Raw genomic sequence first — 115,343 nt, 5'->3', positions numbered from 1 at the left:
GCGAGCCCTGACCTGGCCAGGATCCGGCGCTCGATTCACACGCTGCGCCAGCATCTCGCGCTGAAGCTCGAGTCGATCCTGCGTGGCCTCGGAATCGCCGAGAGCTTCGTCACGCTGCGGGATGGCCGGTACGCGATCGCGGTGCCTGCTTCCCAGAGGCGCCAGGTCCCGGGCGTGGCGCTCGGCTATTCGGGAAGCGGCACCTCCGTGTTCCTCGAGCCGCGTGAGGCCGCGGAGGCGAATAGCCAGCTCGCCGACCTCTTCATGGACGAGCTGGGCGAGGTGAACCGCGTGCTGCGCGAGCTGAGCGCCCTCGCGCGGCGCGACCGTGAGGGGCTCGCGCGGGACCTGGCATGCCTCGCGCGGCTGGACGCGGCGCAGGCGGTTTCGGCGTGGGCGGAGGCTCAAGGGGGCGTCTTGCCCGCGCTCACCGACGATCGGTCCTTGAGGCTCCGGGGGGCGCGGCATCCAATCCTGGTCGAGCGTCACGCGCGCGGCGAGATGGAGTCGGCGCCGGTGCCGCTCGATTTGGAGCTGGACCGCGGGTCCCCGCTCCTCCTCGTGACCGGGCCGAATATGGGAGGAAAGACGGTCGCGCTCAAGACGGTCGGGCTCTCGGCGCTGCTCGCGATGGCGGGGCTGCCGATTCCCGCCGCCACGGGAACGACCGTCCCCTGGTTCGACCACGTGGTCTGCGACATCGGGGACGAGCAGTCCCTTCTGGAGGACGTGAGCACCTTCCTCTCGCACCTCCGCCGGGTGGCCGAGGCGATCTCGCTCGCGACCCCCCAGAGCCTCGTGCTCCTGGATGAGCTGGGATCGGGAACCGATCCGACCGAGGGCGCCGCGCTGGGGCAGGCGATCCTCGAGCGGCTCCTCGAGCGGAAGACCTTGTGTCTGGCCACGACGCACCATGGCGCCCTGAAGTCCTTCGCGCAGGAGACCGCCGGCGTGAGGAACGCCTCCATGGCCTTCGACGAGGAGACCCTCAAGCCGAGGTTCACGCTCATCCTCGGCGTTCCGGGGAGGAGCCGCGCGATCCAGGTGGCGGAGCGATTCGGCATGGACCGCGCTGTGCTCGAGCGCGCGCGGGACCTTCTGCCGCGCGGCGAGCGCGATCTGGGCGTCTTGATCGAGGAGCTGGGACGCCTCAAAGCGGAAGTTGCCCGCGAGCGGGAGGAGCTTTCGCAAACGCGCCTCCGCCTCGCGGAGCGTGAAGGGGAGCTCAAGACAGCGCTCTCGAAGCTCGAATCGGAGCGGCGTGAGCGCAAGCAGGCCGAGCTCCAAGCGAGGCGAGACCTGCTCCGGAAGCTCGAGAGCCAGATCGACGACTACCGAAGGAAGCTCCGCGCGGATCGGCGCGCGAGCTCGGAGACGCTGGAGGAAGCGCGCGGGCTCGCGCGCCGGGTTTCCGAATCGATCGACGCCGAGACGGAATGGGCGCCCGCGTCCGACCGCGGCGTCCCGGTCCAGCGGGTTCGCGAGGGGGACAGGGTCTATGTGCCCGCGCTCCAGGCGGAAGGGGTTGTGCTTTCCAGCCCGGATCAGGATGGACGCGTCCGGGTGAAGGTGGGCGGCGCGACGGCGGTGCTCCCGATCGGAACCCTTCGCCGGGACGCGGGTGAGGCCGAGGAACGGCCGGGAGGTGCGCCGGCCGCGGCCGGCGGCGCGAATCGCCTCGGCGGCGCGGGGGCGGCAAAGCCTCCGCTCCGGCAGGAGATCGAAATCCCGGATGTCCCGCGGGAGATCGACGTGCGCGGCTTCGAGCCGGACGATGCGATCCGCGCGGTCGAGGTGTTTCTTGAGAACGCGATCATGGGCGGCGTCGACAGCGCCCGGATCATCCACGGCAAGGGAAAAGGAATCCTGAGAGAGAGAATGAAGCGCTGGCTCAAGGATCAGCCGACCGTGAAGGAGTTTCGCCTCGGCGAGCTTCGTGAGGGAGGGACCGGGGTCACGATCGTGGTCCTCGGGTAAGGGCCCATGACCATGCGGATCGGCGAGGAGGTGCGCGAGCGGATTCGGGACGCGACCGACATCGTCCAGCTCATCGGCGAGCGGGTCGAGCTGCGCCGCTCCGGGCGCTCGTTCAAGGGTCTCTGTCCGTTCCACACCGAGAAGACCCCGTCCTTCACCGTGACGCCGGACCGCCAGATCTGGCACTGCTTCGGCTGTAGCCGCGGAGGCGACGTATTCGCGTTCGTGATGGAAACCGACAAGGTCACGTTTCCCGAGGCGCTCCGTCTGCTCGCGGACCGCGCCGGGATCGAGCTGCCGAAGCAGGAGCGGGTCCCGGGCGAGGAGATCTTCGACCGTCTCTATCAGGCGAACGCCCTGGCGCGCGACTTCTTCCGCGCGAGCCTCCAGGCGGGGGGCGCGGCGAGGGCGCGGGCGTATCTTGCGGGCCGCGGGTTCGAGGACCCCTGGCTCACGCGGTTCGAGATCGGCTGGGCGCCGGAGGGCTGGGACGGGCTGCTGACGGCGCTCTCGAAGCTCCTCCCCACGGGCGTGATGGAGCAGGCCGGGCTCATCGTGCGCCGAGGGGACGGCAGCGGGCACTACGACCGGTTCCGGAACCGGATCCTTTTTCCGGTCGCAACCGGCGCCGGGAAGATCGCGGGCTTCGGCGCGAGGGCCATCGTCGAGGAGGACACGCCGAAGTATCTCAATTCGCCCGAGACACCGGTCTTTCGCAAAGGAAGGCTTCTCTACGGGCTTCCGGTCGCGCGGCAGAGCATCCGCGAGCGCAGGGAGGCGATCGTTTCGGAGGGATATCTCGACGTGATCCGGCTCCACGCGAGCGGCTTCACGAACGCGGTCTCGACATGCGGGACCGCGCTCACGCCCGACCAGGCGCGGCTCCTGGCGCGGCTTCAGGTCGACGTGCTCCTCCTCTACGACGGCGACGACGCGGGGGTGCGCGCGGCGGACCGGGGCCTGGATCCGCTGCTCCAGGCGGGGGTGAACGTGCGCGTGCTCCTCTTGCCGGGGGGCGAGGACCCCGATTCCTTCCTCCGGAAGGAGGGGGCGGGCGCGCTCAAGGAGCGCCTGGAGTCGGCGCTCGATGTTCCGAGCTTCCTCGCGGGATCGAAGCTGGCGGGGGAGGATGAAGGGAATCCCAGTCTGGAATTGAGGGTACGAAGATTCGTGGGGCTCCTGGACCGCATCGACGATCCAATCCGACGCAGGCTCCTGCTCCGGCGCGGGGCGGAGGTCTTCGGCCTCGAAGAGGCGGTGCTCATGGAAGCGGTCCAGAGGCGGTCCGGGGGCCGGGGGAAGGGCCCGAAGCCCCGTCGCGAGGCTCCCTTACCCGGATACGCGGGGTCCCCAGCGTCAGCCGGCGTCGCCTCCCCGGCCGATGGGGCGGCGTCCGCTCCAACAGACCCGATCGAGCGGGAGCTGGCGGGGCGCGTCCTGACCGAGGAGGGCGCCTTCGCGGAGGTCTTCGACCAGGGTGGAGCGATCTGTTTTCGGAGTGAATCGCTGCGGGACCTCTTGAATCCGTGGTTCGGGGAGACACGCCTCCCGCGTCAGGACGAGCTTAGGGAGCTACTGTCCGGGAGCCCGCTTACGCGCTCCCTCCTGGCCGAGCTGCCGCACGAGCCGGGCAGGACCGTCGAGGAGTCGCGCCGGGAGGCCCGGGACCTGATCCAGCGTCTGGAGGAGCGCCGATTGAAGGCGAGCATCCAGGTGCTCGACCAGGCGATCCGCGAGGCCGAGCGGAGCCGGGACGAGGGGTCGCTGGGAAGGCTTATCGCCGAACGGCGCGATCTTGCATCGAAACTTCATATGCGGAGCGGCCATTCCGCGATCCACTAAGGGACCGGGGCAGACCGGAAGGAGAGTCGAACGAATGAAGCGTGCGAAGACGGACCGTCTCCTGGAGCTGAAGGGGCTGGCTGGCAAGCAGCAGTACCTGCTCCACGACCAGATCGAGGCGTTCTTGGATGAGAGCGCCTCGGTGGAGGACATGGACGAGGTCTACATCGCGCTCAACGATCTCAAGGTCGACGTGTTCGACAGCCACGAGGAGGCGCAGCAGAAGCTCAAGCTGAAGCGCCGCGAGGAGAAGCGGCCGCAGGAGAAGCAGCTGGTCCAACACCCGATGCGGTACGACGACCCGGTGCGCATGTACCTGCGCGAGATGGGGCGCGTCCCCCTCCTCGACCGCGAGGGAGAGGTCGAGATCGCGAAGCGGATCAAGGCGGGCGAGCGCCAGATTTGCACCGCGCTCTTCCGCTCGACCCCGATCATCCGGGAGCTTCTCGCGAAGGGCACCCAGCTCAAGCAGGGGAAGATGCGGGTCGAGGATTTCCTCCAGATCGACTTCGGCAACTGGAACCCCGAGTACTCGCCCAAGCGCGAGCGGGCCCGCGCCCTCAAGGCGATGGAACGGGTCCGGCAGCTCAACGGGAAGCTCGTGAAGCTGAAGGAGAAGTCGACCGCCCGCGCCTCCGAGGAGAAGCGCCGGACGCATTTCGACAAGGTGCGCTTGGCCGAAGAGGAGCTCTTGCGCGATCTCTACGCGCTCAACTTCAATGCGAGGTTGATCGAGCGGCTCGCCACGCGCATGAAGCAGCTCGCGCTGGACGTGCGCGAAGCGGAATCCGAGGTGACGCAGCTCGAGCGCCGCCACGACAGGAGCGCCGAGGGGCTCCACGCGCTCTTGAAGCGCGCCCGGAAGAGCCGAAAGGATCTGAAGCAGGTCGAGAAGGAGACCCGGCTCACCATGCCGGACCTGCTCGAGTTCGAGCGCGCCGTGAAGAGCGTGCGCCGCAAGGTCCGCAAGGTCGAGATCGACGGTAAGATGACCCGCGAGCAAGTCCGCGAGGTCAACACCGAGATCCGCTCGGGGGAGATCGCGCGCGACAAGGCGAAGCGCGAGATGATCGAAGCGAACGTGCGGCTCGTGATCTCGATCGCAAAGCGCTACACGAACCGCGGGCTCGAGTTCCTGGACTTGATCCAGGAGGGGAATTCGGGCCTGATGCGCGCGGTCGACAAGTTCGACTACCGGAAAGGATACAAGTTCTCGACCTACGCCACATGGTGGATCCGTCAGGCCATCACCCGCGCGATCGCAGACCAGGCGCGCACCATCCGCGTGCCGGTGCACATGATCGAGGCGATCAACAAGGTCGTGCGCACGTCGCGGCGGCTGGTCCAGGAGCTGGGCCGGGAGCCCACACCGGAGGAGGTGGCCGACAAGCTTCAGCTCCCGGTGGACAAGATCAAGAGCGTGCTCAAGGCGGCGCAGGAGCCGATCTCGCTGGATCGCCCGATCGGCGAGGACGACGATTCGAACCTCGGCGATTTCATCGAGGACACGAGCGTCGTCTCCCCCGCGCAGGCCGCCGCCTTCTCGATGCTGAAGGACGAAGTGAACGAGGTGCTCGAGACCTTGAGCAAGCGCGAAGCCAAGGTGATCCGTTTGCGGTTCGGGCTCACGGACGACGGGTGCCCGCGGACCTTGGAGGAGGTCGGGGCCACCTTCAACGTCACGCGCGAGCGGATCCGCCAGATCGAAGCCAAGGCACTCCGGAAGCTCCGCCATCCGACGCGGAGCCGGAGGCTCAAAGGCTACGTGGAGATGATGTGACCGACGCGGGCGGCGCGCGCGCCTTGGGCGGCTTGACCGGGCCGGAATCCGGATGCTAGCCTGCTCGGCTCGGGTCCGTTGCGACGAGGCCGATCTTCTTCGGGCCCATAGCTCAGTTGGTGAGAGCGCCCGGCTCATAACCGGGTGGTCCTTGGTTCAAGTCCAAGTGGGCCCATTTGCCCCGTTTCCCCAGCATCACGCGGAGAAGGGACCCTCGTACTTGGTTTCGATCGCACGGGCGGTTAGCTCAGCTGGGAGAGCGCTGGTATCACAAGCCAGAGGTCACAGGTTCAATCCCTGTACCGCCCACCATCGCGGCGCGAGGGGGCCGGGCGCAATGCGGAACGCGGCGGGTCGGGACGCGAAGCCCCGGCCCGGGCGAAACCACATCGGCCGAGCCCCGGATGGTCCAACGGGGAGTGCGCTCCGGCGTGCTCCCCGTTTTTTATTGGGGGGAGGGCCCGCGGGCGGGCATCCTTTCGTCGGGAGGGCTCGGCGTGCTCCCTGAGCTCACGGCGCTTCTCGAAGTGCAGCGCTACGACGCGCGCCTGATGGAGGCGCAGCGCAAACGCGACGAGATCCCGAGGCGTCGCGAGGCGCTGCGGGCGGCGCTCGAGCGGGCGAAAGCCTCGCACGAGCGCGCCAGGAAGGAGCTGGAGCGCGTACGCCTCGAGCGCAGGGGGCAGGAGAAGGAGATCGAGGTCGTGCAGAACGAGGGCGCAAAGCTCGAGCGCCAGCTCCTCGATGTGAAAACCAACAAGGAATACCAGGCCATGCTGCACGAGATCGAGCTTCTGAAGTCCAAGCGGTCCGACCGTGAGACCCTGGTTCTGGAATATTTCGAGCGAGAGGAAACTCTGGCGGCGCAGGTCAAGCACGAGGAGCAGCGGATCGCGGAGGAAGAGCACAAGCTCAAGGCGGGGGAAGCGGAGCTGGAACGAGAGGCTGCGACGCTCGACCAGACCATCCACTCGCTTCGGGCGGACCGGGACCAGGTTCGGCCCAGCATCCCCACGCCGCTCCTCGCCCGCTACGACCGTCTTGCCGGCTCGCGGAACGGCATCGCGGTCGCCGAGGTGCGCAAGGGCGCGTGCGGCGCGTGCTTCACCGCGCTGACCCCTCAGGCCATGCAGGAGGTCCGCCGCAACGACGCCGTGCTCCAGTGCGAGTCGTGCGGGCGGATCCTGATCTGGACCGAGGGAAGCGTCACGTAGCGGGGGTGATGATCCGATCGGAGCCTTAAGACACCTTTTCCCCTACCTTAAGCGCCACCGCGTATCCCTCTTGCTGGGTGGCATCGCCGTCCTCGCCACCAACCTGTTCCAGGTGTGGTCTCCGTGGATCGTCCGCCAGGCGGTGGACCACCTCCAGCACGGCACGGCCCGCGCCACGTTGATGCGCGACGCGGGGCTGATCCTTCTCGCGGTCGCGCTGCAGGGGCTCTTCCTGTTCCTGATGCGGATGACCCTGATCCGCTCCTCCCGCCAGATGGAGTATGAGCTTCGGAACGACCTCTACGACCACATGCAGCGGCTCCACGCAGGCTTCTACCGCCGGACGCGCGTGGGGGATCTCTTGTCGCGCACGACGAACGATTTGGACGCGGTGAGGAATTTCTTGGGCCCCGGCATCATGTATTTCGCCAACACCGTGGTGACCTTTTGCTTCGCGGTCACGCTCATGTGCCGGATCGACGTGAGGCTCACGCTGATCTCGCTGATTCCCCTTCCCCTTCTCTCGCTCACCGTCGCGCGGCTGGGCGCCACGATCCATCGCTACTATGAGGCGATTCAGGATCGATTCGGGAGACTCACCGCCAAGGCGCAGGAGACGCTGGCCGGGATTCGCGTCGTGAAGGCATACGTCGAAGAGGAAGGGGAGTACGACGCGTTCCGCGCGATCCACGAGGATTACACGGAGCAGAACCGCAAGATGATCCAGCTCTGGTCGATGATGGGGCCCATGATGGGGCTCCTCGGCGGGATCGCCAACGCGGTCGTGCTCTGGATCGGCGGGAGCGCCGTCGTCTCGGGACGGATTTCGCTCGGGGACCTCGTGGCGTTTCAGATCTATTTGATGATGCTGCTGTGGCCGATGATCTCCCTCGGGTGGGTGTCGAACCTGTTCCAGCGCGGGGAGGCTTCGATGGCGCGGATCCGGGCGATCCTCGAGGAGCCGATCGAGCTGGACCTGGATTGGGGGGGTGCCGAGCGCGCGACTGCTCGGTCTCGGGCTCCGAACTACATCGCGATCGAGCTGCGCGATGTCGGGTTCAAATACCCGGGATCCGACCGGTACGTCCTCCGTGGTCTCGATCTCGCCGTCCGGCCGGGGGAGCGCCTGGCGATCGTGGGGCGCACGGGAGCGGGGAAGAGCACCCTGCTCGCTCTGCTCGCGCGGCTCTACGACCCCGATGAGGGCACAATCCTGGTATGCGGGCGGGACGCGCGGGAATGGTCCCACGCGGAGTTGCGCCGAGTGTTCGGCATCGTGCCACAAGAAAGCTTCCTCTTCTCCGACACCATCCGGGCGAACGTCGCGTTCGGATTCGACGACTCCGGCGCGGCCCCGAGCCCCGACGGTCCGGTGGCTCGCGCCGGGCTCGCGCGGGACCTCGAGCAGTTCTCGCGCGGGCTCGATACGATCATCGGCGAGCGCGGGATCACCCTCTCCGGTGGGCAAAAGCAGCGTGTCGCGCTGGCCCGGGCCCTGGCGCTCGAGCGCCCGGTGCTCCTCCTCGACGACGCCTTCGCGAGCGTCGATCCCGGAACGGAAGAGGAAATCCTGGATGCGCTCTTCGAGCACCCCTCCCGGCCGACCCTACTCCTCGCGACCCACCGGCGTTCCGCGCTCCTCCGCGTCGATCGCATCGTGGTGCTCGATGAGGGGAACATCGTGGACAGCGGAACCCACGCGGAGCTGATCCATCGCGGCGGGCTCTACGCCGATCTCTACCATAGGGAAGAGGTCGTCGAGGAGCTGGAGACCCTATGAGCGGTCCCTGGGAATCTTCCGTTCACGACGAAGAAACCGTAGGCGCTGTCTATGACCATGGGCTCGCGAAGCGCCTGGTCCGCTATCTTCGTCCCTACCGCAAGGAGATCTTCATCTCGGTCGCGCTCCTCTTGGCGATCTCCCTGCTGGAGGTGGCGGGGCCCTACATCACCAAGGTCGCCATCGATACCTACGTACGCCCGCTCCACGGCGCAGGCCCCGTGCCGGAGGTTGCGATCCGCGGGCTCATCGTGCTCTCGCTCCTCTACGTCGGCGTTCTGGTCGTGGCCTTTGCGCTGCGGTACTGGCAGACCTACACCATGTCGATGGTCGGCCAGCGGGCCATGCAGGATTTGAGGCTCGAGATCTTCCGCCACGTGGAGACCCTGACCCCGAGCTACTTCGACACCCGTCCGGTCGGGCGCATCCTCACCCGGGTGACGCAGGACGTCTCGGTGTTGAGCGAACTTTTCGCCCAGGGCGTGGTCGCGGTGATCGGGGACGTCTTCCTCCTCGCGGGGATCATCGGCGCGATGCTCCTCATGAACTGGAGGCTCGCGCTCATCACCTTCGCGACGATCCCGCTGCTCGTCATCGCCACGGCGGTGTTCCGGGCCAAGGTGCGCGTGAGCTATCGGCGCGTGCGCACGCGGCTCGCGCGCATCAACGCGTATCTCCAAGAACACCTGCAAGGGGTGGAGGTGGTGAAGCTCTTCAACGTGGAGGCGAAGGAGTTCCGGGGATTCGACCGGGCCAACAAGGATCACCTGACGGCGCATCTGCAGAACCTCTTCTACTACGCGGTCTTCTTCCCGACCGTGGAGTTCATCGGCGCGATCGCGCTCGCGCTGATCGTCTGGTTCGGCGGGCTGGGGATCCTCGAGGGTGCGGTAACGTTTGGAGTGGTCGTGGCTTTCTTACAGTACTCGGAGCGTTTCTACCAGCCGGTCCGCGACCTGAGCGAGAAGTACAACGTCTTCCAGTCGGCGATGGTCGCGTCCGAGCGGATCTTCGATCTGCTGGACACGAAGCCGGCCGTCCCCGAGCCCGCCCGCCCGGTCCCGGTCGAGCGCTTGCGCGGCGGAGTGGAGTTCGATCGCGTCTGGTTCGCGTACAGGGACGACGACTTCGTGCTGCGGGACATCTCCTTCCGGATCGCCCCCGGGGAGAAGGTGGCGCTGGTCGGCGCGACCGGAGCCGGGAAAAGCTCGATCGCGAATTTGTTGACGCGGTTCTACGAATTCCAGCGGGGATCGATACGCCTGGACGGACGCGATATCCGCGAAATCGGGGGACGCGCGTTGCGGCGGCAGATCGGGCTCGTCCTGCAGGACGTGTTCCTGTTCGCGGGCTCGGTGCGGGAGAACTTGCGGTTCGGGGCGCGGGAACGCGATCGCGGCGAGGCGGAGCGCGCCCTGCAGGAGATCGGCGGCGGCCGGATGCTGGGGCGGCTGCCGCGCGGGCTCGAGGAAGAGGTCGGCGAGCGGGGCGTCTATTTCTCGATGGGGGAGCGCCAGCTCTTGGCCTTCGCCCGGGCGCTCCACTATGACCCCAGCCTCCTGATCCTGGACGAGGCGACCTCCAGCGTGGACGTGGAAACCGAGCGGGTGATTCAGTCGGCCTTGCGCCGCTTGTTGGAAGGGCGAACATCGTTGGTGATCGCGCACCGGCTGAGCACGATCTTGGACGCGGACCGCATTCTGGTGATGCATAGAGGCGAGCTGCGCGAGCAGGGAACGCACGCGGAGCTTCTCGCGCGCGGTGGAATCTACGCGCGATTGTACGAGCTTCAGTACAGCAGGCAACCCGAAGGAGCCCCGGAGGCTCCGCGAAAAGCGGCGCGGCTCGACGGCGGGACTCCCGCCCTCGACGAGGCGCCCATCGCCGGAGGGGGCAGGACCTCGGACGGCGCGGGGGAAGGCGCGTCGGCATGAGCGGGCGGGGATTGTGGAGGCGGCCCGCATGAACGGGGAGGGCGTTCCCGGAATTCCCTCCGAGTCTGGGGATCCGCCGCCACCCTGGTCCATGCGGACCTACGTCGTCTCGTTTCTCTACCGGGGCGCCTACCATCCTGCCGACCCCGCCAAAGCCGAAGAGCTGCAGCGCGCGCACCTGGCACACATTTCCCGGCTGCTCCGGGAGCGCAAAGCGATCGCGGTCGGCCCCTTTCTCGACGACACCGATCTACGCGGGTTCTGCATTTTCGACTCGGAATCCGTGGAGGAAGTCCGCGCCATCTGCCTCACCGATCCTGGCGTCCGCGCCGGGGCGTTCCGCGTCGAGGTCCATCCCTGGTATGGCCCCAAAGGGATCACGTTTGTTCCGCCGCGTCCGCCGGCCGAGAGCGGCATCTCGGAATGACGTCGAGATTCGAGCGCGAGCTGTCCGTCGCGGAGCGGGTCGCGCGCGAAGCGGGCGCGCTCCTGAAGGAACACTTCGGCAAGCTCCAGGAAATCGAATACAAGGGCCGGATCGATCTCGTCACCGAGATGGACCGCCGTTCCGAGGATCTGATCGTGAGCCGGCTGCGCTCGGCCTTTCCCGGGGACGACATCTGGGCAGAGGAGGGAGGCGGTGGGCGCAGCGGCGCCGAGCGCGTGTGGATCGTGGATCCGATCGACGGCACGACGAACTACGCCCACGAGTATCCGGTCTTCGCGGTATCCATCGCGTTGCAGATTGTCGGCCGGTTGGTGGTCGGAGTGGTCCACAACCCGCTACTGGACGACATGTACGCCGCTCGCCACGGCGGTGGGGCGACCCTGAACGGGCGTCAGCGCCGGGTCACCGAGGTCGATACGCTGGAGCGCGCGCTGTTGGCGACAGGCTTTGCGTACGACGTTTCAACCGAGGACGATCCCGAGAAAAACAACCTCGGCCCGTTCTCGAGGTTCATCCGCCGAGCACAGGCGGTGCGCCGCGCCGGGTCCGCGTCGCTTGCGATCGCGAAGGTGGGCGTGGGCCGTACGGATGGATTCTGGGAGGGCGGCCTTCACGCGTGGGACATGGCGGCCGCGATGGTCGTCGTAGAGGAAGGGGGTGGGCGGGTCAGCGACTACTCGGGCGCCTCGCCGGCTCTTGAGGGACGCCAGCTTGTAGCGACCAACGGCAGGCTCCACGCCGTGATGCTTGAGGTGCTTGAGCCTCAGCCCCGGACGAAGCCGAGCAGGTAGCCGGCGTCCGAGGAATTCAAGGCGCGCTCCAGGTACTCGGATCGAATCCGCTCCATCATGGCCTCTGCGGCGTCCGGGGAGAGGTGATTCTTCGTGCGCACCCAGGCGGTCAGGACTTTGATCTCCTGCTTCGTTCGGCCGGAGATCAGAGCGGGATCCGACCTGGACTTTGCTTCCCACGCGGCGGCGCATGCGAGGTGCAGCAGGTTGTCGGAGGACTCCGGATTCCGCTCGCGGACGAACTGGGCGAGCATTCGCAGCGCGCCCGCGAGCGCTGTGTAGTTCTCCGGCGCGTTGGGATCCTGCTTGATCGCTCCCTGGGCGCGGCGTGCCGCGTCGATATGATCGGTCGCGGGTCCGCCTTGCCGAGTGGAGGTCTTGCCCGGGGCTTTCGTCTTCACGATTTTCGTCTTCATGTCTGGAATCTCCGGATACGTTCAAGGTTCCGCTCGAACTCCTCGACGAACCGCCGCACGACTTCCGCGGCGGGGGGGATGTCGCGGATCAATCCACTCGACTGCCCCGCCTCCATCTCGCCCTCTCCCACGTCCCCTTCGAGGATTCCCCGCCGGGAGTGCGAACGGCCGTATACCTGCTCCAGTTCCTCCCGCGTGGCGCCGGCAGCCTCCGCCTCGCGGACCCGCTCCACCCACGGATTCTTGATCGCGCGAACTGGCGCGATGCGTTTTGCAAATAGCACGGTTGCCGCGTCGTTGGCGGCGGCAACTGCTTCCTTGTACATCGGGTGTGAAGACGACTCTAGTGTGCACGCAAAGCGTGTGCCCACGGAAATGCCTTCGGCGCCGAGGGCCATCGCGGCCAAAAAGCCTCGTCCATCCGCGATCCCGCCCGCCGCCGCCACGGGAACCGACAGCGCGTCGACGAGCTGGGGGATCAACGCGAGCGTCGTGATCTCGTCCACGCCGTTGTGGCCGCCGGCTTCGAAGCCTTCGCCCACGACGATGTGGGCGCCTGCATCCTGAGCCTTCTTCCCGTGCTTCACGCTGGGGACCACGTGAATCCATGTGACGTCCGCGGCTTGGATGCGCGCCGCCAGCAGCGCGGGGTTCCCGGCGCTCGAGATGATCACGTCGATCCCCTCGCCGAGCGCGATTTCCAGTAACTCGCCCGCATCGCTCCGCAGCAACGGGATATTCACCGCGATCTGCTTCTTCGTGAGCGCCCGGGCTTTCTGAATCTGCGACCGCAGCAGATCCTGCTTCATCCCGGCGGAGCCGATCGTGCCCAGGATGTCGGCCTCGGCGCACGCGACGGCGAGCTTGTAGCCGGCCGCCCAAATCATGCCTGCTTGGAGGATCGGGTAGCGGATGTGGAGGATGTCGGTGACGCGGGTACGGACGGTATCGATCACGCGGGCTTCCGGATCGGGTGGCCGCGCCCGCCCTTCACCTGCCTGCCTTCGGCCGCCACGATTCGATCGCGCGCTGGCGCAGCAGCGCGTCCGCGAGGGTGAGGCAGGTCATCGCCTCGGCGACGGGCACGACGCGGGGGCACAGACAAGGATCGTGGCGGCCCTGGATCGCGAACTCGCGCTCCTCGCCGTGCACGTCCACGGTCTTCTGCCTGATCGCGATGGAGGAGGGAGGCTTGACCGCGATCCGCGCCACGATCGGCTCGCCCGTCGAGATGCCTCCCAGAATTCCGCCCGCGTAATTCGTCGCGAACCCATCGCGGGTCATACGGTCGTTCATTTCCGAGCCGCGCTTCCTGGCGGCGGCGAAGCCCTCGCCGATCTCGAAGCCCTTTATCGCGCCGATCGACATCAACCCCCACGCGAGGGAAGCGTCCAGCTTGTCCATCACCGGGTCGCCCAGGCCCGCGGGAACCCCGGAGGCCAGGATTTCCACGACGCCGCCCAGTGAATCGCCGGCCTCCCGCGCCGTCGCGATGGCGCGCTCCATCTCCGGGGCTTTCGTTCGGTCGGGGCAGCGCACCGGGTTCTGCTCCGCGAACTCCAGCTCGCGCGCGCCCGCCACCACCTCGCCGACCTGCACGGTGTAGGCCTGCACCCGGGCCCCGGCCCCTTCCAGCACGGCCCGCGCCACGGCGCCGGCGGCGACACGGCCGACCGTCTCCCGGCCCGAGGACCGCCCGCTCCCGCGGTAGTCGCGCACGCCGTACTTCTGCCAATAGGTGTAGTCGGCGTGCCCAGGGCGGAAGACATCCTTCAAGCTCGCATAATCCTGCGGCCGCGCGTCCACGCTCCGGACCACGAGCGCGATCGTGGCGCCCGTCGTCACCCCCTCGAAAACGCCCGACAGGATCTCCACGCGGTCCGGCTCTTGGCGTTGCGTCGTGATCGCGCTTTGGCCGGGGCGTCTACGATCCAGGTCCCGCTGCACCAGCTCCGCGCTGACAGAGATCCCGGGCGGGCAGCCGTCCAGGATCACGCCCACCGCGGGGCCGTGGCTCTCACCAAACGTCGTGATCGTGAGAAGTTTTCCGAACGTACTGCTCACTTCTTCTTCGCCCGCGGCTTGGAGTCCGCCTGGATCATTCTGTCCGCGACCCGATACGTCCGCTCCCGCCACGCTTGGTGCCGCCGCGCCATGCGCTCGAGGTTCCAGAGCCATGTCGGGCGGATGTGCTTGCGGGCGTCCTTCACGATCGGCTCCATCTTCTTCCAGATCACGATGTCTTCACCGTGCGTGTCGAAGAAGAGCTCCTCGTTCAGGAGGCCCCGGTTCACGAACGCGGCGACCATCTCCCAGTACGAGGTGGCCATGCGAAGATGACGGTCCACCTCGTCGCCGGTCAGGTAGTGCCGGCGGACTTCCTCCCAGCTCTTGGCCGCGAACTCGGAAAGCATGTACGCGCGCGCGCGGCGCAGCTCGGGGTCGCGCCTCAGCTCGTAGAGATGGAGGATCAGGGCAACGTCTTCGGAACTCGGACGCGGCATCGATTGGCCCTTTCCGGAGAATGACAGTGGCTGGTCCGCCATTCTCGCCCGGGCGAGCGGCGTTGTCAAACCGGGGTGGAACCTATAGGCTGCGTGCATGCGATACATCGTGCACACGGACGGAGCGGCCAGGGGAAACCCCGGTCCGGCGGCGATCGGGGTCGTCATCGAGGATGATCGGGGGCGCACGGTCTACGAAGCGAGCCGTGCGCTCGGCATGAAGACCAACAACGAGGCGGAATACCTGGCCCTGATCGCGGCCCTCGAATACCTGAAAGACGCGCGCGCCAGCGAAGCGGAATTCCTCCTCGACAGCGAGTTGGTCGTTCGGCAGCTGAGCGGGGAATACAAGGTGAAGGAGCCGAGGCTCCAGTCTCTTCACGGGCAGGTCGTCATGCTCCTGAATGCGGTGCCGAAGCATACCATCCGCCACGTCCGGCGCGAGCAGAACGCCCGCGCGGACGAGCTCGCGAACGAGGCCTTGGACGCGGTAGGATAAGGGCGTTACCCTATCTTCAGCGTAACAGGCAGGAGGTGATGTCCGGAGTGCCACAGGCGACCGCGGGCCGCGTTCGCGCGGCCTGAGGAAAGTCCGAGCTCCACAGGGCAAGGTGCTGGGTAACCCCCAGCGGGAGCGATCCCAGGGAAAGTGCCACAGAAAATAAACCGCCTCGGGCGAAAGCCCGCGGTAAGGGTGAAACGGTGCGGTAAGAGCGCACCAGCGGAGGCGGTGACGCCTCCGGCTCGGTAAACCCCACCTGGAGAAAGACCAAATAGGGGAGAAGAGGCGGCCCGCCTCACTCGACTCCCGGGTAGGTTGCTTGAGGCGTCCGGTAACGGGCGTCCCAGAGAAATGGTCGCCACGGAGAAATCCGACAGAACTCGGCTTATGAGGCACTCCGGCATCGTTTCCATTCCACGCGTAGAGATCGGACCGTACAAGGTCCGCTTCGTTTCGGGCGGCCGATTCCGCCTGGACGGCGGCGCCATGTTCGGCGTCGTCCCTAAGGTGCTCTGGAACAAGGTCGCTCCCGCCGACGAGAGAAATCGAATCCGCCTCGCGATGAACTGTCTCCTTATCGAAGGGGACGGCAAGCACGTGCTGGTGGATACCGGCGTCGGCACGAAGAACGATCCGAAGTTTCGCGACATCTTCGCCGTGGAGCGCCCCGAGTCGCTGCTCGAGGATCTCGCGGCGCTGGGTATCAAGCCCGAGGACGTCACCACTGTCGCGACCACCCACCTCCACTTCGACCACTGCGGCGGGGGAACTACGCGAGGCGAGGACGGCGCGGTGCGCCCGACCTTCCCGCGCGCCCATTACCTCGTGCGGCGCCAGGAGTGGGAGTCCGCACATCCGCCGAACGAGCGAAATCGTGCGTCGTATCTCTCGGAGAACTACGATCCGATCGAGAAGGCGGGGCAGCTGGTGCTCCACGACAAGGACATCGAGATCCTGCCCGGCGTAACCCTCAGGGGATTGCCGGGGCACACGGTCGGGCACCAGGGCGTGTTCTTCGACGTCGCCGGCACGCGCGCGCTCTACACGGTCGATCTCGTTCCGACGATCGCGCACCTGCCGCTGCCGTACATCATGGGATTCGACACGCACCCCCTCACGACGCTCGAGACGAAACGCGCGATCCTACGGGACGCGACACGCGAAGGCTGGCTCTTCCTCCTGGAGCACGATCCGGATCACCTCGTGGTCCGCGTCGCGGGCCCCGCGGAACGCCCCACGTTCGAGAAAGTGGCTTGACAGCGGAGCCCCCAAGTTTTTATCCTGCCGTACTTAGCACCTTTTTTCACGAAGTCGGGGAGGTTGGGAGGCGGTAGGTCCGGGCCTCGATTTCGCGCTCCGGGGAATCACGATGAATCAAGTCGATCCCAACTCGACCACGGCCTTCATACCCATCCTCATGATGCTGATCGTGGGGATCGGCTTCGCCGTCTTCACGCTCGTCGCGTCCCATTTCCTGGGCACCCGGGTGAACGATCCGGCCAAGCTGAGCCCCTACGAGTGCGGCATCACGCCGACCGGGACGGCGCGGGAGCGCTTCCACACCCGTTTCTATCTGGTCGCCATGCTCTTCATCGTGTTCGACATCGAAACGGTCTTCCTCTACCCGTGGGCGATCGTCTTCAGGCAGCTCCGGATCTTCGGCCTGATCGAGATGGGGGTGTTCGTGGGGATTCTGCTCCTGGGCCTGGTCTACGTCTGGGGGAAAGGCGCGCTCGAGTGGGATTGACGCCCCATCCCGAAGACCTGTCCCCGCTGGGCCCGGTCGAGTCCTCGATCGTCGCAATTCTCAAAGCGCGGTTCGCGGGCGCCTACCGTTCGGAGCAGCTGTTCCGGGGTCAGCTCTCGGTCCGGCTGGATACGAGCGCCTTCCCGGATGTGCTCCGGCTCCTTCGCACCGACCCCCATCTTCTCTACGAATACCTTACCGACATCACGGCGGTGGATCGACACACCCACCGCGAACCCGGCGAGCCGCGTTTCGAGGTCGTCTACATCCTCTATTCGCCGACCTTGAGCCGCCGCATCCTGGTCAAGACCTGGGTGGAAGAAGGCGGAAGCGTCCCGACGGCCACGACGGTGTGGCGCGGCGCGAACTTCATGGAGCGCGAGGTCTACGACATGTTCGGGGTGATCTTCTCGGGCCATCCGAATCTGGAGAGGATCCTGACGCCGGAAGGCTGGCTCGGCCATCCCCTCCGCAAGGATTTCCCGACGCAGTCCGCGCAGTTCCCGGTCGTGGAGGGTTGACCCCGTGCTGTCGCCGGAGGCGCGCCAGAGGATCGAGTCGCTCAAAGCGGTCTATGAGACCCACCAATCCGCGCTCATCCCCGCGCTTCACGTTGCCCAGGAAGACCAGGGCTGGCTGAGCGAAGAGACGCAGCGCGAGGTGGCCTCGATCCTGGGGCTCACGGCTCAGGCGGTCCGCCAGGTCGTCACCTTCTACACCATGTTCCAGCAGAAGCCGGTCGGCCGCCATCTCATCCAGGTGTGCCGGAATCTTTCCTGCTCGCTTCTCGGCGGACAGAGACTCCAGAAGCAGATCCAGGACAAGCTCGGCTTGGAGGACGGCGAGACCACTCAGGACGGACGCTTCACGTACGTCTCCGTCGAATGCCTCGGCTCGTGCGGCACCGCGCCGGTACTCATGGTGAACGACCGGTACTACGAAAACGTCACGCCTCAACAAGTCGATCGGCTTCTGGAAGAGCTGAAGTAGCCACGTGGACGCCGCGTTCCTGATCGCATCGGCGGTCAAGGTCTTGATTGTCCTGGGATTCGTGTTGATCGCGGTTCCCTTCATCGTGTGGATGGAGCGGAAGGTGATCGGCCACATGCAGGACCGAATCGGGCCCCAGCGCGTGGGGCCGTTCGGGCTTTTGCAGACGATCGCCGACGGCATCAAGCTCTTCTTCAAGGAGGACATCATCCCCGGCCAGGCGGACCGGGTCGTTTTCTTCCTCGCGCCGGCGCTCTCCGTGATCACCGCCTTTGTGGCGCTGAGCGTCGTGCCCTTTGGCGACAAGGTCACGGTGTTCGGTCGTGAGGTGCCTCTCCACATCGCCGACGTGAACGTCGCGATCCTCTGGGTCCTGGGAACGACCTCGATGGGCGTGTACGGAATCGTGCTCGGCGGCTGGGCCTCGAACAGCAAGTACCCCCTCCTGGGGGGGCTTCGTTCCTCGGCGCAAATGATCTCCTACGAGCTGGCTCAGGGCATCTCGCTCGTGGGCGTGATCCTCATGACCGGGACGCTCAGCCTTGCGGGGATCGTGCGGCAGCAGGAGCACATGTGGTTCATCGTGCCGCAGTTCTTCGCGTTCGTGATCTTCCTCCTCTGCGGCATCGCCGAGACGAACCGCGCACCGTTCGACCTGCCGGAGGCGGAAACCGAGCTGGTGGCCGGCTTTCACACCGAGTTCTCGTCGATGAAGTTCGCGCTCTACTTCCTCGCGGAGTACGCGAACATGATGGTGGTCTCGGCGGTCGCGATCTCCGTTTTCTTCGGTGGATGGCACGGACCGATCCTTCCACCCGTGGTCTGGTTTCTGATCAAGCTCTCGCTGTTCCTTTTCTTCTTCGTGTGGCTGCGAGCGACGTTCCCCCGCCTTCGCTATGACCAGCTCATGGCCTTCGGGTGGAAGGTCCTTCTGCCGTTATCGCTCCTCAATCTCGCGGTCACGGCGGTCGTCGTGGCGCTCACGGGATAAGGCGGCCATGGTCGAGGCGATCCTCTTCACGCTTTTCTCCCTGTCGGCGGTGGCGTTCTCGCTCGGGATGGTTTTTCGGAGAAATGCGGTTCATTGCGCGCTCCACCTGGTCGGCGTGCTTCTCTCCCTCTCCGGGATGTTCGTTCTGCTCCACGCCCAGTTCATCGCCGCGATCCAAATCCTCGTGTACGCGGGCGCGATCATGGTCCTCTTCCTCTTCGTGGTCATGCTCCTGAACGTGAGAGGGGAGAGCCCCCTGCTCACCCCGGGCGCGGCCAAAGGGTTCGGGTTTTTCTTCGCGTTCATCGCGTTCGTGGAGCTGCTCTGGATCGTCCTGTCGCGAGGCGGCTCGGAGGGACTTCCCGAGGCGGTGGCCGCCTTGTCTCCGGGCTTCGGATCGCCGGCGGAGATCGGACGAATCCTCTACACCACGTGGCTGTTCCCGTTCGAGGTGACTTCGATCCTGCTCATGATTGCGGTCGTCGGGGCCGTGGTCCTCGCGAAGCGGAAGTTCGCCTGATGGATCCGAACGGCGTTCCTACCGAGTATTACCAGCTCGTCGCGGCCCTTCTGTTCACGATCGGGATCGTCGGAGTGTTGGTTCGCCGGAACGCGCTCATCATCTTCATGTCGATCGAGCTGATGTTGAACGCGGTGAACCTGAGCTTCGTCGCCTTCTCGAGGCAGTACGGCCAGATGGACGGGCAGATCTTCGTCTTCTTCGTGATGGCGGTCGCCGCGGCGGAAGTGGTGGTCGGCCTCGCGATCCTGGTCGCCATTTTCCGAAATCGTGAGACCGCGAGCGTGGACGATGTCCACCTCCTGAAAGGATAGCGCGTGGGACTGACCCTCCTCTGGCTCGTGCCGCTCTTCCCGCTCCTGGGCGCCATCCTGAACGGGGTGTCCGCCGGGAAGCTGCCGCGGAAGGCGGTGAGCGCGATCGGAGTCGGCTCGGTGGGGCTTTCGTTCGCGATCGCGATCGCGTGCTTCAGCGAGCTGCTCGCGCTTCCGCCCGAAGCGCGCCGCGTGACGCAGGGGCTCTTCACCTGGGTCCAATCGGGAGACTTCCACGCCGAGGTTCGGTACGCGCTGGATCCCCTCGGCGCCGTGATGATGCTCGTCGTGACCGGCGTCGGCTTCCTGATCCACGTCTACTCGACCGGTTACATGGGCCACGAGCAGGCGTACGGCCGGTATTTCTCGTACCTGAATCTCTTCACGTTCTCGATGCTCACGCTGGTCCTCGCGGACAACTTCCTCCTCATGTTCCTGGGGTGGGAGGCTGTGGGGCTCTGCTCCTATCTCTTGATCGGGTTCTGGTACCAGCGGCCCGCGGCCGCCGAAGCGGGGAAGAAGGCCTTCATCGTGAACCGCATCGGCGACTGGGGATTCCTGCTCGGGATCTTCCTGATTTTCGTCACCTTCGGCACCGTCGATTTCGCGACCGTGTTCGCGCAGGCGCCGCAGCGGCTCGCGATGGGGAGCGCGCTCGCGACCACGATCGCGCTGCTTCTGTTCCTCGGCGCGACCGGGAAGAGCGCGCAGCTTCCGCTCTACGTCTGGCTGCCCGACGCGATGGAGGGGCCGACTCCGGTAAGCGCGCTCATCCACGCCGCTACCATGGTGACCGCGGGCGTCTACATGGTGGCCCGCTGCCACATCCTCTACCTGCTTTCCCCGGTGGCGCTCCAGACGGTCGCGATCGTGGGGGCCCTGACCGCGCTCTTTGCGGCCACGATCGGCCTCGTGCAAAACGACATCAAGCGGGTGCTCGCCTACTCGACGATCAGCCAGCTCGGCTACATGTTCCTGGGCTGCGGGGTGGGCGCGTTCGCTTCGGGGATCTTCCATCTGATGACCCACGCCTTCTTCAAGGCGCTCCTGTTCCTCGGCGCCGGAAGCGTGATCCACGCGCTTTCGGGGGAGCAGAATCTCTGGAGGATGGGCGGGCTCCGGCGCCACCTTCGGCGGACCCACATCACGTTCCTGATCGGCACGCTGGCGATAGCGGGCGTGTTCCCGTTGGCGGGCTTCTTCAGCAAGGACGAGATCCTGTATCAGACCTGGCTCCGCGGGGGACCCTTGCTCTGGTGCGCGGGCGTGGTCGGCGCCTTTCTGACCGCGTTCTACATGTTCAGGCTCTATTTCCTCACCTTCCACGGTCCCTCGCGCGTGCCCGAGGGGGCGAAGCAGCACCTTCACGAATCCCCGAACAGCATGACGATCCCGCTCATGCTTCTCGCGGTCTTGAGCGCGATCGGTGGGTTCGTGCAGGTTCCGCTCCTGGCCGGCGGGCAGCGGCTCGACAGGTTCTTGGAGCCGGTCTTCGCCGACGCGGCGGATCTCACACCGGCGGCGCACGCGGCCAACGCGGCGGGAGCCGAGGCCGGTCTCATGGCCATCTCGCTCGCGGTCGCCTTGGTGGGGATCTTCGTTGCGTACAAGTTCTACGTTGCCGACCCGGACCTCCCGCGGCGGCTCGCGGAGCAGATGAGGGGAGCCTACCGGCTCGTCTTCAACAAGTACTGGGTGGACGAGATGGTTGACTCCTGGGTGGTACAGCCCCTCTACCGTGGCTCGGTGCGGCTCTGGGAGCGGTTCGACGCCGCGGTGATCGACGGGGCGGTGAACGGAGTGGGCCGGCAGATCGAGCGCGGCGCGGGCCTCTTGAGGCTCGCCCAGGTCGGCTACGTGCAGGTCTACGCGCTCATCCTCACGCTCGGGGCGGTGGTCGTGATCGGCTACCTGGCGCTCCGATGACCCTCACGATTCTGGGCGTGCCGATTCTCACGTTCCTGACGTTTTTCCCGACCGTGGGGGCGCTCCTCATCTTGCTGCTGCCATCCTCCAAGCCCCGAACGGTGCGCGTGACGGCGTTCCTCGTGTCGCTCTTCACGTTCGCCGCGTCGATACCGCTCTTCACCTTGTTCGATTCCACCCAACGCGGCATGCAGTTCACGGAGCAGTCGGCGTGGGTGCCTGATTTGGGGATCACCTACCACATGGGCCTGGACGGGATCAGTATGCTCCTGATCCTGCTCACGACCCTGCTCACGGCGGTATCCATCCTCGCCTCCTTCTCGGCGATCACGACGCGCGTGAAGGCCTACATGGTGACCTTCCTGCTCCTCGAGACCGGGATGATCGGCGTCTTCGTGTCGCTCGATCTCTTTCTCTTCTACATTTTCTGGGAAGTGATGCTCATCCCGATGTACCTCCTCATCGGGGTCTGGGGCGGTCCCCGGCGCGTCTACGCCGCGGTGAAGTTCATCCTGTACACCGTCGCGGGGAGCCTCGTCATGCTGGTCGGCATCCTCAAACTCTACGTCGCCCACCATGCCACGACGGGCGTCTACACGTTCGATCTGCTCCAGCTCTACGACACGGCTCTCGATCCTGGCACGCAGCTCTGGCTCTTCGGCGCCTTCGCCCTCGCCTTCGCGATCAAGGTTCCGATGTTTCCGTTCCATACGTGGCTCCCCGACGCCCATGTCGAGGCGCCCACTGCGGGAAGCGTGATCCTGGCGGGCGTGCTGCTCAAAATGGGGGTGTACGGATTCCTGCGATTCGCGGTGCCGCTCTTCCCGGAGGCGGCGATGACCTACACGCCCTGGATCATTGGGCTGGCGCTGATCGGGATCATCTACGGAGCTTTGGTCGCGATGGTCCAGCGCGACGTGAAAAAGCTGGTGGCCTATTCCTCCGTGAGCCACCTGGGGTTCGTCATGCTGGGGCTCTTCGTATGGAACGTGCAGGGCCTCTCCGGCGGAATCCTCCAGTCGATCAACCACGGGCTCTCGACGGGCGCCCTCTTCTTGGCGGTGGGGATCCTCTACGAGCGCCGCCACACGCGCGAGATCGCCGATTTCGGCGGGCTGTCCGAGACGTTGCCATGGTTCGCGGCGCTGTTCATGATCGTTTGTTTGTCCAGCATCGGCCTGCCGGGCCTGAACGGATTCATCGGGGAATTCCTGGTGCTCCTGGGCGCCTTCCGCGCGTGGCCGCTCGTGAGCGCGATCGCCGCCGTCGGGGTCATCCTCGCGGCGGTCTACCTGCTCTGGATGTACCAACGCGTGATGTTCGGGCCGATCACCCACGAGAAAAATCGCGGGCTGCCCGACCTCACGAAGCGCGAGTTCTGGACCCTCGCCCCGGTGATTCTCCTCATCATCTGGATCGGCGTGTATCCCAACCCGTTCCTTCGCAGGCTCGACGTCTCGGTCTCGGAGCTTCTGGGACGCGTCCGCACGCATACCTTGTCGCTGAAGGCGCCGCCCGCGTCGCCCTCGATGGCCGTCCCGGCGAGCGCCGAGGGGGCCAAGTGAACCTGCTCCCGATCTCGACCCCGCTGGGCATGATCGAGCCGCTCCTCATCGTGTGCGGCGTCGGATTCGCGATCCTGCTTCTCGATCTCGTGCTGCCGCACTCGAAGAAACACTGGACCGGGACCATCGCCCTGGCGGGCGTGGCGTGGGCGTTCGTACGCGCGGTGGGGCAGTGGGGCCTGGAGCAGAGGGGCTACGCCGACATGGTGGTGCTGGACGACCTCGCGACCCTGTTCAACCTTCTTTTCCTCGCGAGCACCTTCGTGACCATCCTCCTCTCGGAACCCTTCCTCCGGTCGGAAACGGTGGAGCAGCCCGAGTACTACGCGCTCCTTCTCTTCTGCACGGCGGGGATGATGCTCCTCGCATCCGCGCTCGATCTGATCACGCTCTTCCTGGGGATCGAGGTGCTCTCGATCTCCCTCTACGTCCTGGCGGGCTACCGCCGGGGCTCGGATGCCTCGAACGAAGCCGCGATGAAGTATTTCCTCCTGGGCGCCTTCGCCTCCGCGATTCTGCTCTATGGTATCGCGCTCACCTACGGCGCGACCGCGACCACGAACCTGAGCAAGATCGCCGAGGCGCTCACGACGGCCGAGGCTGCGTTCCCGGCGGGGCTGCTCCTCGCCGGGATGGCGATGATCCTCATTGGATTCGCGTTCAAGGTGGCCCTCGTGCCGTTTCACATGTGGACGCCCGACGTGTACGAGGGCGCGCCCACTCCGATCACGGCGTTCATGTCGGCCGGCCCCAAGGCGGCAGCCTTCGCGGCGTTCCTCCGCACGTTCTTCGTCGCGTTCGGGCCGATCCACGGCGACTGGAACATGCTCCTCTCGGTGATCGCCGCGCTCACGATGACCGTGGGGAACGTGGCGGCGATCGCGCAGACGAACGTGAAGCGGATGCTTGCCTACTCGAGCATCGCTCACTCGGGCTATGTCCTGATCGGGCTGGTGGCGGGGGGAAACGCCGGGGGAACCGGCGCGATCTTCTATCTGCTCGCGTACACGGCCATGAATCTGGGCGCCTTCGCGGTCGTGATCCTCCTCGAGCACAGAGGCGTCGGCGGAGACGAGCTTCGCGACTACGCGGGACTCGGGTTCCGTTATCCCCTCATCGGCGCGACGCTCTCGCTCTTCATGATTTCTTTGTCTGGAATACCGCCCACGGTGGGGTTCGTGGGGAAGCTCTATCTCTTCGGCGCGGCCGTCCAGACGGGCCACATTCCGCTCGCCGTGATCGGCGTGCTGAACAGCGCGGTGTCGGTGTTCTATTACCTGCGCCTGCTCGTGCTGATGTACATGCGGGAGCCCGGGGAAGTGCTGCCCCCGATCCGGGTGCCAGCGGCCATCGGCGCCGCCCTCCTCGCGACGTCGGTCGCGACGCTCGGTGTGGGGATTTTCCCCGGGGGGTGGATGGAAGCCGCCCGCCAGGGCGTGCGGGCGCTGTTCAGTTAGGCCCGGATCCCGGTCTGCGCGGCTCCTCCGCCATTCCGCGCCCTACCGCGCCACCTTCACCGGGTAGGCCTCGAGCGCGCCCTTCAGGATGTCCATCGACTTGCGGAGCGCGTCGCATTCGAGCACGTAGGCGAAGCGGATCTCGTTCTTCCCGCGACCCGGCGTGGCGTAAAAACCGTCCCCCGGCGCGACCATGACCGTCGCGTTGTCCTGCTTGTATTCCTTGAGCATCCAGATCACGAACTCTTCCGCGTCCGTGACCGGCAGCTCGGCCATGAGGTAGAACGCCCCCTCCGGTTTTCGCGCGAACGCGCCCGCGATCCCGGCCAGGCCGTCGAGAACGAGATCGCGCCGTTTCCGATACTCGGCGACGACGCCCTGCGTGTACGAGGCGGGCACCTTGTCGATCACCGCGGCCGCCCATTGGCCCAAGGTGGGCGGGCTCAGCCGCGCCTGGGCGAACTTGAGCGCGGCCTCGCGCACCGCCGGGTTCTTCGAGACCAAGGTTCCCACCCGGGCGCCGCACATGTTGAGCCGCTTCGAGATCGAATCCACGAGGACCACCCGCTCCGCCACGGCGGGCCGCGTCATCGGGCTCTCGTGCTTCATGCCGTCGTAGATGAACTCGCGATAGGCCTCGTCGGTGATGATCCAGAGATCGCGGCGCTTCGCGAGATCGCAGATCGCGTCCACTTCGGCCGCGGTGTAGGCCGTCCCGGTCGGGTTCGAGGGCGCGCAAAGAAGAATCCCCTTCGTGCGGGGGCCGGCCGCCCGCTCGATCGCCTCGATCGGCGGGAGGTGGTACCCGGTCCTCCCGTCGCAGGGGATCGGCTTCACGTCGACCCCTGCCAGGAGGGCCATCGTGGCGTAGTTCGTGTAGAAGGGCTCGAAGAGGATTACCTCGTCGCCCGGGTTGAAGAGCGCCCAGAACGCGAACTGGAGCGCCTCGCTTCCGCCGACCGTGGTGATCATCTCCTTCGGTGCGACCTCGAGGCCGTGCTGCGCGTAGTAGCGCGACATCGCCTCCACGAATTCGGGAATTCCGCCCGAGGGGCTGTACGGCACGTATTTCCCCGGGTAGGTCCTGAGCCGCTCCATCACGATCTCGGGGGTCGGGATGTCGGGCTGGCCGATGTTCAGGTAATAGACCTTCCTGCCGCTCCTCACCGCCTGATCGGCGTAGGGGGCCAAGCGTCGGATCGGGGATGCCTGGGCCTTGGTGCCTCGGGTCGAGACGTTCATCGGGAACCTTTCTCTCCGGTGTAGGGGGTCGTCACGATCCCTCGCAGGAGCTTGACGGTCTCTTCGAGATCCGACGCGTGGATCAGGACGCGCGGGCCGCCGGGCCTTCGCGCCGGGATCGCGACGAGCGCGGTCGGCACTCCCGACCTCGAGGCGCGCACCGCGCGCGCGTCGCTCCCGCCCGATTCGCGGATGAGCCACTGGTGCGGTACCCGCGCAGTCTTCGCAGCGCGCTTCACCAGGGCGAGCGCCGCCGGGTGGGGGAGATACCCTTCCTCTTTGAGCCCGAGGCACGGCCCCTTCCCGAGCGCGATGTCACCCGGTCCCCTCGATTCTCCCACGAAGGCCACGTCCAGGACCACCGCCACGTCGGGGTCGATCCCGAAGGCGCTCGTCGCCGCGCCGCGCGCGCCGAGATCCGACTGGGCGCTGAAGACAACGTGGAGGTCGCTCCGAATCCCACGCGTGCCCCGGACCGCCGCGAGAATCGCGGCGCACCCCGCGCGGTTATCCAGATTGCCGCCGTGCCAGAGCTCGCCCAGCCGCTCCGCCCGGTCGAGCAGCGCGCCCACCGCGCCGACCTCGATGCGTTTCGGCGCTTGCCGCTGGCGCAGGCCCGTTTCCAAGTAAAGCGCCTCGGGCTCGATCTCGCGCGTCTCCTTCGGGTCCTTGGGGCGGTCCCAGCCGACCACGCCGCGGGCGGTGCCGTCCAGCGTCACCGTGGCGCCGACCCAATCCACCGCGGAGGTCTGGCCCAAGATGGACACCCGCGCGAGCCCAGAGGGGTCCACGCGCGTGACGATCAGCCCGGGCGCGTCCATGTGGGCCGTCAGGAGGAGCCGCGGCCCTTTGCCCGCGATATGAAGGTGCACATTTCCAAGCGCGTCCTCGCGCACCAACCCCGCGCCCTTGAGAGCGCGCTTCAATGCGGCGCGGATTCCCGTCTCGCGCCCCGGCGGGCCGTACGCCTCGCTCAATGCCGGGAGCAGCGAATCGAGATGGGAGGATCGGCTCACGGCCATTCCTTTCTCAGGGTCTCGAGGGTGTGCCAGATCAAGGTGACGGCCCGTTGCGCGTCGCGCACGTCGAGATAGGCCGCGGGCGCGTGGATGTAGCGGCAGACAACCGAGACGACCGCGGACGGGACCCCGGCGCCCGAGATGGCGATGCGGCCCGCGTCGGTGCCGCCCACGCCGGGGCGTTTCCACTGCGTCGGGACGCGGTGCCGCTTCGCGGTTGTCTGGATCGAATCGAGGAGCCGCGCGTGCGCCATGAGCGAGCGATCCTGGATGGTCAGGGCCGGCCCGCGGCCCATGAAGGGATACTGCTCCTCGGGGGGCGAGCCCGGCGCCTCGCCTGAGGCGGTCCCCTCGAGCACGATCGCGAGGTCGGGGCCGACGCGCCGCGCGGCCGCGGCCGCCCCGCGAAGGCCGACCTCCTCCTGGACGCTCCAGACCGCGGTCACAGGCACCGGCGGGCGCCTCTGGATCAGGCTCGCGAGCACGGCGCATCCGGCGCGGTCGTCGAACGCCTTTCCCTTCCGCGTGGTGCCCCACCCCTCGTACGTCGTATCGAAGGCGGCGTATTCACCCACCGAGACCTGTTCCTCCGCTTCCTCGCGCGAGCCGGCGCCGATGTCGAGGTAGAGGTCCTCGGCGAGCGTGACCTTGTCGCGGTCCGCGCGCGGAACGAGATGGGGCGGCAGCGCGCCGATCACCCCGGGCACGGCGCGCGGTCCGATCCGGAACGCTTGGCCGGGCAGAATCCGCGGGTCGATCCCGCCGACGCGCCGGAACCGGAGCCGGCCCTCCTTCTCCACCGCGGTCACCATGAGGCCGACCTCGTCCATGTGCGCGCAAAGCATCACGTGCGGACCCCGGCCCGCGCGCCGCGCGCCGCGGGGCTTTCCCGCGCCCCGGGGGCGACTCGCCGGCTCGATTCGCGCGACGAGGCTTCCCATCGGGTCGACCTCCAGGGAATCGACGCGCTCGCGCGCGACCTCGGTGAGGATCGCGCGGACAGCCTCCTCGCCTCCGCTCACGCCGGGGGCGTTCGAGATCGCCTCGAGAATTCCTTCCTGGAAGCGGGGCGCTCCGTTGCCGTTCACTTCAGCACCTCGAGCGCCCGCCATCCGGGGGAGAGATCGGAGAGGTACCGGGCGAGAAGATGCGCGCAGCGATCCACGTCGCGCGGCTCCACGGTCTCGACGCCGGTATGCATGTAGCGGCACGGGATCCCGACGACCGCGGTCGGGACGCCCTCGCTCGCGATCTGGATGTCCATCGCGTCGGTTCCCGACCCGGTGGGGCACGGCTCGATCCGGTGCGGCATCGCGAGCGCTTTCGCGGAGCGCTTGAGCCCGTCGAGAATCATCGGGTGGATGTTCCCGCCGATCGCGAGGGCGGGTCCGCTGCCCAGGGGAACCGTGTCCCCCTCGCGCGCGCCGGGCATGTCGCCATGGCTCACGTCGATCGCGATGCCCAGATCGGGCGCGAGACGCTCCGCGGCGGTGCGCGCGCCGAGGCACACGACGCCGAACTCCTCCTCCACCGTGGCCACCGCGACCACGTCCCACGCGGGACGCTTGGCGCGCAGAAGCTCGAGCGTGCGGAGCATCACGACCACGCCGGCCCGGTCATCCATCCCGGGCGCGGCCATGCGATCCCTCAGAAGCTCGATCGGGGGCTGGCGCAGCGTCACCATGGTTCCGATCGGGACCTTGCGCCGCACGTCGCGCTCGGGGCGCCCGCAGTCCAGGTAGAGATCCTCGAGCTGGATCGGCCGATCGGCCTCGCCGGGCTTCTGCAGATGCGGCGGGCGCGTTCCGAAGACCGCGATCATCGGCGGGTTCGAATGAACGACCACTTCCTTGCCCGGCAGGGTGCGCGAGTCGAACCCGCCGACCTCGCTCACCCTGAGGAACCCGCCCGGCTCGATCGCGCGGACGAGGAAGCCGATCTTGTCCATGTGCGCCGCGAGGAGCGCCCTGGGGCGGGGCGGCACGCCCACGCCCTCGATCCAGGCATACACGCTCCCCATGCGGTCACGCTCCACGCGATCCGCGACCGTGCGGAATGCTTTCATCAACTCGCGCGCGGCCGCCGCCTCTTGGCCCGGAACGCCCGGAAGCGAGGAGACGAAGCTCAGCCACTCGGCGCACGTGCGTTTGCCGTTCGGAGCCATAGCATTCCAATTTAGTGCACCCGGTCGGCGGAGGGCAAATGTAAACTCCGCGCTCCGATGAACCCGCTCCACATGGCGTTGGCGCTCCCGCACCTGGGTGTCTACGGGGGCATCCGCCGTTTCCTCGAGCTGGGGGAGATCTGGATCCGACGCGGTCACGACGTCGCGATCCTGATCCCGGAGGGCGTATCCGGGCAACCGTGGGTTCCGTTTTCGGGGGCGATCCTTCCTTTGTCCGAGCTCCCGTTCGGCGCGTGGGACGTCCTGCTGTCGCCCGATCCGGAGCTGTTCGTCGCCTCCCGCGCCCCGGGCGCGCTTCGCGTCTTTTACTCGGTGCTGGAGCGCGCGCCGTTCGAGGAGCGCGCCCTCCGATCCGCAGACCTTGTGCTCGCGAACTCGGCGGGCATGCGGCGCTATCTCGCGCGAAGGGGAGTCCGTGCGGAAGACGCGTCCGGCGGAGTGAACGTGGGCTTCTTTCGCCCGCCCGAGGGGGGTCGCCGCGCCGCCCGAACCGGCGAACCGGCGCACGTCCTCGTATACGGGCGCGTCTCACGAAGGCGAAAGGGAACGTGGGCCGCCGCGCGCGCCGTCGAGCGGGCTTCGGCCGCCGCCGGCGTGCCGGTCACGCTGACGCTCTTCGACGCCCCGCCGGACGGGGCGGAGAGGCCCTCGCTTCCGCGACCGCTCCGCATCGCGCATCGGTGGGTGCTGAACCCCAGCCAACGGGAGCTGGCGGATCTCTATGGCGGGGCGGATCTATTCGTGAGCGCGGAGCGGCGCGCGGGGTGGTGCAACACGGCAGCCGAGGCGATGGCGTGCGGGGCCGCGCTCGTCTGCACCCGGAGCGGAACGGAGGACTTCGCCGTCGACGGCGTTACCGCGAGCGTGGTTCGCTGGAGATGGAGCTGGGCCCTGGCCCGCGCCGTCGGCGCGCTCCTGCGCGACCCCGACCGGCGCTTGGCGCTCGCCGCGCGCGGGCGATCGAAAATTCAGGAATTTTCATGGGAGCGCACGGCGGATCGGATCGAGCGCGCCCTCGAAGAGAGTCTGGGAGGCCGATCGCATGCCCAAGGCGCGGCGCGCGCGAGCCGCTAGACCCGGGACGGCTCCCTCCCGGCGCGTCCCGCGCGCCGTGTTGATCCTCGTGGCCTACCCCCGCCGCGCCGCGGCGGAGCGCGCCGCCCGACTCCTGGTCCGAGGCCGCGTGCTCGCCTGCGCCACGGTGAGCGCCCCGGCGCGCGCGTTCTATTTCTGGGAGGGCCGCGAAGTCGCCGAAGCGGGCGCGCTTCTCTATGGGAAGACCACAGCCTCCCGCGCGAGGGATGCGGTCCGGTTGATCCGCGAGTCCCACCCGGATCGGGTCCCGGAAATTCTCGTTCTCAAGATCGCGGCGGGGGAGCCGAGCTATCTGGCCTGGGTGGCGGATCAGGTGGCTCGTCGGTGAAAAGGCCGGCGCGCAGGGCCGAAGCGGGGTGGCTTTTCCACGGCGGGCGCATCCTCGACGCGCGCCGGGCCGGAGCGCGGGTCCGCGATCGATACCGCGAGGCGGTGCTCGTTCGCGGGGACCGGATCGAAGCCGTGGGGCCGCTCGAGTCGCTGCGGCGCGGGGCGGGCCGCGATGTGCGTGCCGTGAACCTGCGCGGTGGAACCCTCACGCCGGGATTCGTCGATTCCCATATCCACCTCCTGACCTGGATCCGAGCCTTGAGCGACGCATGGCTGGCCGAGCAGTCGCCCGAGGGTCTGGCCCGCGCGGTCCGCATCGCGCAGGAGCGGGCAGCGGAGGGGGAGTGGGTCACGATCAGAGGCTGGGTCCCGCGCGAGTGGCCACGCGAGCTGAAGCGCCTGGCGATTCTGGACCGCTCGCTCCCCTCGCGCCCGCTCATCCTGTACGCGGCCGACGGGCACTCCGTGTGGGCGAACGGCGCGGCGCTCCGGGCCGCCGGCATCGGCCCAGGCACCACGACTCCTTCCGGAGGGGCCGTCGATCGAGACCCGACAGGGGATCTCACCGGAATCCTGATCGAGCAGGCGGTGTCCCTGATCAGCCCCTTCGTAAAGCGCCAACGCGATCCGGCCGAGGAGCTCGGGCGCGCGATCCGCAAGGCGCATTCGCTCGGAATCACGGGCGCGCACGACTTCGACCGCACGGACATCTGGAGCGCGGCGCAGCGGCTCAGCGAACGGGACCAGCTCCCGTTCCGGCTCCTCGTCTCGGTCCCCGCCGCGAAGCTCGAATGCGCCGAACAACTCGAGCTGCGCAGCGGGTGGGGAAACGACCGCCTGCGGATCGGTCCGGTGAAGTTTTTCGCCGACGGGACGCTCGGATCGGGAACCGCTTTGCTCGAGGAAGAGTACGACGATAATACGGGCACGGGGACCGAAGTCATCTCACCCGCCGAGCTCGCGGATCGGTGCACACGCGCCCGGAAGGCCGGCCTCACCGTCGCGATCCACGCGATCGGAGACCGGGCGGTGCGGAACGCGCTCGACGCGATCGAAGCCTCGATTCAAGGCGGCGGCTTTCCGCTCCCGCCCCGGATCGAACATGTTCAACTCGCACGGGAAGAGGATATTCCCCGGTTCAAGGGACTTGGCGTTCTCGCATCGGTTCAGCCCATCCATCAGGTCACCGACCGCAAGGTCGCCGCGCGCAAATGGGGCGCCCGCACGAGCCGCTCCTACGCGTGGAGGACGCTGTCCCGCGCGGGCGCGCGGCTTCTCTTCGGGTCCGACGCTCCCTACGATCGCGCCGGACCGCTCCTCGCCCTACAGGCGGCGCTGCTCCGCCGGAGGGGCGGTGAGCCGGAATCCGAAGCGTTTCACCCCGAGCAGAGGATCGGGCTCGGGCGCGCCCTCAAGGCGCATCTCGAGGAGCCCAATCGGATGGCGGGCTGGCGGACGCCGCTCGGGCGGATCGAGCCCGGTTGGGGGGCGGATTTGGTCGTATTCGACCAGGATCTGCTGCGGATGGATCCGCAGAGCCTGCACCGGGCGAAGGTCAGGCGGGTGTGGGTGGCGGGAGAGCCCGTCTACGGTATATCCGTATAATTGCGCGCTCCGGCGGCCGAACCTTCTTGGTCCGGACGCGCGGCGCTGGTATACTACTTGATGCATTCTCCCTCGAGTCGTCTCGCCGGGCGGGTCTTACTCCGAGGCCGCACCCGAATGAAGAAGATTAGGCTCCTCGTCGGTCTCCTCGCGATCGCGTCCACCTCTGCTTTCGCGCCGGCTCTCTCGCACGCCCAGTCCTTCGCGTTCGGGAAGAACAAGGTGCATTACAACTCATTTCAATGGCTGACGCTTCGCGGCGATCACGTGGAGATCTTCTACTATCCGGAGGAAGAGCCGCTTGCCCGCGTGGCGCTCACGCTCGCGGAAGAGAGCTATCAAGATCTGAAAGGCAAGTTCCAGCACGAGGTCTCGCGCTCGATCCCGCTCATCGTCTACTCCTCGCACCAGCATTTCGAGCAGACGAACGTGAGCCCGTACTCCCTTCCCGAGGGCGTGCAGGGGTTCACCGAGTTTTCGAAGGGTCGCGTCGTGCTCCCCTACACGGGATCCTTCGCCGAATTTCGCCATGTGATCCATCACGAGCTGGTGCACGTCTTCCAGCTCTCCATCTTGGAGGAGGTGTACAAGAAGCACCGCAAGGCCTCCTATGTCGTGCCACCGCTTTGGTTCTCCGAGGGGCTCGCGGAGTACTGGTCCACCTCGTGGGACTCGCAGGGAACCATGGTGGTGGGCGACATGGTCCTCGAGGATCGCCTTCCGGGCATCCAGGACCTGTGGCGGTACAACGGGACGTTCGCGGTCTACAAGCTCGGGCAGAGCCTCTGCCAGTACATCGGCGAGACCTACGGGGATGACGCGCTGAGGCGTCTCTACACGGAAATCTACAAGGACGACCGTTTCGAGAAGCTGCTCCAACGCGTGACGGGGGTCCCGACGCGCCGGCTCTCCGACGATTGGATCTACCGTCTGAAGCGGCAGTATTTTCCCGAGGTGAAGGACCGGATGACGCTCGCGCTGGCGGGGGAGGAACGCGCCGGCTCGCAGGGAGTGAATCTGAAACCGGTCGCGGTCCCTGATTCGACGCTCTTCGGCGGATGCCGTTACTTCTTCATCTCCGCGCGCAGCGGCTACACGAACATCTACAGCGCATCGTGGCGCGGGCGCGAGCAGGACGTTCGCTCGGTGGTGCGCGGGCAGCGCGCGGCGCAATTCGAATCGTTCCATCCCTTCCAAAGCCGCATCGATGTTTCCCGCAAGGGGGAGCTGGCGTTCGTCTCGAAGTGGAACGAGCGGGACGCGCTCTTCGTCTACGACGTGACGGCCAAGAAGGTTCTTGTCCGCGAGTATCTCGATGACCTGATCGCCCTCTCGTCGCCGGCTTGGAATCGGGAGGGAACGAAGATCGCCGTTGCCGGGCTCAAGCCTTCGGGGCAGATGGACCTCTACGTGTTCGACCGCACGACGAAGGTGCTGAGCCGGCTCACCAACGACTTCTACACCGACCTCGATCCGACGTGGTCGCCCGACGGAAAGCAGATCGCGTTCAGCTCGGACCGGACGCGGTTCGGCGCCGACGGCCACCAGAATCTTTTCCTCATCGATACGGAGACCCTTGCGATCCGCTACCTCACGTGCGGCGCGTGGACGGATCAAACGCCGGCCTGGTCCCCGGACGGCAGCCGGATCGCATTTGCTTCGGACCGAAGCGGATCGTCGGACCTCTACGCCGTGAACCCCAACGGGGACGGCGGGCGGTTCAAACGGCTGCTTGGTGCGGCCATGGACCCTTCGTGGCTCCCGGACGGCAAGGGAATTCTCTTCACGGGCTACCGTCGCGGCGGCTTCGCCGTGTACCAGATGCCCGTCCCCGATCAGGTGGTGGACTCCTTCTCGCTCGAGACCGTCGACGTGCCGTCGCCATGGCGGTGGGAAGACACGCTCGCGCGTTCGACGCAGCACCCGATGCCTTACGAGCCCCGCTACGGGCTCGACCTCGTCCAGGGCGGGATCGCCGTGGAGCCGACCGAGAACATCGGCGAGGGGCTCCAAGGCGCGGTCAGCGATTTGCTGGGAAACCATCTGTTCTACTTCCAGTTGGGAAACACGGCCCAGTCCACCTCGGAGATCCTCTCCCGGATGAGCGGAGGGGCCTGGTACATCAACCTTCAGCACCGCTGGAACTACGGCCTCGGCGTGTTCCACACGGCGGGGGACTACGAAGACGCGATCGGGGCGCAGTACTTCGAGCGGAAAGCGGGAGCTTCCATCCTCGCGAGCTACCCCTTTTCACGATTCAGCCGCATCGAGGGTACGGCGCAAGCCTATTACGACGAGAAGGTGCGCGACTTCGGAACGTCGCGTCGCGGATTCCTCACGACGCACTCCCTGTCTTTGGTCCGGGACAACGCGCTCTGGTTCTCGACGGGGCCGCGCGACGGCGCCCGGTATAACCTGACCGGCGCGCTCACGACCAACTGGAACAACGGACGGACCGAAAACGTGATGGTGAGCGCGGATCTCAGGCGCTACCTGCGCATGAGCCAGTGGACGACCGTAGCCTTGAGGCTCCAGTCGCGCGTGAGCTCGGGGGCGGATCCGCAGCGATTCGCGATGGGCGGCTCCTACTCCTTGCGCGGGTATGGACGGCGGAGCCTCTACGGGACGCGGATGTACCTGGTCAACGCGGAGTACCGGTTCCCTCTGTTCGACAGGCTGGTCCTCGGGGTTCCGCTCCAATCGCTCGAGCTTCCGGGGATCGAGGGAGCGGTGTTCGCCGACGCGGGGAACGCCTGGGAGAAGTTCGAAAAATTCCCGCGCCCCAAGGGGAGCTTCGGCCTCGGGCTGAGGATGAGCCTGGGCGGCTACTTCGTCTTGCGCTACGATCTGGCCCGACAGACGGATTTTCAGAGGGTCAAGCCGGGTTGGGAGCGCGAATTTTACGTGGGTTTCGACTACTAGGCCCCGATTTGGAGGCGAGGAACGCAAGGCCTGCTACGCGGCGGCTCTGGCCGCCGCGGTCCTTGTCGCATCCCCGTCCCAAGCTCTCGCCGGCTCCTACCTCCAGCGCGAGCTAGCGCCCCCGGATTCTTCGGCCGGGGCCCTTTTCGTCGAGACCGCGCCCCCCGGTCTGCTCATCCTCATCGACGATGTTGAGGCCGGGCGCTCCCCCTTGGGACCGATCTGGCTCCCGGCGAAGACCGTCCGCGTCCGCGCGCTTCCCGACGATCCGCGTCACTTCGACAATGCCTCCGACGCGGCGCAGGCGACGATTCGCCCCGGCGTCACAGCGCGCGTGTTCCTGGATTTGAGACCCCGCGTCATGCTGCGGAGCGCGCCCGAGCCCGCACAGGTATTCCGTTTCGCGGCCGGGGGAGACTCGCTCCTCGGCGAGACGCCGCTCGGAATCGGACCGGCGCTGCTGGAGGGGAATCGATTCCGTTTTCGCGCGCCGGATCACGCGGATACGACGGTCTCGGGAGATTCCCTCCTGGATCTCGGGCGGGCGTCCGGGTCGGCGAGCGTTTCCTTACGACGGGTGGCCCAGACCCTCGCCGCTCCGGCTCGACGGCCGCCGGTTTACCGGCGCCCTTGGCTCCAGTGGAGCCTCGTGGGTGTGGGCGCAGGGCTGACGGGCGCAGCCGCGCTCCTGCGCCGCGAAGGGGACCAGTGGTACGAGCGATACTTGCAGTCCTCGGATCGCCGCCTGCTGGATAGCTACTTCGACCGCGCGGTGCGCTACGACCACCTCTCGCTCGTCGCGCTCGGGGTGGGGCAGGTGTTTTTCACCGGGGGCCTCTTCCTCCTCGTGAGCGGCTCGACGCGGTGAGACCGGGCATGAGACTCTTCCTGACGGTCACCCTTCTCGTCTCCGGCTGCACGACCCGCGAGCGGCTCAACCCGCTCGATCCCAAGAACACGGCGACGCAGGGCGCGCTCACGGGGTTCAACGCCATCGCCGCCGACGGTGTCGTGGAGCTTCGATGGACGGCGCTGGCGGTCCAGGGAGTCTCCGGCTATCGCGTGCAACGCTGGAAGCCCGGGGAAGCGCCCCGGCCGCTGGGCTTCGCCGATTACAACCCCGCCGCGAGCGCGGGGGAAGACAGCTCCGTGGTGAACGACTCGACGTATGTGTATCGCCTGATCGCCCACCTGGCGACCGGAGACAGCGTGGTCAGCCCCCCGGACACGGCCACGCCCGGCGTGAGGCGCGTGTTCGTGCTCGAGGCCGGCGGCCCGGCATTCTCGCGGCTTGCGCCCGATGGGCGGGACCTGCTCTTCGAGCGCCCCGGCGACGAGAGTTACGTCGATCTGGAGCTCGACCGGACACGGGAAGTGATCTGGCTCGCGGCCGAGGCCGCCGGGCTCGTGCTACGGAAGTCGGAGGACGGCGCCACCATCGGCGCGGTCCTTTCGATTGGGGCCCCCGGGGACCTGTCCGTTTCGGAAAGTCGGGGCATCGGTTGGGTCGTGTCTCTCTCGGAGCAACGCGTGGTCTCCTTCGGTCCCAACATCAACGACGCCACGCCCCTGCGCTCGATCGACGCCGTCGGGAACCCGCGGGTTGTCGAGGCGGGCACCCTCGATCCCTCCGTCTGGGTAGGGAACGAGGAGGGTGTTGTCTACCGGTTTCGCGCCCAGGATATCGTCCTCACGCACGCGTGGGGGTTGGGCGCCGGTTCGATCCGCGCGATCGCGCTCGACGAATCGACGGGGGGCGCGTGGGTCGCGACGCGTCAGAGCGACGTGGGAAGTCTCTTCTATCTCAACCCGGCCGACAGCTCCTCGACCCTCGTGCGCACGAATCTCTCGAACGTCGCCGATCTCGCGGTCGATGCATCGAGCGGGGATCTCTGGTTGAGCGAGCGGGGCCCTCCCGGCTTCGGATCAGGCCGGGTGAGCCGCCTCGCGCGCGCGGGCGCGACGCTCGCTGCCGTGAGCGGGGTCGAGCCCTACGGTCTCGAGATCGATCCCGTCGACGGATCGTGCTGGGTCGCCGATCTCCGCTCGGACCGCGTTCTTTGCATCGACCGGTCGGGCGCCATCCTACGGTCGTCTATCCCCCTCCAAACTCCGTACGCCGTGCGGGTCGCCGTTCCCTAGAGGGCGCTCCCGCCCCGTGGCATGGGAGTTGCGGAATCCCCATGCCGGGCCGCGGGTCTAAGGCTCGGATCGCCCGGACCCTGTGGCGGGATCCGCGACCGTGGGAAGCAGATACGGCCGCTCGCGGAACGGTTCGGGCGGGTGGCGGGAAAGTTGCCGCCGGCAGCGTACGCGATCGAGATTGGGTTGTCGGAGATTGCAGTCTGCAATCGTGAGGAGGAGAGACCGGATGCCACGCACGCGCCAGGCGAAGGTCGCAACGTTGGATGGGGTCGAGAACGTCGCACGTCACGTTCCGGGGTATCGCGGATATCTGGAGCCCTCCCAGCGTCGCGAAGATGACAGGCGGTTCCGGGCAAGCGTGGCGGAGCACCTGAACGCGGAGGCGCACAGGCTGGAACGGATCGAGAGCCGGCAGTTTCGTGAGGACTTCTCCGACTTTCTCGAGGAATTGGATGGAAGCGCCCGCAAGCTGGAGTTTCTCGCCGGCGCGATCGTGATCGAGCCCGGGCAGCGCGCGTATACCGACGGCGTCGTGGACCCGGTCGCCGGCATCGACCGTGACATCGTGGAGCATATCGACCGGCTGCATCGGCTCGTTCACGAGCTCGAAAAGGCCTACAAGCACGATGAGCAGTTCGAGATGAACCTCGCCGAGCTTCGCGGCCTCACCGAATCGATCGCCGACCTGATCGAGCAGCGGAACGTCGCGCTGACGCGCTAACTCCCTCGCATCAAAGACCGCACTCCGCGCGCTCCCGGTTGCGACCGGGGAGCCGGCCAGGGTATGATCCCCGTGATCCCGCCCGGCTCGGCACAATCCCGAGGTTCCGTATTTGACCCGGCTTCTCTACGACGAAGACTCCACCATTCGCGATTTCGAAGGCACCGTGCTCCATTCGGTCGAGCGGGACGGCGCGACCTGGATCGAGCTGGATCAAACCGCGTTCTATGCCGCGGGAGGGGGGCAGCCCGCGGACCGCGGCCTGATCGACGCGATCCCGGTCGTCGACGTATCCGAGGAAGACGGGCGCGTGTGGCACCGCGTGGAGGGATCGGTGGCGACCGGCACCCGCGTACAAGGCTCGCTCGACTGGGCGCGGCGATTCGACCACATGCAACAGCACACCGGCCAGCACATCCTTTCCCAAGCGTTCCTCGCCGTCGCCGGGGCCGAGACGCGCTCATTCCATCTCGGAGCGGAAGAGGTTTCGATCGACGTCGCCCATCCGGGGCCCGACGCGGACATCCTTCGCAACGTGGAGGACCGGGCGAACGAGGTGGTGTGGGAAGATCGTGAGATCCTGGTCCACCGGGTCCCGCGCGAGGATGTCGGTCGGTTTCCGCTCCGCAAGCTCCCCGCGGTGGAAGGACTCGTGCGTGTCGTGGAGGTGCGTGGGTTCGACTGGTCCGCGTGCGGCGGCACCCACGTGGGCCGGGCCGGCCAGGTCGGCATGGTGGTCGTTCTCTCGGCGGAAAAATACAAAGGGGGGACCCGCGTGGCGTTCGTCTGCGGCGGGCGGGCGCTCCGGCGCCAGAGGGAGCGGGCGCGGCTCCTGCGCGAGCTGTCGCTCGCCTTCACGGCGGGGGAGGGCGACCTCCCGAGCGCCGTGGCGCGGCTCAAAGCGGAGCGCGAGCGCCTCGACCGGAGGCTCAAGCCGCTGCTCCTGTCCGAGCTCACGCGCGAAGCCGCGGCGCTGATCGAGGCGGCACCGAAGGGCCCTCGCGGTCCGGTTGTGGCGCGGCATTTTCCCGACCGGGACTCCGGCGAGATCGGGACCCTGGCCTCGCTCATCGCGGGTCGGGGGGCCATCGCGTTGCTCCTGGCGGGAGGCGAGACGCCGAGGGCGCACTTTTCGGCGCCAGCGGGTACAATGTCGGTGGGCGATCTTCTGGGGCGGCTTTGCCGCGAGTACGGCGGAAAGGGGGGCGGCCGGCCAGAGTCGGCCCAGGGAGCGATCCCGGCGCACGTCTCGGGGGCGGCGCTGGATGCCGCGAGGGCGGCCGCGCTCGCCGGAACTCAGGAAGGGACGGCAACATGAATAGGAGCAGTCGGCCGGAGGACTCGAGCGTGTCACGACGCCGCGCGCGGCTCGCGGTCACGCTGCTCCTCGGGCTGGGGGGGGTTGCCGCGCCCGCTCCCTCCGCCGCGCAGTACTTCGGCCAAAACAAGGTCCACTACAAGGACTTCCACTGGTCGGTGCTCAAGACCGAGCACTTCGACGTCTATTACTATCGGGGTGAAGAGGAAGCGGTCCAGGACGCGGCGGTCATGGCCGAGCGGGCCTACAAGAGGCTCAGCCGCGTGCTCGATCACCAAATCAAGGCCAAGGTTCCGCTCGTCCTCTACGCCTCGCACACGGACTTCGAGCAGACCAACATCACCCCCGAGCTGATCGGGGTCGGCACGGGTGGGGTCACCGAGTTCCTCAAGCGCCGGGTGTTTCTTCCGTTCACCGGCTCCTACGGGGAGCTGGACCACGTTCTGACCCACGAGCTGGTTCACGCGTTCCAGGTTGATATTCTGTTCGGGGACCGCCAGGGCCTCGTCGGGAATCCCTTCGCATCCTCGCCGCCCCTGTGGTTCATGGAAGGGATGGCAGAGTACCTGTCGATCGCGGAGATCGACACCAACACCAAGATGTGGCTCCGCGATGCCTCGCTCGAGGGCTACCTGACCCAGATCCGCACGCTGGAATACGTGGGGGACATCCGGGTCTACCGTTTTGGGCAGTCGATCTTCGAGTTCATCGCCGATACCTACGGCATCCAGAAGATCGGTGAAATTCTCAAGAGGACCCGGCGCCTGGGGAGCCTGGACAAAGCGCTCGAGTCCTCGACCGGGCTCTCCGTCGACGTGCTGTCCAAGAAGTGGACCGAGTCGGTCCGCAAGGAATACCTGCCCCAGATTGCCGATTACGACAAGGCCGACCGGATCGCCACGAAGCTGACGGATGCCGAGCGGGACCTGTCCAACTTCAACGTCGCGCCCTCGGTCTCTCCCACCGGTACGCAGATGGTTTTCATCTCCGACCGCAGCATGTACAACGACCTCTATCTCGCATCCGCGCTCGACGGCAGGGTGTTCAAGAAGCTCGTCGAGGGAGAGCGGACCGGGAGCTTCGAGACGCTTCGCTTCTTCAACACTTCGATCGCCTGGGCCCCCGATGAGAGCCAGATCGCGGTGCCGGCCAAGATCGGCGGGCAGGACGCGATCTATTTGATCGAGATTCCGTCGGGAAAGGTAAAGGAGAAGCTGAAGTTCGGGCTCGACGCGATCTACTCACCGACCTGGTCTCCGGACGGGCGGCGGCTCGCCTTCGTCGGCCTGAAGGAGGGCCACTCCAAGCTCTATATCAGCGACGTCGACGGCAAGAATCTGCGCGAGGTGCTCGGGGGAAAGTACGCCATTCGTGATCCGTCCTGGTCTCCGGACGGGACCCGGATCGTGTTCGCGACCGACCAGGGCCCCGACACCGACGTGAAGAGGCTCATCTTCGGGAAGCTCCGGATCGCGATTTTCGAGGTCGGGAGCGGCAAGGTGACCGTGCTCCCCAACCAGCACGGGTCGAACATCTCGCCGCAATGGGGGCCGGGCGGCTCGTCGATCGTGTTCGTCTCCGATCGTTTCGGGGTTCCGAACATCTTCCGCATGGACCTGGCGACCGGTGAGGCCGTCCGCCTCTCCAACCTGTTGTCCGGGGTCTCCGGCATCGTTCCGGAGAGCCCGTGCGTCTCGCTCTCGCGCGACGGGAAGCGCCTCCTCTTCTCGGCGTTCGCGCGCGGCGGCTGGGACATCTACTCGATCCGCGACGTGCCGAAATTCCTCGTATCGCCCCCTGTCGTGGCCGCGCACTTTTCCGAGGCGCCTCTTCTGGCCCAGGCTGGAACGTCCGAGGGGGTGTCCGATCCCATCCGGGGCGCGCAGGATCCGCTTCCCGCGCCGGACCGGCCCTCCCCGGAGGTGACTGCCCCGGAAGCGGCGGGCGCTGCCGCGGACACGACGCGCGCGTCTGTCCAGGACACGACCCTCGCCCTCTATGTGCGCCAGGCTTATCGGGAGCCGCTCGTGGACAGCACCACGTTCCGGCACGCTCCCTATCGGCCGAAGTTCTCCCGCGACTACGTTTCCGGGGGAGCCTTCTTCGCGTCGAACATCGGCTTCGCAGGATCGACAGTCATGTCCTTCAGCGACGTGCTCGGAAACCACAACATTCTCGCGGCGCTCAATCTCTTCGGCGATCTCGCGAATTCCGACATCTACCTGGCGTACTCGAACCTCGCCCATCGAACGAACTATACGGTCGCCGCGTTCCAGTACCGGACCGATCTCCTGCTTTTTTCCTCCCCAAGCAGCGATCAGGTCGAAAGCCAGGTCTACCGCGGCGGGGCCTTCCTCCTCTCGTGGCCGTTCACCCGGTTCCGGCGCGTCGAATACGGGGTCGAGGCCGCGGCGCTCGACAAAGGCGTCCTTCTCTATAACTACGATCTGGGCACCGTCTCGCAGCAGGCGAAGGACAAGACCTATCTCTACGTCGCGCCGAACGCGGCCTTGGTCGCCGACAACGCCCTCTACGGATCCACGGGGCCGATCAACGGCGGCCGCTCGAGCTACACCGTGGAGCACGCGTTCGGGGACGTTTCCTATACGACGGCCATGATGGACTGGCGGCGCTACACGAACCTCCACCACAGCTACGCGTTCGCGCAGCGGCTCATCGCGGGATCGAGCTTCGGGCGCGACCCGAGGCTCTTCCGATTCGGCGGAGCGTTCACCTTCCGCGGCGTCGATTACGGCGACCTCAGGGGATCGAACGCGCTCCTGGGGAACCTCGAGTTCCGCTTCCCGCTCATCGAGCAGCTCCGCTTCGGCTGGCCCGGGCGGATCACGCTGGGCGGAATCAACGGCGTGATCTTCCTGGACGCGGCCAGCGCGTGGCAGAAGGGGCAGACCCCGCGCTTCTTCACGCACGAGGGAGGGTTCCATTCCGACGATCTGCTCTTCGCCTTCGGCGCAGGCGCCCGCGTGAACCTGGGCTATTTCATCCTCCGATACGACTTCGGCCGCGCGACGAATTTCCAGCGTCCGGCCCGCGAGTCGCACCACTTCGTGACCCTCGGCGCGGACTTCTAGTCGCTGCAGGAATGCTGGCCGACTGGGACGCCGCGCTCTTCCGGGCGATCCACCACGGGATGCATCATCGATGGCTGGATCCCGTCATGATGGCGCTCACCGACCCCGGGCGCTGGAAGGTTCCCCTCCTCGCGCTCTTCGCGTTGGTGTTCCTGCTCCGGGGACGCCGCGGCGCGATCGCCGTGGTCGTGCTCTCGCTCACGATCGCCGCCTCCGACCAGCTGAGCAGCCACGTGCTGAAGCCGGTCTTCCGCAGGGCGCGCCCGTCGGTGTCGCTCCACGACGCCAAGCCTTTGTTCGGGGTGCGGACCTCCTGGTCGTTCCCCTCGAGCCACGCGAGCAACTTCTTCGCGGCGGCGCCCGTCGCGGCCGCGGCGATTCCGCAGGCGGCGATCCCTGCGTACGCCCTCGCCTCGGTGGTGTCCCTGTCGCGGATCTACGTCGGGGACCACTACCCGAGCGACGTCCTGGGGGGAGCGATTCTCGGCCTGTTCTTGGGGTTTCTGGGAAGGAAGGCGTTCTTCCGCTCGGAGCGCAGCATCCTGGGGCGCGCCCGCGCGCCGGCCGGGGTGGACGAGGGAACGTCTATTCGGCAGTCGCGAGGTGAAAGAGCGCCCAGTGGCGGCCCGTGACGCCGCGGTCCCGCCGATGGGAGTAGAAGCTTCCGGCCTCGCACGAGGTGCACTCTTGCGCCACGAGGATCGCGTCCTCGCGAACCCCCTCCGCCCGAAGCGCGAGGGAGATCGCGAGCGGAAGGTCGAGCGCGGTGCCCGCCGCGTGCGGTTTCAGGACCTGACCCGGAAAATCGCGCGCGATCTCCGGCCCGATGGGATAGCAGCAGGCATGGATGCACGGGCCGATCGAAGCGAGGATCTCCCCGACGGGAACGCCTCGCGCCGCGAGGAGACGGACCGCGCGGGCCGCGATCCGGCCGCGGGTACCACGCCACCCCGAGTGAAGAAGGGCGCCCCGGGCGCCGCTCCGCGCGACCAGCGCCACCGGGGCGCAGTCCGCGGCCGACACCGCGACCCAGGGGTCCCCGGCGCGGACGATGAATCCGTCCGCTTCGCACGGCGCGTCGTCCGGCTCGACGATCCGGGTCCCGTGGACCTGGTGCAGCCGCAGGGGCCCCGGGCCGGGAATCCCGAGCGCCCCGAATGCGATCGCCCGGTTCCGGAGCACCGCCTCGCGCTCGTCTCCCACTTCGAGCCCGAAATTGAGCGAAGCGTATGGGCCGATGCTCACGCCGCCGCGGCGCGTCGGGATCCCGAACCACGCCGTCTCCGGAAGATGCCCCTTGCCGGGGCGCCACACCACCAGTTCCTCGAGCGCTTCCTGCGACACGGCGCGCAGCGTGCCCGCTTTGCCCGCGGAGCGCAAGCCGCATCGCGGTCCGCGTCTCTCGTGGCGCTCGCCGCCGCGTTGCTCCTCGCGGGCTGCGCGCGGCTCGCCAAGCCGAGCTCGGGGGCTTCGGCGCGCGACCGGCTCCTCGCGGCCTATGCGGCGGCTCATGGTCCGACCCGCGGCGTGGGCGCGATTTCGGTCCGCCGGGCCGAACGGGGACGCGGCAGGGCGCGCGTCCGCTGGGCCGAGAACGCGGAGAGCCTGGCGGTGGTCGGATACGTGGGGCCTTCGCGCGCGCTCGACGCTTCGCTCCAGGGGGACTCGCTCTACATCATCGTCCGGCGCTACGGAACCGGCGTCGCGGGCTCGCTCCGCGGAGAGGAAGGGATCGAGGCTCGCCTGCTACGCTTCATCGCCACCCCGTGGGACATGAGCCCCGATTGGGTGCGGGAGGCGCTCGAGCACGCGGAGCTCCAGGAGTCGGGGAAGGGCTGGACGCTTCGCGGGAGCCTCGGGCTCGATCGCTCCGGGGGGCGCGGCCGCCTCGGGGAGGAGTGCCGGTTCACGCTCGAGATCGGGCCCGGCGCGGATCCCTCGAGGCTCACGCTGCGGCGCGCGCGCGACCGGGACGATCTGATTTCGGTCCGCTACGGACCCGCCCGGCGCTTTCAGGCGGGGCGCATTCCAAGGTGGATCGAGTGGTCGTTCTCTGGCAGCGTGGTTCGTCTGGAGGTCGAGGATCACGCGCCGGCCGACGCCTCGAGAATCCGCTACGCGCCCCGGACCGAGGCGGGGTGGATGATCCTCGCGCTGGATCGACCCGGCGGGCGTTCGCTCGTCCGCTGGCTACTGGGCCTCTCGGAGGAGACCGTCGAACCGTGACCCGCAAGCCCTGGAGCCCACCCTTCCCGACCCGCGCCTTCCGGTGCGGCCTTGCCCGGCTGCCCGCGGTCGCGGTTGCCATGGCGCTGGCCGCCGGCGCGGCGGCCAAGGCGCCCGCCGCGCCCCGTGCGTCGGCCCAACCCGCCGCGTCCTCGCCGCACGAGGCGGTGGACCGGATGCTCGCCCGCATGCTCCGAGCGCCGGAGATCCAATCGCGCGTTCTCATCCGGAGGACCGACCCCTTCGGCGGCCCGGACGAGCGCACGAGCGGACGCATCTGGTTCCTTCCGGGCCGCGGCCTGCGCTTTCGATCGGAGGAGCGCGGTGGCGAGGACATCGTCGTGGACCGCGAGAGGGGATCGTTTCTCGTGTACCGGCCTTCGGAGAAGGTCCTCTATCGTGCCGGGTGGGACCGCGCCCCGGCGCGCATGCGACAGCTCATCACGGAACCCGAGCGGGTGCTGGACAGCGGTTTTCGAGCCGTGTCCGAGCGCAGGCTCGCGGGGGGCGCGCTCAGGGACGGATACCGGGTCCGCCGCTCCGCCATGGAGGATTCGGCATCGAGCGTTTCCGTATGGATCGCGGCCGATCCCGCGACCGGCTTTCCTCGTTGGGTCAGCGCCGCGGGAGATGAGGATTCGGTCGAGGTCGAGTTCCGCGCCCTCACGATCTTGTCCAGGGCCAACCCGCGCGATCTCTCCCTGAGCCTCCCCCGCGGAGTGCGCACGGAGCCGCTCGACCCCCGCGAGCTGCTTCCCCGCGGGGAATCCCGTTGACGCTCGTTTGAGCGGGGGTTAGGGTGCGGGGCGTGACCGACGCGCCGCTCCACTCGGTCCCGAGGGACGCCTCCTGAGTCGCGGGCTCATCCTCTACGTCGGCGCCGTAATCGCCGCCGGCGCGGTGGTCCTCGCCTCCGCGTTCCCGGAATTCTGGTCGCTGGGCCTGATCCACATCGCCGCGTGGATCCTCGTCAGCCTGCTCGCCGAAAGTCTCTGGATTTCCACGATCACCGGGAAGGCCATGGAGAGCATGGCTTCCACGGTCGATCTGAGCCTGCTCGTGCTCCTCGGATTCCGGCCCGCGGTCTGGATCGCCGCGATCGCCTTCCTGCTCGCGAACGTCTTTTTCTCCCGCCGCATCTGGTACAAGGCGCTTTTCAACGCCGGGCAGAACGTGCTCGCGCTCTCCGCGGCGGGCGTCGTCTATACCCGCCTGGGCGGGGTTCCCCTCGCGGGTCAGGGAAACCTGCCGGTGGAGTCCCTCAGCGTCTCGCTCATCGTTCCCTGGGTCGCGGCGTCCATCGCCTATTTCGTCGTGAACACGATCCTGGTCGCGGGGGCCGTCGCCTTGAGCACGCGCAGGAAGCTCTTCCACACCTGGCGCGAGGAGTACATCTACTACAACTCGCTCATCTCCTCGGCGGCGCTCTTCTTTCTCTCGCCGCTCGTCGTCGTCTCCTACATGGCGATCGGCTTTTTCGGGCTCATCTTCTTCTTCGTCCCCCTGCTCCTGATCAAGGAGGCGAGCGCGAAGTACATCGAGCTGGAGAAGGCCAAGGACGAGCTGGTCAGCTCCGAGCGTCTCGCGGCGAAGGGGGAAATGGCGGCCGAAGTCGCGCACGAGCTGAACAACTCACTCGCTGCGATTTCCGCGCGGGCTCAATTCTTCCTCATGGGGATCGGATCGATGAGCCCGGAGCGGACCCAGGAGAGCGCGCGGATCATATTCGAGCAGGCGAGCGCCATGACCGTGCTGACGAAGGGGCTCCTCGATTTTTCGCACAAGGAGGTGCGCAAGCAGCCCACGCGGCTGAACGACGTGATCCGCCGCACGGTGGAGTTCATCACGCCGCAGAACAAATACGAGCGGATCGAATTCAGCTTGGAGCTGTTCGAGGGTTTGCCGGTGATGAATCTGGACCCAGGCCAGATTCAGCAGGTCTTCATGAATCTTTTCAGCAACGCCGCCGACGCCATGCTGAGCGCGAAGACGGGTCTGCCCCGCATCGTGATCCGGACCCGGTTGAAATCGGCCGCGGGGGAAGTGGAGCTGGCGGTCGAGGACAACGGACCCGGCATCCCGGCCGAAGCGATGGCAAGGCTCTTCGAGCCTTCCTTCACGACGAAGCCGGAGGGGCATGGATTCGGCCTGTCCACGTGCTATCGCATCGTCCAGAACCACGGCGGAAAGATCGCGGCGCGCAACATTCCCGGCTCCGGCGCGCGGTTCACGATCACGCTCCCCGGCAAAGACGGTCTGTAGCGCGCCTGGAGGCTGCATCGCCGGAGCCGGCACACTCTATGGATGCGCGCGCCGTGAGCCATCGCGCTGGGTATCTTTTCTTTGCCGCAGGGGCCCTCCTCTATGTGTGTGCGATCTTTGTGGCGAGCGGATCCCCTGGTCCGGGCGCGTGGGGGATTCACCTCGCGGGTTTTCTTGCTCTGCCCGGGAAGCTCCTGGTCTTCACACTCCTCGGCGTTGGGGTCGCCGCTTCAGCAGTGGTCGCCTTCAAGCCGCCGGCTCGGCAAGTTCCTCCGGGGGATCACCCGCTCCATGAAATCCTGAGAATTACCGCTGGACCTAGGTTCGCGCTCCTTGCCGGGTACGCCGCGATACTCTGGTTGCTGCGCACACGCACCCATTTTCTAGGCGACGGAATGATCTGGCTCTACGGGCTCAGGGAGGGGGATCTTTCCGCGCCAACGGAGCCGCTCGCCCAGGCCATCTGGCAGACGGCATCCGGAGCTCTGCGACAACTCGGCGCCCCTGTCCTTTCCTCCACGCTGGCGATGGTGTCGATCGCGTGCGGAGCTGTGACCGCTGTCATTTTCTGGGGGATCGCGCGCGAAATCGCCCTCGGAGGCGGGGGATTCGTCACCGCGTTCCTGCTCCTCATGACCATGGGGGCCACGGGGCTGTTTTACGGCTATATCGAGAGCTACCCTCCTGTCGCTGTCGCGATCCTGGCGTACCTCCTCGCCGGGCTTCGGTGCGCTCGACGCGGAAGAGGGCTGTTCCTCCTTGTCCTTGCGTTCGCCGTGGCCGTGGCGTCCCACCTCGTCACGCTGTACCTCGCGCCGTCGCTCCTATTTCTCATTCTCCGTGGACCGGTGTCTCAGGTTCGTCGAGCGGCCCTGATCGGGCTGGCCGTAGCGCTCCCTGCCACGCTCTTAGTCTTACTCGGAAGCGGACCGGCGCAGTGGCTTCATACCTTCGAGCTCGCCACGGGCGCCGCGCGGGTCGGCCCGGTAGCAACTAGCACAATGAGGCCCTACGAAATCGTGTCGCTTGGTCACGCGATCGATCTCGCGAACGTTATGCTCCTCGTTGTACCTGTACCGCTACTCCTACTCTTGGCGGGCATCGTGCAGCGCCGAGGGCGGGTCCCGGAAGCCAGTTCACCCGGCGCCTTCCTGGGCATCGCCAGCGGCGCCGGTCTCTTGGGCGCCCTGGCCCTCGTTCTTCCTGTCGCAGCCGCTCAGGATTGGGACCTGACCTCCCTGCTGATCCTACCCTTGGGGGTTTTCGGGATTTGGGCCGGTCGGTCGCTCTGCGCTTCGGGTGGGAAGCTGATCCGGGTGAGCGTCCTGGGCATCAGCCTCGGATCGCTCCTAGCCTTTGTGCTCGTGAACGCAAGTGATAGGGCAGGGACGAGAAGGTACGAAACCCTGGTCGGTCCCCATGCCAGAATTACAGACTTCGCCCGGTGGTACGCCTACGAGTTGCTCGCCCACTATTACCGTCATCGTGGGGATTATGGTAGCGCCATGGCCTACGTCGATCTCTTGCTCCGGACGGAGCCGGCGAATCCGCGATATTGGGCCATGGGAGGGGCGACACTTGTTGGCATGGGTCGCTATGCCGAGGCGGTCCCCCTTCTCACCGAGGCCCTGCGGCGGAGTCCGAACCGAGCGGGGACCAGGACGAACCTGGGTATCTCCTACTCGGCCCTCGGACGCTACCGGGAGGCCCTCCCCACGAGTTCAGAGAGGCGGTGAAGATCGATGGAAGTAGGCCGGATTACCTCCACAACCTAGGTCTGGCGTTCAAAAACACAGGGGAGCCGGATTCCGCCCGGGCGGTATGGAGTGAAGTGCTTCGGCGTTGGCCCCGATATGGCCCGACTGCGCGGGCCATGACGAGGTACTTCGGCCCGCGAACGCAAACATCGATTCCCTGACTCCCGATTCCTTGCTCTCTCCCTCAACGATCGATCGCGCTCAGCACGGCGACCCCCGCGGCCGCCCCCGCCAGGTCCGCGACGAGATCCTTCCAGCTCGCGCCGCGCCGGAGCCGGCGCGGCTTGACCGTCGCGTCGTAGGCCTCCTTGAGGAGCCCGACGCCGAACGTGGCGGCGAGCGCCGTTCCGCGTGCCCGCCCTTCGACGCGCAGGGAGGCGGCGATCGCGAGGGAGCCGGCGAAGTGGAGCCCCTTGTCCGCCGCAAGCCAGGAGCCCTGGTCGGCCGCGGAGAGGAAAAGGGGATCGGCCTCCGCGGCACCCCGGAGCCCGGTCGCGGCCGCGAGGAGGAGGAACGGAATCACGAGCGCCAACCCGACGCCCGCGCGCGGGATCCCCTTCGTGGTTCGCTCGTCCATGCCCCGCATGCTACGGGCGCGGCCGCTTCTGATCAACGCCCGGAATGATCGTCCGGGGTCTGGCACCGCTCTGATACCATCGCCTTCGATGACCCCTGTCCGTTTGGATCCCTCCCAGGTGCCGGCGCCCATCCTCGAGATCCTGCGCCGGCTCGGCGATGCGGGGCATCGTGCCTATCTCGTCGGCGGCGCGGTGCGGGAGCTCTTGCGCGGCGTGCCGCTCCAAGACTGGGACGTCGGCACGAGCGCGACCCCGGATCAGGTGCTTGGGCTTTACCCGGACGCGATCGCGACCGGCGCCCGCTTCGGAACGCTCACGATCCCGACGAGGGCGGGGCACTGCGAGGTCACGACCTTTCGGATCGAGTCGGAGTACACGGACGCCCGCCACCCAGAGAAGGTGACGTTCGTCCGCGAGCTGGAAGAAGACCTGAAGCGCCGCGACTTCACCGTCAACGCGATCGCCTGGGATCCGCTGGCCGGCCGGATCGTCGATCCCACGGGCGGTCTTGCCGACTTGGATCAGGGAATCCTGCGGGCCGTCGGTGAACCGCTGGAGCGTTTTCGCGAGGACGGCTTGCGCCCGATCCGCGCCGCCCGCTTCGCCGCGACGCTGGAATTTCAGCTCGAGGAGCGCACGACACGCGCGCTCCGGGAAACGCGCACCGAGGTGGGCAGGGTCGCCGCCGAGCGCGTGCAGGATGAGCTCATGAAAATGCTGCGCGCCCGCGAGCCTTCGCGCGGGTTCGAGGTGCTGCGGCAGGCGGGGCTTCTCGGCGTGTGGCTGCAGGAGCTCGAAGCGTGCGTGGCGGTGCCGCAAAACCGGTACCACGCGTACGACGTCTACTTCCACACGATCTATACCTGTGACGCCGCCCCGGCCGCGAAACCCGCCGTGCGGCTCGCGGCGGTGTTCCACGACGTGGGGAAGCCTCGAACCCGCGAAGAGCGCGACGGCGGCGAGGCGACCTTCTACAACCACCAGTTCGTGGGCGCGGCGATGGCGGAAGAGGCGATGGCCAGGCTCCGTTTCGGTCGTGAGATGACGGAGACGGTGGTTCACCTCGTACGGCACCACATGTTCGACTACCGTCGCGAATGGACGGACGCCGCGGTCCGGCGATTCATCCGGGGCGTCGGCGTGGAGCACATCGCGGACCTCTTCGATCTCAGAATCGCGGACAACATCGGAAACGGCCTCAAGACCGGATTTCCTCATTATCTCGAGGAGCTTCGGGCACGCGTCGACGCGATTCTCGAGGCTGAAGAGGCCCTTTCGGTTCAGGACTTGGCCGTGGACGGGAACGACGTCATGACGATCCTCCATCTACCGCCGTCTCCCAGGGTAGGCGGGATCTTGAATCAACTTCTCGAGGAGGTCTTGGAAAACCCCCAGCTCAACACGCGGGAACGCCTTTTGGAGCGGATCCGAGCCGGGTTTTCGATTGACACCCGGGAATCCCGGACCTAGGCTGACGGCCCGTCCACATAGAAACCATGCGCTAGGGAGTCCATTGACCGCTCGCAGACAAGCGCCAGAAGTGCTTCCGGCGGAAGCACCGACGCTGGAGGCTATCCGGAGCCCAATCGCGGAGCCGTTCGAGCGGTTTCAGACCGAGCTCGACCAGGCCTTTCTCTGCGATGTCGGGCTGGTCGGCGCGGTCGGCGCCCACCTCCATCGCGCCTACGGAAAACGCTTCCGCCCCACGCTTGTTCTCCTTGCCGCCAAGGGTTTCGGTCGGGTCACCGACGAAGCGGTCTTCGGAGCCGTGGTCGTCGAGCTGATCCACACGGCCACCCTGATTCACGACGACAGCGTGGACAAGAGCCTGCTCCGCCGCGGCCTTCCCACCGTCAACACGGCGTTCAACAACGACACGGCCATCCTGATGGGGGACTATCTCTATTCCAAGGCGTTCTCGATCCTCGTGAATCGGAAAATGTACGACGCGATGGATCTCCTGGCCGAGGCGACTCATCGGATGAGCCAGGGAGAGCTGCGGCAGATCGAACAGAAAAACCGGCTCGATTTGACCGAGACCGAATACATGAGGGTCATCGACGAAAAGACCGCCTGCCTCATGTCGGCCGGCTGCGAGCTGGGGGCGGGCGCGGGAGGCGCCGACAAGAAGCGCCGCGCCGCGTTCAACCGTTTCGGCCGAGCGGTGGGCCTCGCGTTCCAGATCACGGACGATGTCTTTGACTACCTGGGTGCCGAGAACGTGATCGGAAAGGCGATGGGGAACGACTTGGACGGCGGAAAGATCACGCTCCCCTTGATCAATGCGCTGCGAGAAGCGCCCGAGCGGGAGAGGCGTGACATGGAGGATCTGATTCGTTCGCGCGATTTCCGGAACGGCCACTGGTCGGACGTGGTGCGGTTCGTCACGGCTCACGGTGGCGTCGCGTACAGCCAGAAGCGGAGCGCGGAGCTGGCGGACCGCGCCGAGCGGGAGCTCGACTTGGTTCCCGACCTCGAGATCCGCGAAGCCCTACAATCCGCCGTCCGGTACGCGGTGACGCGCGAGCGTTGAACCAAGTTCCCGTCCTGAACATTCAAGCGAAGGACCTCGCCCGGGAAGCGGCGCGGTTGACGCTGACCAAGCGCGCCGAGGACGTCCTGATCCTGGATCTGCGGGAGCTCGACGGCGTGTGCGACTACTTCGTGCTGGCGACCGGCCAGTCCGAAGTTCAGACGCGCGCGATCGCGGACGCAGTCGATGAAGGGATGCGCGCCCGCGGGGTCCGTCCGTGGCACGTCGAGGGCTACGAGGCACGGCGCTGGATCCTTCTCGATTACGTCGATTTCGTCGTGCACGTCTTTCACGCGCGGGCGCGCGAATACTACCTGTTAGACAAGCTATGGGGCGATGCCCACCGAGAAACCGTGGCCGATTGAGGCCTACCTCGCCGAACGCTTAGAGGGGGCGATCGCGCGCGCGGGCTTCTCGATGCCCGACGGCGCGCGGGTCGAGGTCGAGGTGCCGCGTGAGCCGGAGCACGGCGACTGGGCCACCCCGGTGGCGCTCACCCTCGCGAAGACGGCACGCCGGCCGCCGCGGGAGGTGGCCGGCGCATTGCTCCGATCCTTGGAGATCGAGCCGGACGTGGTGAGCGGCGTGGAAGCCGCCGGGGCGGGGTTCATCAACTTTCGGCTGGCGCCCGCCTGGCTCGCCGCGAACGTCCGGCGTATTCTCTCGGACCCTGCCGCCTACGGCAATTCTCCGGTGGGCCGGGGAGAGAAGGTCCTGATCGAGTATGTGAGCGCCAATCCGACCGGACCGCTGAACGTCGTCAATGCCCGAGCCGCGAGTATCGGAGACGCCTTGATCCGGATTCTGAACACCGCGGGCTACGAGGCGAGCGGCGAATTCTACGCGAACGACTGGGGGCTCCAGGCGGAGCTCTTCGGCGCTTCGATCCGGACGCGCTTCGCGGAGCGGATCGGCGTCCAGGCTCCGGCGATCCCCGAAGAGGGCTACGCGGGGAGCTATGTGACCGAGGTCGCCGACGCGATCCCGGAATCCCAGGGACGCGAGTGGCTGGCGCATCCGGAGCGCGAGCAACGCTTGCGGTTCGCCGCTTGGGGCATCGACCGGATGCTGGAACGTCAGAAGCGGGAGCTCACCCGCTTCGGCGCGCGCATCGATCGGTGGTTTCGGGAAAGCGAGCTCCATCGCGGCGGCGCGGTCGAAAAGGCCCGCGCCCGGCTTGCGGAGCGGGGGCTGAGCGAGGAGAGGGACGGCGCCCTCTGGTTTCGCTCGACCGCCTTCGGCGATCAGGAGGACCGCGTGATCGTGAGGGCGAACGGGGAGCCGACCTATTTCCTCGCCGATGCCGCGTATCACCACGACAAGTTCTCGCGCCGGTTCGATCGGCTCATCGATCTCTTGGGCCCGGACCACCACGGCCACATCCAGAGGATGCAGGGCGTGATCGAGGCGATGGGGTGGCCGCGCGATCGCTTCGAAGTGATCCTGATCCAGTGGGTGCGCCTCTTGCGTGGCGGGGAGCCGGTCAAGATGTCCAAGCGCGCCGGCGAGTTCATCACCCTGGAAGACCTGGTGGACGAGGTGGGGGTGGACGCGGCCCGGTTCTTCTTCCTGATGCGGCGCGCCGAGAGCCCTCTCGACTTCGATCTCGAGCTGGCGGTGAAGCGCAGCGAGGACAACCCCGTCTACTACGTCCAGTACGCGCACGCCCGGATCGCGCATATTCTCGACTACGCGCGACAGCAGGGGGTGGCGGATCCGGGGCCCGATTCCGCGCGATCTGAGCTCTTGCACGAAGCGGAGACCTTGGTTCTCTTGCGCGGAATCGCCGGGTTTCCTTCGCTGGTCGCGGCGGCGGCAAGGCATCGGGAGCCGCATCGCATTCCCATTTATCTCAAGGAGTTGGCGGCCAAGTTTCATTCCTTTTATCACCAGCACCGTGTCGTCGGCCCGGACGTCGCGGTCACGGCGGCGAGGCTCCTCCTCACCCGCGCGACGGGGGTGGTGTTGCGGCGCGGGCTCGAGCTCTTGGGCGTGAGCGCGCCGGAGTCGATGTAGCCTTGGCGATCGCCGTCGTCGGTTCCCTCGGGCTGGACACGATCGAGACTCCCGCGGGGCGCGTGGAGGATGTCCTCGGCGGGTCGGCCGCGTATTTCTCTCTCGCCGCGCGGCGCTTTGTTCCCGTCTCGCTCGTTGCGGTCGTCGGCACCGATTTCCCGGAGGAGGCTCGGCGCGCCTTGGAGCAGCCGGATCTGGACCTCTCAGGGCTGGAGGTTCAGGAGGGGCGAACCTTCCGCTGGGAGGGCGTCTACAGCCGCGACATGAATACGCGCGAAACGAGGCGCACCGAGCTCAACGTGTTCGAGCGTTTCCGCCCGAAGCTCCACGACGGAATCCGGTCGTTTCGAAATATCTTCCTCGCCAACATCGACCCGGTTCTCCAGCGTGAGGTGCTCGATCAGCTCAAGGATCCGAGGCTCGTGCTCTGCGACACGATGAACTACTGGATCCACAACAAGCGGGAGGCCCTGCTCGCGATTCTCAAGCGGGTTCGCATCCTCCTCATCAACGAAGAGGAGGCGCGCGAGCTGACCGGCGAGTCGCTCACGCACCGCGCCGCGCGGGCGATCCTGAGCCTCGGCCCGGAGACCGTGGCGATCAAGCAGGGAGAGCACGGCGCGTTCTTGCTGGGACGCGACCTCTACTTCACCTGTCCGGCGGTTCCGATCGAGAGCGTGATCGATCCGACCGGGGCCGGCGATACGTTCGCGGGCGGATTCTTCGGCGCGCTCGCGCGGATGGGCCGCCTCACCGACCGCACGCTCCGTGCCGCGGCCGTCTACGGATGCGTGATGGCGTCCTTCACCGTGGAGGATTTCGGCGTGCAGGGGCTGCTCCGCGCGAAGCGCGCGGAGGTTCTCCGCAGGGCGGACGAGATCATGGAGATGACCCGGTTCAGCCTGGACGACACGGCGCGGCTCCTTCGTTGACGCCGTCGATCGCCCGACGCGCGGCCCCGGGGAAGGCCGCCCGGCGTCCCACGGCTTGTTCCGTCCCGCATGGAAGTTGCCCTCTGGCGCTCGGGGGTGCTCCCTGGCACACTCCGTGCGGAAGCGGATCCTATTCGCGAGGGGAGGGGCCTTGGGTCGCAGACTGGAAGCGGAGCTCGTGACGCCGGTCGAGCCGAAGCAGGCTACGGCGAAGCCCGCCGCGTGGAGCCCGGGGTTTCTCTGGATGCTGCTGCCGTCGTTCCTGGCGGCCCTTCCCGTCCTTCTCGCGATCTTCGGCGGGCCGGAGGTGAAGCAGACGCGGTGGGACGTCGTGGGCGTCGGCGTCTGGTTCGTGCTCCTCATCCTGGCGGAGGCGCTGCCCGTTCCGATGATCCGCGGCGGAACGATGACGATCGCGTCGATCCTGGACGTGGGCGCGATCCTGCTCTTCGGCCCGTGGGTCGCGGGTGCGCTCGACCTGATCACCACGCTTGCCGCCCAGATGCTGATCCTGCGCCAGCGCCCCGGCGACGCGACGCTCAACGCGGGCCTCTATGCGTCGACCACGATTCTCGCGGGCTGCGCGTATCTCGCCGCGGGGGGATCGCTCGGGTCGCCGCGTCTGGGGCCGGATCTCCTCCCGGTGCTCATCGCGGGCTCCCTTTATTTCATGCTCAATACCGGCGCCGTGAGTCTCCTCATGGGCACGCGGACGGGCGAGGATCCCGGCCGAATCTGGCGCCATCAGTTCCGCGACGGTATCCCGCAGTATGCGCTCTCGATCGGGTTCGGCCTTCTGTTCGCCCGGGTCCGCGTCGCGGCGGGAATCCCGGGCGTGCTGCTTCTCGTGCTCCCGCTCCTGTCCGCGCGGTACGCGCTCCAGCTCTACGCCGATCTCAAGGAGGATCTCGCTAGCTTCGTCCGCGCGTTGAGCGTGGTGCTCGACGCCGTGGATCCGTACACGCATGAGCACTCGGTCCGCGTCGCCGAGTACTCTGTGCGCGTGGCGCGGCACCTGGGGCTTCGCGAGGACGAGGTGGAGACGATCCACTACGCGGCGCTCTGCCACGACATCGGGAAGATCGCCCAGCATCCGGAGGTGATCCGAAAACCCGAGGCGCTCGACCACGAGGAGCGCCGGCTCATGATGCGCCACCCCGAGGCGGGCGCTCGTATCGTGGGACAGATCCGCGCGCTCCGCTCCGCGGCGGCGATGGTGCGCACCCACCACTGGCGGCCTGATGGGCGAGGCTATCCGGCGGGGCTCGGCGATTCGGACGTGCCGCTGGGTGCCCGGATCATCCACGCGTGCGACGCGTTCGACGCGATGACCTCGGACCGGCCCTATCGGAAGGGGCTCCCCGCCCAGCGGGCCCTCGCAGAGCTCCGCCGGCACTCCGGCTCCCAGTTCGATCCGAGGCCGGTCGCGGCGCTCTCCGAGCTCCACGAATCGGGCGGCCTGCATATCGCTCCACGGGATTCGGAGCTGCTCGTCGAGATATTCTGATGAGCCGGTATCGCGACGCGGGGGTGAACATCCGCAAGGGGGAGGAAGCGCTCGACCGCATCCGCGAGCTCTGCCGCTCGACGTTCAATGCGAACGTGGCGGCCGATCTCGGCGGGTTCGCGGGCGCCTACCGGATTCCGGGCGTCCCCGGACGGTTGCTCGCCGCGAGCATGGACGGCGTCGGCACGAAGCTCAAGGTCGCGATCCTCTGCGGGAAGCACGACTCGATCGGGGCGGACCTCGTTCGCCATTGCGGCAACGACATCCTCGTCCACGGAGCGACCCCGCTCTTCTTCCTCGACTACGTCGCCATGGGCACGCTCGACCCCCCGCGGGTCGAGGAGCTGGTCTCGGGTCTCGCGCGCGGATGCCGCGAGGTGGGCTGCGCGCTCATCGGGGGAGAGACGGCCGAGATGCCGGGCCTCTACGCGCCGGGCGAGTACGATCTCGCGGGCGCGATCGTGGGGCTCACGTCCGAGGCGGAATGGATCGACGGCTCGACGATCGTCGCGGGGGACATCCTCCTGGGGCTTCCCGCGGTCGGGCTCCACACCAACGGATACTCGCTCGCGAGAAGGATCCTCTTCGATACGATGGGGCTCGCCGTGTCCGACCGGCTGCCGTTCGGAGACGCCACGGTGGGGCAGGAGCTGCTCAAGCCTCATCCTTACTACGGCCCACCCGTGCGGATCGCGCGCGCCGCGGGCGCGGTGCGCGGGATGGCGCACATCACGGGCGGAGGGATTCCGGGAAACCTCGTCCGCGCGCTCCCCCCCGGGCTCTCTGCGGAGGTAACGGTGGGGACCTGGCCCGTGCTCCCGGTCTTCCGCTTTCTCCGCGAGGCGGGACAAGTGAGCGAGGTGGAAGCGTACGAAGTGTGGAACATGGGTCTCGGCATGATCCTCGTCGTGAAGCAGGAGGACGCGCCGGCGGTGGAGCGTGCCCTGGGGCAGGCCGGCCACCCCCACTATCGCATCGGCGTCATCGCGAAAGGGCGCCGCGAGGTGAGGCTCACGGCGTAGCGGAGCGGAGGGGCGGGACGTGGGACGGGGGATGGCATCCCCTCCCGAGGCGGCGGGGCGCTGCACGCTCGAGCACGTCGCACGGGAGGGCTTTGGGCCTTACGCCGAGTCGCTCGGGCTCGTCGGGATAAGCCCCGGAATCCGCGAGCTCGGCGAGCGGATCCGGGCCCTCGCGAAGAGCCACGCCACCGTGCTCATTCTGGGCGAGACCGGCACGGGAAAAGAGCTGGTCGCCCGAGCCCTGCACGCGCTCTCGTTGCGTCCTGCCGGGCCTTTCATACCTCACAACTTCGGCGCGATCACCGACACGCTCGTCGAGAGCGAGCTCTTCGGCCACACCCGGGGCTCGTTCACCGGAGCCCACGCCGATCGCGCGGGTCTCTTCGAGGCGGCCGACAAGGGTACGCTCTTCCTGGACGAGATCGGCGACGCGAGCCCCTCGGTGCAGAGCCGCCTCCTGCGCGTGGTGCAGGAAGGGGAGATTCGCCGCGTGGGGGATTCACGCGCGAGGCGCGTTGACGTCCGGATCCTGGCGGCGACACACCGCAATCTGAGCGCGGAGGTCTCGGAGGGTCGCTTTCGCGCGGACCTCTTCTACCGGCTCCACGTGCTCACGCTCGCGATACCGCCGCTCCGCGAGCGGCTGGGAGATATTCCGCTCCTGGCCGCCCACGTTCTCACGCGGCTTTCGCGGCGGGATCGCGTTCCGGTGCGGGGGATCCGCGAGGACGCGCTGGCCGCCCTGGTGGAGCACGCGTGGCCCGGGAACGTGCGGGAGTTGATGGGCGCGCTCGAGCGCGCCTGCCACGCGCTCGATTCCTCCGGGTGGGTGACGCGCCGCTCGCTCGGCGAGGGCTTCGGGCGCGACGCGTCGGCGCTGGTCCGTGAACGTGCCGCCGATCTCAAGGAGCGGACCCGCGCGTACGAAGCCGAGCTGATTCGGAGCGCGCTTCAGTCGCATGGTGGGAACAAGGCGGGCGCCGCGCGCTCGCTGGGCATCACGCGTCAGGGGCTGTGGAAGAAGATGCGCCGACTTCGTGAATTCGATCCCGATTCGCCTTGATTTCGCCCTCTCAATTCCTATACTCGCGCGACGCTTGCCGAATTGTCCCTCACTTTATGATCGGGAGTGCCTGCCGTGCCCCAGGGTATCACCCGCGTCGGACTGATCGGGGTCGGAGCCATTGCGCAGGTCAATCACCTGCCCGCCCTCGCGCGCATGAAGGACGTCGAGATCTTTGGCATTTGCGACGACGATCCCGAGAAGGCGCGCGTCGTGGCGGAGCGGTTCAGGGTTCCGCACGCGCTCTCCGACTACGAGAAGCTGCTCCGTTTGAAGGAGCTCGACGCGGTGATCGTGGCCACGCCCAACCACCTTCATGCTCCGATGACGCTCGCCGCGCTGGACTACGGCAAGCACGTCCTCTGCGAGAAGCCGCCGGCGCGGACGGCGTCGGAGGCGGAGATGATGGCGGAGGCGGCCCGGCGCTCGGGAAAGACTCTGATGTACGCCATGAACAATCGGTTCCGCGCCGAGGCCCAAATCCTGCGCCGCTTCATCGAGCGTCGAGAGCTGGGAGATATCTTCTACGCCAAGACCGGCTGGCTGCGATATCGCACGGAGCGGGGCGGCCCCGAGTGGTACACCAACAAGCGGAGCTCCGGGGGCGGCGTCTTGATGGACCTCGGCGTTCAGATGCTCGATCTCTCGGTCTGGCTCTTGGGCAACCCCAAGGTGGTCTCCGTGACCGCGACCAAATACGGCCGCGATCCACGCCAGGACGTTGAAGACACGGTGGCCGCGATGCTGCTCCTTGAGAACGGCGCCTCGCTCACGCTGGAAGTGAGTTGGGCGCTCCTGCTCGAGAAGAATTTCGCGTACTTGAACCTGTACGGGACGGAAGGGGCAGCCCTCCTGCACCCGTTCCGGATCCACAAGGAAATGGGAGGGAGGCTCAAGGATGTCACGCCCTCGCTCGACTCGGGGCGGAACCTGTACAAGCAATCCTACGAATCGGAGCTCGAGCACTTTCTGCGCTGTATCAGCCAAGGCGAACGCCCTCAGGCTTCTCCGGAGGAGGGTCTCCACATCATGAGGATCATCGACGCGATCTACCAGTCCGCCGAGACTCGCCGCGAGGTTCGGCTCCATTAACCGCTTCCGCGGGCCGCTCTCCGCGGCCGCGTCCGGCGTTCTGCTCAGCCTCTCCTTTCCGAAGCCGGGGCTCATGCCCCTCGCCTTCGTCGCTCTGGTTCCCCTCTTGATGTGGATGCAGCGCGAATCCACCGGGCCGGCCACCCTCACCTCCCCTGGCGGGAGCGTGCGCGGCCAGGGCAGGGTCGCGTGGATCACAGGAATGGTCTTCAACGCGCTCCTCTTCTGGTGGCTGGTGAGGCTTCCGGCCCGGGCGATGACCCACCCCTGGATTATCTTCCCGGGGCTTCTGGCGCTCGCTCTCTACCTCGGGTCGTACGTGGCGCTCTTCGGCTGGCTCGCGGGTTTCATCCGCCGGCGTATTGGATGGCCCCCCCTCGTCGTGGCGCCCGCCGTCTGGGGCGCTTGTGAATGGCTCAAGTCCTCGGGCCCGCTGGGGTGCCCCTGGGGAAACGTGAGCTACGCCCTCGCGGAGCACCCCGCGTGGATTCAGGGAGCCTCCCTCGTCGGCGCGCCCGGGCTCAGCGTTTGGGTCGTCTCGGTGAACGCGCTCATCGCCGGCGCGATCATGACGAAGCGGTGGCCCTCGAGGGTGGCCCTCGGGTTGGTCGCCGCCCTCGGGCTCGCGCTTCCGGTCGTGTGGGGAGCCGCGAGAATTCGTTCCTGGAAACCGGAGGGATCGGTCAGGGTCGCTCTCGTGCAGCCCAATATCGGGAGCGAGGAGAAATGGGACACGGCCCATCAGGAGAAGAGCATGGGCACCCTCGCCCGGCTCTCGGTCGAGGCGGCGCAGAGCGAGCCGAAACCGGACCTCCTCGTCTGGCCGGAGACGGCGCTCCCGTTCTATGTCCGGCTCGAAGGGCGAAAGCTGGGGCGGCTGTACAATCTGGTGCGCGAGCTGAACGCGCCGCTTCTCGTGGGGTACCCGGACGCGACCCTGAGCTTGAGCGGAGGCGTGATCACGCACAACGCCGCCGGCTTGGTCCTGCCTCGCGGCGTCATCGCGGGACAGTACGAGAAGATCCATCTCGTGCCGTTCGGCGAGCGGATCCCGTTTCAGGGCGTCCTGCCGTTTCTCGGGAAGATCGATCTGGGTCAGGCGGAATGGACGCCGGGAACGCGTCCGTACCTGTTCCAGCTCGGAACGGCCTCGTTCGGCGTGTTGATTTGTTTCGAGTCGATCTTCCCGGAGCTTTCCCGCGACTATGGTGTGGACGGTGCCCGATTCCTCGTGAACATCACAAACGACGAGTGGTTCGGGCGGACGGCGGCGCCGCGCCAGCACGCCGACATGGCGATCTTGCGGTGCGTGGAGCAGGGGCTCGGGATGGCGCGCTGCGCGAACACCGGCATCTCCATGCTCGTCGATCCGGTCGGGCGCGTAACGCAGGAAAGTCCGCTCTTCCGGGAGGCCGTGATCCTCGGGGACGTCGCGCTGGGCTCGCGTCCAACGCTGTTCCGCCTATGGGGGGACTGGGTGTCCGGGCTCTGTTTGGGGCTCGCGAGCGTGCTCACGTTGCTGGGCTGGTTTCGGCCGCTTCGGCGCGAGCCCTGAGCGTGCGCCCGGGCAGCGCGGGTGGAGTTGACGGCGGGTTCCCCTCCGTGTAAGGTCAGGTCTCAGGCGGAGCGCCGAGAGCGGAGCCCCGCCTCCGAAGGCACGGAGGACTCGCAGCAAGTGCCCGGCTCGCCGGAACTCGATGACCTAGACCCGAAACCTAGCAGAACGCCCGCGCTCCATCCCTTGGCCTGGGTTTTCTCTCTCGCGGTATTGTGCGCGGGCCTCGCGATGTGCCGCTCGTGGGTCGACCTCGCGGCCGCGGCATTCCTCCTCGGTTCCGCGGCCCTCCGCGCGGAGCGACGATCCGCGCGAGGCGAGGCGCCGCTCGTGGGGCTTGCGTCGATCGTCTTCCTCGCGCATCTGGCGGCCGCGGGCAGGGACTTCCGCCAAGCGCTGGGGCCCGCCGCGGTCGTGGCGCTTCGACTTCTGGCGCTCCTCTACTTATTGCGCTGGGCCGCGCGGAGGGCGCTCGGCCGAGTCGCCCGATGGCTGATGGGCTTTCGGCCGCCCGCGAGACCGCGATTCCTTCTGCTCCTCTCCGAAAGCGCCCGGCTCACGGCGGCGCTCCTTCCGCTCGCCCTGCGTGAAGCCGAGCAGCACGTGACGGCGCTCCGCGCCCGCGGCATCCGCGTGGGTCGCGGTCTCCGTGGGAGGGCTCGCTACCTCCTCGCCTGGTTCTTTCCCTTTCTCGGGACGATGCTTCGCGTCAGCGACGCGTTCGCCGACGCCCTCATCACGAGGGGGTACGTGGCCGGGCGCGCCCGGCGCACGGGGCTCGACCTGGCATGGGGTCTCAGGGAGTGGGCCGCCATCTTGGGGAGCGCGGGCGCCGCCGCATGGTTTCTCCGTGGCCTCTGAAGCTCGCACGCTGACGCTGCGGCTCGGAATCGAGTTCGACGGCACCGAGTTCCGCGGATGGCAGGTGCAACCGAGGGACCGCACCGTGCAGGGGGAGATCGAGCAGGCGATCTGGCGCGTCACCGGCGCGAGGGTTCGGATCGCCGGAGCGGGCAGGACCGACTCGGGCTGTCATGCCGCGGGGCAAGTGGCGAGCGCGACGCTGAACACGAGGCTCACGCCCGAGCGGCTGCGCGCGGCCCTGAACGCGCATCTGCCACCCGACATCCGCATCGTCGAGGCGGCCGAGGCGGAGCCCAGGTTTCACGCCCGATACCGCGCGATGCGGCGCGCGTACCGCTACCTGATCGTACCGCAGCCCTCGGCGCTGAAACGCCGTTACGCGTGGACTCGCCCGATCCGGGCGGACCTCGAGGCGCTCCGCAGTGCGTCGAGGCCTCTTCTGGGCAGGCACGACTTCGTTTCGTTTTCCAAGCAGGGGGGCGACGACGGGGGGACGGTCTGCGCCGTGACCCACGCGGGCTGGTCGCGGCGCGGGCGGGTGACCCGCTTCGACATCGTGGCCGACCGCTTCCTGTACACTATGGTGCGACGCATCGTGTCGACCACGATTCGCGCCGCCGAGGAATCTGGGGGCGCGAAAGCGATCCGCGAGGTTCTCGAGGCGCGCGACCGCAGAGCGGCGGCGCCGCCCGCCCCCGCGCACGGCTTGTATCTCATGCGGGTTCGCTATCCCGGCCTGGGGTGGCTCCCCAAGGAGCGCTTGGATGTCGTTGCTTGAGTTGAATGCCAAGGTCACGCGCTGGAGGCGAAAGGAATCCAGGAGCGCTTGGTTGTGGGGGGTCCTGTTCGGCTTCCTCTTGCTGGGGGCGCTCATCCTTGGAGCGACCGTGATTCTGACGCCCTCCCCGGGGGGAGACGTCCGACCCGGCGTGGCCGTCGCCGAGGACAGCCAGGCCCACCGCGATCCGGGGAATTCCCGCCGGACCGCGATCGTGCAGGCCGCCGAGCGGGTCGGGCCCAGCGTGGTCACGATCAGCGTCGTGCAGACCCGCCTCGTCCAGTCGGTTCCCTTCGGCAGCGAATTCTTCGAGCCTTTTTTCCGGGACATGATCCCTTCCTATCGATACCGGGAGCAGATTCCGAGCATGGGCTCCGGTTTCGTCATTTCGCCGAAGGGCTACGTGCTCACGAACGAGCACGTGGTGCATGGAGCCGAGAAGATCACCGTCATCCTGGCCGACGGACGGTCCTTCACGGGCAAGGTGGTTGGGGCCCAGCCCCAGTACGACGTCGCGATCGTGAAGATCGAGGGAGACAAGCTGCCGGTGGCGCCGCTCGGGAACTCCGAAGATCTCATGGTCGGAGAGTGGGCGATCGCGATCGGAAATCCGTTCGGCTTCCTGCTCAACGACACCCAGCCGACGGTCACCGCCGGCGTAATCAGCGCGACGCGCCGGGACATCAAGGCCGAAACGACGAGCGGCGGGATTTACAAGAACATGATTCAGACCGATGCCGCCATCAATCCGGGGAATTCCGGGGGGCCCCTCGTGAACGCGCGCGGCGAAGTGATCGGCGTGAACACGTTCATCTTCACCAAGAGCGGCGGCTCGGAGGGCATCGGGTTCGCGATTCCGATCGATGCCGCGAAACGCGTGGTGGACGAGCTGATCCGATACGGCAGGGTGCGCAACGTCTGGATCGGCGTCGGGACCTGGGACATCACCCCCTACTTGGCCGAGCGGCTCGGCACAAGCGATCGAAACGGGCTTTACGTCGCCTCCCTGGAAAAGGGGAGCCCCGCCGACAAGGCGGGGGTGAAGATCGGCGACATCATCCGAAAAGTGAACGGCACTCCGGTCGGGGACGTGAACGAAGCCTACCGCGCTCTCTTCGGGGCGAACGTGGGGGATGCCATCACGCTCACCGTGGAGCGGGACGGAGCGTCGCTGACGCTCCGCCTCGTCTTGCAGGAGCTGCCGGAGTGAGACGATGATTTCCCGCTACAGCCGCAAGGAAATGGCGGCGCTCTTCGACGACGACGCCCGCTACCGGACCTGGCTCGATGTAGAGCTCGCGGTCTGCGCCGCGATGGAGCGGCGCGGGGACATTCCCGCGGGTACCTCCGCGCGGATCCGGTCGAAGGCCAGGATCGATCCCGCCCTCATCGAGGCGCTCGAGACGACGGTCCGCCATGACGTCATCGCGTTCCTGACCCACATCGCGGAAACGGCCGGGGAGGACGCGCGCCACCTCCACCGGGGGATGACCTCGTCCGATCTCGTGGATACCGCGCTTGGGCTCACGATGACGCGGGCGTGCGATCTCCTGGGAGCGGAGGTGGGCCGGCTCCGGGAGACGGCGCGGGCGCTGGCGCTCCGGCACAAGGAGACGATCATGGTCGGCCGAACCCACGGCGTTCACGCCGAGCCGATCACGTTTGGATTGAAGGTCCTGGTCTGGTACGAGGAGCTGGGGCGGGCGATGGAACGGCTCGCTCGCGCGCGCGCCGCCATCGCCGTGGGAAAACTCTCCGGAGCGGTGGGGACGCATGCGCACTTGAGCCCCGACTTAGAGGAGGAAGTGCTGGGCTCGCTCGGCTTGGCGCCCGATCCTGTGACCACGCAGGTGGTGCAGCGCGACCGGCATGCCGAGGTCCTGCAGGCCGTGGCCCTCCTCGGGGCCTCGCTCGAGAAGATCGCGCTCGAGATCCGGCATCTCCAGAGGACCGAGGTCCTCGAGGCGGAGGAGCCGTTCCGGGAAGGACAGAAGGGCTCGTCGGCGATGCCGCACAAGCGAAATCCGGTCAACTGCGAGCGGATCTGCGGGCTCGCCCGGCTCCTGCGCGCGAACGCCCATGCCGCGCTCGAAAACGTAGCGCTCTGGCACGAGCGCGACATCAGCCACTCGAGCGTGGAGCGCGTGATCCTGCCGGACTCGTTTCTTGCCGCGGATTTCATGGCGGCCCAGCTTCGCGAGGTGCTCGAAGGCTTGAACGTGTACCCGGAGCGGATGCGCTCGAATCTGGAGATGACCCGCGGCTTGATCTACTCGCAACGGGTCCTCCTGGCTCTCGTCCACGCGGGCCAGAGTCGCGAGGACGCCTACGCCGTGGTGCAGCGCCACGCGATGGCGGCGTGGCGGGGCCAGCCCGACCTCGCGACCCGGTTGCTCGCGGATCCCACCGTGTCCCGCTTCCTTTCCAAAGAAAAGCTCCTCGCCTGCTTCGATCCGGCCCACTTCATCCGTCACGTGAACCGAATATTTGAACGCGTTTTGGGGGAACCCGTTGCAGCAGGCCGCTAGCGCCCCCATTCTTCCGCTCGCGGGCGCGGACGACCGCGCCCTCGCGGGGCTCCTCGCACGGGAAGGCCTGAGGCTCGCCCCCGCCGAAGCGCGGCGGATGCTCTCGCTTCTCGAGCGGGACCCCACGCGCGTGGAGGCGACCATCTTCGACACGATGTGGAGCGAGCACTGCTCGTACAAGAGCAGCCGGCGGGTCTTGAAGGCGCATTTGCCCACCCAGAGTCCGCGCGTCATCCTCGGGCCGGGGGAGGACGCCGGCGTCGTCCGCTTCGGTGTCCACGAGGGTGTGGAGTACGCGCTCGTGATCGCGCACGAGAGCCATAACCATCCCTCCCAGGTCGTCCCCACGGAAGGGGCCGCGACCGGGATCGGCGGCATCGTGCGCGACGTGGCGTGCATGGGGGCCGAGGTCATCGGCGTCATGGACTCGCTCCGGTTCGGCGACCCCGACGGGCCGCGCTCCGCGCCGGTGCGGGAGATCGTGCGCGGCGTGATCGACGGGATTTGGCAATACGGCGACGCGCTCGGGGTCCCGAATTTGGGTGGCGATGTTTTCTTCTCGCCGCGATTCGACGAAAACTGTCTGGTGAACGTGGTCTCGCTCGGGCTCGTGCGCGCCGATCGCGTCGTGCGGAGCCGGGTGCCGGAGGCGGCGCGCCGGGAACCCTACGTTCTCGTCCTGATCGGGAAGCCGACCGACGAAACCGGTTTCGGGGGCGCGTCCTTCGCGTCGGCCGTTCTCGAGGAGAACGCCGAGACGCAGCGGGGCCACGTCCAGGTGCCCGATCCTTTCCTGAAACGGGTGCTCCTGGAGGCGAACCGCGCCATGCTGGACATGCTCCACGGGCAGGGCGTCTCCTTTGGGTTCAAGGATCTGGGCGCGGGCGGAATCGCGTGCGCTTCCTCCGAGCTGGCCGCCGCCGGGGGATTCGGGATGGACGTCGACCTGGACCGCGTCCCCGTGGCGCGAGGCGAATACCCTCCCGAAGTGATCGCGTGCTCCGAGACCCAGGAGCGATTTGCCCTGGTCGTTCCGGAGCGGGTCGCCGACCGCGTGCTCGAGCTCTACAACGCCACGTACGCCCTTCCCGAGGTGTACCAGGGCGCTTGCGCGGCGGTCATCGGACGCGTGCGGACCGACCCGCGCTACAGGATTCTGAAGGGGGGCCAAGCGGTCTGCGATTCCCCGGTCGAGGTCATCACCGCCGGTATCGAACACTTGAGGCCCGAGCGGCCGCGGCCCAAGGCCCCCGCGCCGCCGCCGCTCCCACCGGTGCACGATCACGAGGCGCTCTTCACGCGCATGGCGCAGAGCATGAATCTCGCTTCGCGCGAGCCGATCATCCGCTACTACGACACCGAGGTTCAGGGAAGGATGGTCCTCCGGGCGGGCGAGGCGGACGCCTCCGTCCTCGCGCCGATTCCGGGATCGATGCTCGGCTGCGCGGTCACGGTGGACGGAAACCCGTGGTGGGTCGCGGCCGACCCTTACTGGGGAACGGCCCACGTGGTGTGCGAGGTCCTGCGCAACTTGGTCGCGGTGGGCGCGGAGCCCGCCGCGCTCACGGATTGCTTGAACTTCGGGAACCCCGAGGATCCGGAAGTCTTCGGGGATTTCGTCCAGAGCGTTCGCGGGCTCGGCGATGCGGCGCGGGCGCTCGGCAAGGACGGGTTGTCCGGGCCTCCGGTCGCGGTAGTTTCGGGAAACGTATCCTTCTATAACGAGGCTCCCTCGGGTCGGGCCGTGGAGCCCTCGCCGATCGTGGCCGGCCTCGGCGTCCTGGCGGACTGGAGTGTCGCCGTGACGAGCGCGACCAAGCGCGCCGGCAGCGTCCTCGTCCTGAGCGGGCCGCGACAGGACCGGCTGGGTGCTTCGCAGCTCGGTTTTGCCCTCTCGAACCGGACCGATGGACCGCTCCCCGATCTCGACTTCGACCGGGAGCGCCGGCGCATCTACGCCGCGCTCGAGGCGGTGCGGACCGGAATCGTGCTCGCGTGCCACGACATCGCCGAAGGGGGGCTCGCGATCACGGCCCTCGAGATGGCGCTCGGCGGCTACGCGGCCCAGGGCATCGGGGTCCAGATCCCGATCTCCGGCCTCGGGAGCACATCGCCCGAATCCCGGCTCTACTCGGAAGCGCCCGGCTTCCTCTTCGAGGTGGCCAAGGATCGGCTGACCGAGCTTCTGAACCTTTTCGACCGCTGGGAAACGGACGCGGCCATGGTCGGACGGACCCTTGCCGAGCCTCGATTTCGAATTTTGGACGGAGGGCACACCCTGGTGGACATGGACCTCGAAACGCTGCAGCGCATCCACTCGGGCGCGCTCCAGCCGATCGCGGAGTGAGAATGCCGAACGTCGCCGTGCTCCAGTTACCGGGCGTGAACTGCGAGTACGAGACCGCGCGCGCGCTCGAGGCCGTCGGGCTCAAGGCGCGCATCGTCCGCTGGAACGAGCCGGCTTCGGTCTGGAGCGAGTTCGATGCGTACGTCCTCCCCGGCGGATTCTCGTTTCAGGACAGGATCCGGGCCGGAGCGGTCGCCGCCAAGCTCTCCGCGATCGACCGGATCGCGGTCGAGGCGAAGCGCGGCAAGCCGGTTCTCGGAATATGCAACGGAGCCCAGGTTCTCGTGGAGGCGGGCCTCGTCCCCGGGTTCCATCCCGGGAGGGTCGAAATGGCGCTCGCCCCCAACCGCGCCCCGCGCCGGGAGGGGTATCTCTGCCGCTGGACCTCGCTTCGCGCCGAAGAGGGCCCGGGACGCGAGTGGTTTGCGGCGCTCGCGGAGCCGGGCCAGGTGATCCCGATGCCGATCGCGCACGGCGAGGGGCGGTTTCTGACCGCGGACCCGGAGGTTCGGGACCGCATCCAAAAGGAAGGGCTCGTGCTGTATCGATTCGTGGCCCCGTCGGGAGGACCCGCGCGGGAGTTCCCCATCGATCCCAACGGAGCCATGTTCCAGGCCGCGGGCATCACCAACGTAGATGGGAACATCCTCGCGTTCATGCCGCATCCGGAGCGGGCCGCGTGGCTCCGCCAGGTGCCCATGGATCTGAAGAGCAGCTGGAGCGAGCGGCGCCGGGCGGCGGTGGGGCGCTGGGAAGCGCTCGAGGGTCCGGGACCGGGGAGGGTCCTCTTTGCATCGCTCGCGTCCAAGCTTGCCTCCCGCGTGGCGGAAGAGGCCCGACCGTGAGCGCGGTTCTTCTCATAAGGCTCAAGATCACCGACCTCACGGCCTGGACCGCGCTCGAGACCGGGCGCCGGCTGCTCGACCCCGGGTACACGCTCACGCGGATCGTGCGCGAGCAGCTCCTGCTCTTCGAGCCGGAGGCGGGTGCGCGCGCCGATTCCTTCGAGCCGCGCCTGGGCGAAGCGGTGCGGCATTCGAACTTCTTCGTGAATCCAAACAAGGAGAGCTACCGGTTCCTCACGGCCGCGGAACGCGGGAAGACATGGTCTCCGCCCGAGGGCGCGTGGGGCATCCTGGCGCGGACGCGCGAGGAGACGGCGGACGAGGGGCTCAAGCGGCGCTTGCTCCGCGAGCATCCGATGCCGGGGCTTGCCGCCATCCGGCGCGCGAAGCTCTGGTGGATCTGGTCGCGCGGGCCCGACGGAGGAGCGTCGATCGCTTCCGTGAGCCGCGCCCTGGGAACGCTTCACGATCAAAAGCACGGGCTGCTCGTGAATCCGCACAGCGAGGCGGCCGCAGACCTAACGGAGGCTACCCGGTGGGACGTCGTCGAACGGTTTCTGATCGATCCCGCGCCCGCGTTCCGGGCGGCGGCATGAACGGGGGAGAAGCCTTGAGCGAAAACCGCGAGTTAGAGGCCGCCGCCTCGCGGCGGCTCGGCGACCGTCTCCACGAGGAGTGCGGTGTCTTCGGCATCTGGGGAGCCGAGAACGCGGCCCGCCTCACGTACGCGGGTCTCTACGCGCTCCAGCACCGCGGACAGGAGAGTGCCGGGATCGTCGCGACCGACGGGGTCGAATTCCGCCACCACAAGGCGGTGGGCCTCGTTTCCGACGTGTTCGCGGGAGCCGTTCTCGATTCGCTCAAAGGCCACATTGCGATCGGACACAACCGGTACTCCACGCAGGGAAGCACCCTTCTTCGAAACGCGCAGCCGCTCGTGGTCGATTTTCGCGAGGGCATGCTCGCGCTCGGCCACAATGGGAATCTCGTCAACGCGGTCGCCCTTCGGAACGAGCTGGAGACGCAGGGCTCCATCTTCCAGACCACGAGCGACACCGAAGTCATCCTGCACTTGATCGCCCGATCCAAGGCGACCGAGATCGAGCGGATGATTCCGGAGGCGCTCGCGCGCTGCCAGGGGGCCTACACCCTCGTGATCCTCGCGGGGGAGAAGCTGATCGGTCTGCGGGATCCGAGGGGGTTCCGCCCGCTCTGCCTGGGGAAGCGCGGCGACGCGCACGTCCTCGCGAGCGAAACCTGCGCGCTCGATATGGTCGGAGCCGACTTCATCCGCGAGATCGCCGCGGGGGAGATGGTCGTGATCGACGGAAGCGGCGTCCGATCGTATCCCGCCCTGAAGCCCAAGCCGGCGAGGGCGTGCGTCTTCGAGCTGATCTATTTTTCCCGCCCGGACAGCGAGGTCTTCGGCGAGAGCGTCGACCTGATCCGCAGGCGCCTCGGGCGAAGGCTCGCGGAGGAGCATCCGGTCGACGCCGACATCGTCATTTCGGTGCCGGATTCCAGCAACTCCGCCGCGCTTGGTTTTTCGGAGGCTTCCAGGATTCCTTTCGAGCTGGGCCTCATCCGGAACCACTACGTCGGACGCACGTTCATCGCGCCGCAGCAGGTGAAACGCGACTTCGGCGTGAACCTCAAATTCAACCCTGTCCGGCGGATTCTGGAGGGGAAGCGGGTCGTGGTGGTGGACGACTCGATCGTCCGCGGCACGACGAGCCGAAGCCTCGTGGCGATGCTCCGCGGCGCGGGCGCGCGCGAGATCCACTTCCGCGTCTCGAGCCCGCCGATCGCGTGGTCTTGCTACTACGGCATCGACACCCCGAACCGGAAAGAGCTGATCGCATCCTCCCACTCGGTGGAGGAGATTCGCAAATACCTCCACGTGGACACGCTGGGCTACCTCTCCATGGAGGGGCTCAGGGCTTGTGTGTCGCGCCCCGACGATCACTGCTACGCCTGCTTCGACGGCAAGTATTCCGAGTGGTACGGCGAGCCGCTGGACAAGCTCGCCTTGGAGCAACGCGCGCAGAGCCGCCTCCAGGGCCGCCGCTAACCCGCGCTCCCCGAGGGCCTTCCGCCCAGAGGGCCGTCCCGCCCTCCGATTCCCCGGTCAAGATCAGCAGCCCAACGGCCGATCTGGGGCGTGACCCATCCATGGACCAGGTCGAAGGGGGAGCCCTCGGTGTCCGAATCCAACGCCGCGCGGAAGAAGCTGGGGGAGTACCTGCTCGAGGCGGGGCTCATCACCGACCAGCAGCTCAGGGAAGCGCTGAGGCGGCAACGACAAACCAAAGAGCCGCTGGGTCAGATCCTGACGCGGCAGGGCATGGTCAGCGAGGGGGACATCTGCCGCGTCCTTCACCAGCAGCTCGGGCTTCCGATCGTCGAGTTGCAGAGCATCGCGATCGACGAGCAGGTCATCGGGCTCTTGCGCGAGGACCTCGCCAAGAAACACACCGCCATTCCGATCGAGCTCGAGAACCGAAGCACGATCCGCGTGGCGCTGGCCGACCCTCTGAATCCCCAGGCGCTCGAGGACATCAAGTTCCAGAGCGGATATTTCGTGCGGCCGGTGCTCGCGCCCCCCTCCGAGATCGTCGAAGCGATCGCGAAGTACTACCACATCGACGCCTCGGTCGTAGAGATCCTCGAGAACATCATCAAGAACGATTCGGTCGAGGTTCGCGAGATCGTTCCGGAAGAAGGGGAGGAGAACATCGACGAGCTGATGAAAATCAGCTCGGGCCCTCCCATCGTGAGGCTCGCGAACTGGCTCATCACCCGGGCGGTCGAGATGCGCGCGAGCGACATCCACATCGAGCCCCAGGAGAAGGGGGTCGGGGTGCGATGCCGCGTGGACGGGCTTCTGCAAGACCTGGAACGCCTCCCCAAATGGACGCAGGGAGCGCTCGTGTCTCGGATCAAGATCCTCGCGACGCTCGACATCGCCGAAAAGCGCCTGCCCCAGGACGGGAGCTTCCGGGTGGAGGTCAGCGGGCGGCGCATCGACCTGCGCGTCTCGACGCTCCCCACGGCCCACGGCGAGAAGGTCGTGATCCGGATCGTGGATCAGGAGCGCTCCGCGCTTCACCTCGAATCGCTGGGGCTTTCGGAATCCGACCTCGGGAAGATCCGGGCCTACGGCAAGCGGCCTCAGGGAATCGTGATCGTCACCGGTCCGACCGGCAGCGGCAAGAGCACCCTTCTCTATTCGCTCCTCCAGCAGATCCACACCGTGACCAAGAACATCATCACGGTGGAAGACCCGGTCGAATACCAGATCGCGGGCATCAACCAGGTCCAGGTCGATGAGAAGAGCAAGAAGACTTTTGCGGCGATCCTGCGCGCCATGCTGCGCCAGGACCCCGACATCATGATGATCGGGGAGGTCCGCGACCTCGAAACCGCCCAGATCGCCTTCCGCGCCTCGATCACGGGGCACCTCGTTCTCTCGACCGTGCACACCAACGACGCCCCCTCGGCCGTGACCCGTCTCGTCGACCTGGGTCTCCAGCCCTACATGGTGGCATCGAGTCTCATCAGCGTGATCTCGATGAGGCTCGTGCGGGTCCTCTGCCCGAAATGCAAGGATCCATACATCCCGGCGGGGGACGAGCTCCGGATTCTCGGCATCTCGAGCCGTGACGCACAGGACGTCGGCCTCCACCGCCCGGTCGGCTGCGAGTACTGCGGCCAGACCGGATACCGGGGAAGGACCGGGATCTTCGAGGTTCTCGAATTGGACGACCCGATCCGGAGATTGATCGCGGCCGGAGCGGCGGAATCGATGATCCGCGCGGAGGCGGTCCAGGCGGGCATGATCCCCATCGGCGAGGACGGGTTGGCCAAGGTGCTCGCGGGGGAGACGAGCCTGGAGGAGCTCCGGCGGGTGGTGTATTACGAAGAGGAGTCGGCGCGGCTCTGCCCCGCGTGCCACCTGCCGGTCGCGTCCGAGTACCACTTCTGTCCGCACTGCGGGCATACGATCGCCGCCACGTGCTTGAAGTGCGATCGCCGCGTCGATCCGAATTGGGACTATTGTCCGGCCTGCGGCACGCGTCGCGAGCGGGACGCGGAGCCCGAGCTCTCGCCCGAGCCGCTGGTTCTCGCCGGAGGGAACGCCCGCACGTCCAGGAGGTCCCGCCGCTGAGCCCGCGCGACGGACCGAAGAGCCTCGGTGATCGGGCGCTTGACCTGGGCCCGCGCCACTCTTAGATTCCTGCCTTCCGCCGGCCCAGGATGGCGCCGGCACCCTCCACCAGCCCTGGATGAGGAATAGGATTGATCTCTCCGCACCCACCCGTCACCGAGCTGCCCCCCACCGATGCCGCCGCCGAGGAGGAGTTCTTCGCGCTCGCCCGGAGCGCGCGCCTCAATCTGGGGAGCCGCTGGATTCGGGGCTACGTCGACTGGGAGTGGAGCCACATTCGTCATCTGTTCCGGTGCGGGCTGGCCGCGCCGGAGGGGCGCGACGTCCTCGAGTTCGGCTGCAACCTCGGCGCGACCAGCATCGTGTTGGCGCTCCTCGGGGCCCGCGTAACCGCCGTGGATCCGAACCCGGATTTTCTCACCCTCGCCCGGGCCAACGCCGCGCGCTACGGCGTCGCTTCCCGCATCACGTTCTCGAGGATTCAAGGCTCGGCGCCGCTGCCCTGGCCGGAGGAGGTCTTCGATCTGATCTGCATGAACAGCGTGCTCGAATACATCCCGCACCGCGGGCTCGAGCCCATCCTGCTCGAGCTGGGACGCACGCTGCGACCCGGGGGAACCGTCCTGATATGCTCCACGAGCAACCGATGGTCGCCCGTGGAGCCCCATTCGGGCGCATGGTGGGTAAGCTTCCTTCCGCGCGCGCTGGAGGAGCGTGTCTCGGGCAGGCGGCATGACGCGGCAAGGGCGGTCTCGCCGCGCGAGGCCAAGCGCCCCTTCTACGGCTATGAGGATCTCGTGTGGCGCGACAAGGGGGAGGCCCTGTTCCGGGCGAAACAAGCCATGGGTGTGGGACGGGGACGGCTTCTGGCGCTCCGGTGCCTCAGCGCGCTTGCCCGCCCCTTCGGGATCTCGGCGGGAATGCTGACGCCCTACTTCACCCTCGCGCTGCAAAAGCCGGCTCGCGCCGCCTGAGTCGCCGGCGCGAGCGCGCGGGGCCGCCGCCGCGCGCTTCCCTCCTTGACCGCGGTTTCCCTCGTTCCTAGAATCGCTCGATCTCGCTCCGCACCGGCATCGTGCCGGCCCCCCACGCGCGGCGGGAGCCCTCGCGCCCCGGAGAATCGTGTCCGTCCAAGAGACGCGCCGCAGCAAGCTCGACGCCCTGATCCAGCGCGGAATCCAACCCTATGCCTACCGCTTCGACGTGACCCATGGATCCGCCGCGATCCAGGCGCGCCATGCGGAGCTCGAGCAATCCGGGGAACGCGTCCGGTTCGCGGGACGGCTCATGACGAAGCGCGGGCACGGCAAGGCGGCGTTCGCCCACGTGAAGGACAAAGAGGGCCTTCAGCAGATCTATTTTCGGGAGGACGTTCTCGGGCCCGACACCTTCGCCCAGGCGATGGAGCTGGATCTCGGGGACTGGGTGGGCGTGGAGGGACGCGTCTTCCTCACGAAGACGGGGGAAATCACGATCCGGGCAGAGCGCGTCGAGCTGCTTGCGAAATCGCTTCGGCCGCTCCCCGAGAAGTGGCACGGTCTGACCGACGTCGAAATCCGGTACCGCCAACGCTATACCGATCTCATCGTGAACGACGAGGTGCGCGCGGTGTTTCGCGCCCGCGCGGCCATCATCCGGTCTCTGCGCGCCTCGCTCGAATCGCGGGGCTTCCTCGAGGTCGAGACACCGGCGCTCCAACCGCTCTACGGCGGCGCGTCGGCGCGGCCGTTCGTGACCCACCACCACGCGCTCGACATGAAGCTTTATCTGAGAATCGCGGACGAGCTCTATTTGAAACGCCTGATCGTCGGGGGACTCGAGCGTGTCTACGAAATCTCGAAGGACTTTCGCAACGAAGGCATGGACCGGACCCACAATCCGGAATTCACCATGCTCGAGTTCTACCAGGCCTTCGCGGACTACGAGGACATGCTCGAATCGACCCAGGCCATCCTCATCGAGAGCGTGAGGGCCGTGCACCCGAGCCTCAAGATCGTCTTCGACGGAACGCCGATCGACTTCACCCCTCCATGGCGGCGCCTCACCGTCCGCGAGGCCGCCCAGAAGGGGCTCGGCGTGAGCGAGCTTCCCTCCGACGAGCGCTCGCTCCGCGACCTGGCCCGCCGGGCCCACGTCGCCCTGGATCCCTCGTTCGGGTACGGACGCATCCTGGACGAGATCGTTTCGGTGAAGGTCCAGCCGGAGCTCAGGAACCCCACCTTCCTCGTCGATCACCCGCGCGAAACGTCGCCGCTCGCGAAGGCAAAGCGCGGCCATCCCGACCTGGTCGAGCGGTTCGAGCTGATCGTGGCCGGCATGGAGGTCGCGAACGCCTTTTCGGAACAGAACGATCCGCTCGAGCAGCGGCGCGCGTTCGAGCAGCAGGCAACGCTCCGGGAGCGGGGGGACGAGGAGGCGCAGATGCTCGATACCGACTACCTTCGCGCGCTCGAAATGGGGATGCCGCCGACGGGAGGCGTGGGCGTCGGTGTGGACCGACTCGTGATGATCCTCACCGATTCACGCTCGATCCGCGACGTGATCCTGTTCCCCCACATGCGGCCCGAGGACGGGGATGAGGATTAGGGGGGCGGCCGCGCGCGGCTGATCGCCGCCGCGGAGGCTTCCATGGGATTCGTCTGGATCATCGCTTCGCGCTACCTCCGCTCCAAGCGGAGGTTGAGCTTCATCACCCTGATCAGCCTTCTCGCCTCGGGGGGCGTGTTCATCGGCGTCGCCGCCCTCACGATCGTCCTCTCGGTCATGAACGGCTTCGAGGACCAGGTTCAACGGCGGATCGCCGGGACGAACGCGCACATCGCCGTTCTCTCCGCGGACGACCGTCCCGTCCAGCCCGGCGATCCGCTCGTCAGGAGAATCGCCGAGGCGGCCCCGCCGGGCGCGGCCCTCGCCCCCTTTGTCTACGGCAAGGTCATGGTGGCCTCGCGCAGCAGCGTGGACGGGATGGTTCTGAAAGGGGTCGATCCCTCGGCGGAGGCGCGGGTGACCGACATCATGTCGCACTTGGCCCCGGAGGGCGGCGCGCTCGACGGCGGCGATCTGCCGGGGATCGGTCTGGGGGAGGAGCTGGCGGTCCGGCTTCGAGTCTCGCGCGGCGACGTGATCCTGATCAGTCTGCCGAGCGAAGAGCCGGGAGGCGTCTTCGGGGGAATGCCCCGAATGAAGCGCCTGCGCGTGAGCTCCATTTTTCGCTCGGGCCTTTACGAGTACGACTCCTCGTTCGGCATCGTGCGGCTCGAGACGGCGCGCGAATTTTTCGGGCTGGGCCCGGACGTGACCGGTTACGAGCTTCGGATCCCCGACATGTTCCGGGCGCGCGAGGCCGCGCGCGGGCTGGAGGCGAGGCTCGGCTCGGAGTACCGGGTGACGAACTGGATCGACCTGAACCGGAATCTCTTCGCCTGGATGAAGATCGAGAAGGCGGTCATGTTCACGATCCTGATCCTCATCGTGCTGGTGGCGACGGTCAATATCGTCTCCAGCCTGGTCATGCTCGTATTGGAGAAGCGGCGCGACATCGGGGTTCTACGGACGATGGGAGTGACGCCCCGGGGGATCATGCGCATTTTCCTCTTACAGGGGACTCTGGTCGGGATCGGCGGCACCGCGCTCGGGCTCATCGTAGGATGGGCCGTTTCGTTCGCGCTGGGCCGCTACAAGCTGCTCCACCTGCCCGGCGAGATTTATTTCATCGATACGCTGCCGGTCAAAATCGAATGGACCGATTTCGCGCTGGTCGGGGTCGCGGCCACGGCGCTTTGCTTCCTGGCGAGCCTCTACCCCGCGTGGAGGGCCGCGAGGCTTGCCCCCGTGGAATCGATCCGGTATGAATGAGGCGGCAGCTCCCGCGCTCGAGGCCAGGGGCCTCGCGAAGACCTACCACGACGGCATGGCGCCCGTCGAAGTTCTTCGCGATGCCAACCTCAGCGTCCATTCCGGCGAAGTGGTGGCGGTCGTGGGGGCCTCGGGATCCGGAAAATCCACGCTGCTTCATCTCCTGGGGGGGCTCGACCGGCCGACCGCCGGCTCCGTGAGGGTCGGCGGGGAGGATCTCTCGCTCCTGGACGAGTCGGGACGGTCGCAACTTCGCGCCCGGGCGGTGGGGTTCGTGTTCCAGTTCCACCAGCTGCTGCCCGAGTTCACGGCCCTGGAAAACGTGATGATGGCGGGCTGGATCGCGGGCGCCCCGCGCGGGGCGACGCGAGAGCGCGCGGAGAGCCTTCTGCGCGATCTCGGGCTGATCGAGCGGGCGGAGCACAAACCGGCCGAGCTTTCGGGAGGCGAGCAGCAGCGGGTGGCGGTGGCTCGCGCCTTGCATATGAAGCCTGCGGTCCTTCTCGCGGACGAGCCCACGGGGAACCTGGACAGGCGGGCTTCGTCGGTGCTCTTGGAAATCTTTGACAGGTATCGGTCCCAGGAGCAACAAGCTATTGTCATTGCGACACATAACCCGGATGTTGCCAAATCGGCGGGCCGGGTGGTTGCCCTTGAGGATGGATATCTGAGGCCGATTAGAATGGAAGCGGGTCGCATCTAATGAAACGGGGGGTCCGGCACCCGGAAGGAAAATATGCAGTGTCAAATTTGCGGTAAGCGACCGGCGGTGGTTCATTTCACCGAGATCGTGAACAACAAGAAGTCGGAATACCACGTCTGCGAGAGGTGCGCGGAGGAGAAGGGCTACCACGTGCCGCTCGTCAAGACGAAGTTCTCGGTGGGAGACCTGCTGGCCGGGATGGTGGAGCAGCCCGGATCCGCGGAGGAGGCTCGCGTCGGGCGGGTCCAGTGTCCGAAGTGCGGCCTGGTCTATTCCAATTTCAAGGAAACGGGCCGCCTCGGCTGCTCGGAGTGCTACCCGACCTTTCGCTCCCAGCTCCGTCCGCTTTTGCGCCGGGTGCACGGCAGCACGAAGCACGTGGGGAAAGCCCCCGTGCGCGATGCCGCGCGCGTGGCCCTGAGGCGGGAGATGCAGGGGCTGCACGAGCAGCTCCAGAAGGCGGTCGAGCGCGAGGACTTCGAGACCGCCGCGGACTTGAGGGATCGGATCCGCAAGCTCGAGGCGAACGACGTCCGGACGGTCGAGGGAGGGGCCACGTGAAGCTCACGGGGCTTTCGACCTCGCTCGGGCGCTGGCTGGACGGATCGGGGCCGGCCTCGGACGTGGTCCTGAGCACGCGCGTCCGCCTGGCCCGGAACCTCGCCGGCGTGCCGTTCACACACAGGGCGCGCGAAGAACAGCTGGCGATGGTCTACTCGAGCGTTTTGTCCGCGGTCCGGAAGACGCCGGCGCTCACGCAATCGCTCGCGCTCGAGATGCGCGAGCTCACGCCGCTCGACCGGCAGTTCCTCGTGGAGCGACACCTGATCAGCCATGACCTGGCGGACAACGGGAAGCTGCGCGGACTCTTGGTGCTTCCCGACGAGAGCATCTCCGCGATGGTCAACGAGGAGGATCACCTGAGGCTTCAAGCGCTGGCCTCGGGTTTTCAGCTTCGCGCCGCGTGGGAGTCGGTGAACGCCATCGATGATGAATTGGCCCAGGACCTGGACTATGCTTTCAGCGACGAGCTGGGGTATTTGACCGCCTGTCCGACCAACGTCGGCACGGGGATGCGAGCGTCGGTGCTGATCCACCTCCCGTCGCTCGTGCTGACGAAGCAAATCGGACGCGTGCTGCAGGGCATCACGCAGGTGGGCCTCGCGGTGCGTGGATTTTACGGTGAAGGGTCCCAGATCATGGGAAACTTCTTCCAGATTTCGAACCAGACGACCTTGGGACAGAACGAACGCGAGACGATCGACAGCTTGGAACGCGTCACGAAGCAGATCATCGATTCGGAGCAGAGGGCGCGGGACGAGCTCCTAAAAGACGCAAGAGTTCAGATCGAGGACAAGATCTGGCGCGCCTACGGCACCCTTCGTCACAGCCGCGTCATCTCCTCTCAGGAGGTGGTCAACCTCTCTTCCGCGGTGCGCTTCGGGGTGGCACTGCGGATCGAGGGCCTGGCGAGCGTGCAGACTCTGAACGAGCTCTTGGTGCGGTCCCAACCGGCGCACCTTCAAATTACCGTCGGACGCGAGCTCGAGCAGCGCGAGCGGAACATCCTGAGGGCGGAATATATCCGGAGGCTTCTCGGCGAGGGAGGCTCGGTTCCGGTTGCGAGTCATTAGCCGATGAGGCTGGAGGCCTGATCCATGCATGACAAATTTACGGAACGCGTGCGGAAGGTGATGTACCTCGCGCGCGAGGAAGCCGCGCGGCTCCAGCACGACTACATCGGCACGGAACACCTGCTCCTGGGAGTGATCCGGGAAGGGGAAGGGATCGCGGCGACGGTGCTGAACAACCTGGGGCTCGATCTCGACGCGATACGCCAGGCGGTGGAGAGCATGGTGTCCTCGACCGGCGGGACGCTCACGATCGGGGAGATTCCGTTCACGCCGCGGGCGAAGAGGGTCTTGGAGCTGAGCGTCGATGAAGCACGGCAGCTCGGGCACAACTATGTCGGCACCGAGCATCTCCTCTTGGGGCTCATCCGCGAAGGCGAAGGCGTTGCCGCCCGCGTGCTGCTCGAGCTCGGCGTCGACCGGAAGAAGGTCCGCGAAGAGACGCTCAAACTCTTGGGGGGGACACCGTCCGTGTCGCAACCGGAACGCGAGGGCAAGGTCGAGACGCCGGCGCTGAATCAGTTCGGCCGCGATCTCACGTCGCTGGCCAGGGAAGGCAAGTTGGATCCGATCATCGGGCGCGAGCTGGAGATCGATCGCGTCATTCAGGTTCTCTCGCGGCGCAAGAAGAACAATCCGATTCTGATCGGCGAGCCGGGCGTCGGGAAGACCGCGATCGCCGAGGGGCTCGCCGAGCGGATCGTGGAGAACAAGGTTCCGGAGACGCTCAAGGACAAGCGGATCGTGACCTTGGATCTCGCCGCCGTCGTGGCGGGCACGAAGTACCGCGGTCAGTTCGAGGAGCGCCTCAAGGCGGTGATGAACGAAATCCGCGAATCCAAGGATACGATCATCTTCATCGACGAGCTGCACACGATCGTCGGGGCCGGCGGCGCCGAGGGAGCGATCGACGCCTCCAACATGCTGAAGCCCGCGCTCGCGCGGGGAGAGCTGCAGTGCATCGGCGCGACGACGCTCGATGAATTCCGGAAGTACATCGAAAAGGACGGCGCGCTGGAGCGGCGCTTCCAGCCCATCATGGTCGATCCGCCCTCGGTCGACCAGACCATCCAGATCATCCGGGGGCTCCGAGACAAGTACGAGGCCCACCATGGCGCCAAGTACTCCGACGAATCGATCCTCGCGGCCGTGAAACTGGCCGACCGGTACATCAATGACCGATTCCTTCCCGACAAGGCGATCGATGTGATCGACGAGGCGGGCGCGAGCGCGCGGCTCAGCATTTCCGCCATCCCGACGGAGGTGCGTGAGCTGGAGAAGCAGGTCGAAGAGGTCGCCAAGGAAAAAGAAGCGTCCATCCAGCAGCAGGAGTTCGAGAAGGCGGCGCGCTTTCGCGACAAAGAGAAGGACCTCCGGGCGAAGCTGCGGGAGCATAAGAAGACGTGGACCGAGATCAAGCACGAGAAGGAAGCGCTGGTCGATGTCGACCTGATCGCGAAAGTGATCTCCCGCATGACGGGAATCCCGATCGCGCGGCTCGAGGAGAAGGAATCGGAGAAGCTGCTCCGGATGGAGGAAGAGCTTCGGAAGTCGATCGTGGGTCAGGAAGAGGCGGTTGCGGCCGTGTCTCGCGCCATCCGGCGGAATCGCGCCGGCCTCCGCGACCCGCGCCGGCCGATAGGCTCGTTCATCTTCCTGGGACCGACCGGCGTCGGGAAGACCGAGCTGGCCCGCGTCCTGGCCCGTTTTCTCTTCGATGACCCCGACGCGCTGATCCGGATCGACATGTCGGAGTACATGGAAAAATTCTCGGTTTCCAGGCTCATCGGGGCCCCGCCCGGGTATGTCGGGCACGAGGAGGGGGGGCAGCTCACCGAAAAGGTACGGCGGAAACCCTACTCGGTCGTCCTCCTCGACGAGATCGAGAAGGCCCACCCGGACGTCTTCAACATTCTCTTGCAAGTGTTGGACGACGGGCAGCTCACGGACAGCCTGAGGCGAAAGGTGGACTTCAAGAACACCGTGCTCATCATGACCTCGAACCTGGGCGCCAGGCAGATCAAGGGCGGCCGGGGCCTGGGATTCACGGAGCGAGACGGCGGGTCCAGCTATGCGACCATGAAAAACACGATCATGGACGAGGTGAAGCGCGTGTTCAATCCGGAGTTCCTGAACCGGATCGACGAGATGATCGTGTTCCACCCGCTCGACCGGCCGCAGATGGGCTCGATCACAAAAATCCTGCTCGGGCAGGTCGCGGACCGAATGAAGGGAAACGGGATCACGCTGAACTTCGAGGACGCGGTCGTGGATCTGCTCATCCAGAAGGGCTTCGATGAGGCGCTGGGCGCGAGGCCGCTCAAGCGCAGCATCCAGAAGCTGATCGAGGACCCGCTTTCGGAGCACGTGCTGCGGGGTCAGTTGAAGGAAGGCAGCGACGTATTGGTCTCCCGCCGGGGTGACGAATTGATCTTCGCTTCTTGAGGGATTCCACGAAGGCGCCACGTCGAAGCGGACGGAACCCATGTCCGCCGGGGAGAAATCGCCCCGGCGGCGTTTCGCGTCTTGCCGCCTTTGCGGGGGTCCTGGCCTCCGTTGCTCTGCTCTCGGGATCGCCGCTTCGAGCGGGCGCAGAGCCTCCCGACACGCTCTCGGTCCCGCCGGGGGGCGCCCAGGCTCAGGACTCGGTGTCGGCGCCGGGGGAGGTGTCCGCGCCGGCGGCGGTGATCCGACGGATTGCGGCGAAAGGGTTCATCAGCGTCGATTCCCTGGTCGTGGTCCGCACGTTCGGCCTCGCACCCGGTCAGCCCTATGATGCCAAGGAAGTTCGAAGCGGAGTCCGCCGCCTGTTCGCCACGGGGCTCTTCACCGACGTGACCGTGAGCGACGAGCCCACGCCGGATGGAGGCGTCGCGCTCACGATTCACGTTTCCGAGCGCGCGCGCGTGAAGGAAATCGTGTTCCGCGGCGTCAAGAAGATCGAAACCTCCACCCTCAAATCAAAGCTGACCGTCGCCGACGGGCAGCTGCTCGACACCGGGACGCTCGAGCTGGACGCGCGAAAGATCGAAGCGGCCTACGGCGAGGAGGGATATGCGCACGCCAAGGTCGTTTCGCGCACGGAGCCGGTCGGGGCGGGAGCGGTGCGCGTCGTCTTCGATGTGCAGGAGGGGGCCAAGGTCAAGGTGCGGGGGATCGCCTTCCATGGGAACCAGGCGATACAGTCCGACGCGCTCGCGAAGGCGATGGAGAGCAAGACTCCGGGATTCCTTCGAAGCGGGGCGTACAAGCCCGAGCGTCGGGAGAAGGATGAAACGAAGCTGCGTCTCTACATGCGGACCCGCGGCCACAAGGACGCGGACGTGGACTCGATCGTTCCGGCGGATACCCCCGACGGAAAGGGAGTGATCCTCCACGTCTTCCTCCGCGAGGGCCCGCGGTATCGGTTCGGAGCCATCTCCTGGAGCGGCAACACCTCCGTGCCCACTCCGGCGCTCGACGCCGCGACCGTGCCGAAGCCCGGGGCGATCTACAACGAGGCGCAGGTCCAGAAGACGCTCGAGCACGCGTACACGATGTACCAGGAGCAGGGCTATCTCTTCCTCTCGATCGAGCCCAAGATGGCCGACCGCGACTCGCTCGTCGACCTGGTCTTTCAGATCAACGAGGGCTCGCGCTCCCGGGTCGCGAGCCTCGATATCACCGGGAACACCCGCACCAAGGAGAACGTGATCCGGCGCGAGGCGACCGTGTTTCCCGGCGACACCTTCCGCCGCTCGGCGCTCATGCGGACCCAGCGCGACATTTTCGGGCTCGGGTTTTTCCAGGACGTGAACGTAGATTACGAGCCCACGGGGGACAGCTCGGACATCAATCTGACGCTCAAGGTGCAGGAAAAGCAGACCGGCACGGCGAGCGCGGGCGCGGGGTACTCGAGCCAATCGGGGCTGACCGGATTCATCGAGCTGGGGCACAACAACCTGTTCGGGAACGGGCAGAGCGTGAACATCCGACTGGAACGCGGCGGGAGGAGAAACGACCTCGAGCTTTCGTTTACGGAGCCTTGGTTTCGGGACACGCCGCTCTCCATCGGCTTCGATATCTTCAACACCCGGCGCAACCTCGATTTCTACAATCGAAAGGACGTGGGCGGCGGGGTCCGCCTCGGTCGTCCGCTCCGCTGGCCGGACTACACCCGCGGCATCATCTCCTACGATCTCCGCGACGTGACGCTCAGCGATTTCATCCCCCCGCGGGTCGGGGAGCCGTCGAATCTCCAAGTCCTGCGCACCACCCAATGGCCGCGACGCGTGAGCAGCGTCACGCTCACCTTCAGCCGCAACAGCACCGATAACCCGTTCTATCCTTCGCGCGGATCGAAGATCCTCCTGAGCAACGAGGTCGCAGGCGGTCTCCTGGGGGGCGTGGAATCCTTCTACAAGGAGACGTTCGAGAACAAGACCTACACGCGGCTCGACGGCCCCTTCGTGCTCATGCTGCGTGGGAAGACCGGATTCCTGGGGGGCGGGCAGGTCCCCGATTACGAGCGCTTCCGGCTCGGGGGCACGACGGTCGATTATCTCCGGGGCTACCCGGACTACTACGTAGTGCCGCGGGCCAATGTGATCCGGGACCCGCTGACCGGCGCGGTTCTGGACCGCTACCCCGGTGGCAAGACGATGCTGGTCCTGACCAGCGAGCTCCAATTTCCGATCGCGGACCCGCTCCACGGGCTGATCTTCTTCGAGGCCGGGAATACCTGGAACTCGACGAGGGATCTAGACCTTGGTGATCTCAGGAAAGCCATCGGGTTCGGGGTTCGGCTCGAGGTGCCCGCGCTCGGGCGAATCGGCTTCGACGTAGGCTACGGCCTCGACCGCGAGGACGGAGCCCGCTGGGAACCCCATTTCCAATTGGGTAACACCTTCTAGCAGAAGGGACTAGCATATGACTCGACAGCGGCCGTGGGGTACGGTAATCTGGGCCGTCGCGGCGTTCTGCCTGACCGTTCCGGCCCCCGCGGGGGCGGCGGACCTGAAAATCGGCTTCATTGACTCCGAGCGGATCTTTGCGGAGTATGCGGGCACGCAGGAGGCCCAGAAGTCGTTCAACAGGGAGGTCCAGGAGCTCACCAAGACCGCCAAGGAAAAAAAGACCGAGATCGACGATCTCCAGCGCAAGCTCGACGCTCAGGGCCCGATGCTGAGCGAGGCGAAGCGCGACGAGCAGAACCAGATCTTGCAGAAGAAGATCGCCGAGTACGACGCCTTCGTTCAGAAAAACTGGGGTCCCCAGGGCTCCGTTTCGAAGCTGAACGAGCAGTACCTGAAACCGATCGTCGATCGCGTGCACAGGATCGTTTCGGCCATCGGCTCGGGCGAGAACTACTCGATCATCATGGACGCTGCGGACGGCAACATTATCTTCGGCGACAAGACGCTCGACCTTACGGACCGGGTTCTGGATCAGCTGAGGAAGGAAGACTCGAGCGGGGTGCCGACGCCGAGCAACACGGCTCCAGCCGCTTCGGGGGGATCCCAGTAGCGGGTCGCCGGGAGCGGGGCGCGAACCGATTCAAGGGGAGCAAACCATGAAGGTCACGCTGGAGGCGGTCGCCAAGGCGATCGACGGTACGGTCGTCGGCGACGGCTCCGTCGAGATTACGGGCGTGGCCGGAATCCGCGAGGCACGTGAAGGCGAGCTGACGTTTCTCGCGAACCCGCGATACGAGTCCTACCTCGAGCTGACCCAGGCCTCCGCGATCATCGTTTCGGAAAACCACCGGAACATCGGAAAGCCGCTGATCCAGAATCCCAATCCCTACCTCGCCTTCCTCAAAGCGATGCGTCTCTTCACCGGAGAGGCGGAGCGCCCGTGCGCCGGCGTCCATCCAACGGCGGTCGTCGCGGAGGACGCGTTCATCGCGCTGGACGCATCGGTCGGCCCCCACGTGGTGATCGGGCGGGGCGCCTCCATCGGCGCGCGCGCCATCGTTCACGCGGGCTGCTTCATCGGCGCGCGGGCGCGGGTCGGGGACGAGGTGCTGCTCTATCCGAACGTAACCGTTCGCGAGGAATGCGTTCTGGGGGACCGGGTCATCGTCCATTCCGGGACGGTCGTCGGAAGCGATGGGTTCGGGTTCGTCCGCGACGGCGATGTCTATCGCAAGCTTCCCCAGGTCGGTAACGTCCTCGTCGAGGACGACGTCGAGATCGGCGCCAACGTTACCATCGACCGCGCCACGACCGGGACCACCCGGATCGGTGCGGGCAGCAAGATCGACAATCTGGTTCAGATCGCCCACAACGTTCAAGTCGGGAAGAACTGCATCATCGTGGCGCAGGTGGGCATCTCGGGCAGCACCGTGCTTGGAGACCACGTCGTTCTCGCGGGGCAGGTCGGTATCGTCGGGCACATCGAGATCGGAGCCGGCGCGGTCGTCGGAGCCCAATCGGGCGTGTCCAAATCGGTCAAACCCGGCGAACGCATGTTCGGCTATCCCGCCCTGCCGTTGGGGCAGGCAAAGCGCATCGAGGCGAGCATCCGGAACCTACCCGAGCTCATTCAGACGGTGCGCCGGCTCAAACGCCGCGTGGCCGAGCTCGAGGGTCCCAAAGAACCGCGGTGACCACGGCCCGCCAGCGCACGATCGCGAGACCCATCTCCTTCGAGGGGGTCGGACTCCACACAGGGCAGCCCTGCCGGGTGGAATTCCGCCCCGCTCCTCCCGATTCCGGAATTCGATTCGTCCGTCTCGACCTGCCCGGCGCGCCGGAGATCCCCGTCTCGCCGCGGTATGCCTGCGCCGACACCGAGGAGATGCGGCGGACGATCTTGAAAAGCGGGGACGCCGAGGTGCATACGGTGGAGCACATCCTCGCCGCCGCCGCCGGACTCGAGATCGACAACCTCGTCATCGCCTTGACGGCCAAAGAGCCGGCCGAACCCCGCGACGGCAGCGCGGCGCCGTACGTCCGGATGTTCCAGGAGGCCGGGCTTGTCGAGCAGCATGCGCCGCGCCGCTATTTTCGCGTGAGCGAGCCGGTCCGGTACGAGGAGAACGGGGTCGTGCTCGTGGGGCTCCCGCACGATGGGCTTCGCATCACGTTCACGATCGAGTACGACGATGCGTACCTCGGCACGCAGCACGCCACCTATGACATCGACCGCGACGTTTTCATTCGCGAGATTGCGCCGGCGCGCACGTTCGTGCTCCAGCGCGACGTGGACGCCCTCAGGGCGAGGGGCATGATCTTGGGCGGTACGCTCCAGAACGCCGTGGTCGTCCAGCCGACCGGCATCCTGAACCAGGAGCCGCTCCGGTTCGACAATGAGTTCGTGCGTCATAAGATCCTGGATTTTCTCGGCGATCTCTACCTTCTCGGACGGCCGGCGCTCGGGCATTTTGTTTCGATCAAGTCCGGACACGCGACCAACGTTCGCTTCGTGCAACGCCTGGCCGCGACCGAGCGGCGGGAGGAGCCCGTCCGCGCGGGAAAGCCGAACGGGACCGGCGGATCGATCCAGCTGGACATCGGCGCGATCATGGAAATCATGCCGCACCGGTATCCGTTCCTGCTCATCGACCGGATCCTGAGCCTCGAGGAGAATCGGGTCGTCGGCATCAAGAACGTCACGATCAACGAGCCCTTTTTCGTCGGACATTTTCCCGGCCATCCCATCATGCCCGCGGTGCTCATCATCGAGGCGATGGCGCAGTGCGGGGGGGTTCTGCTCCTGAACGCGGTGGATCACCCGAAGGAGAAGCTGGTCTACTTTATCGGCATCGACCGGGCGAAATTCCGGAAACCGGTCCGGCCGGGCGACCAGCTCCGGTTTGAGCTCACGCTCCTTCGCCTTAAGTCACGGATTTGCAAAATGGAGGGGAAGGCCTACGTCGATGGAGACCTCGTCGCGGAAGCAGAGCTTCTCTCAAGCATTGTCGATCGCGATTCCTGAGGCGGACGGACTCACCGGCACCTGGGCACGCGTTCCCGGGGCGGTTCTGGAGCTCCCCGAGCCGCGCGGCACCCCGCCCGCCGTTCACCCGACCGCCATCGTGGCCAGGGGGGCGGAGCTGGGCCACGGCGTCGTGATCGGTCCGTTCGCCTACATCGGACCCCGGGTCACCCTCGGCGACGGCACGCAAGTGGGTCTCCACGCGATCATCGAGGGCAGAACCACGATGGGCCCGCGCTGCCAGGTCCATCACGGCGCCGTGATCGGAAATATTCCGCAAGACCTGAAATTCCGCGGCGTGCCCACCGAGGTGTGCATCGGCCACGACACCGTCGTGCGCGAGTACGCGACGGTCCATGCCGCGACGGGGGAACGTGAATCCACGATCGTCGGGGACCATGTCCTGCTCATGGCCTACGCGCATGTGGCGCACAATTGCCGCATCGGAAATCACGTGATCCTCGCGAACGCCGTGAATCTCGCGGGACACGTCCGCGTGGATGACTATGCGATCATCGGGGGCATGACCCCGGTGCATCAGTTCGTGACCATCGGATGCCACGCGTTCATCGGAGGGGGGTCGCGCGTCCCGCAGGACGTGCCCCCCTTCGTCAAGGCCGCGGGAAACCCGCTCCGCGCGTGCGGGCTCAATTCGGTCGGGATGGACCGCCGCGGCATTCCCGCGGAGGTCCGCTTGGAGCTCAAACGCGCGTACCGCATCCTCTACCGCTCGCAGCTCAACGTCTCCCAGGCCCTCACGCGGATCGCGCGCGACCTGAAACCCTATCCCGAGATCCACGAATTCATCGAGTTCGTGCGCAGCTCGGAGCGAGGCATCGTGCGGTGAGCCGGCTCCGCGTGGGGGTGGTCGGGGTCGGACACCTCGGCAGCCATCACGCGCGCGCCTGGGCCAAAGTCGAAGGGGCCGGGCTGGTCGGAGGTTTCGATCCGGACCCGGCCGCGCGCGAGCGGGCGGCCCGCGAGCTGGGACTCCACGCGTTCGAGACGCTGGAGACTCTGGCCGACCGCGTGGACGCCGTCTCGGTCGCCGCGCCCACGCCGCGCCACGCCGATCTCACGCTCTACTGTCTTTCACGAGGGCTCCACGTTCTCGTGGAGAAACCGATGGCCCAGACTCCGGAGGAGGGCGCGGCGATGCTGGCCGCCGCGCGCGCGCAGAAGCGGGCGCTCTTCGTGGGGCAGGTCGAGCGGTTCAATCCCGCCGTCCAGGCCGTCCGTCCGCTCCTGCGGGAGCCGCGATTCATCGAGGCGCATCGCCTGGCCCCGATCGTGCCCCGGGGAATCGACGTCGACGTGATCCTCGACCTCATGATCCACGACTTGGATCTCGCGCTCTGGGTCACGCGATCCCGGGTAACGCAGGTGCACGCGGTCGGGGTGCCGGTCCTGACCCCGCGGATCGACATCGCGAACGCGCGCCTTACGTTCGCGAGCGGCTGCGTGGCGAATCTCACCGCGAGCCGGGTTTCGCGCGAGAAGGTCCGCAAGATCCGCTTCTTCGAGGCGAACGAATACGTCTCGGTCGATTGCCTGAACCGGCGCGCGGAGGCGTATGAGCTCAAGCCAGCGGACTCCGACGCTCCCGAGGACTTGCTCCGGCGCATCCGGCCGCTCGAGGTCCGCGTCGAGCCGCGCGACCCGCTCGAGTCGGAGCTCACGCATTTTCTCGCGCTGACCCACGAGCCCGAGGGCTCCTGGGAGGAGACGGAGGTCGCGCTCCAAGCGCTCGGGGTCGCGGAGGAAGTGCGGAGCCAGGCGATGCGGAACCTGCCGCTGGATCTGTCCGTCTGAAGTTTCCGTTTCTCATCGTCTCCGCGGGCGAGCCCTCCGGGGACCGCCTCGGGGCCGACCTCCTGGCCGCGCTCCGCGCGCGCGGCGTGTCCTTTCAAGCCGCGGGAATCGGTGGACCCAAGCTCCGCTCGGCCGGTCTCGACACGATCGTCCCGATGGAATCGATCGCGGTGATGGGCTTCGCATCGGTCCTCGGCCGGCTTTCCGAGATCCGCGGCGCCCGCCGGGCGCTTCTCCGCCTTCTGGCGGCCCACCCGGATGCCGTGTTCCTCCCCATCGACTCTCCCGGGCTTCACCTGGGGCTCTCACGTGCGGCGAAGCGGAGGGGGCATCGCGTGGTCTACTACGTCTGCCCGCAGATCTGGGCCTGGGGCCGCGGCAGGATCCGGCGCCTGCGCGAGGATGTCGATCTCACGCTCCTTCTGTTCGATTTCGAGTCGGAGCTTCTCGCGAGGGAAGGGGTCGCCGCGCGATGGGTCGGGCATCCCGCGGGCGCGCTGCGCGCCGAGCCCGGACGCCGGGCCGGGGTGAAAGAATCGCTCGGGCTCGATCCCGGCGATCGCCTCGTGGCGCTCCTGCCGGGGAGCAGGCGCGATGAGGTGCGGCGGCATCTGGCCCCGATGCTCGACGGAGCCGCGCGCGTCATCGCGCAGACGGGCCGGCGGGTGCATGCGGCGGTGAGCGATGCCGGGCAGGTCGAGACCGCGCGGCGCGCCCCGGAGAACCGCGCCCTCTGGGATGCCTTGGCGCCGCTCCGGTGGAGCGGGGACGCGAAGGATCTGATTCGCGGGGCCGACGTCGCGGTGGTCGCATCGGGAACCGCGACGCTCGAGACGGCGGCGCTGGGCGTGCCTCAGGTGATCGTGTACAAGACCGGATGGCTCAACTATGAAATCGCGAGGCGTCTCGTGCGCGTTCCCTCGATCGGGTTGGCGAACCTGGTGGCGGGAGTCCGCGCGGCGCCGGAGCTCGTCCAGCGGGACGCGAACGGGCACCGCGTGGCGGCGGAGCTGGCGAAGCTCCTGACCGACCCCGCCGAGCGCGACGCGCAGCTCCGGGCCTTCGCCGGGATCCCCGAACGGCTGGGGGGTCCCGGAGCGGCGGACCGCGCCGCCTCGGCTCTGATCGAGTTCGTCGGATCGGGGGGAACGGCTTGAACCCGCTCGGTCTTCTCGCGTACCGGGGCGTGGCAACCCTGGCCGGGACCGTCTCGCCCCTCCTTCGCGGCTTCGGCGGCAGGGAGAGCGCCTGGCGATCGGCGCTCACGGGCGGGAGCGAGGATCTCGCGCGGGCCGCGGGAAGCGTCTGGATCCACGCCGCCTCGATGGGGGAGGTGGTGGCCGCGCGCACCTGGGTCACGACGCTCCTCGGCGCAGGGTACAGCGCCCCGCTCCTGCTCACGACACGGACCGAACGGGGCCTCGCCCGGGCGCGCCGCGACCTGGGGGACCGCGTGGTCGCGCGCGTGGCGCCTCTCGATCTGCCGCAGCTCGTCCGCTCCTTTCTGGCGCACGCCGCGCCGTGGCGCCTCGACATCGTGGAGACGGAGATCTGGCCGCACCTGATCCTGGAATCCCGGCGCCGATCGATCGGCGTGGTCTTCGTCAGCGCCTCGGTCTCGGATCGAACGAGGCGGCGTCTCCTGCGCTGGGGTCTCGCGGGAGGGGCCCTGTTCGGCGAGGGCGTGTGGGTTCTTGCCCAATCGGAGCGGCACGCCGACCGATTCCGCTCGCTGGGCGTGCCCCCCTCGCGGATCGCGGTGACCGGCGATCTCAAGGCCGAGCCGCCCCAGGTCGGGGCGCTGCGCGATCCCTCCGAGAGGCCGGCGATCGTGTTCGGGAGCTTGAGATCCGGCGAGGAGCGGGTCGCGGTGGATCTGGCGCGGGGCCTCGCGGGCCGGGACGCGCCCGCTCTCGTCGTTGCGCCCCGGCATCCGCGCGGCACGGAACGGGTGCTCGCGGCGCTTCAGGTCGCCGGCGTGCCGCTCTCGATCCGCCGCGAGGAGGATCGGGCGCGCGAGGGCTTCCCGGCCTGGATCGACCGGCTCAGGTCCACCCCGCCGCCGGGCGTGGGCGTCCTCGCCACCCAGGGGGAGCTCCCGCTCGCGTACGAGTCGGCCGGCGTCGCGATCGTCGGCGGAACGTTCGCGCCCTACGGGGGACACAACGTGCTCGAGCCGGCGGCGCGCGGCTGCGCGGTGGTCGTGGGACCGTATTCGGATGCGGTCGAAGAGGCCGTGAACGCGCTCGCGCGCGAGCAGGCGATCCTCGTGGTGAACGACGTCCCGCAGGCGAGCGAAGCCCTCCTCGCGCTCCTCGAGGCGCCGGAAACCATGCGCCGAATGGGGAAGGGCGCGGTCCGCGTGGCCGACCTCGCGTCGAAGTCGGCCGCGCTCTCGGTCGAGGCGCTCGGACGATTCGGCCTCATGCCGTGAAGCGCTTCGTCATGAGAGGGATCGCGGGCCCCTTCGAGCGGTCCTGGTCCGGGGAACCCGGGACGCTCCCCTGGACCAAGCTCTTCCTGCCGCTCTCGCTCGGCTATCGGGCCGGATCGGGCCTCGCGCGGCGTCGCGCCGCCGGCCGGCGGCGAACGCTCGAGGACTGCCACGTGATCGCGGTCGGCAACGTCACGGTCGGCGGGGTCGGCAAGAGCAGCCTCGCCCGGTGGCTCGCCCTCGAAGCGGTGGGGGCAGGGGTGCGCTCCGGAATCCTCCTGCGTGGCCACGGCGCAGGGGGGGCGTCCCGCGAGGGAGGTGTGGTGCCGGACTTCGCGGGATATCCGCTCCTGGGGCTCGCGGGGCGTTTCGGCGATGAGGCGATCGCGCACCGCCTGGCGCTCCCCCGGGAGGCGGTCGTGGCCGCGGACCCAGATCGGTGGCGGGCAGCACGGGCGCTCCGTCTCGGATACGACGCGCGCGTTCTCGTGCTGGACGACGGGTGGGAACAAGGAGGGATCCGATGGGACGAGCTTTGGGTGGTGCTCGACCCGCGCCTTCCCGCGGGAAACGGGGCGCTTCTTCCGGCGGGGCCGCTGAGGCGCCCTCTCTCCACGCTCCGCGAGGCGACCCGCATCGTCCTCCTCCTCGAGGACCCGCGCGAGCAGGTTCCGGACGCGACCCGGGCCTGGGTCGCCCGGTTCGCGCCCGGGATTCCGTCGCTCCGTTTCACGCGCACGCTCCGGTGCCTCACACCGGTCGGCGAGCCCGCGGCCGGTGAGCCCTTGCGGCCCGGAGGGCGGGTCGCCCTCGTCTCGGGAATCGGCGCGCCGCGCCGGCTCGAGCGCTTCGTTCGCGCCGCTGGGGCGGACATTCGTCTTCACGCGGTTTATCCGGATCACGCCCGCTGGACCAAGGTCTCGCTCGAGGCGGCGGCCGAGCGCGCGCGTCGCGAGGGCGCCGAGGAGATCCTGATCACCGAGAAAGACGAGCCGCGGTGGCCCGCGGCTCTGCGTCCGGCCCTGCCCGTGCGGGTGCTCCGGACCGGGATCGCTCCGCTGGATCCCGTCGAGGAGGCGCTGCGCCCCTTGCGCGCCGCGGTGGCGGAGGCGGCGCGGATCGTCTAGGCTGAATGGTTCCCCGAGCGAGGGAGCCATGAAGCGATCGTCCAACGAGCTGGAAAGCGATGTGCTGGTGGTGGGGAGCGGGATCGCGGGGCTCTCCGTCGCGCTCCATGCGGCGCGGTTCGCGCGCGTGCTCATCGTCACGAAGCGCGAGGGGCACGAGTCCAACACGAACTACGCGCAGGGCGGCATCGCGGCGGTGCTCGGAGAGGACGATCGGCTCGACCTCCACGAGCGGGACACGCTCGTGTGCGGGGCCGGGCTCTGCGACCCGGAATCGGTCCGCGTGCTGGTCGAGGAGGGCTCCGGGGAGATCGCGCACCTTGTCTCGCTCGGCGTCCGGTTCGATCGCGATCCGAAGGCCCCGGGCACGCTCGCCCTGGGGCGGGAGGGCGGGCACTCGCGGCGCCGCATCGTCCACGCCAAGGATCGCACCGGGCGGGCGATCGAAACGACGCTCCTCCGCCTCGCGGAACGCCACCCCAAGATTTCGATTCTCGAGAATCAGATCATGGTCGACCTGATCCTCGAGTCGAAGCACCTGGCCGGAAGGAAGATCCCCGCCGCGCGCGACCGGGTCTGGGGCGCCTACGTGCTTCATCGCGCCACCGGGAAAATCCGCGCGTGCGCGGCCCGCGCCACGGTGCTCGCGACCGGAGGCGCCGGCAAAGCGTACCTCTACACCACGAATCCCGACATCGCGACGGGGGACGGGCTGGCGGCGGCATTCCGCGCCGGCGCTCCGGTGGCGAACCTCGAGTTCATCCAGTTTCATCCCACGTGTCTCTTCCACCCCGAGGCCAAATCGTTCCTGATCTCCGAAGCGGTCCGCGGAGAAGGAGCGCGGCTTCTCACCACGGACGGAAAACCCTTCATGCATCGATATCATCGACTCCGGGACCTGGCGCCGCGCGACATCGTCGCGCGGGCGATCGATGCCGAGATGAAACGCCGCGGCGACAAGTTCGTCCTGCTCGATATGGCGCGTTTGGGGAAGAGGCTCTTGGAGAAACGGTTTCCGCACATCACGAGCCGGGTGCGCGGGTTCGGCTACGACCTGTTCCACGAACCGATCCCCGTCGTTCCGGCCGCGCACTACATCTGCGGCGGCGTCGTGACCGATCTGGACGGGCGCACGGCGATCCCGGCCCTGTACGCGTGCGGCGAGGTCGCGTGCACCGGCGTTCACGGGGCGAACCGGCTCGCCTCGAACTCGCTGCTCGAAGCGCTCGTGTTCGCGCGGCGTGCGGGGCGGGCCGTCTTGGCACAGCTCCTGGACGAGAAGCGAGCCGGCCTTCCCAGGCTCCCGGCGTGGCGGATGAACGGCGCCATCGCGCCGAAAGAGCAGGTGATCTTCGACCATAATTGGGATGCGCTCCGGCGGGTGCTGTGGGACTATATGGGCATCGTCCGGAGCGACGAACGGTTGAGGCGCGCGGCCGCGATGGTCGACGTCCTGCGCGACCAGATCGAGCGGGACTACTGGCGCTACCGGCTCGACAGCGACCTGGTCGAGCTTCGGAACATTGGACTCGTCGCGGACCTCATGGTGGCCTGCGCGCTCAGGCGCAAGGAAAGCCGGGGGCTGCATTACAATGTCGACCACCACAGGCCCCTCGACCGATTTCGAAGCGACACCATGCTCACCCGTCGGGACGTGCGTTGATATGGCGGCCGATCTCGAGAACGCTCTTCTGGATCTGGAGCACAAGCACGGGCGCTACCGAGCGAATGCGTACCGGTTTACACTCGACGCGGTGCATTTCACGGTCCAGAGCTTGGGTGAGATCCGCCACGTCTCCGGAGAGGAGCTCCTGGAGGGAATCCGCCGCCTCGCGCTCACGCGGTTCGGTCCGCTGGCGAAGACGGTGTTCGAGCAATGGGGCATCATCCGGACCGAGGATTTCGGCGCGATTGTCTTCCAGCTCGTGGATGAGGGTCTCCTCGGCAAGACCGAGCAGGACAAGCTGAGCGACTTCGCCCGCGGGTACGACTTCAACGAAGCGTTCGTGCGCAACTTCGACTGGCTGGATCGGATCGCGTCGGATCCGACCGATCCCGCCGCGTAGCATGCGCGCGCCCTCTCCGACCCGCCGATGAATTCCGAGAGCACCTCGCTCCGCCTTCTCCGGTACCTGAAACCGTATCGCGGCAGGCTGATCCTGACCGCGTTCCTGATGGCCGGCTTCGCGCTCTCGAGCGGCGTCACGATCGGCATGATCTCCCCGTTCGTGAAGATTCTGTTTACGCCGCATCCCGCCGCTTCCGCGAGCGCCCGGGCCGGGACGCCGGCCGGGGGGGACGCAACGGCGGCGATCCTCGGGGCCCTGGGGCCCGTGGAACCGGATCGGGCGCCGGCAGGCCGCAAGGCCCCGGGCCTCTCGCCCGCGGGAGGCGTTCCCGGCGCATGGAGCGCCCTCGCCTCGCGCGTCACGGAGTGGAAGCAGTCGCTTCGAACCTGGTTCGAGCATTTCTTCCTCACCGGAAATCCGCTCCGCTCCCTGACGCGAATCTGCTTGGCGCTTCTGGTCGTGTTCTTCTTGAAGAATCTGTTCGATTACTTGCAAAGCGTGCTCACCGTCTGGGTCGAGCAAGCGGTGGTGCGCGACCTTCGAAACCAGCTCTATGCGCACCTCCACGATCTGTCGCTCTCCTTCTTCCACACGCGGCGCACCGGGGGTCTCCTCTCACGCCTTACGAACGACATCGCGCTGGTGCGCGGGGCGCTCGCCGCCGGATTCAGCAACCTGATCAAGAGCGCGCTTCTGCTCGTCGTCTGCATGTTCTGGATCTTCTGGACATCGTGGCGGCTTGCCCTGCTCTCGCTCATCGTGATACCGCCGTCCTTGTCCCTCATCGTTTGGCTCGGGAAGAAGCTTCGGAAGAGGAGCACGATCACGCAGGAGCGGATGGCCGACCTGAACTCGATCCTGGCCGAGACGTTGAGCGGGATCCGGGTGGTCAAGGCGTTCTCGATGGAGGAGTTCGAGAAACGCCGGTTCGCCGACGCCGCGCGCGACTACTTCCGGGCGTTCGTCAAGCAGCGCAGGCTCGGAGCGATGGCGGGGCCGATTTCGGAGTACCTGGGGGTCGTCGCCGCGACGGGCGTTCTCTGGTACGGGGGCCATGAGATTCTGCTCCAGCGTGCGCTCGAACCGCAGCAGTTCTTCATTTTCCTCTTCGCGATGCTCCAGCTGATGAGCCCGCTCAAATCACTGAGCAATGTGAACGCCACCCTCCAGGAAGGGCTCGCGGCCGCGGTTCGAATTTTCCGGATTCTCGACACCCAGCCGGCCATCGTGAGTCGCCCGGCCGCCCGCGCCGTTTCGACGATCCGGAGCGGGATCGAATTCGACCGCGTGGGCTTTCGCTACGGGAACGGCCCCGCGGTCCTGCGCGACGTCTCGTTCTCGGTCGAGTCGGGGGAGGTCGTCGCGCTCGTCGGGCCGAGCGGCTCGGGCAAATCGACGCTCGTGGACCTCGTCGCGCGTTTCTACGATCCAACCGAAGGCCGAATCCTCCTCGACGGCCACGACTTGACCGACTACGACGTGGGATCGCTCCGGCGGATGATGGGGATCGTGACGCAGGATCCCTTGCTGTTCAACGACACCGTGGCGCGCAACATCGCCTACGGCGTGGTGGAGGCCGATGGGGAGGCGATCCGCCGCGCCGCGCTCGCCGCGAACGCCGACCGCTTCATCCGCGAGATGTCGGCGGGGTACGATACGAAAGTCGGCGATCGCGGGCTGCGCCTCTCGGGAGGGGAGCGGCAACGGATCGCGATCGCGCGGGCCATCTTCAAGGACCCCGCGCTCCTCCTTCTCGACGAAGCGACCTCGAATCTCGATTCCGAGTCGGAGCTTCTGGTCCAGGAGGCGCTCGAGGTGCTCTTCCGGGGCCGCACCGTGTTCGTCATCGCGCACCGCCTCTCCACGATCCAGCGCGCCGATCGAATCCTCGTCCTGGACCAGGGACGGATCGTGGAGACCGGAACCCATGCGGAGCTGGTGAAACGCCCCGGGCTCTATCAGAAGCTCCACCGTCTGCAGTTCCGGCTGGCGGAGAGCGACCCCCGCGGCGCCCTCGCTTCCCTCCCGGACGCGCTCGCCGCGGACCAGGCCGGCTAACGTGCTCCACCGCCGCGCGGCGGCGGTCGTCCGGTTCTCCTCGCTGGGCGACGTGCTTCTCGCCGCACACGTTCCCGGGTACCTGAAAGAGGAGGATTCCGGCCGGCGCGTGCTCTTCGTGACCAAGGAGCGGTACGCGAATCTCCTCCGCGGGCATCCCCACGTGGATCGCGTGTACGCGGTCCGAGAACGCCACGGCGGGTATGCGCCCACGCCGTCGTGCATCTCGGGGTCGCTCCGCGACCTGATCTATGCCATGCGCCGGGACGGAGTCGAGGAGATCTTGGACCTCCACCGAAACTGGCGCTCGTTCCGGGTCCGGACGGCCTTCTCGGACGCGAAGCACCGGCTGCCTCCGAAGTACGCGCTGAGACGGCGGCTCATGGTATACGCGCGCTGGCTCAAGCCAGCCCCCGTGCCGCCGCTGCTTCGAACGTACCGCCGGCTCTGCGGCCTCGACCCGGCGGGCGGATCGGAGGCCTGGCTCCGCCGCGCTCTCTCCGACGTGGAGCTTGAGCGCGGGGCGGAGAGGGCGGGACGGGGCGCGCTTGCGAGGGGATTCATCCTGCTGGGGGCCGGAGCGCGCTGGGAAACCAAGCGGTGGCCCGCGAGACACTTCGTGGCCCTCGCGGATCGGATCGAGCGGGAGCGCGGGCTCGAGTCGCTCTATGCGGTGGCGCCCGGGGAGCGGGCCGCGGCCGAGCTCATGCCCCTTCTGCCCGGGCGGGAAGGGGCGCTTCTCGCGCTGCCCTTTCGCGAGCTCGCCGCCCTTGCCGCGCACGCCCGGGCCGTCGTGTCCAACGACTCCGCGGTGCTCCACCTGGGGCCCGCGCTCGGCATCCCCGCCGTCGGCGTGTTCGGGGGGACCGTGCCCCAGTTCGGATTTGCGCGCCAGGGCCCGCTCGACGAGGTCGCGGAGATCGAGGTCGGGTGCCGTCCCTGCGGCGTGCACGGACGCTCGCGCTGCCCGCTCGGGCACCACGCGTGCATGAAGCGGCTCGATCCGGATCTGACGTTCCGGGCCCTCGCCCGGGCCCTCGACGGGGCGGGCGCCGCGAGCGCCGCCGCGGTGTCGCGCGCGTGAGCGAGCGCGTCCTCATCACGAGCTCCGACCCGGAAGGGCTCGCGCGCGCGGTCGAGGAGGAAACCGGTGAGCAGCTGCCGTGGTACAGGCTCGACGCCCGCGGCTTCGAGGAGGCGACCGTTTGGTTTTGCGCCGGCGCCCCTCCCGAATCTCCGCTCAGCCTCCCCAGGCTTCGCTGGATCCAGAGCGGATGGGCCGGCGTGGAGAACTGGTTTCTCCGCCCGGAGTGGGGGACGGAGGTGATCCTCACGCGGACGGTCGGGGATTTTCCGCAGAGGATGGCGCAGCACGTTTTCGGCTACCTGCTCGCCCAGACGCTCGGGGTCGACGAAGCCCTGCGGCAGATGGCGGACCGGTCCTGGAAGCGCTGGACCCCGGACTCGATCGCGGGGAAGAATCTTCTCGTCGTCGGCATGGGCGCGATCGGTCTCGAGATCGCCGCCACGGCGCGCGCGTTCCAGATGCACGTCGCCGGCGTGCGGCGCGGCGGAGGAGGGGAGGACCGGCGATCGCACGATTCCCAAGGCCGGGATCTCGCCGAGCTTCTCGGGTGGGCCGACGTCGTCGTGAATCTCCTTCCGCTCACTCCCGAGACCGAGTCGTTCTGGAATGCGGAGCGCTTCGCGTCGATGAAGGCCGGCTCCACGTTCATCAACGTGTCGCGCGGCGGCACGGTGGAGGAGCAGGCGCTGGTTCGCGCGCTCGGCCGTGGAAAGCCGCGGGCGGCGATTCTGGATGTCTTCCGCGAGGAGCCTCTGCCCGGGGATCATCCGCTCCGAGGCAGGGAGAATGTCTGGATCACCCCGCACGTCGCGGGCGCGAGCGTGATTCCGTCCCTGGCGCGAGACTTCGCGGAGAACTGGCTGCGATTCCGCGCCGGGGAGCCGCTCCAAAATCGCGTGGACCGCGCGCGAGGGTATTAGCGCGGCCGCCGCGCCGGAGGGGAAAGGGCTTGATTCCGGGGACTCCTCTCCCATAATCCATCGACTCTGGACCTTGCGCTCACGGAGAGGAGCGACCCTGTGACCCTCGAGACCGCCACACCGGCTCAAGTGACCGTCGACCGCATGTGGGCCATCGAAAAAACCAAGCCTGAGCCCGGACTCTGGCGCGTCCAGGCCCCGGTGCCGGCAGGCGGCTCCAAGGATGTCCGCATTCGCGTGACCGCGTTCGCGATTTGCGGGACGGATCTCCACATCGTGAACTGGGACCGCTGGGCCGCCTCCCGAATCAAGACGCCGCTCGTGTTCGGGCACGAGTTCACCGGGATCGTGGACTGGGTCGGCGGTGACGTCCGCTCCGTCCAACCGGGGAATCGGGTGACGGGGGAGACCCACGTGTATTGCGGCCTTTGCTATGCCTGCCGCCGCGGCCTGCGGCATCTCTGCGAGAAAGTGGAGATCCTCGGGGTCGACCGACAGGGCGCGTTCGCCGACTTCGTCGTCCTGCCCGAGCAGAACGTGTGGAAGCTCCACCCCGATATTCCCGAGGAGATCGCGGCGGTCCACGATCCGCTCGGAAACGCGGTGCACACCGCGCTCGCCGGCCCGGTCGCCGGTCTCCAGTTCGCGGTCTTCGGCTGCGGCCCGATCGGGTGCTTCGCCGTCGGGGTGCTCAAGGCGTCGGGAGCGTCCTGGGTCGCGGCGGTCGACAAGAATCCCTTGAGGCTAGAGCTTGCGGAGCGGATGGGCGCGGACCTGGTCCTGAACGTCGAGCGCGATGCGATCGTGAAGCGAATCCTCGAGAAGACCCAGGGCCGGGGCGTCGATGGTATGCTCGAGATGTCGGGACATCCCGACGCGTTCCGGGACGGTTTCGAGGCGCTCGCGAACGGTGGCCGCGTTTCGCTCCTCGGCATTCCGTCCAAGCCGCTCGAGATCGACGTGGCCAAGGAAGTGATCTTCCGCGGAGCCGTGGTGCAGGGAATCAACGGCAGGCTCATTTTCGAAACATGGTACCGCATGGAGGCTTTGCTTCTGAGCGGCAAGCTCGACGTGCGCCCTGTGCTCACCCACGTGCTCGGCTGGTCCGATTTCGAGGAAGCTGTGGGCCTCCAGCGTTCCGGGAAAGCGGGAAAGATCGTCCTGAAGCGGGATCACCCGTGAGCGCCTCACCCGCTACCGAGAGCCCGCTCCAGTATCTGGAAGACGCGATCCTCCAGCTGAAGCGCGACGGCCTCTACCGGACGCTCCGCGAGCTCGAAGGCGAGCAGCTTCCCCGGGCGCGGTTCGACGGACGCGAAGTCATCAATCTCTCCTCGAACAACTATCTCGGCCTCACGACCCACCCGAAGCTCAAGGAGGCGGCCCTCCAAGCGGTCCGCTCGCTCGGCGTGGGGTCCGGCTCCGTCCGCACGATCGCGGGCACGATGGAGCTCCACATGGAGCTCGAGCGGCGGATCGCCGCCTTCAAGAAGACCGAAGCCTCCGTCGTGTTTCAGAGCGGGTTCGCCGCGAACGCGGGGACGGTCTCCTCGCTGCTCGGCAAAGGGGACCTCATCATCTCGGACGAGCTGAACCACGCGAGCATCATCGATGGGGCGCGGCTCTCGCGCGCGGAGATCCGGGTCTTTCCCCACCGGGACGTTTCCGGGCTCACGAGGGTGCTCGACGAAACCAAGGACGTGAAACGACGCCTCGTCATCACGGACGGGGTCTTCAGCATGGACGGGGACATCGCCCCGTTGCCCCAAATCGCGGCGCTGGCGCGGTCGCACGGGGCGATCATGATGATCGACGACGCGCACGCAAGCGGCGTCCTGGGCCGCGCCGGCCGGGGCACCGTCGATCACTACGATCTCCACGGACAGGTCGACGTCCAGGTCGGCACGCTCTCCAAGGCGATCGGCGTGCTCGGCGGCTACGTCTGCGGCTCGAAGAGCCTGATCGAGTATCTGTACCACCGCGCGAGGCCGTTTCTCTTCAGCACCTCGCATCCACCCGCCGCCGCGGCCGCTTGCCTCGCCGCGTTCGACGTGCTCGAGCAGGAGCCGGAGCGGATCGAACGGCTCTGGTCGAATACGAGGCGCTTCAAGGAGGGGCTGCGGCGCCTCCGCTTCGACACGGGATCGAGCGAGACCCCGATCACGCCGATCCTCGTCGGGGAAGCGGAGCTGGCGATGCGCTTCTCCGACCGCCTCTTCGAGCGCGGGGTCTTCGCCCAGGGTATCGGGTATCCCACCGTGGCGAAAGGGAAGGCCCGTCTACGCACGATCGTGACCGCGACCCATTCCGACGAGGATCTGGATCGCGCGCTCGCCATCCTGGCAGACGTCGGCCGCGAGCTGGGCGTCATCCCCTAGTCGGGGGACTTTCGTGTCCTCGTCGGCTTCCCCACCGCGTCCGCTTCTGGTCCGCCTTCCCAATTGGCTCGGGGATCTCGTCCAGGCCCTTCCCGTCGTCGCGGCGGCGGCGGAGGATCCGTCGCGCCGGGTGATTTTTCTCGGTCCCGCCGGCTTCGGGCCGCTCCTCGTGCCCCGGTTCCCTTCGGCCGAGTTCGTCCCCTGGTCCCGCGAGCGCCGGTTCGCCGCGGCCGGCGCGCTGAGGCGCGCGCGCCCGGGCGCGGCCCTCCTCCTCACGGACTCGCTCTCGTCGGCCATCCTCGCCGCCCTCGCTCTGATCCCGGACCGGATCGGATATGCGGCCGAGCTTCGCGGCGCCCTGCTCACGCGGCGGGTCCCGCGCTCCGCGCCATCCCGGGCCGCGCCCCGGGTCGAAGAGTACGCGGCGCTCGCGCGCGCGGCGGGGCTCTCGGTGCGCGATCCTGTGCCGCGGCTCACCGCGCTCCCGGAAGAGCGTCGGGCCGCGGTGGAGCTGCTCCGGGGCGTCGGGCGCGGCGGCGCGCCGTACGCCGTCCTGGCGCCGGGTGCCGCCTACGGCCCCGCGAAGCGGTGGGATCCCGAGCGCTTCGCGGCGGTGGCGAGGCATCTCGACTCGCGTTTCGGCGTGACCTCGATTCTTGTCGGCACGCAGGACGACGTGGTACCGGCGGCGGAGACGGAGCGTATGGCGGGGGGCTCGGCTCGAAGCCTCGTCGACGCCACCGATCTTTCCACGCTGACCGGGCTCCTCGCCGGAGCGGATCTCGTGGTGTCGAACGACTCGGGCGTCATGCATCTCGGGGCAGCGCTCGGGAGGCCGACCGTCGCGGTGTTCGGATCGACGAGCCCCGTCTGGAGCGCCGCGGATGCCCCCTGGGTGCGGAACCTGTACGCCGGCTACCCATGCTCCCCCTGTTTCCGCCGCACGTGTCCGATCGGGTACGGATGCCTTCGTTCGATCCAGCCGGATGAGGCGATCCGCGCCGCGGGCGGGCTCATCGCCGCGAGCTCGTAAGCCGGACGTCCTAGTGGGCGATCTTGGAGTAGCTGGTCCCGTCGCTTTGGTAGTCGAAGCGTCGGTAGAAGGAGGACACGGCGGCGGGGGGCAGGTACCCTTCGCGCGACATCGCCCGAAGCTCGGTGGGGTACTCGCCTCGGATGGAGCGGTAGACCTCGAGCGCGAGGGCCAAACGCTGGGACTCGTCGATGCTCGAAGAGCCCGCGGGGGCGCGGTGCGCCGTCCGCTCCACATGGGAGTAGAGCTTCGGGGTGGCCCGGGTTCCGATCGCGATCGAGAGCAGGAGAAAGAGGGCCGCGACCGGAATCGCCATGCTCCGCGGAGGAGGCGCCGCGGCCTCCTCCTTGGCGATCGGAGTGACTTTGGCGGGCGCCGCGCCGAGGGAGATCTCGACCACGCCCAGCTCGAGCAGATGGTGGAGCGCCTCGTAGACTTCGAACTCCACCAGCTTCGCCTGCGCGACGATGTCGCGTAGAGGCCGCAGGCCGTCCACGAGCGGAAGCACGCGCTGCTCGGGCGTGGTCATGTCCTTCGGCGGGGTCGCGAGCGGCTTCGGTCGAAGCACCATCGCCGGCGACGTGAGGACCTCCTTGTAGCGGACGAACTCGTCCAGCCGTCGCATCGACTCCATGAGAAGGCCTTCGGTGTTCATTCGGACGTTCGCCGCGAACTTGGGCACGGTCCTGGCGTCCCCTGAGAAGTGATAGGTGCCCGCCTTCCAAGTCAGGAGCTGGTGGAACGTGTCCTGAATCTGGCTTTCCAAGGCGTCCGTCAACTGATCGCTCGCGACGTAATTGCCGGTCAGGAGGATGTCGGTGAGCTCGCGGCGGCTCTCGGCCTCGATGGTCTCGATCTGCTTGAGCTGGGCCTCGGTGATGAAGCCGGTTTGAACCAGAAACGTCTTGAGGGGGTCGCGCGTGTTCCGGCGCCGGTCGCGGGTCGAGACGACCCGGCCCCCTTCGAAGAAGATGACCGCGACGTCCGCGCCTGCCGTGAGCTTGAGCACCCCCGATTTTTGCTGGACGGAGATCAGCTGGAGAATCTCCGGGAGGCTGAAATCGTCGAGGTTTCCTTGGAGGGCCATCTAGAGCCTGCCTCCCTCGGCCTTCGCGCGCGGGGCGGTGCGTTCCGAGAGGCGGCCGATGCCGTGGGTGATGCTCGGCACCTTGGCCGAGGTCTTCGCGTAGTAGCGCGCGACGGTGAGCGCGTAGGTCAGGGCGAAGAGCAGGGTCAGGGGGATTCGCTTCGCCCAGCCCGCCGAGTTGAGCGGCAGCACGTCGACCGACGGGACCAGCGAGCCGTTTCCAACCACGAGCACCGCTGCCAGGACCATGACCAGGATCGCGAGGAACCCGCTCAAGCTCGCCCCGCGGAGCATCTGCCCCGCGCCGGGGAGAAGGAACGTCGTGGCTGTCTCCCAGAAGGTCCTGCGTCGTGCCGCCCGGCGATCCCGCCCGGTGAGGAGGAGCCGGGTGAATTCCATCGATTTCAGTCCCCTGACCGCGGCGAAGCACCCTTCACAGAAGGCGCGCTGCTGCATGCGGAAGACGCAGCGGCGGCAGACCACCTTTTGGCAGTTCGAGCACTGGAGCGTCGCGAGCGCCCGGCCCAGGATCTGTCCCAGCCCCGCGAAGAGAAGAAAGAGGGAGACGAGAAAAAAGATCGCGAACGGGGGCGGCGGCGCGAGCCGCTCGAGAAAGGCGACGTAGGGGTTCCCCTCTGTGGCCGCGATTCCGCGTTCCGGCGCGGTCCTGCGCGCGAGATCCCAGAGCACCTTGACCGGGGGCATGGCTTCCATGACCGTGCGATTGAGCTGAGGCGCCGAGATGCGACTCATGTCGCGGACGCGGTCAAAGGCGAGCGACGACGCGATCGACTGTTCTCGGTTCGCTTCGGCGAAGAGGAGCTGCTTCGTGTAGGTCTGCGCGAGGTTGAAATGCGGCTCGACCGCCCGCGGCGCTGCTTTCGCGGCGGCTTCGTAGGCCTCGTGCGCCCGGGGGTAATCCTCGCGCGCGAAGTACACGTTCCCGAGGTTGGTCAAGGTCCACGCGGTGTTGGGACGGAGCGCGGCCGCCCGGGCGAGCAGGCGCTCCGCGGACTCCAAATCTCCTTCGCGCCGAGCGATCGTCCCCGCGGTGAAAGGATAGAGGGGCTCCGCCGGGTCCCGCGACTCGAGCGCCATGAGCCCGGTCCGGATCTCGGGATCGGAGCCCGAGCGGAGCGCACGATCGACGAGGAGGCTCGGCTCCTCCAGGCTCGGCGGTCCCGCCCACGGCGCGACCGACCTCAGAAAGCTCGAGAGCGCGATCGCCGAAACGATGAAGAGCCCTACCAGAAACGCCTCGCGCCGGGTCACCCGGAAGGAGAGCAACCCGGCATAGACCGTCGCGGTGGGAATCGCGCCCAGCCCCCAGAGGAGCGGCGAGAGCGCGATGATCGTCGCGCCGCCGCGGGCGAGGCGGCCCTTCGAGCGGCCGACCAGCTCGAGAATCACGTGGATCAGATGCGGCAGATGCCGAAGGGTGATCCCGGCGATCGCGACCAGGAGGCCAACCGTCCAGACCACGAGAAAGGCGGTCAGCGTGTTGGCGAGGAGGTGTCGCTGCCAGGCGTAAGTCCGGCCCACGATCCGGAGCGCCTCACCGAGCTCTCCGACCGCGCGCTCGGGGTTCTTGAACGCGAGAAGCCGCGCGAGCGTGAAATGGGGATCGGGGTACTCGGGATCGAACTCCGCCGCCGCCGCGAGGAGCCGCGCGGCTTCGGGATCCTCTCCCTTGGCGAGCGATACGAGCGCCTCGCGATAGCGAGCTTGGGCCGGCGCGAGGGCACGGATCTGTCCCGCGTTCCGCATCTGCTCCAGCTCGTCCCGCACCGCGTCCGGACCGGCATAGGCCGCCGCCAGCTCCACCGGGGCCGGTCCTAGGGGCGCGACCAGCGCGAGCGTCAGCGGGCCCGCCACCGCGAAAACGAGCGGCTTGAGCCATGCGCGTCGAGATCTCGAGGGCTCAATTCGCGCCACGGCCGCACGTTAGGCGCGCGGCGTCGGGGGTGTCAAGGGAAATGTCCCCCGACATGCTATCCTCGGCGCTTCGGGGCCGCGAATCCATCGCATCGCAGCGGAGGTGGGAACCATGAGTCGGAAAGCGACCCGGATCGGGGCGCTACGGGAGAGAATCGGCGACGAAGTCCTGCTCGAGGGGTGGCTCTACAATCGTCGCTCCAGCGGCAAGCTCGAGTTCCTTCTCGTGCGTGACGGGAGCGGGACCGTTCAGTGCGTCGCGGCAAAAGCCGAGCTTCCCGAAGAGGTCTTCGCGCGTTGCGCGACCGTGACGCAGGAATCCTCGCTCCGCGTCACCGGCGTCGTGCGCGAGGACAAGCGCGCGCCGAGCGGCGTCGAGATCTCCCTCCGCGGCATCGAGATCGTCGGAGCGAGCGTCGACTTCCCGATCACGCCGAAAGAACACGGCCCCTCCTTCCTTCTGGATCAACGCCATCTCTGGATACGGTCCCAGCGCCAGGCGGCGGTTCTGAAAATCCGCCACACGCTTGTCCAGGCCTGCCGCGATTGGCTCGACGCCGACGGGTTCATCCTTGCCGACGCGCCGATCTTCACGCCGTCCGCCTGCGAGGGCACGACCACGCTGTTCGAGACCCAGTACTTCGACGAAAAGGCGTACCTGACCCAAAGCGGGCAGCTCTATAACGAGGCGACCGCGATGGCCTTCGGGAAGAGCTACTGTTTCGGCCCGACCTTTCGCGCCGAAAAATCCAAGACCCGGCGGCATCTGATCGAGTTTTGGATGGTGGAGCCCGAGGTGGCTTTCGCCACGCTGGACGACGTCATGGATCTGATCGAGCGCTTCGTGGAGGGGATCGTGGGCCGGATCCTCGAGGAGCGGCGCGAGGAGCTCAAGGTTCTCGAGCGCGACACCGCACCTCTCGAGCGCGTCCGGACCCCGTTTCCAAGGCTTTCTTACGACGAGGCGGCGCGTGTCTTGAAACAGGAGAAGGCGCTTCCGTTCGAGTGGGGGGCCGATTTCGGAGCGACCGACGAGACGGCCCTGACCGAACAGTACGACCGGCCGTTCTTTGTGCACAGGTTTCCGGCGGCGGTGAAGGCCTTCTATATGAAGCGGGATCCGGACGACGATCGGCTCTCCCTCTCATGCGACCTTCTCGCTCCCGAAGGGTATGGGGAGATCGTCGGCGGCGGCGAGAGGGAGGACAGCCTGGAGCGGCTGGTCGGGCGGATCCAGGAGCACAAGCTCCCGGTCGACGCCTTCGAGTGGTACCTCGACCTCCGGCGTTACGGCTCCGTGCCGCACAGCGGTTTCGGGATGGGAATCGAGCGCACGCTCACCTGGTTGTGCGGCATCGAGCACCTCCGGGAGACGATCCCATTTCCACGGATGCTGAACCGCCTGCGCCCGTAGGACGGCGGCGGTCCACGGCGAGAATTCCGTTGACAGAATCTCCCGCCCTGCACTAGGTTCCAGCCTCTTTTCGATCCCACGACGCGCTTCGTGCCACCCTCGCATGGGTGGCGTTTTTGCGAGCAGCCGGGGCTTCTTTCACGGAGCGGCATCCGGTCCGCTGGAGGGCCGGGGGAAGGAATAATCGGAAGCGGAACGGGGTACTACGGAGCAGGAACCGTTCCGCCCCGTAACGGGCGGCGTTGACATCGGCTGGAGGGGTGGGTACTCTGAAACGGTGAGAGTTAGAGGCCGGGCGCAGAGGCACCGGCTGATTTGGGCGACCGCAACGCTGGCCGCATCATGCCTTGGCTCGTGTTCGTCGCCATCCCCCCCGCGCGAGAGCGCTCCCGCACCGCTTGTCCTTGCCGGCGCCGAGCATATGGTCCCTTTGCTTCGCGGAGAGATACGGGCCTTTGCGGATCGGAATCCCAAGGCGCCCGAGATCCGCGTCGCCCCGAATGGTTCGGCCGAAGGGATGGAGCAGCTCGTCAACGGCGAAGTGACCATGTCCATCTTGACGAGAGAGCTGACGGATCCTGAAATCCGGGCCGCGGTGGCGCGGGAGGGTTTGAACGCCTTCGCGGTCGCCTGGGACGGCGTCGCGGTGATTGTGAACCCGCGCTCGCCGGTTCGCCAGATCTCGAGGACCGAGCTGGGCGCCGTGTACCGGGGTAGCGTCGTGGACTGGTCGGACCTGGGTTGGAAAGAGGGGGGTGCCGTCGTCCCGCTCACCAGCGGCCCGAGGCTCGGGCTCTACGAGTTCGTCCAGCAAGCCTTGCTGGGAGGGGAGCCCTACGGACCGGGCGTCTACGCCCAGAAAAGCGAGCGGGAGATCGTCGACATCGTGGCGTCACGGCCGAATGCGATCGCCTGCGTTTCGCGCGAATTCGTGGAGGGGCGCGTGCGGGCCCTCGCCGTGTCGTCGGCGGTCGGATTTCCGTACGTGGCGCTGGATCGGGAGACACTGATGCTGAGAACCTATCCGCTCTTGCGCAGCATTTCTCTGTGCACGCGAGGAAACCCCCCGGGTACCGCGACCGATTTCATCAATTTCGTGACCAGCGTGGACGGGCAGCAGATCGTGGCCAGGTACGGATACGCGCCGGCGACGGTTTCCGTTCACGTCGTGCGCACCGCAGAGGAGGCACAGTGAACCGGGCATTCCACCGCGTTCTGCCCGCGCTCGTGGTCGGAGGGCTCCTCGCGGCCGCCGCCGCGGTCTACGCGCTCTCATCGGGCGACATCATCAAGCAGGGTGTGGAGGCCTATCGCGGGGGTAACTACAAGCGCGCCCTGGAGCTTTTCACCCAGGCGCTGCGCCTCGATCCTGGCGGGGCGAAGCCTCACTATTTCATCGGGAGCGCCCTTGAGAAGCTGGGGGAGCCCGACAGCGCCATGGCCGAATACCAGACCGCCGTTCGGATCGATCCCAAGTACGTCGAGGCCTTGACCGGGCTGGGAAATCTCCTCCGCAAGCAAGGGAAGCTGGAGGAGGGGACCGCGGGGCTCCAGGAAGCGGTGAAGTACAACCCGAAGGACCCGCCCGCCCTCTACGCCCTGGGGCAGGCCTACCTCAAGGACAAGAAGTGGGACCAAGCGCTCGCCGTGTTCCGCAAGGGGACCCTGCTCAAGCAGGGGCGTGCGCTTTTCCTCGACGGCGTGGCCCTCGCCCTGGAAGGTAAGGGTGAGATCAAACAGGCCGAGGAGATGTTTATCCGCGCCCGCGAAACCGATCCCAATAATCTTCGCGTGAGGCTGGACCTCGGCGGCTTCTACGAGCGCAAGAAAATCCCGGTGCTCGCCGCGCCGGAGTACGTGAAGGCGGCCGAGCTGGATCCCAAGAATCCCGAGGCGCATTACCTCGCGGGGCGGGCGCTGGTCGCGATGAACGAGTTCAACGCGGGACTCTCCTCGTTCATGCGGGCGATCGAGGTGGATTCGACCTCCGCTCCCGCCTATCTGGAAGCGGGGCGCCTGTACTTCCGCGCGAACCGTCCCCAGGACGCGGCCGACAAATTCCGGGCGTACACGGGATTCAAGCCCGACGATCCCGAGGGCTACATCGAGCTGGGCCGCGCCCTCGCGAAGAGCCCGGTCCCGGGGGACCGCGAAGAGGCGATCGTCGTGCTGGAGAAGGCGAACGAGTTGCTCGAGAAGGCGAACGAGGGAGCGCCGAGCGAGGGAAAGCCCAAGAACTGCGAGGTCGTGGGCGCGCTCGGGAAGCTCTACTTCGACAAGCGCGACAACGAGAATGCGCTCAAGTATTACGACCTGTACGCGCAGTGCGCGGACACGCTCATGACCGCCGAGGAGCACCTGAGGCTCGGCACGCTCTACGTCGCCGTCAAGGACTCGGCCAAAGCGGCTCCCCAGCTCTCGCGCGCGCTCGAGATGGACTCCACGCTCGCCAGGGACGCGAACTTCCAGCTGGGATTCCTCTACTTCGCGCGCCAGGATCATGCGCGCGCGATCCCGTACTTCGAATCGGCGCTCAAAGCCGATTCGACCTTCATGCCGGCGCTCCTGAATCTCGGTCTGGCGAAGCTCGCGGTGAAGGAGTCGGCCGCGGGGGTGGACATTCTCCGCCGCGCCCTGGCGGTGAACCCGAAAGAGACCCGGGCGCGGGTCTGGATCGCGCAGACTCTGACCGCGCTCGACTCGCTTCCTGAGGCCTTCGAAATGTACCAGTCCGCGATCGCGCAGGATTCCACGAACGCCGAAGCGTGTCGGGGGGCCGGGGTCGTGCTCCTGCTCCAGAAGAACTGGCCCGAAGCGGTCGGCTATCTCGAGCGTGGCGTACAGCTCGAGCCGGAGAATCTCCAGGGTCACGTCTGGCTCGCGCAGGCCTACTCGAACAGCGGCGACATTTCGAAGGCAAAGATCGAGTTCAACAAGGCCCTGGACATCGATCCGAACAACAAGGACGCATCCAGGGGATTGGAGCTGATTCGAAAATACGAGCAGCAAAAGGCGCTGAAGAAGAGCGGCGCGACACCGAGCGGGGCGGCACCCAGCGCGGCGAAATCGGGCGGGGGGACACCCTAGGAAAGGGCGGCAAGGCGCCGCGGAGAGGGAGGTACGATGAGTCTGGATGTCCGAACCGTGGGCGACGTCACGAGTCTCACGCCGAAAGGGATGCTCCTTGGCGGCAAGGAAACGGACGAGCTCCAAGGCAAGATCAAGGAGCTGGCGGAAGCGGGCAACAAGAAGCTTCTGATCAATCTGGGCCAGACCTCGTTCATGAACAGCGTCTCCCTGGGCGTGCTGATCGCCGCCCACAGCAACTACGCCAAGCGGGGAGCCAAGATGAAACTTTGCGCGGTGGACAAGAAGATCCAAAATATCTTCGTCGTGACCAAGCTCTCCCTGGTGTTCGACGTTTACGAGACAGAAGAAGAGGCGTTGAAGAGCTTTCACTAGTGGTGGTTGCCCGAGCGGGATGCATGTTGCATACTGAGAGTTCGTCCAACTGGAATCGGAGGAGGTCGAGGTGAAACAAGGTGTGTTCATGACGATTGTGGGCGCGATCGCGCTCGGGATCGCGATCGTGGTTTACATGTTCTTGCCCGAGTACATCAAGAAGGGCGGGCCCCTGGTTGCCCTCCTCATCATGCTCTCGATCATGTCAGTGACCCTCACGTTCGAGCGGCTCTTCACACTCAACCGCGCGCGCGGGAGGCAGCCGCTTCCGGTGTTCATGCGGAGCGTGCGCCAGAAGATCGACGCGATGGATATCGAGGGCGCCGCCGACCTGTGCGCCAAACAGCGCGGATCGCTCGCGAACGTGCTCCGCGCGGGCCTGGATCGATACGCGGTGGTCCGCACGGTGAACCTGGACCTCAAGACGCGGATGGAAGAGGTGCAGAAGGCGATGGAGGAGGCGAACATGCTGGAGGTGCCGCTCCTCGAGCGCAATTTGATCGCCCTCGCGACGATTGCGTCGATCGCCACGATGGTCGGACTTCTGGGCACGGTCATCGGGATGATTCGCTCCTTCGCCGCGTTGGGGCACACCGGCTCGGTGGACGCGGTGAAGCTGGCGCTCGGCATTTCGGAGGCGCTCATCAACACGGCGGGCGGGCTCTTCGTCGCGATCTTCTCGATCGTGCTCTACAACGTGTTCGTCACGATGATCGATAACTTCAATTACATGATGGACGAGGCAAGCCTCGAGGTGGTCGAGGTCCTGTCCCTGAAAGAGGCGAGGAAGTAAATGCCAGCGAAGAAGCTCCGGCGCATCGGCATCAAGATCGATATGACGCCCATGGTCGACGTCGCGTTTCTCCTCTTGATCTTCTTCATGTCGACCTCGCAGTTCGATCCTCCGCAGAAGGTGCCGATCACGATTCCCGACAGCCATTCCAACTTGAAAGTCCCGGAGTCGGACGTGATGATCATCGGGGTTTCCAAGGACAACCGGATTCTGTATCAAATCGGCAAGAGTCCGCAGGAGTACACGGATATCACGAATTTGGAGAATATCGTGGCCGATGCCCGCCACCGGAATATCAGGCTGCGGGTGGCGATCAAAGCCGACAAGCTCGCGGACTACGGAACCATGGAAGACATCATGGCGGTCATGCAGAAAACCAATACGATCACGTTCAGCTTGGTCACGGAGCTCGTGACCAGTAAGAAATCCGCGCTGGCGCACTGATCCGCGCGGTGATTCGCGGAAGGAGCATTCTCCGATGGGTGCCGTAGACACCCCAGAATCTGGCGTAAAACACAAAAAGGGCAAGAGGCGCAAGCCGAAGCGCATCGGGATCAAGATCGACATGACCCCGATGGTGGACGTGGCCTTCCTCCTCCTCATTTTCTTCATGTGCACGACGGTGTTCCGCAAACCGCAAGCGCTCGAAATCAATCTGCCCCCGGACCCGAACGCCAAAGTCGAGATCGCGGAGTCGAACGTGATGACGGTCCGCGTGATCGCGCCCGAGGACAGCACGCGCGGCGACGTGCGCGTCTTCTGGAGGCTCGGCAAGGAGCCCTTTCAGGAAGCGAACATCGACAAGCTCGAGTCGATCTTCGAGACGGAGGGTAAGAAAAATCCAAAGTTGGTCGTGCTCTTGAAGATCGACAGAAAGGCCAAGTACCGGTACATGGTCGACATCATCGACCAGCTCCAGTTCGCCGAGCTGAACCGCTTCTCCTTGGCGCCGCTCCTGCCCGAGGAAAAGAAGGAGGTGGAGACGCTGTGACGTCGACCACCGCGGCGACAACTCTGGATTTCAGGGATACGAGCGAGCGCGTCCCGATCGGCGCGGCGGACCTCAAGGCGAACGCGCAGCGGCTCCTCAAGAAGGCGCTGATCATTTCCGCCGCGATCCACCTGAGCCTCGTCGGGCTCTACGTTCTGGCCACGATCTGGAAGCCGAGAGACGATACGGAGTACACGGGCCGCGTCATCCGCCTCCAGACGCTGCCGCCCCCGCCGTCGCTCTCCAACGCGCCGCCGCCGCCCGTGATTCCGAACCAGCCTATCGTGAAGCCGACGATCGGGACCCCGGTGCCGGTGCCGGACGCCCAGGCGCCCGAGCAGACGATCATGACGCAGCAGGAAATTGCCGCGCTCACGGCGCCGGTCGGCGTGGGCGGTTCGGGGAAGGACAGCCTCGTCATCACGACGGAAGAGCTTCCCTCGGAGGGGGAGTTCGTTTACTACGAGGATCCGCCGGTGCCGGTGACCCAGGTGCAGCCCGCGTATCCCGAGTTCGCGCGGGAGGCCCAGATCCAGGGCAAGGTCGTTCTCCATGTGCTCGTAGACAAGAACGGCCGCGTCAAGAACGTGAAGGTGATCCGGGGGGTGACGGGGCTCAACGAGGCCGCGGTGGACGCCATCAAGAAATGGGTATTCAAGCCGGCGCTCAGCAACAACAAACCGGTGGCGGTATGGGTGGAAGTCCCGATGGACTTCCACTTCTAGGATCCTTTTCTAGGAACCTCCGCCCCTTTCTGGAACAAGAGGCCTACCCCCCTCGGGCAGGCCTCGTTCGCTTTCATCCGCCGGGATGGAGCCCACGCCATGGTATCCGCATTCGCATCTTCACCGCCACCGTTTCGCTTCGGCCCAGGGGATCTCCGGGCGAACGCTCGGAAATTTCTCGAATGCGCGCTCCTGTTTTCCGCCCTGGTGCACCTCACGGTCGTCGGATTCATTCGGGTGGCGAGTGAAAGGGGTTCGCGCCGGGGGGAACAGCGGCCAGAAGGAAAACCGGAGCAAGCTCACACCGTGAATCTGCTCGTGCCGCTTGACCTGCCGCCGCTCATCGTCCGAACATCGGGGTTGGCCAGCGCGAAGGACGGAGTTGTCGAGCCCGTTCCCCCGCGGCAGGATTTCCAATGGTCTGACTTCGGCTTTTCTCGCCCGGCGAAACCGATCGGCGCGGAGGGCGAGGGTGGAATAAACAAAGGCCCGCCGCGCCCGGCTTCCCCCGAGGTCCTGCCCGCGTTCCGGGCCGTCGACAGCCCACCCGAGCTGATCGATGCCCCGAAGCCCGCCTATCCCGACTGGGCGAAGGACGCGGGTGTCGAGGGCAGGGTCCTGCTTCGCGTGCTCGTGGGAACGGACGGACACCCGAGGAAGGTCATCGTGGCGGGCGGGCTGCGGGCCCTGGGGGAAGACGCCGTGAAGGCGGTGATGGGCTGGACGTTCCACCCGGGACTCTCGAACGGGAATCCTGTCGAGGTCTGGGTCGAAGTACCCGTTCTCTATCGGCTGTAGGCGGCGCGGGCCGCCCGGCCGGGCGGTGTCCCCGAAAGGACCATCATGCTCGCCCACACGCGCTCTCTATCCGTTCTGCTGACTGCCAGCCTCATGACGGACTGCGCGGTCGGGCCGCGCTACAAAGCGCCCGAGATTCAACTGTCCGCACAGTTCCTTGGCCAGCAAGGTGTCGAGCGACGGGAGGTCCAGAGCAAGGCCGACCTCCAGCGCTGGTGGGCCAGCTTCGATGATCCGGCGCTGACGCGCTTCGTCTCGCTGGCCCTCGAACAGAACCTGGAGCTCGCCCAAGCAGCGGCACGTGTCGCGCAATCGCGCGCCGCATTGCGCGTCGCCGGTGCGGCGCTGCTTCCGTCCGGCCAGGTGAGCGCGCAAGGTGCGACGGTCTATCAGTCGGTCGAGACGCCGCTCGGACGGGTGGTCGCCGCGACACCCGATTTCGACCGCGCGGGAAGTTCCTACGAGGTGAACCTCGGCGCGAGCTGGGAAGTCGATGTGTTCGGCGGTCTGCGCCGCGGGCACGAAGCGGCGCGCGCGGAGTACGCGGCGTCTGAAGCGGGCGCGGTCGCGATCCGGCTTGCCGTCGCCGCACAGACCGCGGACGTGTATGTCACGATCCGGGGCTTACAGGGGCGCCTCGCGATTGCCCGGCAGCAAGCCGAAACCCGCCGGCAGTTGCTCACCTTGGTCAAGCTCCTGTACGGAAGGGGCATCGCTGCCGAACTCCAGGTGAACCAGGCCGAGGGTGCGCTCGCTCAAGTCGAGGCGCAGATCCCGGTCCTGGAAGCCGGGCTCGAGACGGCGATGAACGCGCTGGACGTGCTGCTCGCCGTGCAGCCGGGAACCTATCGTTCAGAACTCAGCCCGGCGATGCCGGTCCCTGTCCCGCCGGGCATCGTCGAGACTGGCACGCCAGCCGACATGATCCGGCGCCGGCCGGATCTCATCGTGGCCGAGCGGCGTCTTGCGTCCGCCAATGCGCGGATCGGCGTGGCGATGTCGGAGTACTACCCCAAGTTCTCGCTCGGCGCGCTGCTGGGCACCGCCACCACGATCTCGGGCGGCAATCTGTTCACCAGCGGGGCGAACCAAGCCCTGGGTGTTCTCGGCCTGCGGTGGCGCCTCTTCGACTTCGGCCGCGTCGATGCACAAATCGTCGCCGCGCGCGGTCAGGAAGTCGAAGTGCTGGCGGCATACCGGCTGGCCGTGTTGCGGGCGACCGAGGACGTCGAGAACGCCTTCGCCGCCCTCGTCAAACGCGAAGCCCAGGTCGGCATCCTCACGCAGGGTGAATCATCGCTGGCGCGTGCGCGCGAGAGCGCCGATGCGGCCTATAGGGGCGGCGTCATCAGCCTGATCGAGGTGCTGGACGCTGACAGCAACTTGCTGCAGGTGCGCGACGCGAAGGCGCAAGCGCAAACAGGCGCGCGCCGCCATTGCCTCGTTCCGCGCCTTGGGAGGCGGATGGGATGCGCGACAACATCCCTGCGGCGCCGCTCCCGCCGCGACCCAGGATCAAGCGCGGTTTCCACAGTGATCCATTCATGACGGAGCATGGAGTACACGCCATGACGACAGACAACTCGTGGGTTCTCATCACCGGCGCATCGAGCGGATTCGGCGCGGAGTTCGCCCGCCAGTACGCGGCGCAAGGCCATTCTCTGGTTCTGGTGGCGCGTCGGTTGGACCGGCTTGAAACCCTCGCCGAGGAATTGCGCCAGCAGTACGGCATCGATGTCGTCGTGGAGCAAGTCGATCTCTCGGATGTTGCGGCAGTCATCCACCTGCATCAGCGGCTTCGCGAGCGAGGCATTGCGATCGACATCCTGATCAACAACGCCGGCCACGGACTGCAAGGCACGTTCGTGGATGGCACGCTGGACGCGGCACTGGCGATGCTGCAGCTGGAGGTCGTGAGCCTGACGGCGGTCACGCACGTCTTTGCGCAGGACATGCGGACGCGCGGACGCGGGAAGATTCTGCTGGTCGCCAGCCTGCTGGCCTATCAGGGCGTGGAGAAGTTCGCAGTGTACGCGGCCGCAAAGGCGTACGTGTTGCGTCTAGGTGAAGCCCTTCATCGCGAACTCAAACGCGACGGCGTCATGGTGACCGTGCTGTGCCCGGGTATGTCGGACACCGGATTCGCCACGGCAGCGCAGCAGAAGATCACGCCCGCGTTGAAGCTCCTCATGATGCAGCCGGCACCCGTGGTGCGAGCCGGGATCCGTGCGTTGCAGGCCGGGCGCATCAGCGTCGTGCCTGGCTGGGCGAACAAGGCCACCGTGATGTTCACAAGGGCCACGCCTCGCTCGCTCCATCAAGCCGTGTTCGCTCGCATCATGGGTGCCGCAGCTGATCGCGGCGATGCGCACACCGCGCCTGTCAAGGTCGCGCGGCGATAGGGAGGACTCCCATGACAACCACCATGTCCGAACTGAACCGCAAAGCCGCCAGCCGGTCCGACCGGGAGCGCTTCGTTAACATCCTCGCCGTCCAGCGTGCCGCCTATCTTCGCGAGCGGGCACCGTCGCGGACGAAGCGGCGCCATGATCTGAAGAAGTTCAAGGCGGCCATGCTCGCGCGACGCAGCGCCATCGAGGACGCGATCAGCACCGACTTCGACCATCGCTCACGTCACGAGAAGATCGCGCATGAGGAGATCTTCG

The 115,343-nt window shown here is 67.1% G+C and carries 97 protein-coding genes, 2 tRNA genes, 1 other RNA gene and 3 pseudogenes (1 of these 103 running past the window's edge); 91 read left to right on the top strand and 12 right to left on the bottom strand.

Features of this window, described 5'->3' with window-relative positions:
* The 11 genes and pseudogenes from E6K76_02080 to E6K76_02030 form a co-directional block, all read left to right on the top strand.
* Window positions 1-1,977, top strand: partial view of a hypothetical protein gene (locus E6K76_02080; GenBank protein ID TMQ60442.1) — the 3' portion only. The gene continues 351 nt to the left of window position 1, outside the view; 1,977 of the gene's 2,328 nt are visible here — the last part of the coding sequence; the start codon falls outside the window, past its left edge; it ends in the stop codon at window positions 1,975-1,977.
* 6 nt (window positions 1,978-1,983) lie between these two features.
* Window positions 1,984-3,819 carry a DNA primase gene (locus E6K76_02075; GenBank protein ID TMQ60441.1) on the top strand — a complete coding sequence of 612 codons (1,836 nt, stop codon included), beginning with the start codon at window positions 1,984-1,986 and terminating at the stop codon, window positions 3,817-3,819.
* Window positions 3,820-3,853: 34 nt separating this feature from the next.
* Window positions 3,854-4,075: pseudogene (locus E6K76_02070) on the top strand (hypothetical protein).
* 30 nt (window positions 4,076-4,105) lie between these two features.
* Window positions 4,106-5,658: pseudogene (locus tag E6K76_02065) on the top strand (sigma-70 family RNA polymerase sigma factor).
* A 42-nt stretch (window positions 5,659-5,700) separates the two neighbouring features.
* Window positions 5,701-5,774: transfer RNA gene (locus E6K76_02060), tRNA-Met, on the top strand.
* Between the two features lie 61 nt (window positions 5,775-5,835).
* Window positions 5,836-5,911, top strand: a tRNA-Val gene (locus E6K76_02055).
* Between the two features lie 92 nt (window positions 5,912-6,003).
* A complete protein-coding gene (locus tag E6K76_02050; GenBank protein ID TMQ60440.1) occupies window positions 6,004-6,813 on the top strand; it encodes a hypothetical protein in 810 nt (269 codons plus the stop codon).
* Between the two features lie 70 nt (window positions 6,814-6,883).
* Window positions 6,884-8,593, top strand: coding sequence for an ABC transporter ATP-binding protein (locus E6K76_02045; GenBank protein TMQ60439.1), 1,710 nt, complete (start codon window positions 6,884-6,886; stop codon window positions 8,591-8,593).
* Entirely contained in the window at window positions 8,590-10,527 is a 1,938-nt protein-coding gene (locus E6K76_02040; GenBank protein TMQ60438.1) for an ABC transporter ATP-binding protein, read from the top strand. Before E6K76_02045 ends, E6K76_02040 begins: the two co-directional genes overlap by 4 nt.
* Before the next feature lie 28 nt (window positions 10,528-10,555).
* Window positions 10,556-10,954: a hypothetical protein gene (locus E6K76_02035; protein TMQ60437.1), complete on the top strand. Its 399-nt coding sequence runs from the start codon at window positions 10,556-10,558 to the stop codon at window positions 10,952-10,954.
* The gene (locus E6K76_02030) at window positions 10,951-11,766 is read left to right on the top strand and encodes an inositol monophosphatase (protein ID TMQ60436.1); all 816 of its coding nucleotides are present in this window, start codon (window positions 10,951-10,953) and stop codon (window positions 11,764-11,766) included. Before E6K76_02035 ends, E6K76_02030 begins: the two co-directional genes overlap by 4 nt.
* On the opposite strand, the gene E6K76_02025 is transcribed toward E6K76_02030, so the two are convergent.
* Genes E6K76_02025 through E6K76_02010 form a run of 4 tightly spaced genes read right to left on the bottom strand, consistent with a single transcriptional unit; the run spans window position 11,739 to window position 14,686 of the window.
* On the bottom strand, window positions 11,739-12,182 hold the full coding sequence (locus E6K76_02025) for a hypothetical protein (GenBank protein TMQ60435.1): 444 nt from the start codon (window positions 12,180-12,182) through the stop codon (window positions 11,739-11,741). The two genes, E6K76_02030 and E6K76_02025, sit on opposite strands and share 28 nt — an antisense overlap.
* Window positions 12,179-13,135 carry a nitronate monooxygenase gene (locus E6K76_02020; GenBank protein ID TMQ60488.1) on the bottom strand — a complete coding sequence of 319 codons (957 nt, stop codon included), beginning with the start codon at window positions 13,133-13,135 and terminating at the stop codon, window positions 12,179-12,181. Before E6K76_02020 ends, E6K76_02025 begins: the two co-directional genes overlap by 4 nt.
* 37 nt (window positions 13,136-13,172) lie before the next feature.
* On the bottom strand, window positions 13,173-14,360 hold the full coding sequence (gene aroC, locus E6K76_02015; protein ID TMQ60434.1) for a chorismate synthase: 1,188 nt from the start codon (window positions 14,358-14,360) through the stop codon (window positions 13,173-13,175).
* Window positions 14,243-14,686 carry a hypothetical protein gene (locus E6K76_02010; protein ID TMQ60433.1) on the bottom strand — a complete coding sequence of 148 codons (444 nt, stop codon included), beginning with the start codon at window positions 14,684-14,686 and terminating at the stop codon, window positions 14,243-14,245. The genes aroC and E6K76_02010 overlap by 118 nt, the downstream gene beginning before the upstream one ends.
* A gap of 97 nt (window positions 14,687-14,783) precedes the next feature.
* Here E6K76_02010 and E6K76_02005 point away from each other — a divergent pair, with 97 nt between their 5' ends.
* The 12 genes from E6K76_02005 (at window position 14,784) to E6K76_01950 (ending at window position 24,698) form a co-directional block, all read left to right on the top strand.
* Window positions 14,784-15,185: a ribonuclease HI family protein gene (locus tag E6K76_02005; GenBank protein TMQ60432.1), complete on the top strand. Its 402-nt coding sequence runs from the start codon at window positions 14,784-14,786 to the stop codon at window positions 15,183-15,185.
* Between the two features lie 43 nt (window positions 15,186-15,228).
* An RNA gene (gene rnpB, locus E6K76_02000) (RNase P RNA component class A) lies at window positions 15,229-15,592 on the top strand.
* 82 nt (window positions 15,593-15,674) lie between these two features.
* Window positions 15,675-16,445, top strand: a complete 771-nt coding sequence (locus E6K76_01995) for an MBL fold metallo-hydrolase (GenBank protein ID TMQ60431.1) — start codon at window positions 15,675-15,677, stop codon at window positions 16,443-16,445.
* Between the two features lie 112 nt (window positions 16,446-16,557).
* Window positions 16,558-16,935, top strand: a complete 378-nt coding sequence (locus E6K76_01990; protein ID TMQ60430.1) for an NADH-quinone oxidoreductase subunit A — start codon at window positions 16,558-16,560, stop codon at window positions 16,933-16,935.
* A gap of 17 nt (window positions 16,936-16,952) precedes the next feature.
* Window positions 16,953-17,456, top strand: coding sequence for an NADH-quinone oxidoreductase subunit C (locus E6K76_01985; protein TMQ60487.1), 504 nt, complete (start codon window positions 16,953-16,955; stop codon window positions 17,454-17,456).
* Window positions 17,457-17,460: 4 nt separating this feature from the next.
* On the top strand, window positions 17,461-17,925 hold the full coding sequence (gene nuoE, locus E6K76_01980) for an NADH-quinone oxidoreductase subunit NuoE (GenBank protein TMQ60429.1): 465 nt from the start codon (window positions 17,461-17,463) through the stop codon (window positions 17,923-17,925).
* A 4-nt stretch (window positions 17,926-17,929) separates the two neighbouring features.
* Window positions 17,930-18,916, top strand: coding sequence for an NADH-quinone oxidoreductase subunit NuoH (gene nuoH, locus E6K76_01975; GenBank protein TMQ60428.1), 987 nt, complete (start codon window positions 17,930-17,932; stop codon window positions 18,914-18,916).
* A complete protein-coding gene (locus E6K76_01970) occupies window positions 18,822-19,436 on the top strand; it encodes an NADH-quinone oxidoreductase subunit J (GenBank protein TMQ60427.1) in 615 nt (204 codons plus the stop codon). The genes nuoH and E6K76_01970 overlap by 95 nt, the downstream gene beginning before the upstream one ends.
* Window positions 19,436-19,750, top strand: a complete 315-nt coding sequence (gene nuoK / locus E6K76_01965; protein TMQ60426.1) for an NADH-quinone oxidoreductase subunit NuoK — start codon at window positions 19,436-19,438, stop codon at window positions 19,748-19,750. Before E6K76_01970 ends, nuoK begins: the two co-directional genes overlap by 1 nt.
* Window positions 19,751-19,753: 3 nt before the next feature.
* A complete protein-coding gene (gene nuoL / locus E6K76_01960; GenBank protein ID TMQ60425.1) occupies window positions 19,754-21,676 on the top strand; it encodes an NADH-quinone oxidoreductase subunit L in 1,923 nt (640 codons plus the stop codon).
* Window positions 21,673-23,241 (top strand): NADH-quinone oxidoreductase subunit M, encoded by a 1,569-nt coding sequence (locus E6K76_01955; GenBank protein TMQ60424.1) that lies wholly within the window; start codon window positions 21,673-21,675, stop codon window positions 23,239-23,241. Before nuoL ends, E6K76_01955 begins: the two co-directional genes overlap by 4 nt.
* A gap of 29 nt (window positions 23,242-23,270) precedes the next feature.
* On the top strand, window positions 23,271-24,698 hold the full coding sequence (locus tag E6K76_01950) for an NADH-quinone oxidoreductase subunit N (protein TMQ60486.1): 1,428 nt from the start codon (window positions 23,271-23,273) through the stop codon (window positions 24,696-24,698).
* A gap of 42 nt (window positions 24,699-24,740) precedes the next feature.
* On the opposite strand, the gene E6K76_01945 is transcribed toward E6K76_01950, so the two are convergent.
* The 4 genes from E6K76_01945 to E6K76_01930 are packed head-to-tail and all read right to left on the bottom strand — an operon-like array spanning window position 24,741 to window position 29,123.
* Window positions 24,741-25,940, bottom strand: coding sequence for a pyridoxal phosphate-dependent aminotransferase (locus tag E6K76_01945; GenBank protein ID TMQ60423.1), 1,200 nt, complete (start codon window positions 25,938-25,940; stop codon window positions 24,741-24,743).
* A complete protein-coding gene (locus E6K76_01940) occupies window positions 25,937-26,962 on the bottom strand; it encodes a M42 family metallopeptidase (GenBank protein TMQ60422.1) in 1,026 nt (341 codons plus the stop codon). The genes E6K76_01945 and E6K76_01940 overlap by 4 nt, the downstream gene beginning before the upstream one ends.
* Window positions 26,953-28,071 (bottom strand): M42 family metallopeptidase, encoded by a 1,119-nt coding sequence (locus tag E6K76_01935; GenBank protein TMQ60421.1) that lies wholly within the window; start codon window positions 28,069-28,071, stop codon window positions 26,953-26,955. The genes E6K76_01940 and E6K76_01935 overlap by 10 nt, the downstream gene beginning before the upstream one ends.
* Window positions 28,044-29,123, bottom strand: coding sequence for a M42 family metallopeptidase (locus E6K76_01930; GenBank protein TMQ60420.1), 1,080 nt, complete (start codon window positions 29,121-29,123; stop codon window positions 28,044-28,046). The genes E6K76_01935 and E6K76_01930 overlap by 28 nt, the downstream gene beginning before the upstream one ends.
* Before the next feature lie 57 nt (window positions 29,124-29,180).
* Between E6K76_01930 and E6K76_01925 the strand changes: the two genes are divergently transcribed.
* The 10 genes from E6K76_01925 (at window position 29,181) to E6K76_01880 (ending at window position 43,004) form a co-directional block, all read left to right on the top strand.
* The gene (locus E6K76_01925; protein ID TMQ60419.1) at window positions 29,181-30,218 is read left to right on the top strand and encodes a glycosyltransferase family 4 protein; all 1,038 of its coding nucleotides are present in this window, start codon (window positions 29,181-29,183) and stop codon (window positions 30,216-30,218) included.
* On the top strand, window positions 30,187-30,567 hold the full coding sequence (locus E6K76_01920; GenBank protein ID TMQ60418.1) for a divalent-cation tolerance protein CutA: 381 nt from the start codon (window positions 30,187-30,189) through the stop codon (window positions 30,565-30,567). Before E6K76_01925 ends, E6K76_01920 begins: the two co-directional genes overlap by 32 nt.
* A complete protein-coding gene (locus E6K76_01915; GenBank protein ID TMQ60417.1) occupies window positions 30,537-32,174 on the top strand; it encodes an amidohydrolase in 1,638 nt (545 codons plus the stop codon). Before E6K76_01920 ends, E6K76_01915 begins: the two co-directional genes overlap by 31 nt.
* Window positions 32,175-32,234: 60 nt before the next feature.
* Entirely contained in the window at window positions 32,235-35,096 is a 2,862-nt protein-coding gene (locus E6K76_01910) for a hypothetical protein (protein TMQ60416.1), read from the top strand.
* A gap of 211 nt (window positions 35,097-35,307) precedes the next feature.
* Complete coding sequence (locus E6K76_01905) at window positions 35,308-35,964, top strand: hypothetical protein (protein TMQ60415.1); 657 nt, start codon at window positions 35,308-35,310, stop codon at window positions 35,962-35,964.
* 8 nt (window positions 35,965-35,972) lie between these two features.
* Complete coding sequence (locus E6K76_01900) at window positions 35,973-37,238, top strand: hypothetical protein (protein ID TMQ60414.1); 1,266 nt, start codon at window positions 35,973-35,975, stop codon at window positions 37,236-37,238.
* A 229-nt stretch (window positions 37,239-37,467) separates the two neighbouring features.
* Entirely contained in the window at window positions 37,468-37,962 is a 495-nt protein-coding gene (locus E6K76_01895; protein ID TMQ60413.1) for a hypothetical protein, read from the top strand.
* 112 nt (window positions 37,963-38,074) lie between these two features.
* Window positions 38,075-39,280 (top strand): hypothetical protein, encoded by a 1,206-nt coding sequence (locus tag E6K76_01890; GenBank protein ID TMQ60412.1) that lies wholly within the window; start codon window positions 38,075-38,077, stop codon window positions 39,278-39,280.
* Window positions 39,277-42,372 carry a hypothetical protein gene (locus E6K76_01885; protein TMQ60411.1) on the top strand — a complete coding sequence of 1,032 codons (3,096 nt, stop codon included), beginning with the start codon at window positions 39,277-39,279 and terminating at the stop codon, window positions 42,370-42,372. The genes E6K76_01890 and E6K76_01885 overlap by 4 nt, the downstream gene beginning before the upstream one ends.
* Window positions 42,373-42,383: 11 nt before the next feature.
* The gene (locus tag E6K76_01880; protein ID TMQ60410.1) at window positions 42,384-43,004 is read left to right on the top strand and encodes a phosphatase PAP2 family protein; all 621 of its coding nucleotides are present in this window, start codon (window positions 42,384-42,386) and stop codon (window positions 43,002-43,004) included.
* Here the strand turns inward: E6K76_01880 and E6K76_01875 are convergent.
* Complete coding sequence (locus E6K76_01875) at window positions 42,958-43,884, bottom strand: laccase domain-containing protein (GenBank protein ID TMQ60409.1); 927 nt, start codon at window positions 43,882-43,884, stop codon at window positions 42,958-42,960. The genes E6K76_01880 and E6K76_01875 overlap by 47 nt on opposite strands.
* A gap of 15 nt (window positions 43,885-43,899) precedes the next feature.
* Here E6K76_01875 and E6K76_01870 point away from each other — a divergent pair, with 15 nt between their 5' ends.
* The 4 genes from E6K76_01870 (at window position 43,900) to E6K76_01855 (ending at window position 48,596) form a co-directional block, all read left to right on the top strand.
* Window positions 43,900-44,598, top strand: a complete 699-nt coding sequence (locus E6K76_01870) for a hypothetical protein (GenBank protein ID TMQ60408.1) — start codon at window positions 43,900-43,902, stop codon at window positions 44,596-44,598.
* Entirely contained in the window at window positions 44,595-45,374 is a 780-nt protein-coding gene (locus tag E6K76_01865) for a hypothetical protein (protein TMQ60407.1), read from the top strand. Before E6K76_01870 ends, E6K76_01865 begins: the two co-directional genes overlap by 4 nt.
* Window positions 45,375-45,498: 124 nt before the next feature.
* Complete coding sequence (locus E6K76_01860) at window positions 45,499-46,860, top strand: hypothetical protein (protein ID TMQ60406.1); 1,362 nt, start codon at window positions 45,499-45,501, stop codon at window positions 46,858-46,860.
* A gap of 38 nt (window positions 46,861-46,898) precedes the next feature.
* Complete coding sequence (locus E6K76_01855; protein ID TMQ60405.1) at window positions 46,899-48,596, top strand: tetratricopeptide repeat protein; 1,698 nt, start codon at window positions 46,899-46,901, stop codon at window positions 48,594-48,596.
* Window positions 48,597-48,801: 205 nt separating this feature from the next.
* Here E6K76_01855 and E6K76_01850 read toward each other — a convergent pair whose 3' ends face one another.
* A complete protein-coding gene (locus E6K76_01850; GenBank protein TMQ60404.1) occupies window positions 48,802-49,194 on the bottom strand; it encodes a hypothetical protein in 393 nt (130 codons plus the stop codon).
* Between E6K76_01850 and E6K76_01845 the strand changes: the two genes are divergently transcribed.
* From E6K76_01845 to waaF, 42 genes are all read left to right on the top strand, one after another.
* A complete protein-coding gene (locus tag E6K76_01845) occupies window positions 49,178-50,665 on the top strand; it encodes a CCA tRNA nucleotidyltransferase (protein TMQ60403.1) in 1,488 nt (495 codons plus the stop codon). The two genes, E6K76_01850 and E6K76_01845, sit on opposite strands and share 17 nt — an antisense overlap.
* The gene (locus E6K76_01840) at window positions 50,556-51,728 is read left to right on the top strand and encodes a polyprenyl synthetase family protein (protein TMQ60402.1); all 1,173 of its coding nucleotides are present in this window, start codon (window positions 50,556-50,558) and stop codon (window positions 51,726-51,728) included. The genes E6K76_01845 and E6K76_01840 overlap by 110 nt, the downstream gene beginning before the upstream one ends.
* 20 nt (window positions 51,729-51,748) lie before the next feature.
* A complete protein-coding gene (gene rsfS, locus E6K76_01835) occupies window positions 51,749-52,093 on the top strand; it encodes a ribosome silencing factor (protein ID TMQ60485.1) in 345 nt (114 codons plus the stop codon).
* Window positions 52,065-53,744: an arginine--tRNA ligase gene (locus E6K76_01830; GenBank protein TMQ60401.1), complete on the top strand. Its 1,680-nt coding sequence runs from the start codon at window positions 52,065-52,067 to the stop codon at window positions 53,742-53,744. Before rsfS ends, E6K76_01830 begins: the two co-directional genes overlap by 29 nt.
* 2 nt (window positions 53,745-53,746) lie before the next feature.
* Window positions 53,747-54,676, top strand: coding sequence for a sugar kinase (locus tag E6K76_01825; GenBank protein TMQ60400.1), 930 nt, complete (start codon window positions 53,747-53,749; stop codon window positions 54,674-54,676).
* 151 nt (window positions 54,677-54,827) lie between these two features.
* Window positions 54,828-56,183 carry an HD-GYP domain-containing protein gene (locus E6K76_01820; GenBank protein TMQ60399.1) on the top strand — a complete coding sequence of 452 codons (1,356 nt, stop codon included), beginning with the start codon at window positions 54,828-54,830 and terminating at the stop codon, window positions 56,181-56,183.
* Entirely contained in the window at window positions 56,183-57,205 is a 1,023-nt protein-coding gene (locus E6K76_01815; GenBank protein TMQ60398.1) for a phosphoribosylformylglycinamidine cyclo-ligase, read from the top strand. The genes E6K76_01820 and E6K76_01815 overlap by 1 nt, the downstream gene beginning before the upstream one ends.
* Before the next feature lie 19 nt (window positions 57,206-57,224).
* Window positions 57,225-58,268, top strand: coding sequence for a two-component system response regulator (locus tag E6K76_01810; GenBank protein TMQ60397.1), 1,044 nt, complete (start codon window positions 57,225-57,227; stop codon window positions 58,266-58,268).
* Window positions 58,269-58,334: 66 nt separating this feature from the next.
* Window positions 58,335-59,360, top strand: a complete 1,026-nt coding sequence (locus E6K76_01805; GenBank protein TMQ60396.1) for a Gfo/Idh/MocA family oxidoreductase — start codon at window positions 58,335-58,337, stop codon at window positions 59,358-59,360.
* A 73-nt stretch (window positions 59,361-59,433) separates the two neighbouring features.
* Window positions 59,434-60,915 (top strand): apolipoprotein N-acyltransferase, encoded by a 1,482-nt coding sequence (gene lnt, locus E6K76_01800; GenBank protein ID TMQ60395.1) that lies wholly within the window; start codon window positions 59,434-59,436, stop codon window positions 60,913-60,915.
* Between the two features lie 649 nt (window positions 60,916-61,564).
* Entirely contained in the window at window positions 61,565-62,557 is a 993-nt protein-coding gene (gene truA, locus E6K76_01795) for a tRNA pseudouridine(38-40) synthase TruA (protein TMQ60394.1), read from the top strand.
* The gene (locus E6K76_01790; GenBank protein TMQ60393.1) at window positions 62,544-63,767 is read left to right on the top strand and encodes a trypsin-like serine protease; all 1,224 of its coding nucleotides are present in this window, start codon (window positions 62,544-62,546) and stop codon (window positions 63,765-63,767) included. The genes truA and E6K76_01790 overlap by 14 nt, the downstream gene beginning before the upstream one ends.
* 4 nt (window positions 63,768-63,771) lie before the next feature.
* Window positions 63,772-65,085, top strand: coding sequence for an adenylosuccinate lyase (locus E6K76_01785; protein TMQ60392.1), 1,314 nt, complete (start codon window positions 63,772-63,774; stop codon window positions 65,083-65,085).
* The gene (gene purL / locus E6K76_01780; protein ID TMQ60391.1) at window positions 65,069-67,432 is read left to right on the top strand and encodes a phosphoribosylformylglycinamidine synthase subunit PurL; all 2,364 of its coding nucleotides are present in this window, start codon (window positions 65,069-65,071) and stop codon (window positions 67,430-67,432) included. The genes E6K76_01785 and purL overlap by 17 nt, the downstream gene beginning before the upstream one ends.
* A 2-nt stretch (window positions 67,433-67,434) precedes the next feature.
* Window positions 67,435-68,277: a phosphoribosylformylglycinamidine synthase I gene (gene purQ / locus E6K76_01775; GenBank protein TMQ60390.1), complete on the top strand. Its 843-nt coding sequence runs from the start codon at window positions 67,435-67,437 to the stop codon at window positions 68,275-68,277.
* Window positions 68,274-68,873, top strand: a complete 600-nt coding sequence (locus E6K76_01770) for a hypothetical protein (GenBank protein ID TMQ60389.1) — start codon at window positions 68,274-68,276, stop codon at window positions 68,871-68,873. The genes purQ and E6K76_01770 overlap by 4 nt, the downstream gene beginning before the upstream one ends.
* Window positions 68,870-70,348: an amidophosphoribosyltransferase gene (locus E6K76_01765; GenBank protein TMQ60388.1), complete on the top strand. Its 1,479-nt coding sequence runs from the start codon at window positions 68,870-68,872 to the stop codon at window positions 70,346-70,348. Before E6K76_01770 ends, E6K76_01765 begins: the two co-directional genes overlap by 4 nt.
* Before the next feature lie 129 nt (window positions 70,349-70,477).
* Window positions 70,478-72,445 (top strand): type II secretion system protein GspE, encoded by a 1,968-nt coding sequence (locus tag E6K76_01760; protein TMQ60387.1) that lies wholly within the window; start codon window positions 70,478-70,480, stop codon window positions 72,443-72,445.
* 125 nt (window positions 72,446-72,570) lie between these two features.
* Complete coding sequence (locus E6K76_01755; GenBank protein TMQ60386.1) at window positions 72,571-73,419, top strand: class I SAM-dependent methyltransferase; 849 nt, start codon at window positions 72,571-72,573, stop codon at window positions 73,417-73,419.
* Between the two features lie 145 nt (window positions 73,420-73,564).
* A complete protein-coding gene (gene lysS, locus E6K76_01750) occupies window positions 73,565-75,031 on the top strand; it encodes a lysine--tRNA ligase (protein TMQ60385.1) in 1,467 nt (488 codons plus the stop codon).
* Between the two features lie 42 nt (window positions 75,032-75,073).
* On the top strand, window positions 75,074-76,300 hold the full coding sequence (locus tag E6K76_01745; GenBank protein ID TMQ60384.1) for an ABC transporter permease: 1,227 nt from the start codon (window positions 75,074-75,076) through the stop codon (window positions 76,298-76,300).
* Window positions 76,293-77,003, top strand: a complete 711-nt coding sequence (locus tag E6K76_01740; protein ID TMQ60383.1) for an ABC transporter ATP-binding protein — start codon at window positions 76,293-76,295, stop codon at window positions 77,001-77,003. The genes E6K76_01745 and E6K76_01740 overlap by 8 nt, the downstream gene beginning before the upstream one ends.
* 33 nt (window positions 77,004-77,036) lie before the next feature.
* Window positions 77,037-77,564 (top strand): hypothetical protein, encoded by a 528-nt coding sequence (locus E6K76_01735; GenBank protein ID TMQ60382.1) that lies wholly within the window; start codon window positions 77,037-77,039, stop codon window positions 77,562-77,564.
* Window positions 77,561-78,637: a protein arginine kinase gene (locus tag E6K76_01730; GenBank protein ID TMQ60381.1), complete on the top strand. Its 1,077-nt coding sequence runs from the start codon at window positions 77,561-77,563 to the stop codon at window positions 78,635-78,637. The genes E6K76_01735 and E6K76_01730 overlap by 4 nt, the downstream gene beginning before the upstream one ends.
* 24 nt (window positions 78,638-78,661) lie before the next feature.
* A complete protein-coding gene (locus tag E6K76_01725) occupies window positions 78,662-81,079 on the top strand; it encodes an ATP-dependent Clp protease ATP-binding subunit (protein ID TMQ60380.1) in 2,418 nt (805 codons plus the stop codon).
* A complete protein-coding gene (bamA, locus tag E6K76_01720) occupies window positions 81,061-83,526 on the top strand; it encodes an outer membrane protein assembly factor BamA (GenBank protein ID TMQ60379.1) in 2,466 nt (821 codons plus the stop codon). Before E6K76_01725 ends, bamA begins: the two co-directional genes overlap by 19 nt.
* A 16-nt stretch (window positions 83,527-83,542) precedes the next feature.
* A complete protein-coding gene (locus E6K76_01715) occupies window positions 83,543-84,139 on the top strand; it encodes an OmpH family outer membrane protein (protein ID TMQ60378.1) in 597 nt (198 codons plus the stop codon).
* A gap of 46 nt (window positions 84,140-84,185) precedes the next feature.
* Window positions 84,186-85,223: a UDP-3-O-(3-hydroxymyristoyl)glucosamine N-acyltransferase gene (gene lpxD / locus E6K76_01710; protein ID TMQ60377.1), complete on the top strand. Its 1,038-nt coding sequence runs from the start codon at window positions 84,186-84,188 to the stop codon at window positions 85,221-85,223.
* On the top strand, window positions 85,220-86,554 hold the full coding sequence (locus E6K76_01705) for a bifunctional UDP-3-O-[3-hydroxymyristoyl] N-acetylglucosamine deacetylase/3-hydroxyacyl-ACP dehydratase (GenBank protein TMQ60376.1): 1,335 nt from the start codon (window positions 85,220-85,222) through the stop codon (window positions 86,552-86,554). Before lpxD ends, E6K76_01705 begins: the two co-directional genes overlap by 4 nt.
* Window positions 86,496-87,401 carry an acyl-ACP--UDP-N-acetylglucosamine O-acyltransferase gene (gene lpxA, locus E6K76_01700; GenBank protein TMQ60375.1) on the top strand — a complete coding sequence of 302 codons (906 nt, stop codon included), beginning with the start codon at window positions 86,496-86,498 and terminating at the stop codon, window positions 87,399-87,401. The genes E6K76_01705 and lpxA overlap by 59 nt, the downstream gene beginning before the upstream one ends.
* The gene (locus E6K76_01695) at window positions 87,194-88,366 is read left to right on the top strand and encodes a Gfo/Idh/MocA family oxidoreductase (GenBank protein TMQ60374.1); all 1,173 of its coding nucleotides are present in this window, start codon (window positions 87,194-87,196) and stop codon (window positions 88,364-88,366) included. Before lpxA ends, E6K76_01695 begins: the two co-directional genes overlap by 208 nt.
* Window positions 88,270-89,523, top strand: a complete 1,254-nt coding sequence (gene lpxB, locus E6K76_01690; GenBank protein ID TMQ60373.1) for a lipid-A-disaccharide synthase — start codon at window positions 88,270-88,272, stop codon at window positions 89,521-89,523. The genes E6K76_01695 and lpxB overlap by 97 nt, the downstream gene beginning before the upstream one ends.
* Entirely contained in the window at window positions 89,520-90,800 is a 1,281-nt protein-coding gene (locus E6K76_01685; protein TMQ60372.1) for a hypothetical protein, read from the top strand. Before lpxB ends, E6K76_01685 begins: the two co-directional genes overlap by 4 nt.
* Window positions 90,801-90,811: 11 nt before the next feature.
* On the top strand, window positions 90,812-91,927 hold the full coding sequence (gene lpxK, locus E6K76_01680; protein ID TMQ60371.1) for a tetraacyldisaccharide 4'-kinase: 1,116 nt from the start codon (window positions 90,812-90,814) through the stop codon (window positions 91,925-91,927).
* A gap of 28 nt (window positions 91,928-91,955) precedes the next feature.
* Window positions 91,956-93,590, top strand: coding sequence for an L-aspartate oxidase (gene nadB / locus E6K76_01675; GenBank protein ID TMQ60370.1), 1,635 nt, complete (start codon window positions 91,956-91,958; stop codon window positions 93,588-93,590).
* Window position 93,591: 1 nt separating this feature from the next.
* Window positions 93,592-93,993: a hypothetical protein gene (locus tag E6K76_01670; GenBank protein ID TMQ60369.1), complete on the top strand. Its 402-nt coding sequence runs from the start codon at window positions 93,592-93,594 to the stop codon at window positions 93,991-93,993.
* A 27-nt stretch (window positions 93,994-94,020) separates the two neighbouring features.
* Window positions 94,021-96,054 (top strand): ABC transporter ATP-binding protein, encoded by a 2,034-nt coding sequence (locus E6K76_01665; GenBank protein ID TMQ60368.1) that lies wholly within the window; start codon window positions 94,021-94,023, stop codon window positions 96,052-96,054.
* A gap of 1 nt (window position 96,055) precedes the next feature.
* Window positions 96,056-97,138, top strand: coding sequence for a glycosyltransferase family 9 protein (locus tag E6K76_01660; GenBank protein ID TMQ60367.1), 1,083 nt, complete (start codon window positions 96,056-96,058; stop codon window positions 97,136-97,138).
* On the top strand, window positions 97,135-98,061 hold the full coding sequence (locus E6K76_01655) for a D-2-hydroxyacid dehydrogenase (protein TMQ60366.1): 927 nt from the start codon (window positions 97,135-97,137) through the stop codon (window positions 98,059-98,061). Before E6K76_01660 ends, E6K76_01655 begins: the two co-directional genes overlap by 4 nt.
* A gap of 144 nt (window positions 98,062-98,205) precedes the next feature.
* Window positions 98,206-99,243, top strand: coding sequence for an L-threonine 3-dehydrogenase (locus E6K76_01650; GenBank protein ID TMQ60484.1), 1,038 nt, complete (start codon window positions 98,206-98,208; stop codon window positions 99,241-99,243).
* On the top strand, window positions 99,240-100,439 hold the full coding sequence (locus E6K76_01645; protein ID TMQ60365.1) for a glycine C-acetyltransferase: 1,200 nt from the start codon (window positions 99,240-99,242) through the stop codon (window positions 100,437-100,439). The genes E6K76_01650 and E6K76_01645 overlap by 4 nt, the downstream gene beginning before the upstream one ends.
* The gene (waaF, locus tag E6K76_01640; GenBank protein ID TMQ60364.1) at window positions 100,366-101,472 is read left to right on the top strand and encodes a lipopolysaccharide heptosyltransferase II; all 1,107 of its coding nucleotides are present in this window, start codon (window positions 100,366-100,368) and stop codon (window positions 101,470-101,472) included. Before E6K76_01645 ends, waaF begins: the two co-directional genes overlap by 74 nt.
* 10 nt (window positions 101,473-101,482) lie before the next feature.
* Here the strand turns inward: waaF and E6K76_01635 are convergent, their stop codons facing one another.
* Complete coding sequence (locus E6K76_01635) at window positions 101,483-102,559, bottom strand: DUF4388 domain-containing protein (GenBank protein TMQ60363.1); 1,077 nt, start codon at window positions 102,557-102,559, stop codon at window positions 101,483-101,485.
* Complete coding sequence (locus E6K76_01630) at window positions 102,560-104,494, bottom strand: tetratricopeptide repeat protein (GenBank protein ID TMQ60362.1); 1,935 nt, start codon at window positions 104,492-104,494, stop codon at window positions 102,560-102,562.
* Window positions 104,495-104,606: 112 nt separating this feature from the next.
* Here E6K76_01630 and asnS point away from each other — a divergent pair, with 112 nt between their 5' ends.
* The 12 genes and pseudogenes from asnS to E6K76_01570 form a co-directional block, all read left to right on the top strand.
* Complete coding sequence (gene asnS / locus E6K76_01625; protein ID TMQ60361.1) at window positions 104,607-105,908, top strand: asparagine--tRNA ligase; 1,302 nt, start codon at window positions 104,607-104,609, stop codon at window positions 105,906-105,908.
* Window positions 105,909-106,329: 421 nt separating this feature from the next.
* Entirely contained in the window at window positions 106,330-107,103 is a 774-nt protein-coding gene (locus E6K76_01620; GenBank protein TMQ60360.1) for a hypothetical protein, read from the top strand.
* Window positions 106,956-108,995, top strand: a complete 2,040-nt coding sequence (locus E6K76_01615; protein ID TMQ60359.1) for a tetratricopeptide repeat protein — start codon at window positions 106,956-106,958, stop codon at window positions 108,993-108,995. The genes E6K76_01620 and E6K76_01615 overlap by 148 nt, the downstream gene beginning before the upstream one ends.
* A 36-nt stretch (window positions 108,996-109,031) precedes the next feature.
* Entirely contained in the window at window positions 109,032-109,370 is a 339-nt protein-coding gene (locus E6K76_01610) for an STAS domain-containing protein (GenBank protein ID TMQ60358.1), read from the top strand.
* A 70-nt stretch (window positions 109,371-109,440) separates the two neighbouring features.
* A complete protein-coding gene (locus tag E6K76_01605; GenBank protein TMQ60357.1) occupies window positions 109,441-110,163 on the top strand; it encodes a MotA/TolQ/ExbB proton channel family protein in 723 nt (240 codons plus the stop codon).
* The gene (locus E6K76_01600; protein TMQ60356.1) at window positions 110,164-110,607 is read left to right on the top strand and encodes a biopolymer transporter ExbD; all 444 of its coding nucleotides are present in this window, start codon (window positions 110,164-110,166) and stop codon (window positions 110,605-110,607) included.
* A gap of 34 nt (window positions 110,608-110,641) precedes the next feature.
* Complete coding sequence (locus E6K76_01595) at window positions 110,642-111,154, top strand: biopolymer transporter ExbD (GenBank protein TMQ60355.1); 513 nt, start codon at window positions 110,642-110,644, stop codon at window positions 111,152-111,154.
* Window positions 111,151-111,879, top strand: a complete 729-nt coding sequence (locus E6K76_01590) for an energy transducer TonB (protein ID TMQ60354.1) — start codon at window positions 111,151-111,153, stop codon at window positions 111,877-111,879. The genes E6K76_01595 and E6K76_01590 overlap by 4 nt, the downstream gene beginning before the upstream one ends.
* Before the next feature lie 99 nt (window positions 111,880-111,978).
* Window positions 111,979-112,677 (top strand): TonB family protein, encoded by a 699-nt coding sequence (locus E6K76_01585; GenBank protein TMQ60353.1) that lies wholly within the window; start codon window positions 111,979-111,981, stop codon window positions 112,675-112,677.
* A 45-nt stretch (window positions 112,678-112,722) separates the two neighbouring features.
* Window positions 112,723-114,214, top strand: a pseudogene (locus tag E6K76_01580) (efflux transporter outer membrane subunit).
* Between the two features lie 31 nt (window positions 114,215-114,245).
* Window positions 114,246-115,079, top strand: a complete 834-nt coding sequence (locus tag E6K76_01575; protein TMQ60352.1) for an SDR family NAD(P)-dependent oxidoreductase — start codon at window positions 114,246-114,248, stop codon at window positions 115,077-115,079.
* A gap of 11 nt (window positions 115,080-115,090) precedes the next feature.
* Window positions 115,091-115,343, top strand: a 253-nt coding sequence (locus tag E6K76_01570) for a hypothetical protein (protein ID TMQ60351.1), incomplete at its 3' end; no start/stop codon positions are given.

Source organism: Candidatus Eisenbacteria bacterium, assembly GCA_005893275.1.
In the GTDB taxonomy this organism is placed as follows: Bacteria; Eisenbacteria; RBG-16-71-46; order SZUA-252; family SZUA-252; genus WS-7.
This window is presented reverse-complemented; position numbering and strand designations above follow the sequence as displayed.

Coding starts and splice junctions, on each gene's coding strand:
- E6K76_01945 (TMQ60423.1), bottom strand. CDS start 25,940: ATGAACGTCTCGACCCGAGGCACCAAGGCCCAGGCATCCCCGATCCGA.
- aroC (TMQ60434.1), bottom strand. CDS start 14,360: ATGGCTCTGGAACCTCGAGCGCATGGCGCGGCGGCACCAAGCGTGGCG.
- E6K76_01670 (TMQ60369.1), top strand. CDS start 93,592: ATGGCGGCCGATCTCGAGAACGCTCTTCTGGATCTGGAGCACAAGCAC.
- E6K76_01940 (TMQ60422.1), bottom strand. CDS start 26,962: ATGGCCGTGAGCCGATCCTCCCATCTCGATTCGCTGCTCCCGGCATTG.
- E6K76_01925 (TMQ60419.1), top strand. CDS start 29,181: ATGAACCCGCTCCACATGGCGTTGGCGCTCCCGCACCTGGGTGTCTAC.
- lnt (TMQ60395.1), top strand. CDS start 59,434: ATGCCCCTCGCCTTCGTCGCTCTGGTTCCCCTCTTGATGTGGATGCAG.
- nadB (TMQ60370.1), top strand. CDS start 91,956: ATGAAGCGATCGTCCAACGAGCTGGAAAGCGATGTGCTGGTGGTGGGG.
- E6K76_01995 (TMQ60431.1), top strand. CDS start 15,675: ATGTTCGGCGTCGTCCCTAAGGTGCTCTGGAACAAGGTCGCTCCCGCC.
- E6K76_01855 (TMQ60405.1), top strand. CDS start 46,899: ATGGATGCGCGCGCCGTGAGCCATCGCGCTGGGTATCTTTTCTTTGCC.
- E6K76_01665 (TMQ60368.1), top strand. CDS start 94,021: ATGAATTCCGAGAGCACCTCGCTCCGCCTTCTCCGGTACCTGAAACCG.
- E6K76_02040 (TMQ60438.1), top strand. CDS start 8,590: ATGAGCGGTCCCTGGGAATCTTCCGTTCACGACGAAGAAACCGTAGGC.
- lpxA (TMQ60375.1), top strand. CDS start 86,496: ATGGAGACCTCGTCGCGGAAGCAGAGCTTCTCTCAAGCATTGTCGATC.
- E6K76_01895 (TMQ60413.1), top strand. CDS start 37,468: ATGCCACGCACGCGCCAGGCGAAGGTCGCAACGTTGGATGGGGTCGAG.
- E6K76_01650 (TMQ60484.1), top strand. CDS start 98,206: ATGTGGGCCATCGAAAAAACCAAGCCTGAGCCCGGACTCTGGCGCGTC.
- E6K76_01595 (TMQ60355.1), top strand. CDS start 110,642: ATGGGTGCCGTAGACACCCCAGAATCTGGCGTAAAACACAAAAAGGGC.
- E6K76_01575 (TMQ60352.1), top strand. CDS start 114,246: ATGACGACAGACAACTCGTGGGTTCTCATCACCGGCGCATCGAGCGGA.
- E6K76_01610 (TMQ60358.1), top strand. CDS start 109,032: ATGAGTCTGGATGTCCGAACCGTGGGCGACGTCACGAGTCTCACGCCG.
- E6K76_01620 (TMQ60360.1), top strand. CDS start 106,330: ATGGTCCCTTTGCTTCGCGGAGAGATACGGGCCTTTGCGGATCGGAAT.
- E6K76_01885 (TMQ60411.1), top strand. CDS start 39,277: ATGAATAGGAGCAGTCGGCCGGAGGACTCGAGCGTGTCACGACGCCGC.
- E6K76_01970 (TMQ60427.1), top strand. CDS start 18,822: ATGACCAGCTCATGGCCTTCGGGTGGAAGGTCCTTCTGCCGTTATCGC.
- E6K76_01785 (TMQ60392.1), top strand. CDS start 63,772: ATGATTTCCCGCTACAGCCGCAAGGAAATGGCGGCGCTCTTCGACGAC.
- E6K76_01990 (TMQ60430.1), top strand. CDS start 16,558: ATGAATCAAGTCGATCCCAACTCGACCACGGCCTTCATACCCATCCTC.
- E6K76_02010 (TMQ60433.1), bottom strand. CDS start 14,686: ATGCCGCGTCCGAGTTCCGAAGACGTTGCCCTGATCCTCCATCTCTAC.
- E6K76_01790 (TMQ60393.1), top strand. CDS start 62,544: ATGTCGTTGCTTGAGTTGAATGCCAAGGTCACGCGCTGGAGGCGAAAG.
- E6K76_01900 (TMQ60414.1), top strand. CDS start 35,973: ATGAGACTCTTCCTGACGGTCACCCTTCTCGTCTCCGGCTGCACGACC.
- E6K76_01715 (TMQ60378.1), top strand. CDS start 83,543: ATGACTCGACAGCGGCCGTGGGGTACGGTAATCTGGGCCGTCGCGGCG.
- lpxD (TMQ60377.1), top strand. CDS start 84,186: ATGAAGGTCACGCTGGAGGCGGTCGCCAAGGCGATCGACGGTACGGTC.
- E6K76_01745 (TMQ60384.1), top strand. CDS start 75,074: ATGGGATTCGTCTGGATCATCGCTTCGCGCTACCTCCGCTCCAAGCGG.
- E6K76_01875 (TMQ60409.1), bottom strand. CDS start 43,884: ATGAGCCGCCGCATAGGCCGCGAGGAGCCGGTCGCGCGCCGAAGCCCC.
- E6K76_01815 (TMQ60398.1), top strand. CDS start 56,183: ATGAGCCGGTATCGCGACGCGGGGGTGAACATCCGCAAGGGGGAGGAA.
- E6K76_01600 (TMQ60356.1), top strand. CDS start 110,164: ATGCCAGCGAAGAAGCTCCGGCGCATCGGCATCAAGATCGATATGACG.
- E6K76_01850 (TMQ60404.1), bottom strand. CDS start 49,194: ATGGACGAGCGAACCACGAAGGGGATCCCGCGCGCGGGCGTCGGGTTG.
- E6K76_01910 (TMQ60416.1), top strand. CDS start 32,235: ATGCATTCTCCCTCGAGTCGTCTCGCCGGGCGGGTCTTACTCCGAGGC.
- E6K76_01950 (TMQ60486.1), top strand. CDS start 23,271: ATGATCGAGCCGCTCCTCATCGTGTGCGGCGTCGGATTCGCGATCCTG.
- lpxK (TMQ60371.1), top strand. CDS start 90,812: ATGAGAGGGATCGCGGGCCCCTTCGAGCGGTCCTGGTCCGGGGAACCC.
- E6K76_01830 (TMQ60401.1), top strand. CDS start 52,065: ATGCCCACCGAGAAACCGTGGCCGATTGAGGCCTACCTCGCCGAACGC.
- E6K76_01740 (TMQ60383.1), top strand. CDS start 76,293: ATGAATGAGGCGGCAGCTCCCGCGCTCGAGGCCAGGGGCCTCGCGAAG.
- E6K76_02035 (TMQ60437.1), top strand. CDS start 10,556: ATGAACGGGGAGGGCGTTCCCGGAATTCCCTCCGAGTCTGGGGATCCG.
- nuoK (TMQ60426.1), top strand. CDS start 19,436: ATGGATCCGAACGGCGTTCCTACCGAGTATTACCAGCTCGTCGCGGCC.
- E6K76_01920 (TMQ60418.1), top strand. CDS start 30,187: ATGCCCAAGGCGCGGCGCGCGCGAGCCGCTAGACCCGGGACGGCTCCC.
- E6K76_01735 (TMQ60382.1), top strand. CDS start 77,037: ATGCAGTGTCAAATTTGCGGTAAGCGACCGGCGGTGGTTCATTTCACC.
- purQ (TMQ60390.1), top strand. CDS start 67,435: ATGCCGAACGTCGCCGTGCTCCAGTTACCGGGCGTGAACTGCGAGTAC.
- E6K76_02075 (TMQ60441.1), top strand. CDS start 1,984: ATGACCATGCGGATCGGCGAGGAGGTGCGCGAGCGGATTCGGGACGCG.
- E6K76_01765 (TMQ60388.1), top strand. CDS start 68,870: ATGAACGGGGGAGAAGCCTTGAGCGAAAACCGCGAGTTAGAGGCCGCC.
- E6K76_01930 (TMQ60420.1), bottom strand. CDS start 29,123: ATGGCTCCGAACGGCAAACGCACGTGCGCCGAGTGGCTGAGCTTCGTC.
- E6K76_01955 (TMQ60424.1), top strand. CDS start 21,673: ATGACCCTCACGATTCTGGGCGTGCCGATTCTCACGTTCCTGACGTTT.
- E6K76_02030 (TMQ60436.1), top strand. CDS start 10,951: ATGACGTCGAGATTCGAGCGCGAGCTGTCCGTCGCGGAGCGGGTCGCG.
- E6K76_01635 (TMQ60363.1), bottom strand. CDS start 102,559: ATGGCCCTCCAAGGAAACCTCGACGATTTCAGCCTCCCGGAGATTCTC.
- E6K76_02005 (TMQ60432.1), top strand. CDS start 14,784: ATGCGATACATCGTGCACACGGACGGAGCGGCCAGGGGAAACCCCGGT.
- E6K76_02025 (TMQ60435.1), bottom strand. CDS start 12,182: ATGAAGACGAAAATCGTGAAGACGAAAGCCCCGGGCAAGACCTCCACT.
- asnS (TMQ60361.1), top strand. CDS start 104,607: ATGAGTCGGAAAGCGACCCGGATCGGGGCGCTACGGGAGAGAATCGGC.
- E6K76_01585 (TMQ60353.1), top strand. CDS start 111,979: ATGGTATCCGCATTCGCATCTTCACCGCCACCGTTTCGCTTCGGCCCA.
- E6K76_02050 (TMQ60440.1), top strand. CDS start 6,004: ATGGTCCAACGGGGAGTGCGCTCCGGCGTGCTCCCCGTTTTTTATTGG.
- E6K76_01935 (TMQ60421.1), bottom strand. CDS start 28,071: ATGGCGGGCGCTCGAGGTGCTGAAGTGAACGGCAACGGAGCGCCCCGC.
- E6K76_01725 (TMQ60380.1), top strand. CDS start 78,662: ATGCATGACAAATTTACGGAACGCGTGCGGAAGGTGATGTACCTCGCG.
- E6K76_01880 (TMQ60410.1), top strand. CDS start 42,384: ATGCTGGCCGACTGGGACGCCGCGCTCTTCCGGGCGATCCACCACGGG.